The organism is Verrucomicrobiia bacterium, assembly GCA_023953615.1.
GTDB lineage: Bacteria > Verrucomicrobiota > Verrucomicrobiia > Limisphaerales > JADLHS01 > JADLHS01.
In genome coordinates, this window is sequence record JAMLJH010000001.1 from 1,268,774 (window position 1) to 1,384,116 (window position 115,343).

Here is a 115,343-nt window from a genome sequence, read left to right on the forward strand (position 1 = left end):
ATCGAGCGGTTGGGCAGTTGCATCAACTGGCTGGTGTTGGCGAGCGAATATTTTTCGAGGATCGCGGCGTACGGCGCCAACGGATGACCGCTGACGTAGAAACCAAGCAGTTCCTTTTCGTGCGCCAACATTTCGTGCTGCGGCCACTCCGGCAGCAGCGGTTCCTTTTCCGACGCCGCCGGATCGGGCGCTTCTTCCAACATGCCGAACAGCGAGCTTTGTCCCTTTTGCCGGTCGCTGATGATGCTGGCCGCGCGCGCCAACGTGCGTTCCACCTGTGCAAACAAGGTGGCGCGGTTTGAACCGAAGCCATCGCAGGCGCCGGCCTTGATCAAGGCTTCCAGCGTTTTGCGCGTCACCGAGCGACTGTCCACCCGTTCGCACAAGTCCGCGAGCGATTTGAAACGTCCCCCTTCGCGGCGCGCCTTGAGCATTGCCTGTACGGCGGCCTCGCCCACGCCTTTGATCGCCGCCAGACCGAAGCGGATGCGCTGATTTTCCTGGGCGGGCGCAAAGAACAACTCGCTTTCGTTGACATCCGGCCCCAGCACCTCGACCCCCAGTCCGCGCGCTTCGGCGATGTATTCGCTCAACTTCGCGGTGTCGTTCATGTCGTTGGTCAACAACGCGCAGAGAAACTCCACCGGATAATTCGCCTTGAGATACGCGGTTTGATAAGCCACGACCGCGTAGGCCGCCGCATGGGATTTGTTGAAGCCGTAGCCGGCGAATTTTTCCAACAGGTCAAAAATCTGGTTGGCCTTTGCCTTGGAAATCTGGTTCGTCTCCGCGCAACCCTTCACAAAGATGGCGCGATGCTCCTGCATCTCCTCCACCTTTTTCTTGCCCATGGCGCGCCGCAGCAAGTCCGCGCGCCCGAGCGTGTAGCCGGCCAGCACCTGCGCCGCCTGCATCACCTGTTCCTGATAAATCAGGATGCCGTACGTCTCCTGGGCAATGGGTTCGAGCAGTGGATGCTCATATTCCACCTTCAATTCGCCATGCCGGCGTTTGATGAAATCCGGGATCAGATCCATCGGCCCGGGACGATACAACGCCACCAGCGCCGTGATGTGTTCGATGCTGGCAATTTGAAATTTGCGGCACAAATCGCGCATGCCGCCGGATTCCAACTGAAACACACCCAGCGTTTCCGCGCGGTTCAGCAGGTCGTAGGTTTTCTGATCGTCCAGCGGCAAATGATCCATGTCGAGCGTGACGCCGCGGGTTTGCTTGACCAGATCAGCGGTGTTGCGAATGACCGTAAGCGTTTTCAGCCCGAGAAAATCCATCTTCAGCAGACCGAGTTCGCCCACCGGATTCATGGGATACTGCGTCACCAGCGCGCCGGATTCGTCGGTCTTGAGCGGTAACAGATTCACCAGCGGCTCGGGGCCAATGACGACGCCCGCCGCGTGAACGCTGGAGTTGCGCGCCAGATCCTCGAGCACGAACGCCGTGTCAATCAACTCACGCGTGACGTCCTCGGTGTCGTAAGCCTGCTTGAGTTCCGGTGCTTGTTTGAGCGCTTTTTCAAGCGTCATCTTTAACTCGGCGGGAATCATTTTTGCCAGCCGATCACAATCACCATAGCTCAAGCCCATCACGCGACCCACGTCGCGCACAACGGATTTCGCGCCCAGCGTGCCGAACGTGATGATCTGCGCCACGGCGTCGCGCCCGTATTTTTGCCGGACGTATTCGATCACGTCCGCCCGGCGGTCGTCCGCAAAATCAATGTCAATATCAGGCGGATTGACACGCTCAGGATTCAGAAAACGCTCGAACAGCAGCCCGTAGCGGATCGGGTCCACGTTGGCAATTTCGAGCAGATAGGTCACCAACGAGCCGGCGGCGCTGCCGCGCGCGACGCACGCCACGCCCTTGCTCCGACCGTATTGCACAAAGTCCGCCACGATCAGGAAGTAGCTGATGAATCCGGTCTTTTCGATGACCGCCAGTTCGAGTTGCAGACGATCCATCACCGCGCGAATGGCTGCGGCTACGGCGGGATCGTTGTGATCCCACTGGTCTCCGTCTGGACTGGTCGGTTGGTAAGTCGGCAGACGGCGCGGATTGCCAATGCCTTCGACGATAAACTCTTTACCCTCGGCGCGAGCGCGGATGGTGTAGCGGCGCTGCAAGCCTTCCGCGAGGAGATGGCGCAAATAACCTTCGCGCGTGAAATGTTCCGGCGGATGGAACATCGGGTAATGCAACGTTTTGAAGTCGAACGCCACGTTGCACTTCTCCGCCACTTCGAGCGTGTTGGCGATGGCGTCCGGTCGTTCGGCGAAACGCGCCTTCATCTCCTCGGCGCTGCGGAGATAAAATTGCTCCGGCGCGTAGCCCGCGCTCATGCGCTTGGGATTGCTCAGCAAATCCTGCGTGCCGATGCACACGAGGCAATCGTGCGCGTGCGAATGTTTCTTCTCGACGTAATGCACGTCGTTGGTGGCGACGCATTTCAGCCCGAACTCTTTCGCCCAAGGGATGAGCTGCTGGTTGACTTTGGCCTGTTCGGCGAGGCCGTGATTCTGGAGTTCGAGATAAAAGTTTTCCGGCCCGAGCGTTTGTTTGAACCAATCCACCGCCGCGCGCGCCTGGTCGAGTTGATCCGCGAGGATCGCCTGCGGAATCTCGCTGGCCAGACAACCGGACAGCGCGATCAAACCCTCCTTATGTTCGGCAAGAATTTCCTTATCAATGCGCGGCTTGTAATAGTAGCCCTCCAGATGGGCGGCCGTCGTGAGCTTGACGAGATTTTTGTAACCCGCCTGATCCTTCGCCAGCAGCACGAGATGGTGGTAAACATCCTTGCCCCCGGTGGAGGATTTTTTTTCGAGCCGCGAGCCGGGCGCGACATAGACCTCGCAACCGATGATGGGTTTGATGCCCTGGCTTTGCGCTTCCTTGAAAAAGTCCACCACGCCGTACATTGCGCCGTGATCGGTGATGGCGAGCGCGGGAAATTTCAGCTCGTGCGCCTTTGCGCATAACCGGTCCAAACGGCAGGCGCCATCAAGCAGGGAATACTCGGTGTGCAGGTGCAGGTGGACAAAATCGGCGTGCGCCATAGCCGGATTTTACCGTGAGAAACCGCTTTCCGGCAAGGCATGAACGGACCTTCATCTTTTGAAATTTTGAAGATTGACCTCGCCGCTCAAAAATAACATGCTGACAGGCCAATTTTCGAGCGCCCGGCCGATGGGCCGACCGCTCCCGGAAAGGATGTGATTTGGATTGACCGAGATTAAACTGAAAAAAGGCGAGCCAGTGGATAAAGCCCTGCGCCGCCTGAAAAAGAAAATTGATCGTGAAGGCACTCTGCGCACCGTGCGCATGCGTCGGTCTTACGAAAAGCCCAGCGAGCGACGTCGCCGCAAGGAGAAAGTCGCGCGCTTTTCCGCCATGTTGGCCGCCCGCTACGCGGATCAATAATTTGTGATTCCAACCTCGAAACCGGGCCTGGCTGTTTAACGGCTGTGCCCGGTTGTTTATTTTCCAAAATCAAGGATGTATTCGCTCTCAAGTTGCTGGAACTCGCACCGTCACACCGACGGACGCGCGATGCTGCGCGAAATTCGCGATCTTGGCTTCGAGTATGCCGAACTCAGCCACGGCACGCGGATCAGTCTCGTCCCCGGCATTCTCGAAGCGGTTCAAGCGGGTGAAATCAAAATCTCTTCGCTGCACAATTTCTGTCCGCTCCCCATGGGCGTGAATCAATCCGCCCCCAATCTTTACCAGTTTACCGCCGAGTCCCCGCGCGAACGTGACGCCGCCGTCAAACATACGCTCAAGACTTTTGAGTTCGCCACGCGCGTCAATGCGCCTCTGGTCGTCCTCCACCTCGGCAGCGTCGAGTTGAAGGATTACACCGGTCGGCTGAAGGAACTGGTGGTGCGGGGCGAAAAGGATTCGCGCAAATTCACCAAGCTCAAAACTGAAGCGCTCGAAAAGCGCGAGGCCAAAAAGAAGCCTTTCCTGGAGCGACTCTACGAATCGCTGCGTAAAGTTTTGCCCGAGGCAGAATCTCGCGGCCTTCGGCTCGGTTGTGAAAATCGCGAAGCGGTCGAGGAAACGCCTTTTGAAGATGATTTCGGTCTGTTGTTTTACGAGTTGAAAAGTCCGGCGCTGGCGTACTGGCACGATACCGGTCACGCGCAAATCAAGGAGAACCTCGGCTTCATCAACCACGAATTGCACCTGCGCACCTATGCCGATCGTCTGGCGGGCTTTCACCTGCACGACGTGCAGAACCTCGTCCACGATCACTGCGCGCCCGGTTCCGGTTCGGTAAATTTTTCCGCCTTAAAACCGCTGGTCAAACCGGAGCACATCAAAGTCTTTGAATTCAGCCCCGCCATGCCCGTCGCGGCCCTCAAGCAAGGGGTCGCTCACCTCAAACAGGTTTGGGGCGACTCGTAGTCGCCAGCGTGCGGAAGTGGCAAATCTATCTCATGTCCGCAAAAAGGCACAAAAGCACAAAGGAAAACAATTTTTGCGCCTCTTGCGCCTCTATACGGCCACAGCTTTAACTGAACCGCCATAGTCTCGATTCATTTCCAAGTTTTTGTGTTTCGACTTCAAACGGCTTTGCTAACTTCCCGATATGGCTTTCGATTCCTTCCGCGATTTCGTCACCGCGCTTGACCGGGCTGGCGAGCTGAAACGCATTTCCGTACCGGTCGCCACCGAACTGGAAATCACCGAGATCGCGAACCGCGAGATGAAGTCGCCCGGCGGCGGCAAGGCGCTGCTGTTCGAACAACCCACCGTCAACGGCGTGGTTTCGCCGTTCCCCGTGGCCATCAACACGCTCGGTTCATGGAAACGCATGGCCCTGAGTCTGGGCGCGAACTCGGTGGACGACGTTGCCGCCGAACTCGGCGCGTTGATGAAAGCCAAACCACCGACCAGTTTTCGCGAAACGATAAAATTGTTGGGGCAGGCGCTCGATTTGCGGCATGCGAAACCCAAGGTCGTGAAGCGCGGGCCGTGCAAGGACGTCATCCACAAATTCGACGCGACGACGCGACGCACTGAACCGTGGCCAAAAGCGGCGGACATTTTGCGAGGCGCGATTGACGAAGCGTCAACCACCACTCGCGAGGCGCACTCGCTGCCGACGCTCCGCACACCGCACACCGCACTCCCCATTTTGAAATGCTGGCCGCTTGATGGCGGACGTTTCATCACGCTCCCGTGCGTCGTTACCAAGGACCCGGACACCGGCGAACGCAACGTGGGCATGTACCGGATGCAGGTTTACGACGATCGCTCCACCGGGATGCACTGGCAGTTGCAGAAAGTCGCCGCGCGCCACGGTCGCCGTTACTACGAAAAAGGCGAACGCATGCCCGTCGCCATTTTCCTTGGCGGAGATCCGGTATTCACCTTTGCCGCCACCGCGCCGCTGCCAGATGGCCTGGATGAATTTCTCCTTGCCGGTTATCTGCGCAAAAAATCCGTCGAACTCGTGAAGTGCGAGACCAACGACCTCGAGGTTCCTGCCAACGCGGACTTTGTCATCGAAGGTTACATTGATCCCACCGAGCCACTGCGCGAGGAGGGGCCGTTCGGCGACCACACCGGCTATTACACCTTGCCCGAACCGTATCCCGTCTTCCACGTCACCGCCATCACGCATCGCCAGGATGCGGTGTATCCGGCGACCATTGTGGGCATCCCGCCGATGGAAGATTTTTACATGGGCGGCGCGAGCGTGAAATTATTCCTGCCCATCTTCAAGATGAACTTCCCGGAAATCGTGGACATCGCGCTGCCGGCGGAAGGCGTGTTTCACAACCTCGTCTTCGTCAGCATCAAAAAGACCTACCCGATGCAGGCTTACAAAATCATGCACGGCCTCTGGGGCATGGGCCAGATGATGTTCACCAAATACCTCGTGGTGGTGGACGCCGACGTGAATGTCCACAACACCAGCGAAGTGCTGTTTCATCTGTGTGCCAATACCGATCCGCAACGCGACAGCATCTTCACCAAAGGTCCGGCCGACGTGCTCGACCACGCTACCAGTGAAATCGCCATCGGCAGCAAGCTTGGCATTGACGCCACCAAGAAACTCTCCGGTGAAGGCTTCAAACGCCCCTGGCCGCCGTTAATCAAGATGGATGAAAGCGTGAAGGTGAAGGTGGAGAAGCTATTTCCCAATTAGGATGAGCCACTTACTCACATTGGGATTTTTGCTAGTGTTACTTTGCGGTTGCCGCGCACCAACTCGCACTGCGGTCATGCCAAACGGCCCGCATCTGAGGGTACTTACCTATAACGTGAATTACGGCAACCCGCGACCGGACCAAGTTGTAGAAATCATCCGGCAATCCATGGCCGAAATTGTCTGTCTGCAAGAAACGTCTCCGCAGTGGGCAAATTACCTCCGCCAGACTCTCAGCAAAGAATATCAATTCATGGAGTTTCGCGATTCCAAACATCGCATGGGTGGCGGGCTTGGCTTTTTAGCCAAAGTTCAAGCACACGAGGTTGCCTACATACCATCGGCAACGACTTGGTTCGACGGATGGATTATGGCTTTCGTCACCCCGATTGGACCGGTGCAAATAATCAATGTCCATCTCCGCCCTCCCATCAGCGACAACGGCAGTTGGGTTAGCGGATACTTCACCACCAGCGATAAACGGCAAAAGGAAATGGAGGCATTCTATCAGGCACGCGCCCCACAAATTCCCACGTTGGTGCTGGGAGATTTTAATGACAGTGAAGGTAGCGTGGTGGTGCGGTGGTTGGAGACCCAAGGGATGACCAACGCGCTCACACAATTCAACCGCTACGACCCCACATGGCAATGGCAGACAAGTACAATTACTTTGAAGCGGCGTATGGACCATATTCTGTATGCTTCAGCGTTTAGCTGTACTGCCGCGCGCGTTATTACTGCGGGGTCATCCGATCATTTTCCGGTGGAAGCTGTATTCATTAAAACTCCATGAACGGCGTGACAACTGCAAGACAGTCGCTATTGATAACCTTTTGTTGCATATGCGACAAAAGGTTGTCATGGGTTGGGGCGGTGGAGAGGAGGTAGTTGCCGGTGGCGTGGCACAGGCAGGGTTGAATTGATCATCACTTCTGACCGTGGGCGTTCTGGATGAATGCCTGCACTTTCGCCGGGTCTTTTTTCCCGGGCGCGGATTCGACACCGCTGGACACATCCACGCCGAACGGTCGCACTTGCCGCACCGCCGCCGCGACGTTTTCCGGCGTCAAACCGCCGGCCAAGAAAATGGGTTTGCCGTGTTGCTTGGCACTCACCGCCAGTTCCCAGTTGAATTGCGCGCCCGTGCCGCCGTGAGCGGCGGGAGAATAAGCGTCGAGCAAATACGCTTCCGTGGCGTAGTCCGGCAGTGCGCGCAGTGACGCGGAGTTTTGGATGCGAAAGGCCTTCATGCTGCGCACGCCAAACTGCGCGCAAAAGTCGGGCGATTCCTCGCCATGAAATTGCAGCAGGGTCAGATTGCATTCCTGAATGGCGCGCCAAACCAACCCGACATCAGGGTTCACAAACACGCCGACTCTGAGCACTGCGGGTGACAACGCACGGGTAATCTCGGCAGCCACAGGCACTGAAACATGACGCGGACTGCGTTCGTAGAACATCAGGCCAATCAAATCGGCGCCCGCCGTCGCCGCCGTGACGGCATCCGTCACGCTGGTGATGCCGCAAATTTTAACTTTGACGCTCATGGCTGGAAACTTTGGCGCGGGAATGAGAAACATTCACAAACGACCATCCAGCGGAATTGGGATGGCCGCAACCGTGATTTCATTTTTTGGTTTCAAATAGACTGGGCGCGGCGCGGCGCGCCAGGGCCAGACTGCGCACGAGGATTTCCGTGGCGGATTCACAGCTCAGTGCGAAATTCGCCAGTTCCTGGGCCTCGGAAAATTTCAGTTGGCGCAGCAGAAACTTCAAGGGCGGCAACGCGGGCGGGGCCGCGCTCAGTTCGTCCACGCCCAGACCCAACAATAGCGGCGTAAGCTCGATGTCGCCCGCCATCTCGCCGCAGACGCTGACCCACGTGTCGCGCGCGCGCGCCGCCTGCACGGTTTGGTGAATCAACCGGATGATGGCGGGATGCGTCGGCTCGTAGAGGTGCGCGATCTTCTCGTTCACGCGATCCACGGCGAGCGTGTATTGGATCAGATCGTTCGTGCCGACGCTGAAAAATTGCACGCGCTGGCTGAGTCCGTCGCTGATGATGACGGCGGCGGGAGTTTCGACCATGATCCCCACTTCGAGCTGATCATCAAACGGTAATCCTTCCTGCCGCAGTTCGGCCTTGAACTGTTCCAGAAACGCGTTGGCCTGAATCAGCTCGTCCAAACTCGAGATCATTGGATACATGAGTTTCACGTTGCCGCTGACGCTGGCTCGCAACACGGCGCGAAGTTGCGCACGGAACATTTCCTCATGTTGCAGACAATAACGGATGGCGCGCCAGCCCAGTGCCGGATTCGTCTCGGGGGGCATGCCCAAGAGCGGCAGCAATTTGTCCGCCCCCAGATCGAGGGTGCGGATCACCACCGGATCTGGTTTCAACGCCTCGGCCACCTGACGGTACACTTGATATTGCTCTTCCTCGGTGGGTAACTGGTCGCGATTGAGAAACAGATATTCCGTGCGAAACAAACCCACGCCTTCCGCGCCGCTGGAACGCACGGAGTCCACGTCTTCGGCGCGTTCGATGTTCGCGGAAATGACGAGACGCCGCTGATCAAGCGTGATGGCTTCCTGGTCCAGGGTGCCGCGCAATTTTTCCGTCAGCGAAACCTGTTTCTGCACCAATTGACCGTATTCGGCCAGAGTGCGTTCGGTGGGATTGATAATCACCTTGCCGTTAAAACCGTCGAGCAAGGCAAACTCGCCACTCGTCAATTGTTCGCTGGCGTCCTTTAATCCCACCACGGCCGGAATGCGCAGTGACTGCGCCATGATCGCGGTGTGCGAGGTGCGGCTGCCAATATCGGTGGCAAAACCGAGCACGTTTTTTCGATCCAACTGCGCGGTCTTGGTGGGCGACAAATCATGCGCGATGATGATGCATGGCTCGCTCAGTTGGGCCAGGTTCACCTGATCGCTGACCCCGAGCAACTGGCTCATGATCCGGCCGCTGACATCGCGCAAGTCGCTGGCGCGTTCGCGCAAATACTCATCCTCCACCTTGGCCAGCGCTTCGATGTAACGCTCGGTCACCTGTCCGAAAGCGTACTCGGCATTCAGTTTTTCCTCCTGAATCAAGCGCACGACCTCATCAATCACGGACGGATCCTCCAGCACCAGGAGGTGCGCGTCAAAAATGCTGGCGTGATTGGCCCCGAGGTTTTGGAGCAGTTGGCGTTGCGTTTCCTGCATCTGCTCGCGCGTTTTCACGAGCGCTTGCTGAAAGCGGTTCAGCTCATGGGGAATCTCGGCGTCCGCGACCAGGCGCTTTTCCACACGGTAGCGGGTTTTATCGAGCACGAGGATTCTGCCGCGACAAACCCCGGGAGACACGGGTATGCCGCGGAGGATTCGCTCACTCACGCTCGCCTGTTCAGCCATGACAACAGGATTAACGGACGCCCCGGATTTGAAAAGCAATTCTTGTCCCCCAACCGTCGGGCGATCACAACTTGATGGCAACCAGCCTGAGCGACTGGTTGCGCCGGGGGGGGAACTTACGTCGAAAATTCCCAGGGCCATTCCCCTGCGGGATCAACAGCGCAATGGCAGGATGGACGGCTCCGCTAAAATTACCCGCTGCCCGTCACGGTGACTTGTGTACGTCGGTTCGGGTTTCCACATAATCAATCACCCGATTTACAACGAGTTCGCGCATTTCCACGCGCCACGTTAACTGCCGGGTGTACCACAGACCGTCCTCCGTCCGCTCCCGGCCAAAGCTGAAATTGAATTTCTGCACCGAGCCTAGCAATCCACCGACCAACCCGATCTTCTCGGTCAACCGCGCTTCCACCTTCACGATTACGTCCTCGACTTCATCCACCCAGATGCGCCCTGCCATCTGATTCAGACAGCGCTCCTTGAAATCCGCCGCTGGCAGCTTTTGACTCGCGGGCTTGAATTCCACCACCAACGTCGAACGACCTTCCACCAGTTCCCGCCCCATAACCGCGAACGCAAAGCGCTGCACCAGATTAGTGTTGGCCACGAAATCCCGCTTGTGTTGAGCGGCATCGGGCGAAATCTCGTTCGCGCGGCCACCCGCACTCGCGTCGCCAACGTTTGGAGGGTGCGGCGTGGGCTCGTTCGCGCTGATCTTCTCCTGTCGCTCGAGGAGGCGACCCCGCAGATTTCGATACTCCGTGGTCCGGCTGCGCTTGAAGAAATAGTTTGCCTTGAAGATCACATCGTTCTCCGACTCCTGTTGCGACCGCGTCATCACCCGCTCAATTATCGCGTCCACGGACGGCAACGGCGCTTCGGCGCGGTTCGCCCAACTGCGTCCGCCCGATAAAACGAGAGTCAGCACCCCGGCCACTTTCAGCAATTTCTTCATGAAGAGAACCATGCTCACCACCTTCCGGGAACGGTCATTCACGGATTATTGGCACGCTTGCGACTCTACTCTGGTCTTCGCGTCTTTGAAACTGATTTCTGGCAACCGTGGCCGGCATTGGGCGACGGACAAAACCACGTCCATTCAGAATCAGCTTGATTTCCGGGCGGCGACTGACGTTCACTAATCCGCAATCCGAAGTGCTATGAGAAGGGTTTCAACACAGCGACGGCACGGCTTGATGGCCGGGGGAAATTGGATCATTGACCACGTAAAACTGATTGATGTTTATCCACAACCGGAACAGCTCGCCAACATCAGCAGCGAACATACCGGCACGGGCGGCGGGCCGTACAACGTGTTGCTGGACCTGGCGCAATCCGGCGCGCCATTTCCGCTCGTCGCCGCAGGACTGGTCGGCAAAGACCCCGACGGAGCGAGCATCATTGCGGATTGTCGCCGGCGCAAAATCAACGCTCAATTCCTGACCACCACCACCAAGACCTTCACGTCCTATACGGACGTCATGACGGAGCAAGTTTCCGGGCGGCGCACTTTTTTTCACGCTCGCGGGGCCAACGCGCTATGGACCGGAGCGGACATAGATTTTCAGAAAGCCAAAGCCAAAATTTTTCATCTGGGTTACCTGCTGCTTCTGGATCAGTTGGATCGTCCGGACGCGAAGTTTGGCACCAAGGCGGGAAAACTGCTGGCCGCCGCGCGCGCCGCGGGATTGAAAACCAGTGTGGACACCGTCAGCGAGGACAGTGATCGCTTCGCGCAACTGGTGCGACCAACCCTCCAGCACGTGGATTATTGCATTCTGAATGAGATCGAAGCGGGTCGCATCACCGGGTTCAAAGTGCGTCATGCCGATGGGCGACTGGACCCCGTGGCGTTGCGCCATGCCGCCGGCGCCTTGCTGCAACTCGGCGTGAACGAGCTGGTGGTGATTCATTTTCCGGAAGGCGCATTGGCGCGGAATCGGCGCGGCGCGGATGTCTGGCAACCAGCACTCAAACTACCCGCCAAATACATCGCCGGCACGGCTGGTGCGGGCGACGCCTTTTGTGCCGGTGTGCTTTGGGGCTTGCACGAAGCATGGGATTTGCCGCGCAGTTTGCTCACGGGCGTTTGTCTGGCGGCGGCTTCATTGTCGGATCCGACCTGTACCAAAGGCGTGAAATCCCTGAATGTTTCACTGGCGCTCGCCAAAAAATACGGGTTTCAACCGACGTTGGGTTAAATGATGACGGTTCGTGTCAGGGCAACCACCTGATGAAACTTGGTTGCGATTGATTCCGCGCTGCGGGTCCGCTGGCCGGGCGGGATCACATTTGACTTGAGCCAAATCCAGAACCAAGCTCGCCTCGGGATTTCAAACTGAATCTGAAAATTTATGTTGGAAAAAATTGGTTTTGTGGGAGTGGGACGCATGGGCGCGAACATGGCGCGCCGCCTGCATGAGTGTGGTTATCCCATCGCCGCCGTATTTGATGTCAACTCCGCAACGGCTCAAACCTTGGCCGGGGAACTTCAAAGCGTGGCGGTTACGGATCTGAAATCAGTGACGGCGGCGGCGGACATCATCATCACCGTGGTCAGCGATGATCGGGCGATGAAGCGGATTTATCGCGACGGTTTGTTGACGCGGGCGCGGGGTAAACTCTTTATCAACTGCGCCACGGTAACGCCCGCGGTCCACCGCTGGGTGGAACAGCAATGCGCCGCCAAGGGCGCCAGTTCATTGGAAGCCTGCATGGCGGCCAGCATTACCCAAGCGCGTCAGGGCACGCTTTATTTGATGTGCGGCGGGCAACCGGAAGTGTTCGAGCGCGTCAAACCGCTTCTGGAAAAACTCGCCACGGAATTGCGTTACATCGGCACGGCGGGCAAAGCCGCAGAAGTCAAGGCGCTGGTCAATATGGTCATGAATGCCAACACCGCCGCGCTGGCGGAAGGTCTGGGTCTGGGGGCGGCGCTCGGGTTGGACCTTACGATGTTACGCGAAGTGTTTGCGCAAACCGGCGCGCGTTCCGGCGTGCTGCAAACCGACGGCGAAGACATGCAGAATCGTGAACATTCCTGCTATTTCTCCGCCGCCCATGCGGCCAAGGATTCCGGCATCGCGCTGCAACTGGCGAAGCAACAGGGTCTGAACCTGCCGCTCGCCACTGCGACGAAAAAGCAGTATGACCGCATGATCCAGGTTGGCTTGGGCGAACTGGATAAATCCGGCATTGCCGAACTGACCTTCAAAGGCCGCCACGCAACACAGGGTTGAATCACTATCAAATCATCACTTGGACCGATGCGACGCTGAGGCGGGCTTGTAGGCGGTGCAAAATCCTGAATGAACTGGTGCGTTTACCCCAATAGCAATGCCGTTGCGTCACTCCCAGTCAGGCGATCTACAGCGCGAAGTTGTGCGAATTCAAAGGAATCGTTCCGGCCAAGGGCTGGCAAAATTCCTGCTAAACCAGCCTGGGATGCAGAGAGAAATGGTGAAAATTTCGTTAATTTGCTTGCGTGAGAAAATGGAATTGCTTAACTGGCCGCAATTCGTGGCCGGTAGAGTCCGGCTTGGTTTGATGTCGAACGATACAATGATCTCTCAACCGACGAGGGTGTTTTGAGCCACCCTTATCACTCACGTCATAACTCCCCCGGCTCGTTCATCAGGATCAACGGGAAAATTCGCGCGCGCGAAGTCCGGGTCATCGGCGCCGATGGCAAGCAGCTTGGGGTGATGTCTTTGAATGATGCGCTGAACCTCTCGCGTCAGGCGGGCTTGGATTTGGTGGAAATTGCCGCGACCGCCACGCCCCCGGTGTGTCGCATCGTTGACTTTGGCAAGTTCCGTTACGAGCAGGCCAAAAAGGATAAGGAATCCAAGAAAAATCAGAACGCCTCGATCGTCAAGGAAGTCCAGCTCAGTCCGCGGATTGACGCTCATGATTTCTCGGTCAAGGTCGGCCACGCCACGGATTTTCTGTGTGAGGAAATGAAGGTCAAGGTGACCTTGCGCTTTCGCGGTCGCGAAATGCAACACACCGAATTCGGGTTCGAGGTCGTCACCAAATTCATCGAGAAGGTGGCGCCGTACGGTCATCCGGATTTTCCACCCAAACTGATTGGCCGCGGCATCAACGTGATGCTGAGTCCCTTGCCCCGGAACAAACGCGCCAAAAATCCACGCGTTACAGCCACCGGGGCGGACGCACCGCCGCCCGCGGCTCAATCCGCACCGGCGAACCCTAATCAGGTTCAAGTCAGACGCGGAGAAAATGCGGCGACGGAACCGTCCGGTTCTTTCACTAATAATCCGTTCTCGGAACTGAAGGCGTGAATCGGTTGGACGACATCGGATCGCACCCGTTCTAAACGCCAACCGACCAGTTCGTCACCAACTCCGGAAAGCGGCACGAATCGCACAGTGCGTTACTGTGATCGCAAAAATCCCGCACGATCTGCAACAATCCCTGTTGCGCGCTAGCTGTCTTCAATCCGGTACTGCCGCGCCAGGAACGCCCCAATAATCGTTGCCGGGCCAATCGCAAAGTGGCGTTGTCTTCAGCGGCGGGCCAGGCGTGGTAGCGACGGGTGATTGCGTCGGCCAGGGCGGTGTTTCCACCCGCGCTTGCGCGGGCAAGCAGCCAGGGCAGGACGGTATTGACCGCCAGATCCGTGATGCGCTGCGCTCCAATCAGTGGTTGTGATTGTTTCAAGCGCGCCCCATTAAAAGTCCAATGCCAGGACCAGAACGGATCCGCTGGAACGCGGAAAATTTTCACGAGCGCCGCGGTCAAACGCGAATCAGAGTCGGAGATTCGACTCCAAGCTTCCACTGAGGTGATCAGGTCGTTTCGTTGAACCCAATGCGCGGCCAGCGCGAGCCGGCGCAGCGGTTGATTGGCCGGACGTAATCCGTGCAGCCGCCAGACCGAACGCGGCAAAATGTGCGGCGCAAAATTTTCGCGCTCACGCCACCAGACGTCCCAGATGCGCCGCAGATAGGCATCCGATGTCGAGCGGTTGCGCCGGAGATCCAGCGGCAGTAATCCGCTGAGACCGAACAATCTGGCTTGGAGGGGAAAAGCCGTGGCCACGCCTTGACCCCAAACCTTGCGAATTTCGGCGAGATGCTGCATCGGCCAGCGATTGTGTTTGTAACCGAGCGAACGGAAGAGTCCTTCCCACCAAGCCTGCTCCCAACCGACCGCACGCGCCCGGGTTTCCAGTTGCGCGGCTTTGTTGTGCAGGCGCACCTGGGCGGCGGCACGCAGCAGGCCGGCCAGGGCGTCCGGTTCGAGTTTTTGCAACGGCGCCCGGCACCGGCCAATCAGATTTTCTGGCAGCGTGCGCAGTGATTGAAACTCCAATTGCGCGGCGAGATCGGCCAAGGGCGCGTCCAACACGTCGCGTAAGGCCAGGGTGGCCAGCGGGGTCGAACTGGCGTTGGCTTGCCAGACGACGTGGAGGATGACGTTTTTGAAAGCTGGATTACGCGCGTGTCCGTGGCCGCGCCAGCCCGAGTCAGCAAGGTCTATTTCCACGTCTCCGGAAAGCGGCGGCGCAGAATCAAACTGGAGAATCGCCCCCCGAAAATCCGGACCGCCTTCCACACTGATGAAACCCGGATGAAGCACGCGCACCGATTTGCCGTCCAAGGTTCGGAGGTGCTCCCGGCGCAAGCGTTGATGTTGCCAGATGGCTTGAAGGAATTTTTCCGATGGACCGGCGGCCGTCTCGCGCAGCGTGGCCGGCAGGCCGCACTCGGAGCGCCAGCGGGTATAGGCATTGACTGGAATGGGCTGCACTTGGAATTGCTTTTGCGCCGAGCCTCTCGCAAAGTCAAGCACAGGCTCAAATTAAAATGCCGTGCGGTGAACAGATGATTATTGCAACTGTCTCGTTAAGATGAAGATGCGACTACGAAGAACAACACTTTTTCGACCGGCCGGAACGGGGGTTTTGATTTTCGCCCTTCTGGCGAATGTCGGCGCGGCGCCAGCGCCGGCGGCCGAGGTGGACATCCGTCGGAACGCCACGGTGGCGGCGATCGAGCGAGTGACGCCCAGCGTGGTGAACATTCGCACTTCCAAATTGGTTCGCCGCAATACGGCGGAGGAAGAATTTTACCGTCGGTTTTTTGGTTGGAATCTGGCTGGAAGCGGTCCCGCTGAAGAACAGATCAACAACATCGGCTCGGGGGTGATTGTCGAGGCAACGGATGATGAAGGTTATATTCTGACGAATTTCCATGTGCTCCAACAGGCGGAGCGGGTGCAGGTGCAGTTGTGGGATGGGCGCGAGTATGAAGCGGAAAAATTGCTCTATCAGACTCAGAAGGATCTGGCGTTGCTGAAGATCGTCCGCCGGGCGGACGATCCGCCGTTTCGCCCCATCCTGCTGGCGGCGGATGACGATCTGCTCCTGGGAGAAACCGCCATTGCCATCGGCAACCCATTCGGGTTGGGCGGATCCGTTTCGCAGGGGATATTGAGTTCCAAAAATCGGCGGCTGGACTCTGGTGGAAATCGCTTGGATTACCTGGATTGGTTGCAAACCGATGCCGATATCAACCCCGGCAACAGCGGCGGGCCGCTGGTCAATATTCGCGGCGAACTCATCGGGATCAATGTGGCCGTTTACAACCAAGAGGAGGGCAAGGGCACCGGCTTTGCCATTCCGGTGAAACAAATCTCCAGTGCGCTGTCGGATTTTTTCAGTTTGGAGTACTCCGCCAAACTGTGGTTGGGCGCGCGCTTTCGCGGTTCGCCCAAACCGCTGGAAGTGCGCTACGTGCAACCTCACAGCCCGGCGGATGATGCCGGATTGCGCGAGGGACAGCAGGTGATCGAGGTCAACGGCCAGGCGGTCAGCAGTCTGGCCCGGTTTTGTCAGCTCATGGCCGCCAGCTCCGATCACCAGGCGCAGTTGGTGGTTTTGGACCAAGGCGTTCAGCGTAAAATCTCCGTGCAAATGGTGCCGCTGGAGGAGGTGAACCGTGCTTTGTTGGGCAAACGACTTGGATTGACCGTCGGTCCGATTTCCAATGTTTCCGTTCCCAGTGGAAACCCGCCCGCGACGCCAACGGGATTGACCGTCACCGCCGTGGAGAAAGATGGCCCCGCAGCCAAGGCACGCCTCGAAGCGGGCATGATTGTAAGCGCCATTGACAATGTGCCGGTCACCGATGTGGTGAATCTCAGCAACGTGCTGGGCAATAAAAGGAGCGGCGACCCCTTTCGGTTGATTGTGAACGTGGCGACACGTTATGCCGATGGGCAGGCGCGCTGGTTAACCGGACCGGTGGACATTCCCGCACGGTAGTGAATTTTCATCGCTGTACTTTTCGCTCCTGACTAGACTATTCCACGCGCAATGGATGCCACACCCATGATTGAAGTTCACCAGCTAACCAAGCGTTACGCTGGTCGAACCGCCTTGGCGGATATTTCCTTTTCCGTGGCGCGCGGCGAGATTGTCGGTTTGCTGGGGGACAATGGGGCCGGGAAAAGCACCACGATGCGCATTCTGGCCGGTTTCATGCCCGCCACTTCCGGCACGGCGCGCGTGGCGGGTTACGACGTGTTTTACGATTCCAAGGAAGTGCGGCGGCGCATCGGTTACATGCCGGAGAATAATCCGCTGCACAACGAAATGCGGGTGCGGGAGTATCTCAAATTCCGGGCGCGTTTGAAGGGATTGAGTCGTGCCGTCACCCGGGAGCGCCTGGATGCCGTGCTGGAACTATGCAGTCTGACGGACGTGCGCAAACGGATCATCGGGCAGCTTTCCAAGGGATATCGGCAACGGGTGGGACTGGCCGACGCCATCATCCATGAGCCGGATTTAATCATCCTGGATGAACCCACCATCGGTCTGGACCCGCATCAGATTCGCATGGTGCGTCAGCTTATCAAAAATTTGGCCGGCAGTCATACGGTGTTGATTTCCTCGCACATTCTGCATGAAGTCGAGATGACCTGCAGCCGGGTCATGATCATGTTGCGCGGACGGATTCTCGCGTCGGATACGCCGGAAAATCTGCAACGCCTGATTGCCAGCAAGGGACAGATCATTGCGGAAATTGCCGCGCCCCCCGAGGAGTTGAAACTGGAATGGGCGCGCATGGGTGAAGTGGAGCATTACGAGGTGGCCCCGGCCGAAGGGATTTTCCAACGCTGCGCGTTGACGGCCCGCCCCGGCTTTGATTTGCGCCCGCAGATTTTTGCGCTGGTCCAGGCGCGTGGCTGGACATTGCGGGAATTGACCCGCAGCCGTCATTCCCTGGAAGACATTTACATGCAGGTGACCAAGCCCAACGAAGAGGAGGAATTCTGATGCGCGTGTATCTCACGTTGACGCGGCGCGAGCTGGCGACGTATTTCGTCTCGCTGACCGGCTACGTCACCATCGCGGCCGTGGCGCTGCTCTGCAGTTTGAGCTTTTGGGTGATGCTGCGCACCATGGGCACCATGTCGTTCCAGGTGCCGGTCACGGAGTTGTTTTTTCAGAATCCGATGTTCTGGTTCATTCTGCTGATCGCCAACGCCGTCATCACCATGCGGCTTTACGCGCAGGAAAAATACTCGGGCACCTATGAAACGCTGATGACCACTCCGGTGGGCGACCTGCAGGTGGTGGCGGCCAAGTTCACGGCGGCCTGGCTGTTTTACATGATCATGTGGCTGCCGTTTCTGGGTTGCTGTTACCTGATTCAAAACTACGCGCAACAGGCGGGCGCGCTGGACCCCGGCGTGCTCGCCAGCACGTATCTTGGCATCGCGTTGTTTGGCGCGTTCTTCATTTCCTTTGGCGCGTTTGCCTCCTCCCTGACGGTGAACCAGATGGTGGCGGCAATGGTCAGCATGTTGCTCGGCATGGCGGTGTTCGCGCTGGGCTACGTGGCGGGACCGGGTTTCGTCAGCGGCCCGTGGCGGACCCAGTTATTGAGCCGCTTCAGTTTCTTCGAGCAGATGCGCGAGTTCGCGCACGGAGTGGTTGATACACGCACGGTCGTGGTGTTGTTGAGCCTCGCGTTTTTATTCCTGTTTCTGACGTTGCGCGTGGTGGAGAGTCGGCGCTGGAAATAACATGAGCACCTCGTCCCCATCCAAATCGAGTTTCACACCGCGCCGCCGCTGGTCGGTCGGACTGGATTTGGGCTTGCGCACACTGTTTGTCGTGGTGGTGCTGGTGCTGTTGAACCACTTGGCGGGCACCTTCTTTCATCGGCAATCCCTGAGCAAAGCGACACGGGTCGAATTGTCCGAGCGCACGCGTAACGTCATCGCCGCCGTCACCAACGACGTCAATATCACCATCTACTACGACCGCGATGATGAGTTCTACCCGACCGTGGCCGCGCTGCTGCGGGAGTACCAGGCGTTGAATCCAAAGCTGCGCGTGGAAACGGTGGATTACGTGCGCGACGCCGGGCGCGCGCTGGAAATCAAACGGGAATTTGATCTGCCCGAATCCAGCAAAGACGACGAAAAGAATTTCGTCATCTTCAAATCCGGCAAGGAATCGCGCTTCGTTCCAGGCAGCTTTCTGACGGACACGACCATTGGTCGCGATCGCGAAACTGGCGAATTGGTGCGGCGCGCCACGGCGTTCAAGGGTGAAACCGCCTTTACCGCCATGCTGCTCTGGGTTTCCCATCCCAAGCCGCTCAAGGCGTACGTTTTACAGGGGCACGGCGAACACAACATTGACGGCAGCGACGAAATCACCGGCTACCTTGGCTTCAAATCGCTGTTGCAACAGAACGCCATCAGAGTCGAACCCATCACGTTGGCGGGCACGAACGCCATCCCCGCCGATTGCGCGTTGCTGGTCATTCCGGGACCGCGAAATCCCATCCCGGATCTTGAACTTAAAAAAATCGAGTCGTACCTGGACGACGGCGGGCGCCTGTTTGCCTTGTTCAATTCGTTCACCACGGAAGCGGACAGCGGGCTGGAATCGTTGCTGGCGAAAAAGTGGCATGTGGTGGTGACCGACAGCGTGGTGATTGATCCGGCGCACGCGGTTAATTCGCTCAAAATTGCGCCGGGTCGCGATGTGACCATCGCCGCGTTCTCCGAGCATCCGGCCGTGCAAGGCTTGTTGAACTACCAACTGAATCTGTTGGCGCCGCGCGCGTTGGGCGAGAAACGGGAAACCGGCCGATCCACGCCCGATTCAATAACCGTGCAAACCTTGTTCGCCACGGAGCCGACGGCCCGGCTCGTGAATAATCCGCGCATCCCGCCGCAAGCTTTCGTGTTGGCCGTGGCCGTTGAAAAACAGCTCGCACCGGGCGTGATCTCGCCGCGCGGACGCACCCGCATGGTCATCGTGGGCGATTCTTATTTCCTGGGGAACGAACAAATGAACAAGTTTCCGGCCAATCGCGATTTTGCCTACTACGCCGTCAACTGGCTGCTGGATCGGCCTCAATTCACTGAAGGGATCGGGCCGAGACCGTTCACCGAATTTCGAGTGGTGTTGACCGAGCAACAAATGGCCAAACTGCGCTGGCTCTTGTTGGGCGTCCTTCCCGGCGGCATCCTGTTATTTGGCGTCCTGGTCTGGTGGCGCCGGCGCAAATGAGCATCGCATGACATGAACACCAAAAGCACCTGGATCTGGCTCGCGCTCGCGGCGATTCTGCTCGCCGCGGTGCTGGGCGTGGAGAAGTTCTGGCGCCAGCCGCCGCCGGCGGTCGCGCTGTTGCTGCCCAATTTCCGCGCCGCGACGGTGACCAGCGTGCAATACACGCCGCCAGGTCAGTTTGAAATCCGCGCCGATCGCACCAATGGCGTTTGGGAACTGGTCAAGCCCATCGTCTATCCGGCGCAGAAAGCGAGCCTCGACACGCTTTTGGAAACACTGGAGCGACTGGCCCCGCTGCAGATCATTTCCGGCGCGGAACTGCGCCATCGCACCAATGCCGACGAGGAGTTTGGTTTTCAAAACCGCCGGATGCTCACGCTGCAATCGGGTCACGACGCGCGGCCGCTGCAGTTTGGCAACCGCACCGCCCCCGGCGACGGCGTGTACGTGCAACTTGTGGGCGGCGAAAACGTGTTCGTGGTGGATGCGCAACTGTTGGATCTGCTTCCAAGCAAACCGGATGATTGGCGCGACACGACCCTGTTGGACCTGCCGCTATCGGCTTTCAATCGGTTGTCCGTTTCCAACGCTACCGTTGTCGTGCAATTGGCGCAGGCCGGCACCAATCAACCGTGGCGTTTGACCTTTCCCATCCCGGCACGGGCGGACAACGAGCGGTTGATGGCGGCGTTGCAGCAGTTGAACGCGACCCGCGTGCGCCAGTTCGTTACGGATAATCCCGCGGCCGATCTGGAGAGTTTCGGTTTCCCGACGCCGGAATTGGAATTGACCTTCGCGCGCGATACCAACGTGCTGACCACGCTGCAATTTGGCAAAAGCCCCACGAACGATTCCACGCTGATCTATGCCCGGCGCGTCGGGCAACCCTCCATCTTCACCGTGGAACGGCAAACCTTGAAGCCGTGGCAGATTTCGTTGAACGAGTTTCGCGATCCACACTTGCTCAGCGTGCTGCCGGCAGTGACCGAGATCGAGGTGAGTGGTCACGATCCGTTTGTTCTGCAACGTTCCTCCACCAACACCTGGCAATTGAAAGGCAATCCGCTGCCGGTGGACCAGGAATTGGCGGAAAGCTTATTGCTGACTCTGCCGGCCGCGCCGATTCAGCAATACAAAGATTCCATCACCACCGAGGATCTGCAGCGCTACGGCCTGGCCGAGCCACAACGCACCGTGCGGTTGTACGCGGCTCTGGGGGGAACCAACGCGCTCGCGGCCGAACTGGCCTTCAGTGCGCCCGCCACCAACGGGTTGGTGTACGTCCGGCGCGCGGATGAAAATCCGGTGTACGCCATCCGCAACACCGATTACGGCAAACTGGCCGTGGCGGATTGGCAATTGCGCGACCGGCAACTCTGGCGTTTTGTGGAAACCAATGCCGTGCGGATGATTTTGCGGCGGGGCGATCACCAACTGGACCTGCGCCGCGCCGGGGCCAATGCCTGGGCGAGCGTGCCCTCATCGCGGGCCATCAACGGGTCGGAGGTGGAAGCTGTCGTCAAGCAATTCGCCGCCTTGAACGCGGTGGCGTGGCTGGGGCGCGGGGCCGAGGCGCGCCCGGCTTTTGACATCACCACCAACAGTTTGCAGGTGCAGATCGAATTGAAGGACGGAACGCGTCATCAGGTGGAGTTTGGTCGGCCCACGCCGGACGGGTATCCCGTGGCCGCCGTTACTCTGGAGGGCACGTCGTGGTGCTTCGAGTTTCCCTTGATGCTCTACAAATACATGGAGTTCACGTTGCTTAATGCCAACGCGTTTCCCCCGTGATATGTCCGCGTCGCCGAAGGCCAAAGGCCGCCGTTTCTGGCGGCGGCTGCGGATTTATTTTCGCGGCTTCCGCATCGCCGTCTGGCTGTTGATCTTCGTGGTCGTCGCGGCGTTGGTGTACCTGAACCAGGTGGGGCTGCCCGATTTTTTGAAGCGTCCGCTGCTGGCCCAAATTCAGAAATCCGGTTTGGACGTGGATTTCAGCACGCTGCGTTTGCATTGGTCGCGCGGCTTCATCGCGAAACAAGTTCAGTTTGGCGCGGGCGCGATTACCAACAATCCGGCGTTGCCGCGCTTCACGGCGCAAGAGCTGGAGTTTAATTTTCATCTCCGCGCGTTGCTGGAAGGACAGGTGCGTCTGGACTCGGTCATTCTGCGCCAGGGGGAATTGCAATGGACGTTGCCCGCCACCAACGGGACGCCCCGCGCGCTGACCATCAGCAACATTGAATCCAGCCTGAAATTACAGCCGGAAGAGCGCTGGTCGTTGGACGATTTCCGCGCGCAATTCGGCGGCGTTAATTTCTATGCGCACGGCGTGGTGACCAATGCGCCCGCGTTGTTCAAGCATCGCCGACGCACCACCGGCACGGGCGCGCCAACGCCCGGACCGAAGCCGCCCGAACCCGGGCGCGCCCGCTTCGATCTGGCCCGCTTGGAACAGCTCGCCGAACTCCTCGCGCAAATCAAATTCGCCACCCCGCCGGAACTGCGAGTGGAGGTGTCCGGCGATGGCGCCAAGCTGCGGTCTTTCGATGCGCGGCTGATCGTCAAAGCGCCGGCGGCGGAAACCCCGTGGGGCGCCGGCGAAAATCTACTGTTGCTGGCGCGTTTGTCGCCGCCAAGCGGCAATGAACAGTCGCGCCTCGAATTGAGTTTGCAGGCAGGTCAGGCCCGGACGGAATGGGCGAGCACGGTGAATTTGGAATTGGAGTTGCGCCTAGATACGATCATTACGCGTCCGGATCAAATCAACAGTCACCTGATCTTGCGCGCCGATGAAGCCGAAAGCCGCTGGGCCAGCGTGCGGGGCGGACAATTGAAAGCGGGCTGGGTGCAGCACACCACGAATCCCATTCCGCATCAGATCGAGATTGAAGCTCATGCCGACCGGGCCAACTCCTGGTTGACCCGCGCGGCGGACGTAAATTTTGCCGCGCGTCTGGAGCCATTGCCCGAGCCGCCCGAACCGGCAGCGGCTCTCAGTTATTGGAACCAGCTGTTGCCGTATCAAATCCAGTGGGCGGCCAATCTCGGGCGCTTGCGCTCCGTGTTGCTCCAGGCGGATCAATTGAACGTGGCCGGAGACTGGCGCGCTCCGTCACTCGCCATCACGAATCTGCAGGCGCAACTCTACGGAGGCAGCGTGACCAGTGCCGCGCGGTTAAATGTTCAGACGCGCGAAGTGACCGTCCAATGCGCGGCGAATTTCGACCCGCTCACCATTTTACCGTTGCTGCCTCCCGCAGCGCAAAATTGGTTGGGAAAATTTACCTGGGCGCAAGCGCCGCGCGTGCAGGGCGAGCTGGCGGTGACGTTGCCCGCCTGGACAAACGCCGCTCCCGACTGGCGGGGCGAGTTGGGGTCCACCTTGTGGCTGTCCGGCCAGACGGTGGTGACCAACGGCACGTATCGTGGCATTCGCGCGGATTGGGCCACCACGCATTTCCAGTTCTCAAATCAGGTCTGGAATTTGCCCGATCTCACCGTTGGCCGGCCCGAGGGGAAATTGCAATTGTCCCTGGAAGCGGACCCCGTCACGCAGGACTATTATTGTCGCCTGCGCAGCACGATTGATCCCATGGCGCTGCTGCCGGCGTTGGAGCCCGAGATTCAACGCGGTCTTGGGTTCTGCGAGTTTGGTCAGCCGCCCACGGTGGACGGCGAGTTGTGGGGACGCTGGTATGATCACAGTCGTTCCGGCTTTCGCGGTCAGATCGCGCTGACCAACGTGGCGTTTCGCGGTCAGATCGCCGACGTTGCCATGACGAAACTGGAATATACCAATCTGGTGGTGACGTGCGAAACGCCGCGCGTTTGGAGCGGCGCGCAATATGCCGCAGCCGAGGCCGTGGTCGCTGATTTCAATGCGCAACGGGTGTACTTCACCAACGCTTTCAGCACCTTCGCGCCCAGCAACATTGTCCAGGCGATCGGGCCGGTCGTCGAACACGCGTTGGCCCCTTACCATTTTGGCGACCCGCCGATAGCGCACGTCTCGGGTCACGCGCCCATGCACGACCCGAGCGATGCGTATTTGATTTTCGAGGGCACGGGGAAAAACTTTTCCGCGCTGAATCTTCAGACTTCCAATTATCAGGCCAAAGTGATTTGGGCGGGAGAAACGCTGACCGTGACCAACGTGGTGGGAGAATTTTATGGCGGCGCGGCGGAAGGTTGGGCGCATTTCGTCTTTGACGAGCCGGACGAGGCGAATTACGCGTTTGCCATCAACACGACCAACACGCATTTGCCGGCGCTGGTCACCGCTTTGACGCAGGAGACCAATCAACTGGAAGGCTGGCTGACCGGTCAATTGATGATCACCAATGCCAATACGGAAAGCATCAAGACGTGGGCCGGTTCCGGCGCGGCGGTATTGCGCGATGGCCTGCTGTGGGAGCTGCCCATCTTCGGCATCCTTTCCGAGCCGCTGGATGCCTTGATGCCGGGAGTGGGCAACAGCAAATTCACCGAGGCCCGGGGCAGTTTCAGTTTTGGTCACGGAGAGATCGCTTCCGCCGATCTGCAAATGCGCTCCAGTGTGATGCGCCTGAAATATCGCGGCACGGTGGATTTTGACGGCCACCTGGATGCGCGGGTGATTGGCGAACCATTGCGCGACACGCCGGTGGTCGGCTCCTTGGTGAGCACCATTTTATCGCCGGTGGCTTATCTGTTCGCGTACCGCTTGACCGGCACCTTGGAAAATCCCCAATCCGAACCGGTCTATATTCCGCGACTGTTGCTCGTGCCGTTCAGTCCGTTTCAGACCATTGGCAATTTGTTTTCCAGCGAGGGCGATAAATCTGCGACGGAAAAATTTTCGCCCGTGCCGGAGTCCGAATAGGCGCTTCGCGTGATGCGCCTCCACTCTCGAACCGTTCCAAGCCTGATCGTCACCTCAATGGTGTTGCCGCCGATGGAGGGAGATCACGGTTCGCTCACTTCTTGACCGACGCGTCTTTCTCCGGCTCTTTGGAGCTGACCTCGGGATTTCGTTTGGCGAGAATGGCGGCCACGATTTTCTCGGCGAGTTCCGGTTTTTCAATCAAAGCCTTTTTCGCCGCCTCGCGTCCTTGCCCAATCAGTTCCCCCTCGAATTGAATCCACGCGCCGCGCTTGTCCAACGCGCCGGAGTCAATGCCCATGTCGAGAATGCTGCCTTCCTTGTCAATGCCGTGGTTGTAAATGATGTCGAACTCCGCTTCGGTGAACGGTGGCGCCACCTTGTTTTTGACCACCTTCACTTTGACGTGATTGCCAATCGCCGCGCCGGTCGAGTCCTTGAGCGTATCTTTGCGGCGAATATCCAGGCGCACGCTGGCGTAAAATTTCAGTGCCTTGCCCCCGGGCGTCGTTTCGGGATTGCCAAACATCACCCCGACTTTTTCGCGCAACTGATTGGTGAACACGCAAGTCGTCCGGGATTTGTTGAGAATCGCCGTGAGCTTGCGCAACGCCTGCGACATTAACCGCGCCTGCATGCCCATCGTGGCCATGCCCATATCGCCCTCCAGCTCGGCCTTCGGCACCAGCGCGGCCACGGAGTCCACCACGATGACATCGAGCGCGTTGGAACGGGCGAGGGTTTCGCAAATGGTCAAAGCTTCCTCGCCCGAGTCGGGTTGTGAAACCAGCAAGTCATCGAGATTCACGCCCAGCTTTTTCGCGTAAGCGGGATCCAGCGCGTGTTCCGCGTCAATGAACGCAGCCAGGCCGCCCGCTTTTTGCGCGTTGGCAATGACGTGCAGCATGAGGGTGGTCTTGCCGGAAGATTCCGGTCCAAAAATTTCCACGACGCGACCCCGCGGCACCCCGCCGACGCCCAGCGCCAGGTCCACAGCCAGCGAACCAGTGGGAATGACCTCGATCTTTTTCAACGCCTGCGCGGTGCCGAGCCGCATAATGGCGCCCTCGCCGTAACTTTTGGTGATGGTGGAAATGGCGGCATCCAATTCGCGCGAGCGGGCGGCGGCCTGTTTGGCGGCTTCAGTCTGTTTGGATTCCGTGGCCGTTTTGTCGGTGGTTTTTGGTGGCATAAACTGGAGGCAAAATCGTGGTTTGCGATTTGTTTCTTGTCAAAAGCGACCTTAGCCAACTGCTGAAAGCGAGTCAATGTCGCGCGCGCAAAATCTGGCTACACAAAATCTTTCCGCCGGAGGTGGGAGACGCGCCCGCCTGGCGGTGCGGGCAGGTTTTACTCCGCTCTCCAGACCAGTTAGATCAGGGACAAATGTTTCAATCCTTCGCGGAAGAGCACCAGGGCGAAGAGTACCAGCAATCCCGCAAGCAGTTGCATCAGCCCGCGATAGTAGCGCCCGACTAAAAAATTGCGGGAGCGGCTGACCAGCAGGGCGATGCCGATTTTCGAGCCAACCAGCAGGAGATAAAATCCGGCGAGGAACGCGGTAGCCACAGACCAATCTCGTTGCATCGCGTTCGCCAGCATGGCGGTGCCGACGGTAAGCCAAAACAGCCAGGGATGCGGGTTCAGCAGATTGGTGACGATGCCTTTCAGCCAGGATCGGGGCAGTTCGGCTGTCGCCGTGGCGTGGGGCTGGGCCGGACGAAATGTTTCCCATGCGAGGAACAGCACGAAAATTCCACCGGCTAGAGAGATGGCCCCGAGCAGAGGTTGCCATTGCGCGAGTTTGGAGGCCAACAGTAATGTGACCAGAATGATGGGCGGATCCGTCAGCAGTGGAGCGAGTGCAATTTTGCAGCCCTCGCGCCACCCGTGGCGCAGGGTTTGCGTGAGCACCAGGGTCAGCATGGGGCCGGGTGAAATGCCGGCGGAGAATCCCAACAGAATCCCGGACGCCAAGGCGGTCAGCATACGCTCCAGCCTAAACTAAACCCGTTGCGGGCTTCAATAGTGGGCGATCATCCGGGTCACGACGGTCTTTCTGACGGGGGACCAATGAGCAAATAGGTTGCGCCCGGGAGATGAGGATTATTCAATATGCGGCCATGATCGCAAAACGTGTCATTCCGTGCCTGGACGTTCACGCTGGCCAGGTCACTCGCGGCGTGCAATTCGGCGTGGCCGAGCAGGGCGGCTTGCGCAACGTGGGCGATCCGGTCGAGCTGGCGGTGCGCTACAATGAACAGGGCGCGGATGAAATGGTGTTTTTTGACATCACGGCCACGGCGCACGGGCGCGGCACGATGGTGGATGTGATCGAACGCGTGGCGGACCAATGCTTCATGCCGCTCACGGTCGGCGGCGGGATCAAGTCGGTGGACGACATGTACACGATGTTGCGGGCCGGCGCGGACAAGATCAGCATCAATTCCAGCGCGTTGGCCCGGCCGGAACTGATTCGTGAAGGGGCGGAAAAATTCGGCAGCCAGTGCATCGTGGTTTCCATTGACGCCAAGCGCACCGCGCCCGGTGTGGACCAATGGGGCGTGTTTTCCCACGGCGGCCGCAAGGACACGGGCCTGGATGCGATTGAATGGGCCAAGCGGGCGGTGGCACTGGGAGCCGGTGAGATTGTGTTGAATTCCATTGATGCGGACGGCACGAAGGCCGGGTTCGATTTGGCAATTACCCGGCGGATCAGTGAATCCGTCGGGGTGCCGGTGGTGGCGAGTGGTGGCGCGGGCAAGTTGGAACATCTGGCGGAGGTGTTATTGGCCGGAAAAGCGGATGCGGTGCTGGCTGCGAGTATTTTTCATTTCGGCACTTACACGGTAGGCGACGTGAAACAATATCTGGCGCAGCAGAACATTTCGGTCCGACGGTGATTTTATGGAAGCCGCTAAAATCGAAGCCGCGCTGGCCGACATTACGGCGGAGCAGGACCCGACGCTCAAAAGCGCAAAGCTGGCTTCGCTGGTGAGTGCGCTTTGGCTGGAACGCGGCGTGGAGCTGGTCGTCGTGGGCGGTTCCGCCATCGAGATTTTGACGGAAGGCGCGTATGCCTCCGGTGATTTGGACATGTGCCATACGAACAAGGCGACGCTGCCGATCCGCGAACGACAGGAAGTCATGGCGCAACTTGAAGCCACAGGCGGCCCGCGGAACTGGCAGGTGGCTGGAATGTACGTGGACGTGCTGGGACCGGTGGAAAGTTTTGCGCGGACGCCGTTCCGCCAAGTTGAAGGTCCCTACGGAAGTTTTCTGGTGATGAAACCGGAGGATTTGCTGGTCGAGCGAGTGCTGATGTCATTCTACCTTGAATCCAATGAATCCGCCCGAGAATGCGCCAAAAAATTTATTGCCGTCATTCTGACCGGCGGCATCGCCGTGGATTGGAACGAAGTCCGGCGGCTTGCGAATCTGCCGGAATACCGTAACCTTGTGGAGTCTGCGAAACTGGTGAAAGAAGTCGCCGATGAACTCAAAGTCCAAAGTCCCTTGCATTCCGATTGAAGGTTCAATCAGTTGGGAAGACTGGTTGAAAGGCCGACGGTTTCGACGCGAGATGGGCAATCGCGTTGCGCCGGAAATCATCCGCCGCAAGAGCAGTTCCAAAGACCGGCGGTTGAAAAAACTGTTCAACGGCGAACGCGGTCTGCCGTTTACGCCGACCGAGCAGCTTTGATTTCAACTTTCAGCCATCAACTGTCGGGTGGCGGCGCTCCGACTTCACTTTTGTCTTCCGCGCTTGATTTGAGCCTGCTCACGTCGGCTGCTACCGGGGAAAATTGGGCCACGAAGAATCGTTTCCGCCGAACAAAAGCATTGCCTCTGCGCGCGCGGTTTGGCTTCATGTCGTGGTGGCACAAGCGGCCGGAACAGCGGGCTCCGCTCCGAGCGAACGTCGCCGGATGCAAATCCTGTATTCCGGGCGGGTTCAAGGAGTCGGGTTTCGTTACACGGTCCAAAACCTCGCGACGGGTTACGAAGTCACCGGCACGGTGCGTAATCTGCCCGATGGCCGGGTGGAGTTGACCGCCGAAGGACCGCCCGCTGAATTGGAAGCGTTTCGCGGAGCGATTCGCGCGAGTGGACTGGGCGTCAACATCCGGCAGGAAGATGTGCGTTGGGAAGCGGCTCGAGGTGGTCTTGTTGGGTTTGCCATTGAGCGATAATTTATTAAATGAAGTTTGCGATCATAGCCGACATCCACGGAAATTGGGAGGCGTTTCAAGTCGTACTCGCGGATGCCAAGCAGCAGCAGGTGACCCATTACGCCTGTTTGGGAGATGTGGTTGGTTACAATGCCAATCCCAAGGAGTGCCTGGACCTCGTGCGGAAAATGAACATCCCCTGCGTGAAAGGAAATCACGACGAGTACTGTTCCAGCGAGGAGCAGTTGGAGGGGTTCAATCCCGCCGCCGCCGAGGCCGTCAACTGGACGCGGAAGCAATTAACCGATGACGACCGCAAGTGGTTGCGGGACTTGAAATACTCCCGCATGGTGACGCACTTTACGATCGTACATGCCACGTTGGACGGTCCCCAACGCTGGGGTTACGTGTTCGATAAATTGGCGGCGGCCGCCAGTTTCACCTACCAAAACACGGCGTTGTGTTTCTTCGGGCACACCCATGTGCCGGTGGCTTTTGTCAAGGACAGCGTGGTGCGCGGCGGCACTTATTCAAAATTCAAGATCGAACCGGGCAAGAAATACTTCATCAATGTCGGCGCCGTGGGGCAGCCGCGGGACAATAATCCCAAGGCGGCTTACGTGGTTTTTGACAGCACCGAAGGAACGATCGAGCTGCGCCGATTGGATTACGATATTCCCACGACCCAGAAGAAAATTCGCGCCGCTGGTTTGCCGGAACGGCTGGCTGAACGCCTGGCTTACGGTCGTTAAGTCCATGAAGACCGGCGGCGACGCGAAGCCGCAATCTCCGTCCGGACGGCGGAGGTGATGGCAACACATCCGCAAGCATGAGCCACCCGCTGCAATGGATCCGCGTCATTTCCGAAGGGCGGCCCGGTCACGAAAATCAAAGCGTGGGACTGGCGTACGCGTTGGCGCGTCGCACCGGCGCCTGGGTTGAAGTCGTCCGCATTCCTCCGACCTGGAATTTGTTTCCCCGCCGTCGCGCTGCATTGCAATCAAATCCGGCGTCGCCCCAGCTCGTCATTGGCGCCGGCCACAAGGTGCATCTACCCCTGTGGTTTGCCGCGCGAAAATTTCGGGCGCGTTCCGTGGTCATCATGGAACCCACCTGGCCCAAACGCTGGTTTGATCTCTGCATTTTACCCAAACACGATACCGAACCGGGCCATCATAATCCGCGCCTGATTACCACCTTGGGCGCTTTGAACCGCATTCCGGAGGAAATCCCCACCAAACTGGCCCAAGGCCTCGTGCTGATCGGAGGACCGTCGCGGGCGTGCGGCTGGGATGCGCCCCAAACGCTGGCAGCGGTGGTGGCGGTGATTCGCACCCGCTCGAATTTGAGCTGGACCGTAACCGATTCACGCCGGACGCCACCCGATTTTTTGCAACAGTTGCGCGCGGCAAATTTACCGGCGGAAATCATCTCCCACCAACAGACGCCGCCTGACTGGGTGCCCGCGCATCTGCTGACCGCGACGGAAACGTGGGTGACGGCCGACAGCGTTTCAATGATTTTTGAGGCGGTTACGGCAGGGGCGCAGACGGGGGTATTGCCCGTGCCGGCCCTCCATCCAACCGCGCCACCAATGCGCGCCATCCAAACGCTGATACGTGAGGGTTACGCCACCACGTTTGAAGATTGGAAGAGCAATGGGCAACAACTCGCTCCCGCCAGGTCGTTGCACGAAACCGGGCGCTGCGCAGACCTCGTCTTGCAAAAATTATTTCCTACTACCGCGCCATGAAAACGCCCGGCACCAAACCCGTGACGGCGATGCCCTCGGCGGCAAGAGCTTTCATAGTGTTGCCTCCCTTGCCGCTGCGAGTGGCCGCCTTTCTTCCGGCAATTCCCAACATTCGCCAAAAAAGCGACGAGGCGTCGCGGCCACCGTTTTCACGAGCGACGGGGCGTCGTGACCACCGTTTTCATGAGCGACGAGGCGTCACTGCTACCACGCCATGAAAGTGCTGCAGATTCTTCCGGAACTGAACGCTGGCGGCGTCGAGCGTGTGGTCTTGGTGCTGTCGGATTACCTCGTGGCGAACGGCCATCAATCCGTCGTCGTGTCAAACGGCGGGCGACTGGTGGGCGCACTGGAGAAATCTGGCGCACGCCACATCATGATGTCAGTGCATAAGAAGCGTCCTGGCTCGTTGCTCCAAGTGCGGCCGCTCCGCCGGATTTTGGAGCAGGAACGCGCGGATATTTTGCAGCTTCACTCGCGCGTGCCGGGCTGGATTGCCTGGCTCGCGTGGCGGAAAATGAATCCGCAGACGCGTCCGCGCCTCGTCAGCACGGTGCATGGCTTTTATTCCGTGAACGCCTACTCGGCCATCATGACGCGCGGCGAACGCGTCATCGCTGTTTCCGAGTGCATCCGCGATTACGTGGAGAAAAATTTTCCACGCACGCCACCCGCCGCGTTACGCGTCGTGCGTCACGGCATTGATCCGACAATTTATCCGCGCGGTTTTCAACCTGCCGCCGCGTGGCGCGCGCGGTGGGAAAAAGATTTTCCGCAATTCACCGGCAAACAATTGCTGCTGTTGCCCGGGCGCATTACACGCTTGAAAGGGCATGAAGATTTTCTGCGCCTCATGGTCGCGTTACGGCGAACCCATCCACAAATTCACGGCGTCATCGTCGGCGACACCCATCCGCGCAAACGCGCTTATCTCGATGAGTTGCAGCGCCTCGCCCGGCAACTCGGTTTGACGAGCGAGGTCACCTTCATTGGTCATCGCGCGGATTTACGAGAAGTCATGGCGGTGGCGCGATTGGTTTTTTCACTATCCACCAGCCCGGAATCATTCGGTCTGACCACGCTCGAAGCCCTGGCGCTCGGGCGTCCGGTCATCGGCTATGATCACGGTGGCGTGGGCGAATTGCTGCGCGAATTGTTTCCGCCGGGTCGCGTGCCGCTGCGCGATGCCGCCGCGCTACTCGAAACCACGCAAAAACTGCTGGTGACGGACCTCGATTTGAAACCCATCCAAGAATCCTTCACCCTCGCCGCCATGTGTCGCGGCACGCTCGACGTGTATCGCGAGTTGTTGCAAACTACGCGACCATAACATCATGTCGTCCGCCGTCATCGCCATTGTCAAAGGAGGATTGGGCAACCAACTCTTCATCTATGCGGCGGCACGGGCGCTGGCGCTACGCACCGGACGGTCCTTGTATCTTGATGCCCGGCGTGGTTACACCCATGACGATTACGGACGCAGCTATCGCTTGAATCGCTTTCCTCTGCAAGCGATGCCGATGCCCGAAGCGTGGCGAATTGCGCCGACGCTCAAACATCCGCGCCACAAAATCATCCGTGCGGTTAGCAAGTTGTTGCCTCGAAATTCGCGGTCATACATTGCCGAGCGACATAACCTGCCACCGACGCAACTTACCGAACTTGAACCGCACCCCGCGCGAATCACATTGCTGGGGTATTGGCAGGATGAAGCCTACTTTGCGGATCACGCCGACACGATTCGTGGCGAACTAAGCCCACCCGCACCTCCTGACCCGCAAAATCTCGCACTGGGAGAAAAGCTCGTCGCGTGCGAATCGGTGTTTCTGCATTTCCGCCGAGTGCGTTATGAACATTTGCTCGGGCGCGATTATTATCAGGCCGCGATTGATACTGTGGTCGCCAAGCTGACTCACCCGCGCTTTGTCTTGTTTGGCGACGATCTGGACTGGCCCCGGCAGAATCTGGATTTTCGCGGCGCAAACGTGGAATCGGTTCCACACAATGCCGCCGACGAACTGGCCGATCTCTGGTTGATGAGCCGCTGTCGTCACGCCATCGTGGCGAACAGTTCCTTCAGTTGGTGGGGCGCGTGGCTCGGCGATGCGGCAGCGGGACGATTGGTTTTTGTGCCCGCGCAAGTGGGCTGGAGTCTGGCCATGCCCGAGCGCTGGCAGCGGATTCCCAACCAGATCAAGCCGGGCGTGGCTGAATCAGCATGACGCCAATCCACTCGTATCGGCGTTGACCCATTTTCTGAATATCTACAGTCTGATTTGAGTGAACGAAATCCGACTACAGCGCGAATGGACGGCATCAAAAAATTTCGGTAATCTACCCTCCGACGCATGGATTTAGAGCCATCTCATTCTCGACGCCCGATTCGCCTTCGCGCCTTAAGTCAGATCGTGAAGCTCGCGGGTCGCTTTCCAACCCGCCCTGCCGATGTGCTGTGGTTCTGGAAGAGTTACCGCGTTTGGCAGAACGCCGCTCCGGCGGAATGGCGGGCACGGCTGAGTGAAATCAAGCCCATGCTGAAAGACCGTCACGCCGCGGCTGGCACAGCTCAGGGGCATTACTTTCTCCAGGATTTATGGGCGGCGCAACGAGTCTGGCGCTGGCGACCGGATGAGCATGTGGACGTGGGGAGTCGCGTGGATGGTTTTGTCGCACATGTCGCCAGTTTTTGTCCGGTAAAATATGTGGATATCCGACCGCTGACGACCGGGGTGCCGGGGTTGACGGGTTTACAAGGATCGGTTTGCGAACTGCCATTCGCCGCCAAGTCCGTGCGCAGTTTGAGCTGCCTGCATGTGATTGAACACATCGGCCTCGGACGCTATGGCGATCCGCTGGATCCAAACGGCTGGCTTCAGGGGCTGACGGAATTGCAACGGGTGCTGGCCCCGGGCGGCCAATTATTGCTCGGGACGCCGTGCGGTCGTTCGCGAGTGGTTTTTCACGCGCATCGGGTTTTCGATCCAGCCCAAATTGTTTCAGCCTTGCCAGAACTGGAGTTGCGGGAATTTTCGTTGATCGAGACCGCGTGGCGGGAGAATGTGCCGCTCACCGCCGCGCGGGGGCTGGATTACGGGTGCGGCCTGTTTGTGTTTGCCCGTTCTGGTTGAGGATATGAGTGCCCCCTCGTTGCCCCTCGCGCGCAAGTTGCGCGTGCGCGTGTCTTCAGCAGGAATGCCCGGAGGACTGGAATTGTTCACTCCAGGCGGAGCGTTGACCTGGGGTGGCTGTGAATTTCAGTTGGATGCCGCTGATGGCGCTGAAAGCGACTACTGGATCGTATTCGCGAATGCGTTGCCGCGAGAAGCGAGTTGGGTCGCACCTCGGAACACCTTGTTCATTGCCGGCGAACCGCCGGCGAAAAAAATTTATCCACGCGGCTTCTACAAACAATTCGCGCGCCTGGTGGATACGCACGCTTATTCGAATCATCCCCGGGTGCAGTTGGATGCGCTTGGCCTGCCTTGGTTGGTGGGGTTGAGCTGGAAACAACAGCGCTACACCATGGGCTATGATTTTTTGAAGCGACTTGAATTTCCTGAAAAACAGAATGGGGTTTCCGTGGTTTGCTCAACTACCGCGCAAACGGCGGGACAGCGGCGACGCCTGAAATTTTTAGCCGCTCTCCGCCAGCGCTTGGGTGACGCGCTGGTGGTTTTTGGGAAAGGATTTCAGCCGGTGGATGACAAGCTGGAAGCCATCTTGCCATATCGCTACCACTTGGTACTCGAAAACAGCCAGAGCCAACATTACTGGACGGAGAAATTGGCGGACGCTTATCTGGGATGGGCGTTTCCGCTGTACGTGGGCTGTTCCAACTTGAGCGATTATTTTGCACCAGAGAGTTTTGAGGCCCTGGACCTGGATGACGTTGATGGTGCGGCGCAGGCCATTCGCCGACTTTTGGCAAAACCCCTTACGAACGACGAACGGACGGCATTACGAACCGCGCGGGAGCGGGTGCTGGAAATTTACAATCCCTTCGCCCGGTTCGCGCATTGGGTGGATCAATTTTATGCGCCCGCTCCAAAGGAACAGGTGGTGATTCAATCCGCCAAGGCGTTTCGCTTCATGCGTGGCTGGCTTTATCAGTTTCAAAACCGGCGCTTTTCCCGCGCCTGATCAATGAGCCACCCGCCAACCGGGTGGTAGCCATGTTGAGGCCGCCTGTTGCGGCATCAGCAGGAGGTCCGTGCCGGTGAAATCCGGGCCATGGCGGGCAAACAAATCGGCATATTCCTTAATGCGCCAAAGCTCCCGGTGTTTCACCCTGGCGTAGCAATAAATATCGAATTGGTCGCGCAACCTGGCAAAGAATGCCGCCGGATCAAGCTCCGCCCACTTGATGAATTTCGGCGTGAATTCGATAAATCCGAACGCTTGTCTCGTGCGCTCGAGGGTGGTGGCAAATCCTGTCAGCGCCCGGCTCTCGTAGCCTTCCAGATCCATTTTGAACAATAACACCTTCCCATCAGCCGCCGTCGCGGGAATCGTGGCGTCAAGAGTTCGCGCCGGTAATTTGAACTCGATATGCCGATGCGTTTCATTCATTTGCCGGATGGCTGAGGAACTGCCGCTCCACTCCGGATTGACCAGGAACGGCACGTTTTCGGCGGGCGCATCGGACACGAGACAATGGGTGATGGTCATCCGCGCGCCGGCGGGATGTTGCTGACGGCTCTTTTCCAGGTAGGGAATCAACCGGGGATTCGCCTCAAAGCCGTACAGCATCGCGGTGGGGGTATAGTCCGTGCCGAACAGACACTCGCCGTAATTCAAACCCACGTCCACGATGAGTTCCGGTTGAAGATATGCGTTAAATTCACGCCAGAAGATCAGGTTGGAGGAAACCCGACCGCGCAGCGGTTCATGCACCACTTTCTTGATGGCGCAAGGGTCTTCGGGATCAATGTAAATCCAGTTTGCGCACTGGTGCAACCGCGCTCGATGCGGCCGGGCGGCGCCGTAGCGCAAAATTGTGAGTGGCAGTAAATAGGCCTGTTTGAAAGCCCGCTCCAGACGAGGATAAAGCGGCGGTTTCATCGGTTCGGCGGTTCCCGCAACGCCACGAAGTTGGTGGTAGCGAATTGTTCCTCGGTTTCTCGATAGCGTTTGATCCGGCTGAAGTAGCGTCCGGGAGTCAGCCGATACAGATTCATGCCGTGCGCGGCGAAAAAATGATGGAAGTCTCGCAAAAAAATCCGGGTGTCAATATTGCAACCGCCGAATTCAAAGGTAACGAGTTCCACCGCCTGCCGCGCAAACAGGCTGGCCCCGCCTCGTAACACGTCCAGTTCATGCCCTTCCACGTCCAGTTTAAGCCAGTCAATGTGTTGAATCTGATGGTTGGAGCAGTAGGTGTCCAAGGTGGAAATCGAAATGGTTTCATGCTGCTCAAATTTGATTTGGCGAAAGCCCAGATCGCGCTGAGTGAGCGAGGCAAGTCCGGATTTTTCCTGGTCGTAATAAAGCTCCGCTGTTCCGGTGGTTGCGCCGAGCGCAAAATGGTTTAAGACCACGCCGGCGTGGTTGGGACGGGCTTGTTGGAGCGCGGCAAAAGTTGCGGCCGCCGGCTCAAAAGAGTGAATGGCTGCCAGTTGGGAACCCAATTGCCTGACCGTAAGATTCAGGAATTGTCCACAGTTGGCCCCAACATCAAAGACGACGAGGTTTTCTTTCCGGGTGCGCGCCCAATACCGCATCACGGCAATTTCACCGCTATCGCCCACCTCACCACCGGCCCCCACGCCCATCAGCCAGTGGCACAATTTGACCTGCTTGCGCAACAGATATTGGCCCGGCCGATTGGCCAGCGGATATTTTAATAAATGACGAATAAATGCCATGTGACGTCATCAAGTATGCCGATGTAATGCGAATCGCAAAGCAACAAACGCGCGTTCTCCGCCGAAGCGAATGGCTCCGAGAGGATGCCGCCTCCGCCATAAATGCCGGCTTTGAATCACGCCCGGCGATGCGGACGGATGTGCCGGGATCCCGTCGTGACGCTCGCTGATCAGACGCGCCAGTTGCGGGAAGGTTGAATAGCGTTCCAAAACCAGCCGCCGCGCTTCGCGGATCGCCGGGAGGCGGCGCTCATATTCATTAGCGCGCAAGGCTTGCTGGATTCGCGCGAAGCTCTCCTCGAAGTTATGAATGTTGATCGGGATGAAACTTTCGGGCGGAAAATAATCCGCCGCGTTCGGTGCGCCGTGATAGAACGGCAGGCACATTCCCAAAAAAGCGTCAGCGAGCTTTTCCGTCCAGTGATGCGGACAAACGTGATTCTCGATGGCGACGTGATATTTGAAGGTATCCAGCGCTTCGTTCTTGCGTTCAATGTAGCGCACGCCGTGACCAAAAATCTCCAGTTCTGGCAAGACTTGGTGTAACTGTTGGGTGAACCGATAGCGGTGCTGGTGGAGGGTGTGTGTTTGACGTTTGCTCGAGCACACGGTGGAAATCAGCGCCGGTTTATGTTCCGGCGGATTTTGCGCGATTTGATCGTAAGTGCCATCATAAAACCAAATCAGCCCCGTCTGACAATAGATCGCGCCCGGATGCCGGATCACCCACGGTTCCTGACTGGTCAGTACCCAGCCGAATTGAGATAGAAAGCCGTGTCCATAAACTTTCACCGTCGCCGGCTCGCTGGTGAGCAACAAGGTGCGCTCTCGCGGGCAGGCGAGCGCTTCTTCCCAACGTGAGTGACGTTCCCCCTGGCTGGACGGAAGATCGTCGTACACCGCGATCCAATCGTAGTCTCGCGTCTCCCGATCGAAAACAAAGTGGCAACGGCCCACCGTGGGATTGCCCCCGGGCAGAAAGCGGCGCCAAATTGCTGTGACGTCGCGATGCGGATGCTTGGTCAGAAATTTGACCCGGATTGGTTGGGTGGAGTGGTGCATCGCCAATCAAAAGCCGACGATTCGTTTGCCCCATCCGCGCAATTCATCTCCGACAAGCCCCAGGCGAATGGTGATGCGGCGCAGCGCGTGGCCGGAATAATAACCTCCATTACCCGAAGCGGAAGGAACGGCGCGGAGGAGTTGGGGTTGTGAGTGATAGTTCGTTGGTTGCCCGACAATGTCCGAAAAATCTTCGCTTTGGTTGACGATGCTGGGGGACACACAGGCCACAGGAAATCTCAAACCAAGCTGGCGTTGGTACCAACGATCAATCGCCCGGTGACGGGCAAGCCATGACCAGACCCAGGTTTCATCCGGTAATTGGCTCAGAATCCAATCGCGTGCCGCTTCGCGAACCAGATAGGCGTGCGCCGTATTGCAACCCTGCACCCGATAGAGGCCATGTTCCTCGTCCAAATTTGTTTCCTTGCGGCGCGGCCACCAAGGATCGGTGAATCCCAAATAACACACCTCCCAATCATATTCGTGCGATACCGCCGCCAGCGTGTCGGTTAACGCAGTGAAATTCGGAGCAAAAGTGACGTCATCTTCAAGAATCAAAACAGTTTTCCAACCTGCGGCCTGCGCTTTCACCAACGCCTGGCGATGAGACAACAAACAGCCCGCGCGTCCAGCCCAGCGGCGATCCCCCGGTTTGCCGCGAAACCACGGACGTTGCCCGAAACCTGGAACCTCTGTTCCCAATCGAGCCGGGAGCCGATGTAGTTTTTGGGCAGGGATGAGCTCTCGTGCGGCGGCTTGGAACGTCGTCCAACGATCCGTCCGCGAATCCAGATTGATTACCAAGGCGCCATCCACCCGTTGCCAGAATGAATCGGAAGCAAGTTTTGCGGCCATCGGAATCATGCGCGCCAGTGTTCAGCAATCCAGGGCGCGGGCCTCAGATGGTGATGGATTCTTTTGCCGCGATAACCCCGAATGGCTTCATCCGGATCGGGGCGTCCGTGAAAGACCAAAATTCGACAATCTCGGGGCGCTTTTGGAGTGCAAAATAAATTCAACGGAAACGCAGGGCGGCAATGGCGTTTATAGCTGCGCGTCCACGCCTCCGGCCACCAGCGCACCTCGCCCATGGCGTGCGTGAGAAATGCCTGCTCAGTATTGAACACACTTAAATTTTCGGCTTGAGCCATCTCGCGTTGAAACGTTTCGTAGATGTAATTGGATCTGCCCGCTTCAAAGCGGAATACGGAGGAATTACCCACCGGCGGACGGCGGCCAATGAGTTCCTTGCGCGGATTCACCCAGTTGTGAATGATGCAATTCTTTCCCGGTTCGTACGTAAAGAACCCAGCCAAATTACCCAAGATGACCACATCCAGGTCGAGAAACAACGTGGGGCCGGCCAATTCGCCAAAGCCATCCTGGGTGACCAGCAACTTTACCAAGACATCCGGCCAGCCGCGTTTCAAGCCGGGATTGGCAGGGAACGGGACGGTTTCCACGCCCGCCGCCAGCCCGGCGGAATCGTCGGTACAGCAAACAAAACGGAACGGCTGACGCAAATGCCGCCGGACTCCCGCGTGCAAGAAATTGACGTAGCTCGCCGGGTAGCGAGTCCCCCATTTAATGCACAAGATGTTCACCCGTTCGGGCATGGCAGCAGTCTTGCAAGTGGCGTCCTAACCGGCAAGTGGAGTTCCGGCTGAAGACGGAGATTGTAGCGGCAGGGCGCCCGACGCGATCAGCGCCCGCAAGGCCAGTGGCATCATCCGTTGTGAAAGATGGCAGCCATCGAGGAAGCAGTCCGGTGAAGCCGGTTCCGTCCAAGCGTGGTATTGGCCGCCAATCCCCGTGCAGCGAATGTTTTCACGGGCGCAGGCTTGTTGGAGTTGTTCGCAATAAACTCGGGTGATTTCCAGGCGCAGCGATTGCGGTCCGACGATGGGCAGCGGATGATCTTTTTGTAAGGGGGTGGGGTCGCCAAGGGTGACGCTCGAAGGTTGCCACACGGTAACGTCGTAGCCGGACTGATTAAGTCGCCGGGGCAACGACATGAACCGGGTGATGGTTTCACAGACCGCCGAGGCCATTGCCTTTCCGGCGAGCACCGCTTTGGGCAGATGCCAGCGACAATCAATCTCGCCGAACACCAACAGGATCGCGCCCCGGGCGGGGATGTCATGCCGCAATAAAGCGGCGATTTTTTTGCGCGTATAGCTGGCAGACTTGGGCGCGTCCGCGCTCCAAGCGGTCGAGGCGCCGGTGTGAAACACGCGAAACACCGGCAATAGTTCGGGAAACACGCTGACGTAACGCCGCCGCAAAAACCCGGTGAACAATTTCCGTCCCGGGAAAAACGCAAGCCCTTCCGTGCCGGAAAAAAACGCCGCATGACTGTCGCCGATGACATAGAGTTGGGGCAGCGGCGGCAGCGGCACAAAACCGAGGTGTTGCGCGAGAAGTTCCAGCCGGCGCTCTTGCAGATCAGGCGGGAAACGTAACGCCGCGGCGGTCGGATGGCCCAGGCGTTGGAGGATGTCCGTCTGTAATGTGGCAATCTTTCGGATCAACGCGGGCGAGACAACGGGAAGAGCATCCATGCGGGGCCGGCTTAATTGGGAAAAATCCGGATGCAATCTCCGGCCACCTCTATCTGCCAACCCGGACGCAACGCATGCACCAACTGCCGGAGCTGATCGAGCGTGGGGTAACTCGGACTTTCTCCAAAGCAACGGGCGTCATCAATCAAGACCACATGGTCCGGCTGCCCCGGCTGGAAGATCGCGCGCAGTTCTTCGTTGACCGGCGTGTCGTGCAATCCACGCGCGGTGTCACCGCCGGAGTAATGGCCATCCAGCCAGAACAAAGCCGGCCCCGGGAGTTTGGCGACGACCTCCGCCAATTTGGTCGCGCTGTCGCCGTGAATCAGTTCCACATTCGGCACGCCTTTGAACCGTTCACAGACCTCGCGATAAAATTGGTCGGCGAGTTCGATGGAGAAAATTTTCTCAAATTCATTCCGCATGGCTGCGACCATGTCACCGTGACAGGTGCCGGTTTCCACCAGGTACTTCAAACCATATCGGCGCGCAAATTCCCTGACGACGGCCTGCTTTTGGGCGTGAGTCGGCAGTTTGACTCCGGGATTGAGCCAGCGGCTGACGCGTTGCCTTAATGTCTTTTTGCTCATAATTCAGCTCCAACCAAGCCAAAGAAAAATTTGTCGGACGCCAGTTTAGGATGGCAAGGCGTATCGGGAATGAAAGCCAATTTCACCAACGCATCGAAATGGGAGCATATTATGACCCCGCCTACGAATGGTAGCGGCAGGCATCCTGCCTGCCGTAAAGCCGGGCTTCCAGCCCGGCGGAAAAAGCATCGCCAGTAGCAGCATTGGAAAATTCGGGAAATCCTCTTCCGCCAGACGCCTCTTCAAGGCGGCAGAGATGCCGCCCTCCACGGCAGGCACGGATGCCTGCCACCACCGAAGCGTCATTTGCCCGCCGGCCAATCCACCCAGCCGGTGCCGGTCCAGTGTCCAAATGAGGTCAGGTCCAATTTGGGTTCGGTGAGGTCATTCCAGATGCGCAACATCTTCCACTCACGGATGTCATCGAACATGACGATCGGGCCTTTGGGCAAACCGAGCTTGCGAAAGTTTTCGATGAACCGCTGTTCCATGACGCCATCCTTGGCCGCATCCACGAAAATGAAATCTGCCTGTTGGAAAACTTCGCGATATTTTTCCATCGTCGCAAAATCCTGCAGGTCGGCAATTTCCTGTTTCAGCCGGCCACCGGCAAAATCACTTTCGCGCAAAATGTTTGGTTTGATCTGTTGCCAGGGAATTACATCAAACGTCGTCATCCGACCGTCGGCAGGCAGTTGCGAAATCATCGCCAGCGAGGCCATGCCTTGATAGGTGCCGATTTCCACCACGCTCCTGGCGCCAAGTTCAGCCACCAGCGCGGCCACCAAGCGATAATGTTCGCCCGGCCAATGATTCACCCCGGCACCAGCGCGTTGCGCCAGTTCGGTCAATTCCAGTTTTTGCGCCCGGGCGGCCACGCGCAACGCCAGACTCACCAGCCGTTCGTTAGGACGACTTTTCCAAACATCCGGCGGCAGGGTCATGGAATAAAGCCGGTGCTGGGTTGGCACCGGCGGCGGCAGGATCAGACCCAGCAACAGCTTGCGGATATTCATGTCGCGACAGAGTGACAATCCGTGCCGGAGCGCGTCAAAGTCTTTTTCGAAAGCGAACGCATAACGGTAGCGTCAGGCATCCTTGCCTGACGTGGCGGGCGGCATCCGTGCCGCCCGGGAAAACCTCCGCCTTGATGAGTTGGCTCGAATGTTCCAAAACGCTTTGATTTTGTGGCGCTTCTTTCCGCCGGGCTGGAAGCCCGGCGCTACGGCAGGCACGGATGCCTGCCGCCACGACCTGCCGCGTAATTTTGCATCGCTTGCGGCGGCGGAGTCGGTGTAAATTCGCCGCGTTGTGCTCACATGAACGGTTGCTCAACTCCAGCGCCCACCGCCGATCCAATCGCGCCGATCTATTGCCTCGGCGACAGTCATGTGAGTTTTTTCGCAGGGGAGGATACGATTCAACCCGGCTGGCCGGAACGCGCGGGGGCCGGCTTACCGTGGTTTCGCGTCTTTCACCTCGGCCCGGTGCTGGCGTTCAATCTTTCCCGAACGGGTACGACCATGCGCGGGCGCGAACGGCTGTTTGAGGTCTTGGAACAAGTGGTTCCGTCCGGGGCGCGGGTATTATTGTGCTTCGGGGAAATTGATTGCCGCGCGCACATTCTGAAACAGGCTGCCAAACAAAAGGCGTCGGTGGAACAGACCGTGGCGAACTGCCTTGACGCTTATTTCCATGCGGTGCGGGAAGTTCAGGCGCGCGGGTTTGAAGTGATTGTTTACAACGCCGTCCCCACGCGTCTGAGCACCCCGCGCCGGGCCAGGCGTGACGATGATTACGTCGCCGTCGGCTCATGGCGGGAGCGCAATGCCGCCGTTCGATTATTCAAAGCCGGGGCCAAGCGGCGCTGCCTGGACTGTGGCGCGAAGTTTTTGGAGAACTACTTCGGATTGGTGACGGCCAAGGACAAAACCGAGTCGTGGTTTTTCTTTGATGCCATCCACCTCTCGCAACGCGCGCTGCCGCTGACGCTTCGCGCGTTGGCAAAGTTGTATCCGGAAGCGGGTTATCCCGAGTTGCCATTGCCACAGCCGACGTGGATGGCGAAGGGTTTTGATCGCGCCGCCAAGCGGTTGCGCCGGTGGTTGAAGCTCACTTGAGTTGCTGCAATTCCAGCATGTGCTGAAAAATCTGATGCGTGCGCCCCAGCTCGGCTGGCGATCCGTCACCGGTAATCCGGCCGTTTTCGAAAACCAACACCCGCGTCGCCAGATTCAGGGAACTGAACCGGTGCGCGACCATGAAGGTGGTCCGCCCTTGCACCAGTTCCTGCAAGGCTTGTTGGACTTTTTGTTCGCTTTCCGAATCCAGAGCGTTCGTGGCTTCGTCCAAGATCAGAATGGGCGCATCTTTCAAAAAGGCCCGCGCGATGGCGATGCGCTGGCGTTGGCCGCCGGACACCGTCGTGCCGCGTTCGCCAACCACGGTATTGTAACCTTGCGGCAGGGCTTCGATGAAATCCGCCGCAAAAGCTTTGCGTGCGGCCTCCCGCACTTCCGCGTCCGAAGCGGTCAATTTTCCGGCGCGAATGTTTTCCGCGATGCTGGCGTTGAACAGCACCGGCGTTTGCGGCACGAGCGCCATTCGTTTTCGCAATTCATTCTTATCCACCGTCCGCAGGTCCACGCCGCCCAGCGTCACCCGGCCTGTGGTGGGGTCGTAAAAGCGCGGGATGAGGGAAATAAACGTGGATTTCCCGGCGCCACTCGGTCCCACGAGCGCCACCACTTCGCCCGGTTGAAAACGAACTTCTATTTCTCGCAACGCCGCCACGGGCGCGCGGTCGGTGGCGCGAAGCGGATAGGCAAAACCGACCTGCTCGAACGCGATCTCCTGATGCGTGGTGGGCAGCGGCAGCGGCTGAGCCGGCTGGGGCACGGTGTCCTCGGCATCCAACACTTGCTCCAATCGTTCCAGCGAAGCCGCCCCCATTTTCCAGACCGCGTTCAGGATGCTGAGTTTTTTGACCGGCTCGTACGCCATGAACAAAGCGGCGCCCATGGCGAGAAAGACCTTGAATTCCATGCCGTTGGTGAATCCGAAATACAGTGCCGCCATGAAACCGCAGGCGGAGAGGAACTCGATCACCGGATTGACGAAGGCCTGATATTTCACCGTCTTCATCGAGAGCCGGAAAATTTTGCGAACGCTGGCCGCAAATCGGGCGCTCAATTGAGGCTGCAAGTTGTAGGCCTGAATTTCCATCGGGGATTGCAACCCCTCGATCACAATCGCATTCAGCTCTCCCGTTTCCGCGGTCAATTGACGCGATTTCTTGATCAGGCGGCGCGCGATGATGCGGATGGGCACAATGCACAGCGGGATGCTGGTCAGCGTGATGAGCACGAAGAGCGCGCTGCGATTGGTGATGGCAAGATATAAAAGAAAACTTAACGAGCCGATCAAGGTGAATGGTTGCTTCAGCGCGTCCGTGCTCATCATCACCACCACGTTCTTCAACTGCTCCGTGTCGGTCATCAGGCGCGCGGTGAGGTCGCCGGACTTGTGACGATGATAAAAGGCGAGCGGCAGTTCTTGCAGGCGTCGAAAGACTTCGGTGCGCAAGGTTTCCAACAGTTGAAAACCGGCGTGATTCAACCAGTAGCGGTTCAGGAACGCGGTCAGCCCGCGAAAGAAAAAGATGACGGGCAAACCCAGGCAGGCGACCAGTAACAACTGCCCCCGATAGTGTTCACCAAACAACCGCTGCGCCCATTTGATGACGACTTCGGTTTGCGAGTTTTGTGCGGACGGGTCGTTGAAGATCACCGGCGCCACCGTGTAGAGCATCATCGGCAAACCGAAACCACTGATCGCCGCGAACGCCAACCCCGCCAACACCCCACCAATAAAATGCCAGCGCGCGGGTTGCATATACCGCAGCAGGCGCCGATAGCGGCGCGAGGCGGAAGCGTTGCTGGATTGTGCTGGCTTTGATGTCATCGGCGCAGGAAACCGTCGTTTTATCGTGCAGACGGTAAAACAGTGCCGGGCAGGCGGGAAGAATCTTTTTGTCGTTCACGCCAAAGCGGGTCGGCGCACCCGATGGATGGCGGTTGGCGATGAGGCTGATTCTGAGCTTGCAGATTGGCGATGAAGGTGGCCCACTTAGCGGGTGATGACACGGAAAATCCTTCTGGTAACCGGATTGTGGCTCGGGCTGGTCGTCGGCTCGTTCGCGCAGGTTTCCGTCGAGATCACCATGGGCCAGGAGCATTTTCTTTCCGGGGAAACGATTCCGCTCACCGTGCGGATCGCCAACCGCTCCGGCCAAACGCTGCATTTGGGCGACGATTCCGATTGGCTGACATTCGCCGTGGCCTCGCGCACCGCCTATGTGGCGGAGAAAAATGGCGACGTGCCAGTGGAAGGAGCTTTCGAGTTAGGCTCAGGAAAAACGGCGTTGCGCCGGGTGACTTTGACTCCGTACTTCAATTTGCCTCATGCCGGACGTTATGAAGTCACGGCCAGCGTCCGGATCAAACAATGGGAAACCATGGTTGTTTCTCCGCCCAAGGCGTTTGAAATCATCAACGCCGCCAAAATTTGGTCGCAGGATTTCGGCATGCCGCCGGCGCCGGGAGTCACCAACGAAGTTCCCGAAGTGCGCCGTTATTCACTGGAACAGGCCAACTATCTGCGCGGCAAACTACGCCTCTACTTGCGCTTGATGGACGCCGAGAGCGATCACGCTTACAAGGTGATTCCCATTGGCGGCATGGTTTCATTCAGCAGTCCGGAAGCGCGCATTGACCGGACAAACCAACTGCATGTGTTGTATCAATTCGGCGCGCACTCCTACCTCTACACCGTGGTGACCCCCGAGGGCGAAATCGCCCAGCGCCAAACTTACGACATCACGCAACACCGGCCGCGGTTGGTGTCGGATGAGAAAGGCGGGTTCGTTGTGGCGGGCGGTCAACGTCGCATCACCGATGGAGATATTCCGGCGCCTGTGCTGGAAACGGTTCCGTAAATAATTACTTCCCGCGCCGGACGATTCTGGTTTTCCACGCGGTCTCCCAGCGGCCGACTATTGCAAATCGTCGAGCGAGAGAGCCTGTTGTTGCACCTCGCGCACGATGGGTAACGCGCGTTGCAAAATGGCCTGCTCCGTCTGGCCGGGAAACGACTTCAAGATGACCCGGATGGCTGCCATCGGTTCACCATTGCGATCACGCAACGGTTGGATCACCGCCACGGTCTTTGCGTCTTTGCCGTAAAAAACCTCGCCCTTGGTGATCGCGCCGATTTCTGAAGCGCCGCCCGCCTGGCCCACTTCGTCTTCCTGATTGCTCGCGACAATACGCGGGGTGCCTGCGGCGTCGAGCGCGTAAATTTTCAGTCCGACCAGCCGTGAGTATTTTTTCAGCGTGCTGCGCAGAGTGGCTTGAACACGGGGTTCTTTGGGCGTGTATTCGATGCGCGTGTCGGCAAAGCGGCTCATCGAGTCGGATTTGGTCCAGAACCCGATTTTCCCGTTCGCAAAGCTGGTGTCGGTGAGTTCCGGAATCACGGGCTGATCGTTGAGCCAGATCCGGATTTTACTTTTCTGACACTGCACCTTTAACGCGTACCACACACCTTTCTCAATCGGCAGATTCGGGCCAATCGGCTGGCTGCGCAGTCCGCCCACCACTTTGTAAAAACGCAGGTTGCGGCCCAGGGCGCTCGCTCGCACCACATAAAAACTCTTTTCATCCTGGTAACGAAAAACCACCCCCGCCATTTGTTCGGCCACGCCTTCCACAATTTTGAAGCGGGTCGTCAATGTGAAATCGTCGAAGGACGCGCCGTCATAAACCAGAATGGGAAAGCGTTCGTCTTTTACATCCGCGCTGAGTTGCGCCAATACCACCTGATTGGTGGCCTCCGGAGTGGTCTCGCGCACGGCCCGCCACAATCCGGGTCCGCCTTCACCGACCACCACGCTGGTGAATCCCGGCGGAGTAACCTCGGCGTCGGGCGAACCCAAGTCCAGGGTCAGCTCCACTGCTCCCGCCGCTCCGATCAACCAGGTGCTGAGCAGCAGCCATTGCAACAACTTCATTCGCGGCAGCCTTACAAACTCGAACCGGGCGGACAAGCAAATGTGCAACGCGCCGGGGGTTGATTCATTCCAGGCTCGCTTGTGAATTCACGGCTTACTAAGCTGTTCGGGTGGTTCGGACGCCGCCTTGATGGGTTGCGTCTTGAACGTCGCAACATGAAAATCCTCGGCATCATACCAGCGCGATACGGCTCGACCCGCTTTCCGGGCAAACCACTGCACCTCATTGCCGGCAAACCACTCATCCAGCACGTCGTGCAACAATGCCAGAAAGCCCGGTCGTTGAGCGAAGTGATGGTGGCGACGGATGACGCGCGCATTGCCGAAGTGGCGCAACAGTTTTGCCGGGTGGAAATGACCCGAGCGGATCACCCGAGCGGATCGGACCGCATCGCGGAAGTGGCGGAACGCCACGCGTGCGATGTGATCGTGAACATTCAGGGCGATGAACCGTTGCTGGATCCGGCCGTGGTGGACGCCGTGGCGGAAGCGGCGCGGGATTGCGAAATGACCACGGCCGCCACGCACATTCAAGACCCGGACGAATACGATAATGCGAACGTGGTGAAAGTCGTTGTCAACGCCCGTGGTCACGCCCTATATTTTTCCCGGCGTACGATTCCGTATCTGCGCGAAGCCGCCAGTCGTTCGATTCGTGAACAGTTGGCGGCGTTTCCTTTTATGAAGCACCTGGGCATTTACGGTTTCCAACGCGACACGTTGCTGCGCCTGGTCCGGCTGCCGGTTTCGCCCCTGGAACAAGCCGAGAAATTGGAGCAGTTGCGCGCATTGGACCACGGCATCCGGATCGCGGTGGTGCCGGTAAATTACGATAGTGTGGGCGTGGATACCCCGGAAGACGTGGCCCGGGTGGAGCACCAGTTGCGCGGCGCATGAGATTTAAACTATGAAATTTATTTTCATCACCGGTGGAGTCATCAGTTCCCTGGGCAAGGGATTAACCGCGGCCGCTCTCGGCACGCTGCTGGAAAATCGCGGCCACAAGGTCGCCATCCAGAAGTTTGATCCCTATCTCAACGTGGACCCCGGCACTATGTCGCCATATCAACACGGCGAAGTTTACGTGTTGGATGACGGCGCGGAAACGGACCTCGATCTGGGCCACTACGAACGGTTCACCAATACCAAACTATCCCGCCTGAACAGCCTGACCAGCGGCCAGGTTTATCAAACGGTACTCAACAACGAGCGCGAGGGCATTTATCTCGGCAAAACGGTGCAGGTCATCCCGCACGTCACCGACGAAATCAAGCGCCGCATTCACGTGCTCGCCACTGATAGCAAGGCCGATATTGTGATTACCGAAGTGGGCGGCACCACGGGCGACATCGAAGGGCTGCCGTTCCTGGAGGCGATTCGCGAATTCGCGCTGGAAGCCGGTATCGGTAACACCTGTTTCATCCACGTCACCTACGTCCCGTACATTAAAGCCGCCGGTGAATTGAAAACCAAGCCCACGCAACAATCCGTCGCCAAACTGCGCGAAATCGGCCTCTCGCCGCACCTGATGGTTTGCCGTTGCGAAAAACCGCTCGATAAGGAGTTGCGCCAGAAAATTTCGCTGTTTTGCAGCGTGCCGGTGGAAGCGGTGATTGAAGTGAAGGACGTGGATCATTCCATCTACGAACTGCCGCTGGTGTTGCAACGCGAACAGGCGGACGATCTGGTCTGCCGCGTCCTGCACCTGGATGGGCCGCCCGCCAAAATGGGGCACTGGCAGGAAATCATTCGGAAACTGATCGCGCCGCAATTTCGCGTGCGCATCGGGGTCGTCGGCAAATACATCGGCCTGCAGGACGCTTACAAATCAGTTTACGAAGCGTTGATCCATGGCGGCATCGGCAACGATTGCGGCGTGGAAATTGTGCGGATTGACGCCGAGGAGATTGAGAAGGAAGGCGCGGAGAAGAAACTGAGCGGGCTGCACGGCATCTGTGTGCCGGGCGGATTCGGCGAGCGCGGCATTGAAGGATTGGTCAAAACGGCGAAGTTCGCCCGGGAAACCAAAGTGCCCTATCTCGGACTGTGTTTGGGCATGCAGATCGCCACCATTGAATTCGCCCGCAATGTGCTCAAGATGGAGAAAGCCCATTCCACGGAATTCAATCCCGACACCTCGCACGCGGTCATTGCGCTGCTCGACGCGCAACGCAAAGTAACCAAGAAAGGCGGCACGATGCGCCTCGGCGCGCAGCCGTGCCAGTTGCAGGTCGGCTCGCTGGCCGCCAAGTTGTACGGCGCGTTCATGACCAACGAACGGCATCGGCATCGGTTTGAATTCAACAACGCCTTCCGTGAGAAATTTGAGAAAGGCGGCCTGGTATTCAGCGGATTGTCCCCGGACGGAAAATTGGTGGAGGTGATTGAATTGCCCGGACATCCCTTCTATCTGGCCAGCCAGTTTCATCCCGAATTTCTCAGCAAACCGCACGAGCCGCATCCGCTGTTCAAGGGTTTCATCGCCGCCGCGCTCCAGCAGAGTCAGCCGCGCCCGCTGTGAAAACATGAAAACGAAATATGTGCCGCCGACTGAAATGAGCCGAAAACGCCATGATTGGGTCCAGCAACATGTCAGGCCGGGCGTGACATTTGAAGAAGGCGTACGGCTAAACGATGAAGCCTTGCGTTTGTTTCCTCCGACCGACGAAGAACGCCGGTTAAAAATGGAAAGACTGAAGGATATTCCCGAGTTTGTGCTTTGATGAATCAGGGCCGGAAAGGGCGCGTACTTTTTTCTCCAAATCCTCGGCGTTTCTGGCAGAGTTCCGACATGGCAAAAAAATCTGGTGAACCTGCCGTGACGCGCGGCGTTCACGCCGCTTCCATGTCCTCCCGCCAGCCGGCGGTGAAGCGAGTTGAAGCCCGCGCTCCGCAAGCCGCCACTCGCCCTTCCTCGCTCGTGGACACGCGCGTCATCTATTGCGGCGATAATCTCGAACAACTCCAAAAACTGCCCGACGCCTGCGTTGACCTGATTTACATAGACCCGCCGTTCAACTCCAACCGCAACTACGAAGTCTTCTGGGGCGAAACCAAGGAGAAGCGCGCCTTCGAGGACCGCCACGCGAATACGCAAGCCTATATTGACTACATGCGTCCCCGTTGCGTGGAACTGGCCCGCGTTCTCAAAAAGACCGGCAGCTTCTACTACCACTGCGACTGGCACGCCTCCCACTACGTCAAGGTCATGCTCGACCAGATTTTCGGAGAGAATAATTTTGTAAATGAAATTGTTTGGAAACGAACGAGCGCGCATGGAAATGTCGGGAAAAGATATGCAATCACGGAGGACAGAATTTTATTCTACGCAAATTCAAAAGTTTGGACGTGGAATCCTCCATACTTAGCCTATTCTGAAGAATACATCGCTTCACATTACGGGCAAAAAGAAGAAGGCACTGGCCGTCAGTTTACAACTCGTGATTTAACAGCGTCGATGCAACGTGCTTCCCAAAGCCAAATCTATGATTGGAAGGGTTTTCGCCCGCCGCCGACTCGGTGCTGGGCATACACAAAAGAAAATATGGAAAAATTGGAAGCCGAGGGAAAACTTGTTTATTCGGAACGCGGGATGCCTCGTCTAAAACTATATTTGGATCAAATGGCGGGAACTCCATGCGATACAGTTTGGGTTGATATTCCACCTCTAAATTCACAGGCAGAAGAACGACTTGGTTATCCAACTCAGAAACCACTTGCGTTGCTTGACCGGATTATCAAAGCCAGCAGCAATGAAAATGACATTGTGCTCGACGCCTTTTGCGGTTGCGGCACAGCGTTGGTTGCAGCGCAAAATCTAAAACGCCAATGGATCGGGGTTGATATTTCACCCACCGCTTGCCGCGTGATGGCAAAACGACTCCGCGACGTTTGCGGTTTTCCCGAAGACGAACAGCTTTGGAAAATTGGACGCGGCTTTGTCGTGCGCGATCTTCCTTGGACGGAGGAAAAATTGCGCGCCATTCCGCCCTTTGAATTTGAAAACTGGGCCGTCATCGCCCTCGGCGGCATCCCGAACAAAACCAAAGTGGGCGATTACGGCATTGATGGCCGCATCTTCCCCGTGGGCGCGGAACCGGCGGCCTTCAAGGAAGGCGAATTGCAACTCACCGAACGCTGGTATCCCATTCAGGTGAAGCAAAAGGACAAAGTGGGGCGACCCGACATTGACGCCTTCGAGACGGCCATGCGCCGCGCCAAACGCGACAAGGGCTTCTTCGTGGCCTTCGATTACACCGACGACGCGCTGCGCGAGATAGACCGCTTCTTCAAAGCCGACCACGCCGTCATCATCCCACTGACGGTGAAGGAAATTTTGGACGAGCAAATTGCGAGGAAGTTGGTGTGAGCAAAAGCTGATTCCCAATGACAAGATTTCGGGAAATACAAATGTATAAAACCGAGGCAGGTAAATTTCCTGTTGTCGAATTCATTGAAACAATCCGCGTGCAATCGGTAACAGCTCGTATTGTGAAAGTGTTTGAAATGGTCGAACAGCTTCCGAACCCGCCTGCAAGTTTTTTGAAAAAATTAACTGGTTGTGACGATATTTGGGAGGTCAGAGCAATTACACATCATCAGAGCTTCCGCTTTTTGGGATTTTACGACGGGAAACGCCTAATTCTAACCAATGGATTTGCCAAACAAACGGACAAAACTCCGCCCCAAGAAATCAATCTCGCAAAACGGCGCAAAGAGATGTACTTTAGTGGGCGACGAGAACTGTTATGAATCTTTCCGAACTGCACAAGCGGCTCTCGCACAAGCCTACCTATCGCAAGGCTTACGATGCTATTGGCGACGTGGTATTGATTGGAGCGGCGGTTCGGAAGTTGCGCGAAGACGAGGAGATAACCCAACGACAATTGGTGGAAAAAATCGGCATCTCGCAGTTTTATCTTTCGCGCCTTGAGACGGGCAGCGGCAAAGTATCGGCTGATGTCGTTGCAGCAGTGGTGCGCCATTTTGAAGAACCATTACGCGAACTTGGAATTAATGTTGAACCTTGGTTAGCCGTGAAACCGTCTAAATCGGACTTGCGAGAAATTCCATCACCGCATCCGCGCCCCATAATACCCGAAAGTATGTCCCGCACACGCCGCCCTGCCGCCGCAGAAGAAAAACCAGAAGAAGCTCTGCGCGAAAAGCCAGATCACAAGTATGGGACGCCTCATTGACACTTTTCCCAGCGCCGGCGGCGCGGCATCTTTGTAGAACCACGACGCAAACAAAATTCAAGCCCCAGCGGGGCGACATATCCGGGAAGATGTCGCTCCTGCCGGAGCTTTGGATTTTTCCCATTCGATGTTCTACAAAGGTGCTCTGACGGGCTTTCGGTTTGGTTGGAATGCCAGTTCTCTCTCCCGGAGGGTGCCAAAGCGCCATTTAGCAGCGTTGCGGCTTGCCCCCGACGGCGGGGGTGAACAAACTTCGCCGGGTGAACAAAATCAGCACTTCCTCTTAAACGCTGTTGAACGATGACCTACACCGAGGCGATTAAATTTCTCTACGGATTGCGATTGTTCGGCGCCAAGCTGGGTTTGGAAAACACCTTCCGGCTGGCGGAACTGGCGGGGCAACCGCAGCGTCACCTGCGCTTCATTCACGTCGCGGGCACGAACGGCAAAGGCTCAACCTGCGCCATGCTCGAGAGCGTTTACCGGGCGAGCGGGCGGCGCGTGGGCCTGTTCACTTCGCCGCACCTGGTTTCTTTCCGCGAACGGATGCAGGTGAACCGCCAATGGATCAGCGCCGCCGAGGTCGTGACGTTGCTGGGAAAGATTCGTCCGTGGCTGGCGACCTTTCCCGCCGAACAGCATCCCACTTTTTTCGAAGTTGTCACCGTGATGGCATTGCTGCACTTCGCGCAACAGCGGTGCGAGCTGGTGATTTGGGAAACTGGTTTGGGCGGACGTCTGGACGCGACCAATATCGTCACGCCGCTGCTCAGCGCCATCACGCCGATCGGTCTGGACCATCAAGCCTGGCTCGGCGATACCTTGACGAAAATTACCGCTGAAAAGGCGGGCATCATCAAACCCGGTGTGCCGGTGGAGGCCGCCGCGCAACCGGAGGAGGCGTTGGCCGTGTTACGCGCCACGGCGGCAACACTCCACGCTCCCTTCCGCGCGCTGGCGACCACTACGCCCGTGGCGTTGCCCGGGCCGCTCGCGCTTCAAGGCGCGCACCAACGCCAAAACGCCGCACTGGTTTTGCGGGTGGTGGAAGCATTGCAATCGCTCCTGCCGGTGACGCCGGAAGCGCTGGTAAAAGGTCTGGCCACGGTCCGTTGGGCCGGCCGATTACAATCGCTGGCGCTGGCCACCGGACAAAAAGTGTTGCTCGATGGCGCGCATAATCCATCGGGTCTGGCCGCCCTTGCTCCGGCTTTGCCGCCCGAGGAGATCCATTCGCCGCGCGTGTTTATTGTCGGCATCATGCGCGACAAGGATTGGCAGACCATGTGTCGGCAGTTGTTGCAAATCGCGCGCCGCATCATTTTCATTCCCGTGGGGAGCGATCGCACCATTGATCCGCAGACTTTGCTGGCTTGGTGTTGCGAACAACCCACCGCCGTCGAATGTCGCACCGCCAACTCGCTCGACGCGGCCCTGCGCATGACGTCGCCCGCCGAGGAATTGGTCATTACCGGTTCGTTATATCTGATTGGCGAAGCGCTGGCCTTGTTGGACCCCGAGTTTCAAAAAGTGGCCGCTGAACACGCGCTCAACGAGTGGGGCGGCCAATTCGCCCGCCCGCCTGAACCGGCCAGCTTGGGCCATTGACCGACTCAGAGACTTCCGGGCGTGGCCGCGATTTATCTTTGACTCCGGGCGTTTCGATTGACTCGGCCCGCTGTGATTTCCAGTATGACCGCATGTTGAGGAAAGCCATCTTTATTCTGGTCCTTATTGGCGGCGTGATTCTGGCTCCCGCTGCGTCCCAACCCTACAAATATCTGCCTGCGGATTGTTCCGCCCTGGTCCACCTGCTGCCGCCACCGCCCGCCACCAATTCCCCCGCCGGAATTGCGGACCTGGAAATCGTCCTGCAGATTCAGGCCGATCGCACGCCCGACCAGATTCGCCGCGCCCAACGTGTGGCCAGTCAATCAGTGTTCACGTTCGCGCAACCGGTGTTGGGGAATTGGTTCAACGCCACCAACTGTCCGGAAACCCAACGGTTGTTCAAGGAAATCAACCGCGAAAGTCAGAGCATTGTGGATGACCAGGTCAAAAAACATTGGCAGCGACTCCGACCCTACCAGGCATCTCCGGCGGTCCAACCGATAGTCGGGCGACCCGGCAACACATCGTATCCCAGCGGTCATTCCGCGGGCGCGGCGCTGTGGGGCACCATTCTGGCCGCAGCTTTTCCCGACCAGGCGGACGCGTTCAAAGCGCAGATTCGCGAAGTGATGTGGTCTCGGGTGATCGGCGGCGCACACTATCCCAGTGATACCGCTGCCGGTGCGATGCTCGGTGAAGCCATTGCCCGCACGATGCTGCAAGCGCCCGCGATGACGGAAACGCTGGAGAAAATCCGCGCGGAAGTCGCTCCGTTCCGGCAGCACGAAACCGAACCGCTCGCAGTGCCGGCGGGGAGATAGAAATTTCTGAGCTAGCCTTAAACTGAAGGCGGGACACGATCCACCGTGTCTCTGACCAAATCACAACGCAAAATGTGGAGTAGTTTTTCAAAGCCGAAACTCAGAAACTCATAAAGTTTTGTTTCCTTATTTTCGCGTAGTTTGCGTGTTTTGCGGTTCATCCTACCATCCTGTCAGTGGCCTCCGTTGTGACCGACCTGCTATCGAGCCAGCGGCTATAGCGGTTTAATTAAAGTTGTAGCCGTGGCGCCGAACGAGTGTAACCCCATGAAGGTGGGGTCCGGATGGGGAATGGCGCCTCTGTCCGTGAGGTTTTGGAGTGCGGCAGTCCTCTGCCGCTGTGGAATCAGCAGCACGCAACCAGAAAGCGGCAGAAGACTGCCGTAGTCCAAGACGCGGTCGTGCCGGGGCTCGTTCCAAACCAAGGGCGGTCGCCCGTTTGACCCCAACGCTTGGCTTGAAGTTGCGAGGCTCGTTGCGCCATGCCGGCGGTTATAGGAATACTTAAAATGCCCTAGATTCCTTGTACCGTTGGAAACTCGCCCGGAAGGAAAGTGAATAAACCCTTATATGTCGGGCTTGACGGTGGGTCTGCAACAGCATTGTTAAAACCGCTTATCCACAATTCATGCTACGGATAGGCAGATTGACCGCCATTCCCAGTTGCACTCGCATTTAGACACAATTGAGCGCTGAATTGACACCGGGTCCGGCCTGTGGCTTAATCCTCGTCCGCAGTAGTGGGCCGGTGGGTAGGATACTCAAGTGGTCAACGAGGGCAGACTGTAAATCTGCTGGCTAACGCCTACACAGGTTCGAATCCTGTTCCTACCACCATTTTCCGGCTCGGGCCAGGCTCACACTCGAAAACAACAGTCAGGCCCGCCGTTCAATCCGGAGTCTTTTCAACGTCTCCGAGCGGACTGGAAAAACCGGTTCAGAACAGAATTCAAATGAACAAAATTTCGCGCGCATTACTTTCAGTTTCAGATAAAACCGGACTCCTCCCGCTGGCGCAAACGCTGGCGGCGTCCGGGGTGGAATTAATTTCCACCGGTGGCACCGCCAAAGTCCTGCGCGAGGCGGGTCTCACCGTAAAAGACATCAGCGAACACACCGGCTTTCCGGAAATGTTGGATGGCCGCGTTAAAACTTTGCACCCCAAGGTGCATGGCGGCCTGCTCTACATTCGCGGCAAGGCCGAACACGAAGCAGCCGTCCAGCAACATCAGATCGCGCCCATTGATCTGGTGGTCGTCAATCTTTACCCGTTTGAGGCCACGGTGGCCCGACCCCAGGTCAGCCTGGCGGAAGCGATTGAGAATATTGATATCGGCGGACCGTCCATGCTCCGAAGCGCGGCCAAGAATCACGAGAGCGTAACGGTGGTGGTGGATCCGGCGGATTACGCCGCGGTGGCGGAACAAATCAAGGCTACCGGACAGACCACCTTGGAGCTGCGGCGGCGGCTGGCGGCAAAAGTTTTTGCGCGAACGGCGGCTTACGATGCGGCCATCGCCGCGCACTTGGAGCACGCCTTCAACGGAGACGCGTCACAATTGCCGCAAACCCTGACACTTTCCGTGCCGTTGGCGCAACCGTTACGTTACGGGGAAAACCCGCATCAGGCAGCGGCGCTGTACGGAAAATTCGGCGAGTATTTTCAGCAATTACATGGCAAGGAACTTTCCTACAACAACATTCTGGATCTCACGGCGGCGGCGGCATTGATCGGCGAATTTGAAACCGCCGCACCGACCTTGGCCATTCTGAAACACACGAATCCCTGTGGCGTAGGTCAGGGGGATACACTGCGTGAAGCTTGGGGTAAGGCATTCGCCACGGATCGTCAGGCTCCGTTCGGCGGTATCATCGCCGTTAATCGCCCGCTGGATGCGGATTGCGCCGCCGCCATCGTCGAGATTTTCAGCGAGGTGATTGTCGCTCCAGACTTTACCGCCGACGCCTTGGCGCTACTGCAAAAGAAGAAAAATTTGCGGCTCCTTAAAGTCTTGCAATCAGGACGAACGGCATCGCCCTGGGACGTGCGCAGCGTCGGCGCGAACTCCTTCCTGATGCAACAGCGCGACTTGAAGGTGACGTCTTCCACCGATCTGAAAATCGTCACCAAACGACATCCCACCGAAGCGGAGTTGCGCGCGATGCTGTTTGGCTGGCGCATCGTGAAGCATTTGAAATCCAATGCGATTCTGTATTGCGCAGCGGATCGCACGTTGGGGATTGGCGCGGGCCAGATGAGTCGTGTGGATTCCAGCCGCATCGCTGTATGGAAAGCCGGTGAGGCCGGACTGGCGCTGCCGGGGAGCGTGGTGTGCAGTGATGCGTTCTTCCCTTTTGCAGATGGATTGATGGCGGCGGCGGAAGCGGGAGCAACGGCGGCGATTCAGCCGGGCGGCTCAGTTCGTGATGCCGAAGTCATTGCGGCGGCAGACGAACGCAACCTGGCGATGGCGTTCACCGGCGTCCGGCATTTCCGGCACTGAGCGTGGTGACGCACAGTAGCGGCTTCGACGGTTAACCCGCTCGGACAATGGGAGCTTTGACGCGGTAAATTCGCTGCCTACAGCAGCAACCGGATGATCAGAAAGACTTCGCCACCGGTCACAATCAGCAGCAAGCTCCAAACGAACCACTCGCGCCACTGCAAGTTGCGTTGCCGCGTCGGACTCAGTCGAAAAGCGATTTGCGCCGCGCCCGCCGTGATGATGTCGCCATTACGCAGTCGCGCCGCTTCGGTGGGAGTTTGATTGATGGCGGTAATTGCGCCGGGATGCGTTTGAAGATTAAAACCAGTTTTGGCGGCCAGGCTCAGCTCAAAGTGTTGATCCCAGACGCCTTCGTCTTCCAGGCGCAAATCCGCTTGTGGACTCCGACCAACTTTTATCGGGAAGTGGCGGGACTCCCAAACCAGCCCCGCGCGCTGACCGGACAAGATCTGTAATTGAACCATTACAGACCAATGGCGCCGCGAATGTCGCGCATGGGCACTTCGATTTTGTCCCCGGGATAAACCGGCAAATCATAATTGGAATCTTGCGCGGCTTTTTTGCAATCCACGATGGTTCGACTGCCATCGGCGCGAGTGAGCACGACACGTTTGCGATCCGCAAAGTCAGTAAAGTCCTGCGCTCCCGCAATGGCTTTGAGAACGGTGGTTTGGCCAAAGTATTCCTGGCGGCCCGGATTCCGCACCTGACCCTGCACGTAAAAGATGCGTCGTTCCGAAGATGCCGTGATGGTCAGTTGTTTGTAGAACAACGGCACGTACTTGCTGTAAATCGCTTTCTGCAACTCGCCAAGGGTTTTGCCCTCGGCCTTAATCGAACCGATCATCGGCAAGGTAACCATGCCGTCTTCCTTGACCGATTCCTCGTGCGGCATGGGCGGACTCTGAATTCCGGAGAAGGTGATTTTCACGTAGTCCCCAACGGCCAGACGCGCGGCTTCACCGAGCGAAGTGCTGGTACCGGCAGCATTGGGGGCGCTCGCATACGGTTGGTCGCCCGGGACCTCAGTAAAATGAATCTGATCCCGTGAGGTCTGACATCCCGCCAGAACCAATCCAATCAGGAGCGCCACGCCCGCCCACCAGCCACCGAAGGCTCTTTGCTGCGAAATAACTTTCTTCATGAACTTATACTCAGACAAGCGGATCAGTATTTTTGTTTGATTTCGCCCGAATCTTTCGCTCCGGGCGCCGCCGCTTCCGCCACCGGCTCGGCATCTTCGCTCTTGGCGTAATAATCGTGGTAATAGCCGCTGTAATAATAGTAGCTCTCGTCCTGCGACATGTTGATGTTGTTCAACACGATGCCGACCAGATTGCCGCCCACTTTCTCGATGAGTTGCTTGGCGCGAATGTTCATCGGCTGCGGGTACCGACGGTATTGGATGACCTGAACGGTAATATCCACTTCGCTGGCGAGGATGGAGGCGTCGCTCACCCCCATGATCGGTGGCGAATCGAAAAAGACATAATCGTAGCGCTGCTTAAGTTCGTTGATCAGATCCTTCATCTGGCTGGAACTCAAAATACCCAGTGAACTGCTGGGCAGCTTGCCGCTGGCCAGAAAATCAAGCTTGTCCAACGAGGTGGTTTGAATGACATCGGTCAGGCTGTTTTGCTTCAACAAGTAGTTGGTCAAACCGAGGTTGTTGGTAACGCGCAAAATTTTGTGCAGCGTGGGGCGGCGCAAGTCGGAATCCACAATGATCACACGCTGGCCACTTTGAGCGAAGACGGTGGCCAGATTCAGAACCGTGGTGGACTTACCTTCGCCCGCACCGGCGCTAACCACGGCAATACTGTTCAATTTCTCGTCTTTGCGAGCGAATAGAAGGTTGGTTCGTAAGACCCGGTAAGCTTCCGCATGGGGACTTTCGGCCCCCTCCTCAATTAAATACCCGACATTTTGAGGTATGACACCCAAGACCGGCGACTGGAGGAGACGCTCAACGTCGTCAATGGTCTTGACGCTGGTATCCAAGTATTCAATGAAAAATGCCAAGCCAACCCCGACCACCAACCCAATGATCACCCCTAAAATGATGTTCAAAGTTTTGTTCGGGCGAACGGGTTTTTTGCCAGGTGTGGCGTATTCGATGATGTCCACCTGAAATTTTTTCGGCAGACTCAAGTCAATCTGTTCAACATTGATCTTACGGGAAAGCAGGGTACGCAAATCTTCCTCACTCATCAACGTGCGCTTCAGATCAAAGTAGGGACGGCTCTTGGTCAGTTGTTCCTGATCAAGTTTGCGCGCTGATTCCACGGCGGCGGTGCTGTTGTCCAGACGCGCTTTGGCCATCGCCACCTTGGTTTCCAAGGCCTTCATGATGGCGCGAACCTGATCGTCTATCTTGGTCTCCAGCTCAACTTCCAAATCTTGAACGCGCTTCATGTCCGGATGTTCCGGGCCCAAGTCCACCGCCAGAGCGATCGCATGTTGCTGAGCCATGTTGAGTTGTTGGAGCAGGTCGGTTAATACCGGATCCATTTCCATCCGCGGCAAGACTTCACGCAGTTCTTTGGTGGAAAGCGCACTCAGCTTGTCGTACTGGACCTTCCTTTCCTTGTACTCATTGTCAGCTTCGAAGCGGCTTAAAAGATTGCGTTTGTATTCCTCGGTTTCAGTCTGCATCACTGGAGTGAGACTGGTGGCGTCAATATCTGAGATGCCGGTGTCAATGCGCAATTTATCCAACCGAGACTTGATTTCAGCAATCCGCTCGTCCTGGATTTTCAATTGCCGCTGCAACTCGTTGATTCCGCCCATGACGGCTTCCTGGTTTTTTGAAAGCCGCCAGCGCTGATAGGCCTCGGCAATGGCGTTGGCCAAATCGGCGGCATCCTTGGCGTTATCGCTGAACACCTTAATGTCAATGATACTGGTGTTGCGGCGCGGTCGGACATCCATGCGGGCGCGCAACATTTCCAGCGCCTCGTTCGGTTTCAAGGGTTGGCCCTCGAAGTATTTATTCCCCCAAACTCGGGCGAGATCCAGATTGTTAATGACATTGGTCAGAATGCTTTCTGACTGGATGGTCTCGAACTCAGTTTGGATAAAGTAGGGGTCATAGGCGCTGATCAGCCGACTACTCATGCCGCTGAGTTCATCAATGTCCGACTTGTCCCGCTCGACCCGCATGGCGGCTGTGCTGGCAAACAATTCGGGCAAAATAAAGGTGACCAAGGTGGCCGTAATCACCACCAGGAGAAAAACCGCAAGAATGACGGTCTTCCGGATCCGAATAATCCGCCAGTAGTCTAAAAAGTGTAAGCGTGCCTCTGGTTGCGTTTGTTGCTTAAGCGGATCCATAGTCAAAAAAAATAGGGGCTAGTAATACGACCCAGCCCCTAACCAAAATATCCTCCGATCAGAAACCGACCGTCACGCCCGCATAGACGCGATTCCGATAAAAATCGGGTGACATACGCACAGTCGAATCCCACCGATCAAAATTATACCCGGTATGGGCGGAAACATACTGGTTGAAGTTATAGGCCAAGTCCAGACCGATGCGATACAACATGAAGGTTTCGCCATCCACCGCGACACCGCCGCCGTTATATTCAGCATGTGAAACACTGGCGCTGACCGTGCCGATCAACTTGGAAATGATCTCGTGTTTGAGCGCACCGTACGCGGTGATGTACTCCATGTCTTTGACATACGAGAGCGGCGCGCCCACTTCGTTGGCCGATTCCCGGCTGTAACGAAGCCCCGCATCCACCTGCGTGCGCTGCTGGATTGCATAAGTCACACTGCCTTGAATGAAAGGACTCCATTGCGTGTCATCCCCGCCCGTGTACTTGTAATAGGTGTAATACTGCGCGCCGACGTTAAGGGCAGCGGACAGAGTTGGACTGAAAATATGCCGAGCGCCAACATAGACGGTATGTCCGCGATTATTGCGGTCCTGACTCTGCACCACTGGCAATATCGCAATTACTTCATCGCCGTTGTAGATCGTCTGCGAGTAGTTGTAACCCAAAACGCCAATCGTAGATGGGCTCAGCTTCCAATTGCTGTCAATCCGCACCAAGTGTTCGGTTCGGTCGAAAAGACCCGAATAACTGGCTCGACCAGCATAAACGCCTCCTGGCAGTTTATCGTGGTAGTCGTAGAAGTTATTATTGTAGCCCAAACTGAAACTCAGCAGGTCGGTGGCTTCAACATTGAATTCGGCCCGGGCAAAATTACGGATGTTATCACCTGGAATTCGCTGGATCGCCGCAGGATCAAACAACAGGTCCGGTTCTTGACCAATAACAAAGGAGTCGCTCAACGAAATATCGGCGCGCGGGCTGAAAGTATGCGCGAAGTTCAAGTCGAAGACATGAGTGTAGCTATGATGCCCCGCACGGCCCGGGATGCTCTTATCGTAGAAGCGCGCCGTGAAGTCGTAGCCGACGTTGAAAGAAGTTTGTTCGCCGGGTAACCCAAACTTGATGGATGGAGTCACATCGAAACCCGCCGATTCCACTGCCCACGCATCCGGCGCGGTGTTCACGTTGTCATCGTAAAAGCCGTTTAAGGTGGCTTGAATGCTCCACGGCTTGTTCTTCTGCAGTTGGTTCAGCGTTGACGATTCAGCCGCGTGCAGCACCGAGGCGCCCATAGCCAGCAACCCAACTGAGGTAGCGATTTTTCTCATAGAATTAGTTTAGTAGTTCAACCCAAGACGACGTTTTCCTCTGTTCTACTTGAATCGGACGCAGCATGTCAAATAAATGTTCCGTCTTTTTATGTTCAAGCCAACCTCACTAGACAAACGGTTTTCGCCAAAAATAGCAAGCCTCATCAACAATAATTCAATAATAATTTTAACCCTCGCGATTTGGATGCCAATCCATCGGTTTTCCCGCAGAAATTTTACGGTTTTATGACCAAGGAGAAGTCCTCAACGTCGCGGCACCACCACCGTCTGTCCCACTTGGATGCGTCGCGGATCCAATCCCGGATTGGCCCGCGCCAGAACTTCCACAGAAATTCCGTACTGCCGCGAGATTGATGTGAGCGTCTCGCCAGATTTGACCCGGTGATATCCCGCGGCAGCCGCAGCCGTCGTTGTTGCGCTCGGGGCGGAACTTCGCTGCGGTAACGGGGTGGGTTGCAAGGTTGCCGCACGTTGCGGCGCCTGGACTGGACTCGTGGTGACCGGAGTTGAATACGTCTGCGGTGAGGTTTGCGTCGCCGCCTGGCGCAGTTGCTCTACTTCACTTTGTAAGCGCCGATTCTCCGCCGCCAGTTTTTCCAATCGCTGCTGTAAAGCGGAACTGGGAGGGATGGGCACCGCAGTGCGCGCCAGTTCCTGTTTCAGTCGCGCAATGTGCTGTCGAATCATTTCCGCATTACCCGCCTGGGGACGCAGCCGGAGATACTCCTGGTAAAAATGGATGGCCGCCGCTTCGTCCACCTGCTTTTCCGCGTAAAGCCAGCCCAACTCAAGATTCGCCGCCGCCGAATGGGGATTCAGCTCGAGGGCGCGCTTGAAGGCATTGATGGCGCCGCTGTAGTTCATGGCATTGACCAGATTTCGCCCGATCAAGAATTGCGGCTCCTTTTCCTCGTCCACTTGATCTGAGCGTCCGGGTTCACAGCCGCTCAACAGCAGCCCCACACAGCAGCCGAGCAGCAGGATTTGGATGATTTTAGCCGGCACCATGGCGCGCTTAATTTACCGAATGCACCGACGGCGCGCAATCGCCTGATGACTCGTTCAACGCTTGCGCGCACGCGCAAACGGATTTTGAGCAACCGTCCGCGTCGTCCGATCAGTCGCGTACAATCCAAGTAACAAACAAACCCACCCAACCAGGAAGTGCATTCCCAATACCGAAAGCAGTCCGATCAGGTTCATCACCCCCAGGTCGTAAAACGAAATGGCGAGCAGCATCAACAACGCGCCGGGCAGCAGCGCGGCCCCACTCATCTTCCAGCTTCCGCGCCAGGTCAAACGCCGATTCACGTAAAGTCCCAACCACCAAAGCGGTCCAGCATAAAGTGTTGCCAATCCAAACCACGCGATCATCAGGCCGCACACTGTAACGACGAACACTCCGGCCAATACTCCGGGTCGCCACGCGCCCCATAACGGTTGTAATTTTTCCTGGCCCAGCGCGATAACCCAACCCGCTGGATAGGGCCATTCCACGTAGCCGAACAGGGAATAAATGGTGATCCGATTCCGACTCAATTCGCACTGAAGGTCCGCCACCGAACGCAACTGACCGGGTTGCTCCACGCTGACACTCAGAGCGAGAAAGCCGTTTTCCTCCAGCATGATGGGGGTTGCCCCCTGCCAATCCAGTTGTTGATGCCGAATCTGGCTGGTGGCGGGCAACTGGTGAATCGCGTTGGAAATCACCGGCACGTAACGATCATAACAAAACCAGGTCACTCCCGCAGCCACCAGCAGGGCCACGAGAAATTGAATCAACAGCAATCGGCGCAGCGGCGCCAGCGCAAACGCCGCGACGCCACGGGGCGTGAAGGGTTGCCAGGCGGTTGCGAAAAAGTTGCCCACGTCACTTAATGGAAGGGAGCAGCCAACCGGATGCAAGCACGGGTTTCGCTCAAGCTCCCGGCGCCGGAGCCTCGGGTGCCGCCGGTGGTTTGCCGCCCGGAGCCGGGGGCGGCGTCAACATGACGGGCACCGGGTAACGCAGTTTCATCACGTCGTCCACCAACACTTCGATGTAATAGGTCCCGGCCACCTTGAATTCCACCTGCCCGAACAGCGTGACGTTGGTGGCATGAAACCCCGCGTCTTGCAAAGTGAATTTCACTTCGCCTTTCCGCAGGACCGTGGTTTGATCTGGCGCGATCAACCGCACGCTCTCGCTGAATTTTCCCAGACCGGCCGTCCAGCGATTGAAAATGCTCAACTTGAACGCCACCACCGGCAACTGGGGTACGCGGATCAAGTTGATGACGCCGATGAGAAAAAAATTGCCGTTGGTTTCCTGGCGCACCTCTTCGCACAACAGCGAACATTGCAGGTCGGGGAGAATCCGGGTTGGAGTCATCATTTGAAAAGTTGAAAGTTATTGGGCGGCGGATTCCGCAGCGTGAACGGTGTTTCGCATGAGCATGGCAATCGTCATCGGGCCGACGCCGCCGGGGTTGGGCGTAATTTTCGCCGCCAGCGGCTGCACTTCCGCAAAAGCCACATCCCCGACAAGTTTGGTTCCGGTTTTGCCGCCCGGATCGGGAACGCGGTTCACCCCCACATCCAGCACCACCACCCCCGGTCGGACCATGTCCGCCTTCAAAAATTCCGGAACGCCCATCGCCGCTACGATAATATCCGCGCGCCGACAATGCGATTGAATGTCGCGCGTTGCGGAATGGCAGATCGTCACCGTTGCATTGGCCTGACGCCCCTTCTGGCAAAGCATGGCGGCCATCGGTTTGCCGACGATGTTACCGCGTCCCAGAATGACCGCTTCCGCGCCCGCGATTTTCACTTCAGACCGCACCAACAATTCCCGCACTCCGGCCGGCGTGCAGGGTTGAAAACCCGTCGGGTCGCCAAGCATCAACTTACCGACGTTTACCGGGTGAAATCCATCCACATCCTTCGTCGGCAGGACGGTGGCATACACGACTTCCGCGCGAATATGCTTGGGAAGCGGCGCCTGTACTAGAATACCGTGCAGACGCGGGTTGGCGTTTAGTTGTGCCAATAACACGAGCAGATCCGCTTCGGAAGTTTGCTCTGGAAGTACGTGCGTCTCTGAAGCAATCCCGAGTTCCGCGCACGTTTTTTCCTTGCGGCCAACATAGACCTTGGAGGCGGGATCCTCGCCGACGCGAACGAAGGCCAGTCCGGGTTGAACGCCACGTCCCTTGAGCGTGGCAATGCGCGTTCGCAGTTCGCCCTGGATTTGCGCCGCAATCTGGCGACCATCAATAAGATTCGGCGCCGTCATTATTTGACGACGTAAATTTTCTGAATCGTTAGAACCGGAGTGTTGGCCCAGCGCTCATCAAGACTTTCCTGGCCGGTCACGATGATCTGCTTGCCCAAGTAACGACTCAACTCGAGTTGCGCCGTGGGACTGTAAAGATAATTGATCAGCTTGTTATTCTCGGCGCTGTGCAAACCATACTTGGTCGGCGCCTGAATGCTGACTGTGGGCTTGACGATGCCTTCATGCGACACCGTCCGCGGCACCCAGACTTCTTCAACCACTGGCGGTGGCGCCGCGCTGTTCACGTCTTCATGAATAATCGGCGCGGGTTCGGTCATCGTGCTCCCCGTGGTCACGTCCGTGGCGGGTGTAACCAACGGGCCATCGTCCGGAACGACGGCTGTTTCCGGAGCGATTTCCGGTTCAGGATGCTGCAAAGCCACCACGGGGGGCGCAGTCACTTCCGACCCGGCTTGCTGCATAACGTAGCTGGCAGCGACAAACGCAAACGCATCCGCCGGCGCCTCGATTTCCGTCCAATTCCCCTTGGTAGCAACAGCTTTAACCGTTGTGCCCTGAGTCAACGTGCCCACGATGCTGTAGTTTTCGCCTGCTCCTGTGCGCACATTCAATTTATGGGGTTTGACCGTCTGGTCCGCATTCAAATAAGAACTGTGAACCCACACGTGCGCTTTCTGTGGATAAGCGATCTTCGCCCACTGAGCCGGTTCGCCCGCTTTGGGTTTGGTCAAAATTACCTCTTCAATCACCGCAACGACATCGCCATCGTGCAACTGTGTGATGATCTCCCCCTTAAAACCGGCTTTGCCGCGCACATTCACGTTATTACCGGTAATCGTCGCGTTGCCGGGAGACAGAATAATCGGCTTTTCGGCAGTCGCCGCTGGAGATGCGACCGGCTTGGCCGCCGTGCTCTTGGCCGGTTTTGCAGCGGCGGGTTGATCCAATTGTCCGTCCGCGTGGGCGACCAGCAGTGTTCCGGCGAGCAGCGCCACACTCAAAATCATCCATCCGTTCTTTTTCATAATTTAGGCAAGTAAAGTTTTAATCTCGGGCGGTGTCAATGTCCGCCATTTGCCGACTCTTAATTCCGCTAGTTTGATTTTTCCAATCTGCGTGCGAACCAGCCGCCGCACTCGCAAACCCTGTGTTTCGCACAACCGCCGCACTTCCCGATTCTTACCCTCGGCAAGCTCCAACTCAATGGCGCTTTCCGACTTTGTTGCCGAGAGCAGGCGCGCTTGCTGCGCTTTCAATTTATCCCCTCGATGAAACACGCCCCGCGTGAATGGTTCGATTTGCGTCGCGTCAACCTTGCCATCCACTGTAACCACATAACGCTTGCGCACTCCGTACCGCGGATGCGTCAAGCGCAAGGCAAAGTCTCCATCATTGGTCAGGAAAAGCAATCCTTCACTGGCATAATCCAGCCGCCCAACCGAATTGATTGAGCGCCACTCTTGCGGCAATAAATCATAGACTGTGGGCCGACCGTGCTCGTCCTGTTTGGAACAGACGCAGCCCTTCGGTTTGTGTAGCGCCACGTACAGTTTTTTGGAGGCGCGAACCGACTTCCCCTCCACGGTGACGCGATCCCGCGCCGGATCAACTTTGGAGCCGAGCAAACGCACAACCTCGCCATTCACCGCCACCCGGCCCTCCAGCATCAACTGTTCGGCCGCGCGCCGGGAAGCAATGCCTGCTTCCGCCAAAAATTTTTGCAGGCGAACCACGCGAAAAGCTTTGGGAATGGCGTGAACCGACGGCGCGGGTAATTCCGCCGCCGTCCGTTGTCAAACCGACGATCAGGCGTCCGGCTTGGTCTTGCGCAGGCCGGTAATCCGGTCGCCGTCTTTCCATTGACCGCGTTTCTTGAGCACTTCAATGCGCTCAAACCGTTTCAAAACACTGCGTTTACCGCCCAAAGTGGACGCGGCGCGGAGGCTGGGATGCTGTGACATATCTCGTTTTCTGGTTAAATCTTGCCGCTCGATTCCAAGCGGATGCTCACCTTAGCAGGTCGCCTCCACGCTGCCAATGGCTAATTTAAGGGTGTAAACTGAACCTCCCCGGTAATCCTGGTTCAAGAAGAGGTCGCGCAATTGCTTAAATCCCGAGGTTTTCCTGTGAGCGACACGTCATTCAAGGTCAACAAGGTTTCGCCATGAGTCATATACGCGACTTTTGCCAGGATATTCGTTCGCTCCCGGATGGAAAAAGTAATGTCGCGAATCATAAACGTGTAAATGCTGCCCGCGAGACGAGAATGAAATGTTTCAAATGTTACTTCTTCGGCGGAAAAAGGAATCTGCCCCGCATAAGCCTGACACCGTCTTTAAATCGCCGGCTTGAATGCCTTTTCAAAGCGTTCGGCGAACGCAATCATTTCTTCCGTTGAATAATCAGCCGCACGTCTGGTGTTGATTGGCACCAGTCCGATTTTGGCCTGACTCTGAGTGGTGGGTGAGGGCGGTATTTTGGCGGGTTTAAGAAGTTGGTGGCCTGCTAAGAAGGCCACCAATAATCCCAATTCCGCGATAATCGGCATTTGCCAAACACCCCATTTAGAAAAGTGGATCAAGATTGTAAAAATAAGCATCTCGGGACGAAACTGATCCATTTCAATGTTGGTAACAGATGAGTTTTCCATCAGCGGCAACGACAAAGGAGATATTGGTTCCCGTCATGATTTCCAAATCTCCAAGCACCTGCCGCCCCACTTCAACAAAAGCGCCACCGTCCACGGCGCAGGCGGCGGCGGTAGGTTTGATTTCAACCTGATTCGGTTGGAAGTCCACCCCGGTATCAGCTTTGACCATGCGCAAGACTTCTTCTCGGGTAACGGGCACGGTAAGATTTCGCGGACCGTTGTGAACACCAATGGTATTAAGGTCGTGCGCCGCCTCTTGCGTCATCATGTAAAAGACCCGTGTTCCCTGCTTGGAATCTGAAATGGTCAAAGTCGTGCCATCAATCATGAAAGTGTACAGTCCTCCCGCCAGTCTGGAGTGAAATTTATCCGGCGTGACCGCTTCCAACTTGAAGGGGATCCGGCCTTGGTAGGCCAGACACCACTTTTTAATCGCCGGCTTGAATGCTTTTTCAAAGCGTTCGGCGAAGGCAGCCATTTCCTCCGTTGAATAATCAGTCGCGCGTCTGGTATTGATTGGCACCAGTCCGATTTTGACCTGACTCTGAGTGGTGGGTGAGGGCGGTATTTTGGCGGGTTTAAGAAATTGGTGGCCTACTAAGAAGGCCACCAGTAAACCTGCCACTAGCAGCCCCAAGCCTGCGAGAATCTGTATTCGATGAGATCCCATTTAGAAAAGTGGATCACGATCGTAATAAACTAGTTTCCCATCTGCATCAAAGACCAAGTCAATCTTGCTGGCCAAGCCATTGTTGGGATCAGCTCCGGTCGGCAGCATGCTAACATCTGCGCCGCCATTGAGGTTTCCATATGCACCTGTTGGCCTTATCAGACATTCGTTAGGCTTGAAGGTCACTCCGCAATCAACCTTGACCATTTGAATGACTTCTTCTCTTGAAATCGGCAGGCTTAAATCCCGAGGCTTTCCTGTGGGCGACACGTCATTCAAGGTCAACAAGGTTTTGCCATGAGTCATATACACGACTTTTGCCGGAATATTCGTTCGCTCCCGGATGGAAAAAGTAATGTCGCGAATCATAAACGTGTAAATACCGCCCGCGAGGCGAGAATGAAATGTTTCAAATGTTACTTCTTCGGCGGAAAAGGGAATCCGTCCCGCATAAGCCTGACACCATTTGTTTATCACAGGCTTGAATTTTTCATTGAACCGCTTTTCCAAGTCGGCTCTGTCTTTAGCCGAATACTCAAAGGCGCGCGTTGTCATTTGCGGGACTTGCCCCGGAATGTTTGTCGCGGACGTAAGCACAATCTTTTCGTCTGGCGGTCTGGCGTTCTTGGCTCTCAGAGCCAGGAACGCCAAGAAAAGTGCTGTTACGCATAACCCCACGAGAAACGCTTGGCGAAGGACTGTCTTCATTTTGTATAACTCAGTTTTCTTTAACTTGGCTGACATCGTTATCTCGCAATAGTTCATCTTGGTTGGCTGTGTAAACACACTTTTTGAAACCAGCCAAGCTTGGGATTGCTTTACTCATTCCTTCAAACCGATTGATGGTGGCTTGGCAGGCAAAGCGCCACGAGTAAGTCGGGTCACAGCCCCCTGGGTATTGATACCGGCCGCAAATCCAAGTTTGATCCAGTGCCGCCGCTGCTACCGCCGTGGCTTTTTCTCCGCCAAGTTCGACATCATTAAAACCTTGCGGCAACCCACCAGCGAAGAACAAGCCACAGTTCTTGTAACTCAGGCTACTGACCTGCAAACCTTCCGGACGGATGCCGCAAGCTCCCGGCCAACTGAGATAATCAACCCCGGCCGAGGTTAGATAAAGATTCCCATTGTAGCACGTCCACAGAGCCGATTTTCGCAAGCGCCGATGCGTGTTGTCGCCAATCCCAAAAATCCAGCGTTGGAGATCGAACGGGTCAAATGTGGAAGGTAAATAATCCCCGCCGCCAATCGTCGCTCCCGAGCCGTGCGCCTGCCCAATGGTCAGATCGGAATAAAGCGACTTGTTTGAAAGAACATTCAAAATATACCCCCACCCAACGGTCCAAGCATCAAACGGGATGCACCCGCCGTGATTCCGATTCGTGCCGATGTCATTGACCGTGTATTGCGTCAGCGACAGAGGCTTGTATAGGTCGTTGTATAGCTGAGTTAATGTTCCTTGCAACCAAGTTGCCGCCTGACTGTTCAGAGCCTGACCTTGAACAAAAGCAGGGTCCTCCCATTGATAGGTGATAAAACATCCCGCCGCCAACCGCACCCGGTCCCGGTCAATTTTATTTGTAACGGTGATGGTGGTTGCATTGGAGTTTGCGTCCGTAGTTTCAAAATTAACCGCGTAGGTGTCGTTGGTGTACGCGCCGCCGCCTGCCCCGGTAAAATTCCAATCCAACACAATGGTCGCGGCATAAGGGACATACCCGCTAAACGATTTCAGCGTCTGTCCGGTTTCAGGATTGTAAATGGAGGCGGTCACGGCCTGCGGCTTGTCGGTGACGAAATAAAAATAGTTCGTCCCAATGTCCGGCGTGGCGTTATCGCTGGCAAAGAGCAGGTACGTATCATTTTCAAATTCGAGCGGTAAGGAGGCAGAACCGGAAAAGAAAGTTTTGGCGTTATCGGGAGCATTGGTCAAATTGTACACCCGCGCCCGGTTGACGGCATTGAGGTAAAAATTTCCCCAGCCGTTCGGATTGTATTTCGTGTGAAGAACGATGGCGTTGTTTGTTTCCAAGCTGTATCGCGCCGGCATCCCATCCACCGTCACTTCAAACTGTGCGTTGGTGATGCCGGTCAGGTCTTGCACGGCGACTTCCAGTATGATGGTGTTGCTAACCACGTCGTAAGGCTGCGGCGAGAGAAAAGTGATTTCCGGCCCGTGATACGGAATTGCCCGGAAGAACGCGTTGCAGTCCCGCGCGAAATTGGAAACTTGAAAATACATCGGGTCCGTCACCTTCCAATTCGGCACGGTGCCCTGCACCAGCCAGCCGTCCTGACTGTCGGATGCGCCAAGAAAATCAATTGCCTTCCAAACCGGCGTTTCCGCCTTGTCGCAGATCAACAGCGCAAAATCGCGCTCGGTTTCCGCTGAATAATCAAAGTGATTCGCTCTGATGAGCAGCGTATTGGTGCCGCGCAACAGGATTTGCAGGTTTGGCTCTGTGTTGGTATCCGCTGGGAAGGTTAGCAATGCCGCATACAGGTTTGTGTCCAGCACGGCGGCGGTGTTGGTGTCAATCAACGTAAAGGCATGGTCCATGTATTTCGCGTAATTGCGATTGGTGTTTACGATAAAGCTGGTGCCGTTGGTGTCGCCACCACCACCGCCACCGGGTGGGAGCGGTTGGGCAACAACGCGGTTTGAAACGAGCAGACCGAGGGCGAGTACGCAACCCATGACCCGCCGGAACTGAATGGAATTTGAGGCTTTCATGGTTTTTTCGAGTTTATGTTGGTTTAATCCGCACTTTTGCGCGGACTCGAAGCCCCATCCTGAATTTCCTGAAAGAGAGCAAGCGTTGGCGCCGCAATGCGCGCCCAGCGCACTCCCCTTCAAGGCCACGACCAAGCGGCCCGCTAGCAAAGCACACCGGGACGCGCGGCTCGCGCGCGTCGAGGTGTTCTACTAGCGAACGGAAAAACATTTGGTCGTGTTTTGAAGGGATTCGAGTCCTCGCAACGCAAAGACTCCGTCCACAAAGAAACGATTCTTGCGGACGACTGGAAAAGAACTGTTAAATAATTGAGAAATTCTCACTAGAAGCGCAAGCATGAAGTTATACTTAAAACAATTAACACCCTTGCGTTGCGTTCCGGCTCGACTCGCCAACCGCCAAGGCAGTACGTTGCGCGTGGCAACAATAGTTAATATGGACGAATTGCTGAAATTATTGCAGCGCAACGCGCTCGAAAGTCACGAAAGCCTAGCCAAACAACTTGATCAATCCACGGCCGAGATTGCGCGCCGCATCGCAGCCTACGAGCAGGCCGGGGTCATCCGCGGTTATCAGGCGGTGCTGAACGAGGACCAACTGGACCTGGATACGCTCACCGCCGTCATCGAAGTCAAGATCACCCCGCAACGCGAAGGTGGCTTCAACCGCATCGCCGAGCGCATCAGTAAATTTCCCGAGGTGCGTTCAGCCTATCTGATGAGTGGCGCGTACGATTTGTTGCTCTTTGTGGAAGGCCATAACCTGCGGGAGATCGGCTCGTTCGTGAGCGAAAAACTGTCTCCGCTCGAAGGGGTGTTGTCCACGTCCACCCATTTTATGTTGAAAACCTACAAGCGTCTGGGCGTGCTGATGCAAGTGGAGAATTCTGATGAACGGCTCTCAGTCACTCCTTAATCGCATCAATCCGGTCGTCCGCGACATTCCGCGCTCCGGCATCCGCGACTTCTTCGACATCGTTTCGACGATGAAAGACGTCATCAGCCTGGGCATTGGCGAACCGGATTTTGATACGCCCTGGTCCGTGCGCGAAGCCACCATCTTTGCGGTGGAACGCGGCGCGACGCATTATTCGAGCAACCTGGGTTATTTGGAACTGCGCCAGGCGTTGGCCAGATACGTTGCGAAACATTTCGGCGCGGAATACAACCCCGACAATGAAGTCCTGGTCACCGTGGGCGTGAGCGAGGCGCTCGATCTCGCGTTGCGCGCGTTGCTGCGACCCGGGGACGAAGTGCTTTACCACGAACCTTGCTACGTTTCCTATCGCGCGACGATTTTGTTCGCCGGCGGCAATCCGGTAGCCGTTGCGACCCGGGCTGAAAACGGTTTCCGGCTCACGCGCGCGATGCTCGAAGCGAAATGCACGCCCAAGACCAAGGTCTTGATGCTGAATTTTCCCAACAACCCCACCGGCGCGATCATGAGCCGGGAGGACCTGGAAGACCTCGCGCAATTTGCGATCGAAAAAGACCTTATCGTCATCACGGATGAAATCTACGCCGAAATGACCTACGACACTCCGCACACGAGCCTCGTGGCCATCCCCGGTTTACGTGACCGCACGATTTTTCTGCACGGCTTCTCAAAAGCATGGGCGATGACCGGCTACCGTCTCGGTTACGCCTGCGGCCCGGCGGAGTTGATCGAAGCCATGATGAAGATCCATCAATACACCATGCTCTGCGCCTCCTCACTCGCGCAAAAAGCGGCGATTGAAGCTCTGAACCGCGCCGGGATGGAAGTCAACGAAATGGTGGGCGAATATCGGCGCCGCCGAAATTTCATCGTCAACGCCTTTGCCGAGATGGGCCTGGAATGTCATCGCCCGCTCGGCGCGTTCTATGCCTTTCCAAGCGTGGCGAAATTCAAACTGACCGCCAAGGAATTCGCCTTGAAATTACTTGCGGAGGAAAAAGTGGCCGTGGTCCCCGGCACCGCCTTTGGTGAATGTGGCGAAGGCTTCGTTCGCTGTGCTTATGCCACCAGCCTGACCAATATCAAGGAAGCCATGACGCGCCTGCGCCGTTTCACCGCGAAGCTGTAAATCAATCACCCAACCTCTCACCGCTGGCATCAGCGGTGACGCTCCGTTCGAACGCATCCAACCATCCGCTCAAGCAAGTCAACTCGAGCGGCCCGGACGTTCGCTGCGTTTCAAAGTGAGACGAATTCTCCTGGCGCAGGCTGAATGACCTTGATCTTGGGATGTCGCTGACGAATTTGTTCCGCGAACCAGCGCCGCGAGGCCGCGCCGCCGTGCCCGAGCAATACGGTCCGGGGCGAAACCTGCCCCACGAAGTCCAGTAAATCCTCGCGATTCGCGTGCGCGGTCAAATCAAAGTCCAGCACTTCGCACTGTCGCGTCACGCGCCCGGCGCTGGGACTGAACACAAAGGTTTCACCGGGCCGCGCTGCTTTCAATCTTCCGCCCGGCGTGCTGGGGTCGGCATACCCCACAAAGAAAATGGATTGCCGTTCGTCACCGATCATGCGCGCCGCCAGATCGTGCGCGGCGGTTTTCTCCGCCATCATGCCGGACGAAACCACAAAAATGCGGCCGCCGGAAAGCTTCATGCGCTCGCTCTGCCCCGGATCCAATACCACCAATTGCAACGCCTCGTGCAACTGTAGATTGCTGTGATTGCGATTGGTCCGATGCGCTTCGAGATCGTAAATCTCGGTGAACACCCGGCCCAAACCGCTGATGAAAATTGGCTGTCGCTTTAACTTTCCTTCGCGCATCAGCAAGGCGAGCAACGCCAGAATTTCCTGCATGCGCCCCAAGGCAAACGCCGGAATCAACACGCAACCCTTGCGCTTCAAAGTTTTTTGGATGGCCGCCACCAAGCGATCCACTTCCGTCGCCCGTGTCACTCCGGTCGCCGCCGGCCGGTCGCCGCGCGTGGTTTCCAGGATCAGGACCTCGGCTTCCACGCCGTCAAAATTCGCCGCACGCAGGAGGGTCTGGTCATGAAAGCAAACATCGCCGGTGTAGAACAGCGTTCGCTTTTGTCCACGCAACATAATGCCCGCCGATCCCAGAGTGTGACCGGCATCGTAAAATTCCAGTTCCGGCGAGAAAAACCCCGCCTTGGCTTTTTCGAAAGCCGCCCATTCGATTCCCCGATGGTAACGAAAGCCTTGAAACCGCGGCGCCAACTCATCCACTTCGTCGTGCGTGTAGAGTGGGTAATCTTTGATGCCCAACTCCTCGCGCTGGCGCGTCATCACGTTCACGGAATTGTGGAGCACCCGTTCGACGATGAAATAGCTTTGCTTGGGCAGGATGGCGTGCGCCTTGGGAAACTGGCGCAACGCCAGCGGCAACGAGCCAACGTGATCGTGATGACAATGGGAAATCGCCACGGCTTCAACACCCTGCCGATCAATCAACCGATACATGGGAATGGCCTCCCGACCTTCGCGCTTGGGGTGCATCCCGGCATCCAGCAAGATGCGATGGTCCTCCATTTCGACAAACCAGGAACTGGCGCCGATGTCGGAGTCCGGATTTAGATTGGCTATGCGCATAAAAAGACCCGACGGCCACTGTGCCGAAGTGCGCGACATCTCACCAGCTAATTCCCTGGATAAATCAAGCATCCGTACTAATTTTGGCCCGCATGAATTTGACGCTCGGCATGGATATGTTACGTTGCCACGTCTTAAAAAACATGAGTGCGAGAAAATTTAGCCACCGAACCGCCGCCGACCAACCCGTTACCGTCAGCTCCCGACAGATCAGCCTGAGCCTGTCGCCCGATGCGGTGATCATCCACAAGAATGGCATCGAATTTCGCAGTGAAACCGCCTTCCCCAACTGGGTGGAAATGACCGTCTCGCTGGTCTCGCCCACCGATAACACCCCCATCAATTGCACCGGCGTCGTGGTGGATTGCCTGGGAAACAAGCACGAGGGCTACCACGTTTCCATGGTGTTCACGAGCTTGACCTCGCAAGCCGAGGCGCGTCTGCAATCCATGAGCGGCCTTCTGGCGGAATAAGCTGCAATCAGCGTTTCCAAAGTCCGGTTGTTCCCACTTCACTCGGAAACCCACATCAGTCGGTGCTGGTTTCAGGATCGGCTTTTCGTTCGCCAGTGGCGATAGATTTCCATTTTTCCAGGATGGTGTTTCGCCCCCGCTCTGCTAGGCTCGGCGCATGGAATTGTTCTACAAAATTTTGAAAACGGCCGTGGATGGCCATGCCTCGGACGTGCATCTCAAAATTGGCGCGCCGGTGATTTTTCGGATCAATCGGGAATTGATTGCGATTGAATGTCCCAATCCCTCGGAAGAATGGATGAACCAGGTGGTGGCCACCATCGCGCCGGCGCACCTGAAAAAGAAATTGGAAGAGGAGCGGGAGGCAGACTTCTCCTATTTCGTGCCGGACGTGGGCCGCTTCCGCACCAACCTGTTCCAGCAACGGGGCCAGTGGTGTCTGGCCATGCGTTACGTCAAAACGCAGGTGCCGAGCTTCGAGGAACTTGGTTTGCTGCCGCAGCTCAAGCAGATCGCGGAATCGCCGCGCGGCATTGTGCTCGTCGCCGGCGCCACCGGCAGCGGCAAGTCCACCACGCTGGCGGCCATGATCGAGCACATCAACAGCAATTTCAAACGCCATATCGTCACGCTCGAAGACCCGATTGAATTTGTCTTTGAAGACAACCAATCCGTGATCGAACAGCGCGAGGTGGGGCTTGATACGCTTTCCTTCAACCACGCGCTCAAGCACGTGCTGCGGCAGGACCCGGACATCATCATGATCGGGGAAATGCGTGATAGCACCAGCTTCTCCGCCGCGATGAGCGCCGCCGATACTGGTCACCTGGTGCTTTCGACGTTACACACCACCAACGCGCCGCAATCCGTCACGCGCGTGCTGGATTTCTTTGAAGCTGGCGAACGCGAACAAATCCGTCGCCAACTCGCCGGCACCTTTCAGGCGGTGATTTGCCAACGCATGGTGCCGACCATCGCGGGTCGCATGACTCCCGCGTTGGAAATCATGATCAACACGCCCACGATCAAGAAATTGATCGAGGAAAATCGCCTCGATAAATTGGGCGCCGCCATCGAAACCGGCACTGACGACGGGATGCTGAATTTCAATCAATCCCTGTTCCAGCTCGTCAAGGACGGGATTGTTTCCGAAAAGGAAGCGCTGGCCAAAGCCTCGAATCCGCAGGCGTTGGAAATGAATTTCAAGGGCATCTTCCTCGACGAAGGCCGCCGCATTCTGGGTTAAGCTTTGAATCTTTGCCTGGACAAAATGACATTTTCGTAATGTCCGCGCTGCCGATTGTATGACTGAACAAATCGTTATCCTCGACTTTGGCTCGCAATACACGCAGGTCATTGCGCGACGCATCCGCGAGTGCAACGTCTATTCCACCATCCTGCCCTACGACACGCCGACGGCGGAAATCATGCGGTTGAAACCCAGCGGCCTCATCCTGTCCGGCGGCCCTTCAAGTGTCTATGCGAAGAACGCGCCGAAACCGGATCGCAGAATTTTCGATCTGGACGTGCCGGTGCTCGGCATTTGTTTCGGCATGCAGCTCCTCGCGCATTTCCTGGGCGGCCAGGTAGAGCCGGGGCGCAAACGGGAATACGGCAAAAGCGCCCTCACCGTACGCGATCCGCGCTGCCAGTTGTTCGCGCGACTGCCGAAAACTTTGCAGGTGTGGAATTCGCACGGCGACAAGCTCACCCAACTTCCGCGCGGCTTCAAAGCCGTGGCGGTCACGGCCAACTCGGAGTTCGCCGCCATCGAACATCGCGACCGAAAGTTCTTCGGTCTGCAATTTCATCCCGAGGTCGCGCACACCCCGCGCGGCAAGGACATCCTCGCCAACTTTGTGCATCGCGTTTGCGGTTGCGGCAAATCCTGGACGATGCGCAATTACCTCGAACAGGCCGTGGAAGAAATTCGGGCCCAAGTCGGCAGGGAACGGGTCATTTTGGGTTTAAGCGGTGGCGTGGACTCGAGCGTGGCGGCGGCGCTCCTGCACCGGGCGATTGGTGATCAACTGACCTGCATCTTTGTCAACAATGGCGTGCTGCGCGCGCGTGAAGCCGAGGTCGTGCGACAGGTGTTTGGCAAACATTTCCACGTCAAACTGCAATACGAAGACGCATCCAAAATCTTTCTCGCCCGACTCAAAGGTGTGACGGACCCGGAAAAGAAGCGGAAAATTATCGGTCGGACGTTCATTGAAGTTTTCGAGGCCGCAACCAAACGCGCGGGCCGCGCCAAGTTTCTGGCCCAAGGCACGCTGTATCCCGACGTCATTGAATCCGTGCCCATCGCGGGCAATCCCGCCGCGCTCATCAAGAGCCATCACAACGTCGGCGGGTTGCCGAAGCGGATGAAATTTCAACTCGTCGAACCGCTGAAATGCCTGTTCAAGGATGAAGTGCGTCTGCTGGGTGAAGAACTCGGCGTGCCCAAAGAAATCGTCTGGCGACAACCCTTCCCCGGACCGGGCCTCGCCGTGCGCATCCTCGGTGAAGTCACGCCCGCGCGTTGCGAGATTTTGCGCAACGCCGACGCCATCGTGGTCGAGGAAATGAAAGCCAGCGGGCTTTACTACAAAATCTGGCAGAGCTTCGCCGTGTTGCTGCCTGTGCGCAGCGTTGGCGTGATGGGCGACGAACGCACCTACGATTTCACCATTGCCATCCGCGCCGTGGAATCGCAGGACGGCATGACCGCCGACTGGGTGAAGCTGCCCTACAACCTGCTGGAAAAACTCGCCAGCCGCATCATCAACGAAGTCAAAGGCGTGAACCGCTGCGTCTTCGACATCACCAGCAAACCGCCCGGAACGATTGAGTGGGAGTAAAATTCCACCATGCAAAAGACGCTCGCTATCCTGAACGAACTTGAGTCCGGTGGACTCGTGGAGCGTTATGCGATTGGCGGCGCGATGGCAGGTTTTTTTTACGCGGAGGCAGTCGTCACGGAAGATTTGGACGCGTTTATCTTGCTCAAAACTTCCGACGGCTTGATCTCCCTCACGCCGATTTATGATTTTCTCAAACAACGTGGCGCGACCGAGGAGCGCGAACATCTATGGCTGGCGGGAACGTTGGTTCAATTGATTCCTGCCTATGATGCGCTGACCGAGGAAGCCATCCGGGAGGCGATCGAAAGAACCGTCGGGCCGACGCACACGCGCGTGATGCGGGTGGAGCATCTCATCGCCATCGCCCTGAAAACCGGACGCGCCAAGGATTTCACACGGATTGCTCTTTTGCTGGAACAGGCCGACGTGGATGTGGAGAGTTTGATGGAGATTCTAACCCGTCACCAATTGCAGAACCTCTGGAAAAAGTATAAACTCAAGCCGTGAATGCCAATACGCCAACGGCAATCGCCCGGGAAATTTTTGCTGGCAAAGACCGTAGCCGCAAAGCGGCGGCGGCGTTGCCCATTGAGGAAAAACTTCGTCGTCTGGTGGCCATGCAACAACGCGCCAACGAAATCCGACGCAGCGCCAACCGCCCGTTGATGCGGGTCTGGGAATTGAACTAAAGCGTGAACCGCTGCGTCTTTGACATCACCAGCAAGCCGCCCGGAACGATTGAGTGGGAGTAAATTGACAGCCTGTCAACTTACTGCCAGTTTGCTGGCATGAGCACGATTGTTTCGCTTGATAATTTCAATCGCCTGCCGGTTCCGCGCGAGTTGCGAGCGATCGCGGGTTTCAAATCCAAGCAACAGCTGCGCGCCGTGGCCGTGCCCGGCAAAATCATCATCGAGGCTGTGCCTTCTGTGGGAAAATTAGTCAAGCGCAAGGGGCGGATCATTTGGACGGGCGAACTACCCGCTGGCGTGAATTCCGCCAACGTCGTCAACGCGATCCGCGATGAAATCTGATTTTTGGGACACGAGCGCGTTATTGGCATTGCAATGCGCGGCGGATGATTTTCACACTGCCGCCGATTCGGTTTTTAACGGCGATTGTTTCGCCGCCCGCCGTTCGCGCGCGGAATTCTACTGTGCGGCGACGGGACGGATGAGAGTTCCCCCCACGATGGCGCTACAACTTTTGGAATCGCTGGACGGGTTTGTGGATTGGATTTCCCTGAGCGACGAGGAAAAAGCGCGAGTCATCAAGTCCGCGCCGGGCCACGGAGTTCAAGGACGGATTCTTTTTGATGCGTTAATCGCAGAATGTGCGTCAAAAGCAAACTGCCAAACGGTCGTAACGGCGAACCCGACGCATTTCCGTCATGTGCTGCCCCACGCGGACATCGTGGATTTGACGGCGCAGAAATAATCAGCTATCGGCAAGCCGCCCAGGACGATTGAGTGGGAGTAATTTAACTCAACCGTTCCCATCATCACGAAAGTTTCTTTTCGGCCAATTCAAGAATCTTGGCGGCCGAAGGGGGCAACTCGCGGTCTCGCTTGAAAGGCTCTAATAAGCTTCTAGCTTCTGCATAACGGCCAGCGTGGAAAGCTGCGGAAGCGTGCGTGCTTGCCCGTTCACGATCCTTCCTTCTTTGTTCTTCTTGATTAAAAATCATCCTGCTATTACGCATGACACATACACGATCAATTAGCGGCGGTGTTGCTTTGCTAATAATGTTCCAGTGCTGTTGTATGCCTTGAGCCATTCGCTCAACAATGCGAACCATGAAATCTGGTTCGAGAACCCAGGCTTCACCCGAAATGACATGGGCATTGGGGACTTTGGCGGCACTCAACAGCTCCCATGGAGCGAAGTGATTCTTTATCTTGTCGTAGAAAATAGCCGTTTCAATCAGAAATTCACGGTCCCCAAAAGCGATATCGAGCGTTGTGCCGTCCACAATAAAGCGGTTAATCCACCAGAAAAACCGCCCATCCAATTCCGCGTAGGATTTCAATTTGAGAGAACTAGGTCCAAGCCTTTCGTCGTAGCACGACTCCCCAACTACATGCCGCGCCCCCAACGGCGTGAAAAATGGTGAAATCTTTTCAGCTATAGCCGTATCAAAAGTCTTGAGCAGTATTGGAGTAGATGTAGCCACAGTATAACTCACACAATTTTCTAATTGAACAAATGACGGTTGTTGGTCATCCGCCTTCTAAAGTACTACTGCTGATTCCAGTCACGCGCCTGACTTTGCGCCCGCCGCCGCCGGTTGTCCAGGACTCATTACCCGAGGGCTTTGGTCGCTGTGGAAAGCGCAGCGCGACACCGCTTTTCGCCCGCACGACACCCACCTCAAATCAGAAACTCCTCGCGCGTCCGAAGGCGCCGTTGACGCTGCGTTCTGCCGGCGCACTCCATGACGCTCGCCAACCCGCGACAATCCCAGCTCGATTTTGTGTCCGTCACATCTGGCGACCAAGTCAATTTCTTGCCGTCGGTTTGCGCCAGGTGAACCAACCACAGACCACGAAAAGCAGGACGTTGAACGCGGCCAGGGTTTGCAGCACCACTTCCATGCGTCCCGGGAATTGTTTCAACAGCAGCGGCAAGACGACGGCGTAGCCCGCGGCCACGGCCACCATCCACGGCACGGCGGCAAATTTTGATCGTGCGAGCAGGTCATTCGCCATGACGTTGGCCAGCGCGAGCGGAATCATCGCCCCGGTGTACCATGGCAGCAACGCCACCGTGCCGGGCACGTCCTCGGGTTGATACACAATTCTTACCGCCACGGGGCCGAGCAGCCACAAACCAATGGCACCGCCAATGGCCAGAATCGCCGTGCCCAACAGCACGATACCGAAAAGATTCGTCTTTTCGGATTTGGCGCTGCTATGCACCAATTTCGGGAACATCACCGCCGCGAGCGGCAAGACCAACCACAACAACGCGCGCGCCAAGGTTCCCGCCGCCACGTATTGCTTCATCTCCGCGCCCGGAAAGAACGCCTTGGCATACATCGTGTCCGTGGTAAACATGAACTGACACACGCCAAACCCCAGGATCAGCGGCCCGACCTGGCGCCAAAGACTTTTGCCATCAAACGCCTCGCCAGGCAGCGTCCACAATTCCCGCGAGCGCCACAGCGCAATGACCAGACCAATGCCCACGCCCAGGAAAACTCCCAACACCATGCTCGTAGCGCCACCGGCAAAAGCCAGAACCAGAACCGCAGCGATGACGATGCGTCCCAGGGCCGCGCCCACTGCCGACCAACCCATCCAGAGAAAATCCTGTTTGCCTTGCAGCACTCCCGTGTAAAGCGGCGCGAGTAAAGCCACCAACACGGCGAGCAACGTCACGATCAACGGCCAAACGCCCGGCAATTCCCAGGCGCGCTGAATTTGGCTGTGGAATGAAAGCACCATCACCGCGATCAACAACCAGACGCCGATGATTCCCGCACTGGCGCGGCGAATGGTCGCGGCCAACTGGCGTTGCCGCCCCAAAGCCAGCGCGCTGGCGGTTTGTTGCGCAAACACCATCTGCAACGGGAGCGTCGGCAGAAACGCCGTCACCATCAGCAACGTGCCAAAAATACTGTACTCCGAGGCGGAAATGCGTTTGTTGAGAAAGTGTACCCCCAGCGCCAATATTCCGCCGATGATGTTGGCGAGCATCAGCCAACCGCTCTGGCGAAAGAAATTGCCCGACGAATCGGCGGACTGAGTTTTAGCGGGCACTGGTGCTTCGGAAGCCATGCGGCGGGGACGATACGTAAGCGACGCGATTCAAGGAAGCGATTTCAGGAAGCGCAACAGCTTCACCCGACCTTGTTCAAGCTGCGCAACCGTGATCCATTCGTCAGCGGTGTGCGCCTGCGCAATGTCGCCGGGACCAAACACCACGCTCGGAATCCCGCCTCCGGCCAGCACGGCGGCATCGCAAAAATAGTTCAACCCGACGGCCTGCTGCTGACGGTTCAATCGCAAAAACTGACGCACCAACGGCTCGCGCGGATCGGTTTCCAACGCGGGACACAGTTTTAATTTCACGTTGCCGACCTTCGCGGCCAGGCCGGCCGCCTTCAAAAATGCCGCCAGGTTTTGTCGCGTCCACGCTTCGGATTCCCCCGGCAGCGTGCGCCGATCCACGCCCACTCGGCAGAAATCGGGCACGATGTTGGGTTGCACCCCGCCGTGGATTGTTCCGATGTTGATCGTCCCGCTCCCCAACAGCCGATGACTTTTCTTCTTTAGTTGCGCGGCGTAGCGGTTCGCCAAAGCTTGCGTCACTTCCGCCATGGCTTGAATGGCGTTGACGCCGTGCCAGGGGGTCGAGCCGTGCGCGGCGCGTCCGTGCGTCACCACTTCCAACCACACGCTGCCCTTGTGCGCGGTGGCCACCGCAAGCCGGGTCGGTTCGCCCACGATGGCCAGGTCGGCACGAAATTTTTTGGCTGCCAGATAACGCGATCCGCTTTGCCCGCTTTCCTCATCCACCAACCCGACGAAAATAATTTCGGTTGTCTGCGGACGTTGTGCCGCTGCCGCCAAATCAAGTAAAGCTTGCAACATCACCGCCACCGAACCTTTGGTGTCGCACGCGCCGCGACCATAAATCCTTCCGTGACGCTGGACGGGTTTGAATTGCGTTTCACGGGCCACGTTCACCGTGTCCAAATGAGGCGCCAACAAAACCCGCTGGCGAATTTTGCCGGTCGGGCGCAAACGCACCAGGACGTTGGCTCGCTGCGGCAGCACGCGTTGCCACGCAACGGCCAAGCCGGCCCGGCTGGCGCCATTGGCGATAAACTCGGCTACCTGTTTCTCTCCGGCGTGCGGATGGGCCGCCGGTAAAAAGGCGGGGTTCACGCTGGGGATGGCAATCAGCTCGGCAAGCAGTCGGACCACTTTTGACATGACGCGCCCATGTTAAATCCCGACGGGTGGAAGTCGAGACGCGAGCGCATCCCGCGTTTTTGGCGTCATTCGTCAGAATCTACATTCGACTTTCAGCGCGGCGCCTGCTAAAGAAAGCGCGTGGCCGAACCCAGTGTGCTGTTGCTTATTCCGGCGTACAACGAGGAAGCGCGCATCGAACCGGTGCTGCGCGAATTCGGCCGTTATTTCCGCGATCACTACCCCGGCCCGTTTCAACTCTGCGTCGTGCTTAACGGTTGCCGGGATAACACGCGCGGCGTAATCGAAACCGTGGCGCGGGATTTTGACTTCATCACGTTCCGTGATTTTCCCGATCCAATCGGCAAGGGGGGCGCGCTCATTGAAGGACTGAAGCTGGCGGGCACGGCCGAAGTGGTGGGTTATGTGGATGCCGATGGCGCTTCACCACCCCAGGCGTTTCACGACCTGGTTCGGCGCATCGGCGAGGCGGACTGCATCATTGGTTCGCGTTGGCTGCCGGGCGCCGTGCTGCATCAGGCGCAACCCTGGCTGCGCCGCTTCACCAGCCGCTGTTTTCACATCGTCGTGCAAGCCCTCTTTTGGATGAACATCAAAGACACGCAATGCCCGTGCAAGGTGATGCGCCGCGACGCCATTGAGAAAATCCACTCGAACCTGCGCATCGCCGATCTGGCGTTTGATGTGAATTTAATCGTCGCGCTCAAGCGGGCCGGCTTTACCGTCAAAGAAGTGCCGACCGAATGGACCGATAAAATCGGATCAAAAGTCACCTCGTCGCTCTTGCGCACGTCGCTGACGATGTTTCTCTCCACCGTGCGGGTACGGCTGATTTACTCGCCGTTTTACAACTGGCTCGGCCCGCTCCAGCTCCGTCCCCTGGAAAAATGGTTGTATAAAAAATTACGCGCGCCGGTACCGCGCCGCGGCGAAAAACCGTAAGGTAACGCCTGCGCGATAGCCGGAATGTCAGCTCGTGCATGTCCGTTCAGTCGCGTTATTCTGCCACCTAAGCCGGAACGATGCAGTTGGTTCAGGTGGAACGGCCAACTTGGCCGTTCTGGGCGGCAACCTGCCGCCCAGCCGAGCGCACGGAGATCGCACCCCATTGAGTTCGCACTCTTTGTGTTCGGCTGTCGGGCTGGTAGCCCGACAGAACGGGCCAGTGGCCCGTTCCACCCAAACTCCAATCGAATCGTTCCGACCAAGTTTACAACAACACTCCGGCAATCGCCGCGTTCAGCAACGTCGCCACGAAACCGACGAATAGCGCCCGCATTCCGAGGCGCGCCAGGTCCGCCCGCCGCCCGGGGGCCATCGCGCCGATGCCGCCGAGTTGGATGCCCACGGACGCGAAGTTCGCGAAGCCGGTCAGCGCAAACGCCGCCAGCACGTACGAGCGCTCGCTCATAAAATCCGGCGTGGCCATCCAGCCTTTCATCAGCAGGAAGGCAACGTGTTCGTTGGTGGCCAGTTTCGTTCCCAACAACGCACCGACCTTGGGCACATCAGCCACTTCCACTCCCATCAAAAAGGCCGCCGGAGAAAAAATCCAACCGAACAGCTTCGACAACGTCAAGTCGGGCACGATTTTTCCCAAGATGGCGTCGAACATGGCAACGAAGGCAATGAATACGATCAGCATCGCGGCCACATTCAACGCGAGCTTCAGTCCGTCGGTGGTGCCGGCGGCCACGGCATCCACTCCATTCACATAAGGCGATTTTTCCTTTTCCCGCTGCACGGCCCCGGCCGTCTCGGGCACGCTGGTTTCCGGAAGAAACAATTTGGACAGGTACAAACTGCACGGACAGGCCATGATGCAGGTGATCAGGACCGCCACCGGATCGGCGCCGTAACTGATATACACCACCATCATGGCGCCGGAGATGTGCGCAAAACCACTGGCCATCAGCACGAACAATTCGGAATTGGTCATGCGCGGCACGTACGGCTTCACGATCAGCGGCGCCTCGGTTTGTCCCATGAAGACGTTGGCCGAGACGGACAAGGTTTCGGCGCCGCTCGTGCCCATCAGATGCACCATCGCGCGCGCCATGAAACGGACGATGCGCTGTAAAATGCCGTAGTGGTAAAGCATTGTGAAAAACGCGGACACAAACAGAATCGGCGGCAACACCTTGAAGGCGAACATGAACATGAATTCCTTCCCCGGATTCAGCGCAATGTCGCCCGGTCGCGCCAGGTTGCCGAAGACAAACTCGCCGCCTTGATCGGAGAAATTGATGAAGCTGACGACGACATCCTTGGCCAGTTCAAACAAGGTTTTGATGAACGGCACTTTCAAAACGAGCAACGCCAGGACCAATTGCAGCGTTACGCCCCAGCCAATCGTGGACCAGCGCACCGCCCGCAGATTGGCCGAAAACATGGCCACCAACCCGAAGAAACAAAAAATGCCGGCGCCGGCCTGGCCACGCACGCCAATCCATTCCCGCAATAAATACGCGCCACTGCCCAACAGCACGATGCCGGCGGCAATAAGCAACCGCCAGCGCAACGGGGTGGGTAAAGGTTGGTTCGTCATGTCGGGGGGCAACAGTAACGACTTGGATTTTCCGCGTCCAGACTGCGACTTCAATTCGTGACGAAAAACGCAGGCCGCCCGCACTATCGCGGTCGCGGCGGTTTCGATTTTCGTCGCGACGGTTGCCGGGGAGTCGGCGGCAAATAAAGTTCCGGGCGCAACACCCCCACAAACGGCAGGTTGCGGTATTTTTCGGCGAAATCGAGTCCGTAGCCCACGACAAATTCGTCCGGGATTGTGAAGCCGATATAATCCGCTTTGATCGGTTCGGCGCGGCGCGACGGTTTATCGAGCAGGACGCAGGTGCGGATGCGTTTCGGTCCGAGCGCCCGCAGTTTCTCCAAGACGCGCCGCAACGTGCGCCCGGTATCGAGAATGTCATCCACCAACAACACGTCACGCCCCCGGGCATCCAGCCTCAGTTCTTTCGTGAAAACCAACTGCCCGGATTCCGTCCCCTTTCCGTAACTGGAGACGCCGATGAAATCGAGCCGCAACGGCTGCGAAAGGCGGCGCAACAAATCGCCGATGAACATCACGGTACCGTTGAGCAACGAAATCACCATCAGATCGCTGCCCACGAAATCGCGTTCAATCTCCCGCGCCAACGCGGCAACACGCCGGGCGATCATCTGATCCGTGAGCAGTACCCGGGCGATCTCCTTGCGCCAGCGGGCAGGCACCGGAACGCGGGCAGCGGGGAGGCGGATCGCTTTGTTCATGGCGCGATGGTAGAGATTCAAGCGCGATTGCCGAGAAAATTTCGCGCGCCAAAATGAAATCACTGCTATGCCCAAAAATTCATACCGACATCACACTCGACCCGTTCAAATATATTTTGAGTCGTGCTCGGGCTTTTATTGCTTGGCAGGCCGCGCGTGAATGCGGAGTTTGTTATCCGTCAACAACACGAACGCGCCGGCCCAATTTTCCACTTCATTCGCGGCGAAGACATCGGCGACCTTTGCCAGCAACGCCTTTCGCCCCGGCTCACGCATTCGGATCAGCATCAAACCATGATGCGTTCCGGGGGCGAATCGTCGAATGTCTGAAAAATCCAGATCCTGCGTGATGAAAAATCTTTCGCTCTGCTGCGCCGCCTGCCAAACGGTCGGGTCTGGTTTCCCGGCAAGCCGCTCCAGCCGCACGTTGTCCGCTTGATGCCCCAACTCCGTCAGCCGCGCCAAAAGCGATTCAGGCAGGTTCTCGTCCAGCTTGATTTTCATGCGGCCACGGGAAGTGGCGGCACGGGCAAATCCTCCACCGACGACATGGCGGCGAAAGCGATCACCGCGCGCATGGCCTCGGTGGAAACGGTCGGGTAATCGGCGCGAATCTCTTCCACCGCCGCGCCTTCCGCGAGGCTGGCCAACAAAGTCCGCACCGTGACGCGCGTGCCTTTGATGACCAGTTCCCCGCCGCAAATTTCCTTGCGGCGCTCGAAGAATGATTGGTAGTCAAAATTCATCGCGGCTTAAATTAGTGCTTTTGCGCGCGGATCGCAACGAATGTTCAGATGTGTTTGGAATCCTGCTCGTCTTTGACGCGATAGCCGGTTTCCTGGCGTTTGAAATTCACCTGGTTCTTTTTGCAATAAGCGGCAAACACGTCGTCCGCGCTCATGCCGAGCACCTGCGCCATGCTGATGAGAAAATGGAACAAGTCCACCACTTCGACGCGCGCGTTCTGCTCGTCAAATTGCTGATACTTGGCCCACCATTTCCACGGCACACTGTCCACCAGCTCGGCAATCTCCTGGGTCATGGCGCGCGAATAGTTCAGCAGCCATTTCGTCTTTTCAGCCTCGGACATGTTTTCAGTTACGACGCCAATACGTTGGTTCAAGGCATCTTGCATTCGCCACAATTCGCGCAACTGATCCGGTTTATCCATGTGCAGAGGATTCGGATGAAAGGCCGGTGAATCAAGCCGGAAAGCGGAGGTTTAACCACGGATGGACACGGATAAACACGGATGAAAAAACGGTTTTACCCGAGCTGCGCGAATTTTCGGGCATGGGATTGAATCGGCGCTAATTCACGAAATTCACGCAAGATTATTTCCGTAATTCGTGTTTATCCGTGTCCATCCGTGGTTAAAAAATCCTGAAACCACGCTTCCGGTGCGCAGCGAAATTCCAGCGGTTGCCCACGCCACTCAAAACGCACGGCGCTCGCATGCAAGGCGTGATTCGGCAGGATGAGCCGGGTGCGTTGCGCGTCCGTCAACCGTCGCTCCACCAAAGCGAGATAAAGCGTTTCATCACCGCCGTAAATTTTGTCGCCCACGATGGGATGACCAAGATGCGCGAGATGGATGCGGATTTGATGTTTGCGCCCGGTCTTCGGCAGCAGCCGCAGCAAAGTAAAATCCCCCTCGGCACGATCAAAACGGTTTTGCACCCAAAACTCCGTCTGTGCCGGAGTTCCATCGGCGCGAACACAATCTTTGATGGCGACAACGCTTTGTTCGTCCTTGCCCAACGGCGCGTCAATCAAACCGTGTTCCTCGCGCAACCAACCGTGAACGATGGCAACGTATTCCTTTTCCACCGACCGTGTTTCCCATAGTTTTCCCAATTCGCCCGCGACAACCGCAGTTTTGGCCACCACCGTCACGCCGCTCGTCTCGCGATCCAAGCGGTTCACCAAATGCGGCTTGGCATCCGCGCCAAGATGCAATCGCACGCAGCTGATCAAGCTGGAATAGGCGTCGCCTTTGGTGGGATGGCAAACGAGATCCGCGGGTTTGTTGATAATCAACAAATCCGCGTCCTCATGCAGAATATCGAAAAGCTTGTCCAAGTTTCGCCGGGAATTATCATTTGGTGGCTTGAAAGAAAAGTGGAGTAAAATTCTACCGGTGCTATTGATGCTGGCGTTCGCGCTTTCGCGCATTCCTGGAGTTTTGCCGAAAAACTTCAGCGTGGCGTATGCCTTGATGTTTTGCGCGGGCGTCTTTTTTGTGGGCCGTCTTTCTTGGTGGCTGTTGTGGGGTACCGTGCTCATCAGCGATCTGGCTTTGAACACGTATTATTGGCTGGCCCTCGATTATGATGTCTGGAAACCCGCCAACCTTTCGCATCTGCTGTTCAACTACGCCGCCTACGGGGCGATCATCCTGTTGGGAAAGCGTTTCAAACCCACCGCCTCGTTCATGGCTCTGCTGGGCGGCGGAATTCTGGGGGCCATGTTGTTTTATCTCATCACCAACACGGCTTCTTGGTTGATCAATCCTTTCCACAATCCGGAATACAGCAAAACTTTGATGGGTTGGATCATCGCGCTGACCAAGGGCACGGGCGGCTGGCCCCAGACTTGGGAATTCTTCCGCAACACCCTGTTGAGCGGTGGACTCTTCACCGCGCTCTTTGTCGCCGCCGCCAAGCTGACCGCCACCGCGGAATCGCCGGCGGACAAAGTTGCCGGAGCGCGCGAGCCAGAGGAGTCCGGTGAAGCCGAACCGGAAGCCAAACCCGAGGAAGCCAAAGCGTAATTGCTGGCGCGAACCAATTCCTTCATACTCCCCGGCATCCGCAACATTGAACGCGCATGAAAATTGGTCTGATTTCTGACACGCACGATTTCTTTGAGCCGCGCCTCGAACAAATTTTCCGAGGCGTGGATCACATTTTGCACGCCGGGGACGTTGGCTCGGACTGGATCCTCACCCAACTCGAAAGCCTCGCGCCCACCACCGCCGTGTTGGGTAACACCGACGTCGGTTTATCCCTGCCCCTCACCCAGGTCAAAACGCTGGGAACGATGAAAGCGCTCCTCCACCACATCGTGACGCCTTACGCTCCGGCCAGTGAACTCGAGGCGCGGATCAAACGGGAAAAACCGCAACTCGTTTTGTTCGGCCATACGCACCAGAAATTTCAGCAATATCTCGGCGGCACGCTGTTTCTCAATCCCGGTTACGCCGGCAAACCGAAATACGGCGCGGAACGCAGCGTGGCGTTATTGGAACTCCATGGCGAGCAACTCGCGGTTAATTTCGTCAAACTGCCGGACCATCGGTGAACCCAGCTTCACATTTCAAAGGTTGGGCCAAACCTGGTCCGGTTCCGCCCGGCTTCAACTCCGGCGTGAAACTGGAAACACACGAAACCCTGGACGCTATCAGCGGTCACTTTCGCTTGTTCCAATTGCGCGAGGGACACCGCTTCTCCACTGATGATTTGCTGGTGGCCTGGTACGGCACCAGTTGGTGTCCCACCGCGCGCACCGCGCTGGATCTGGGCAGCGGCCTGGGCACCGTCGGAATGATCTGCGCGTGGCGACTGCCCGGCGCGCGTTTCGTGACGATTGAGGCGCAGGATGAAAGCGTGGCGTTGGCGCAAAAATCCGCGCGTTACAATGGATTGACGGATCGCTATGAAATCCGGCACGGCGATTTTCGTGAGCCGGACAGGCTTGCGCCGGACGAAAAATTCGATCTCATCACCGCCAGTCCGCCCTATTTTCCCGTCGGCGCAGGAGTGGAAAGCGAGCATCCACAAAAGCTGGCCTGTCGCTTCGAGTTGCGCGGCACGATCGCCGACTATTGTGCCACCGCCGCTCGACAGCTCGCACCCGGCGGTTTTCTGGCCTGCGTCTTTCCGGCTGAACCATTGCAACGGGCCCGCGCGGAAGCCGGCGCCAAGGCGGCGGGATTGGTCATCGTGCGACGGCGTCCGATCATTTTTCGCGAAACCGAACCGCCGGTAATCGAACTGCTGGGCTTGATGCGCGGTCCGGATTTGCCCGAATGGTTTCGCGGCCAAACGTGGATGGAACCGGAATTGATCATCCGCACGCGCAGCGGCGAAATCCATCCGGAGTATTCCGCGGTGAAACTGACGCTGGGCTTTCCGCCGTGAGGTTTTTCGTAAATCGGTTTGCCTGTCGAAATAACAAACTTAATAATGGGCGCATGAAGAGCATCTTGTGCCGCAGCATTCTTTCTTTCGGCGCCGGTCTGTTGGTGACTGGCAGCTCCCTGCAAGCGGAACTGCCCCGCGTCGCTTTGGAAACCGTTTTCCCCGCCTTGAAACTGGATCGCCCGGTTTGGATGACTGAAGTGCCGGATGGTTCAGGGCGCGTGGTCATCGTGGAACAACGCGGCAAGGCGACGATCCTGCCCAAGACCGGCACCGGCGCGGAGGCGACGGAATTCCTCAACATTGAAAGCCGCAAACCGCATGTGGACAACGAGGAAGGTTTTCTCAGCCTCGCCTTTCATCCGCAGTTCAAAGCCAACGGCCGGCTTTACATTTATTACAACCAACAGAATCCCCGGCGCAGCGTGATCAGTGAGTTGAAAATTTCAACCACCGATCCCCGTAAAGCCGACCTGTCCTCCGAGCGCATTTTGATGACGGTGCCCCAGCCCTACGGCAATCACAAAGGCGGGCAAGTCAGCTTTGGTCCCGACGGCTATCTTTACATTGGTCTGGGCGATGGTGGCGCGGGCAATGATCCCCACGGCAATGGACAGAATACCGCCGTGCTGCTGGGCAAAATCCTGCGCATAGACGTGAACAGCCGCACGACCGTCCCGAAACGCTGGGGCCGCACCGACACCAAATTGGAATACGGGATTCCAACGGACAACCCGCTCGTCGGTGAACCCGATCGTTACGGCGTCCGCCAGGAAATTTACGCCTACGGCCTGCGGAATCCATGGCGTTACAGTTGGGATCGCGAGACCGGCGACCTCTGGGTCGGCGACGTGGGGCAGGACGAGTGGGAGGAAATTGATCTCGTCGTCAAAGGCGGCAACTACGGCTGGGCCGTGCGCGAAGGTTTCCATCACTTCAAACCCGGTCCGAAGGGCGCGCAATATCTTGATCCCGTCATTGACTACCCGCATAACGTCAACTTGAAAAGTCAGGCGAAATTTCCCGATCACAGTCCCGGCCTGAGCGTGACCGGCGGCTATGTGTATCGCGGTCAAAAATATCCCGCGTTGCGCGGCGTTTACGTGTACGCTGATTTCAATCTCGGCACAATTTGGGGGCTGCGTTACGCCAACGGAAAGGTGACGGAATCCAGCACGTTGCTGGATCAACCCAAGAACGTCGCCAGTTTCGCCGAGACGGAGGACGGCGAAATTTATGTGCTTTGTTTTGACGACAAAATTTTTCACCTGACCGTGCCCGGCAACTGACTCGTTTCCGCGCACGAATGGAACTGCATTTAGTTCGATTGTTACGCGCGCGAACTGGTTGAAAGCACAATTAGTCAACAAACCATGCGCCCCCAAACCCTCCTCGCCGCAGGGCTGATCGCCGTCTTGCTGGCGGTCCCCGGCTCCGCCCAACTCAACGATGGCGTCGAGCCAGGCGCGGCGAAATCGGCAGCCACTTTCGATCCCGTGGCGTTTTTTAAGCGCCACATTTTTCCCTACGAACCCATTTACTTCATCGCCGGGCACAAGGATCCGAACGCCAAGTTTCAATTTGGATTTCGCTACCAGATTGCCGATTCAAATCAACCGTGGCTCAACGGATTCAACTTCGCTTACACCCAGACTTCGCTCTGGGATTTGAGCGCTCCCTCCGCGCCGTTCTTTGATTCCGGTTACAAACCGGAGTTGCTCTATATCTACGAAGGAATCCTCGGCGGCGGCGCAACCAACTGGTATCGTCTGGATCTGCAGGCGGGCGCACAACACGAATCCAATGGCAAAGATGGCGCGAACTCACGCAGTCTGAATATCGCTTATTTTCGCCCGACGTTGACGCTCGGTTATCCCGCTGGTCTGCACCTCACCGTGCAACCGCGCGCGTGGGGTTATTTGGGTGGTTTGGACGACAACCCCGACTTGGACGAATATCGCGGCTACGTTGATCTGCGCGTCATGCTCACTTACAAAGACCTTCAACTTTCGGCCATCGGCCGCATGGGGCACAAAGGCAATCATCCCAGCGGCCAGTTCGATCTGACTTATCGCCTCCCGGGAACTGCCGTCTATTTCGAGGCCCAATACTTCACCGGATACGGCGAAAGCCTGTTGCTTTACAATCGTCGCTCAGACATCGTTCGCTTTGGCTTTGCGCTGTACCGCTGAGGCGGACTCCGCACTGAAACCACCCAACCCAAATTACCGATGCATTCAACCACCTGTCCAATGTGTGAAACGACCGATTTATTGGCCTCCCCGAATCAATGGGAATGTCTTACCTGCGGTCACGAATGGGAGCGGCGCCCGGCTGCCGAAGAACCCACAGCTGCCCGCGTCGTCAAGGACGCCCACGGTAACGTGCTCGCCGACGGCGACTGCGTCATTTTGATTAAAGATTTGAAACTGGGCAGCTCCCAAGTGTTGAAAGGCGGCTCCAAGTCCAAACCCATCCGCCTGGTGGACGGCGACCACGAAATTTCCTGCAAAGTGGATAATATCGCCGTCGGCCTTAAAGCCTGCTTCGTGAGAAAAGCGTGAGTTGCGATTTGTGGCGGCGGACTGTGGCCGCCGCAATATTTTAGCGACACGCACAGAGGGCCGCGACATCGGTCATCATGGTTTCATTTCCGCTTTGCGCCCGCACCATTTTGTCGCTTTAATTTGTTCACATGAAAATTGTCTTAGCGTATTCGGGCGGACTCGACACCTCGGTGCTGCTCTCGTGGATCAAGGAAAAATATAATGCGGAAATGATCGCCTTCTGCGCCAACATCGGCCAGGAAGACGAGCTGCGCGGACTCGCCGCCAAAGCCAAAAAAACCGGCGCGTCAAAAATCTATATTGACGATCTCCAAGAGGAATTCGCGCGGGACTTCATCTTTCCCATGATCCGCGCCGGCGCCATTTACGAAGGCCAATACTTTCTCGGTACCAGCATCGCCCGACCGCTCATCGCCAAACGCATGGTTGAAATCGCGCGCCAGGAAAAAGCGCAGGCCCTCGCGCATGGCGCCACGGGTAAAGGCAACGACCAGGTCCGCTTTGAACTGACTGCCGCCGCGCTGGCGCCGGACCTGGAAATCATCGCTCCCTGGCGGGACGAACGCTATCGCCGCGAATTTCCCGGTCGCGCCGAAATGATTGCGTATTGCGCGAAGAAAAAAATCCCGGTGCAAGCCAGCGCCAAAAAACCGTTCTCCTCCGATCGCAACCTGCTGCACATCTCCTACGAAGCGGGAGTCCTGGAAGATCCGTGGCTCGATGCCAGCGCGCCCCAATACCGCGGTTGGTTCACCACGCTGTCCGTTTTTCCTGAAGACGCGCCCAACCGGCCGGAATTTGTCACGCTGGATTTTGTGAAGGGTGATTGCGTGGCCGTGAACGGCAAAAAGCTTTCACCGCTCGGCGTGATGCAAGCGCTTAACAAAATTGGCGGCAAACACGGCGTGGGCCGCGTGGACATGGTGGAGAACCGCTTCGTCGGCATGAAAAGTCGCGGCGTGTACGAAACTCCCGGCGGCGCCATCTTGCTGTTCGCCCATCGCCAGATGGAATCGCTCACCATGGACCGGGAAGTCATGCACCAACGCGACGCGCTGATCCCCCAGTATGCGCAACTGGTTTACAACGGATTCTGGTTCGCGCCGGAACGCGAAGCGCTCCAGGCTTACGTCGAAGCGTCCCAACGCAATGTGACCGGTACCGTGCGCGTGAAACTCTACAAAGGCAACATCATGGTCGCCGGGCGGAAGAGTCCCGTCAGCCTCTACAACCCGCACATTGCGACGATGGAAGCTGACCCAACCAAGGCCTATAACCAGGATGACGCCACCGGGTTCATTCGCCTGAACGGTTTGCGACTCAAAGTCGCCGCAAAGGTTCACGCGAAGAAGAAGCGTTAACCAGTTGGTGTACGCACTCCACGGCCTGATGCCCGAGGAAATCCAAACCGTGGCAGACGCAGCGAAATGAAATTGGTTTTCACAGAGCATGCCTTGGCGCGGCTGGCCAAGCGGCAACTCAAGCAGGAGTGGGTTGAACGCGCCGTCACGAGTCCAGCGCGGATTGGACCGGACGACGAAGACCCCGCGCTCGAACACCGGCTGGCAGCCGTGCCGGAGCTTGCCAACCGCGTGTTGCGCGTTATCGTATCCAAGGACGAGCCAAAACGCGTTGTCACAGCGCATCTCGACCGCAAAATGAAAGGCAAATCATGAAGCTGACCGTTGATCGCGAAGCCGATGCGCTATATCTCGACCTGGACGAATCGCCCGCCGCCGAGAGCGAGGAAATTTCGCCTGGAGTCATTCTTGATTACAACGCGGAAGGAAAAGTTGTTGGCATCGAAATGCTTTATCTTTCCAAGCGGGTCGCCGACGAAAAGCTCAAGCGAATGCAATTCGAGACGGTCGGCGCTTGAAATTCACCGCAGTGATTCTCGCCGCCTCGCTGGAACAGCAAAAGGCGGTGGAGCGATTGGTTAGGATTGGTTAGCCGTCTCCTTGCGGCGAAGGCGCGGAAAGGTAACACAGACATTCGTGCCTGTGAATCCGATTCTGTTGATCCACAGACAGGAAGGTCTGTGCCACAGTTGGAGCGAGAGATAGACCAGTTGGCGTCTGCGTTCCACGGTCTGATGCCGGAGAAAATTCAAATCGTGGAAGGTTCATTGAAATGAAACCACTCAATCTGGAATTGCTGCATGAGGCAATTCGCGCCGATCGCGTGCAGTGGCGGAAGCACATGCTGCAAAAGCTGGCTGAACGCGGCCTGACGCAGAACGCCGTGCTCGACGCGCTATTGACGGGCGAGCGGATTCGGGATTACACCGAAGATCGGCCCTTCCCAAGCGCGTTGTTTCTGGGTTACGTTGGCGGCAAGCCGCTGCATGTGGTGGCCTCGAGTGACGAAACGAACCGGCGCGCGTTCATCATCACCGCCTACGAGCCGTCGTTGGCTGTTTTTGAACCTGACTACCGAACGAAGAAAAAATCATGAGCGATAACCACGATCTTTGCCCACTCTGTGGCGGCAATAAAACGCAGGGCACAACCACGTTCACCGCCGATCTCGGAAGTGGAGTGGTCGTCGTGCGCCGGGTTCGCGCCACCATCTGCTCGCAATGCGGGGAGGAATGGATTGATGACGCCACCGCCCGCCAATTGGAGGGGATTGTTGACAATGCACGCGAGCGCCGCCTTCAAGTAGAAGTCGCGGAACTGAAATGAACCTTCAGCGCCACCTCGCGACTGCGGACGTGAGCTGGTAGGAGCAGGAGATAAACCAGTTGGCGACTGCGTTCCACGGTCTGATGCCCGAGGAAATCCAAATCGTGGAAAGCGCACAAAATGAACCCCAAAGGGATTCGATCCCTCAGTTCAGAATCGGCGCGAAGCGACTACCTTGGGTCGCTGGCGCGAATGTCGTTCAACTCTGAAAGGATTGCACTAAATCACGGCCACGTTGATGCAACTCCGTTGGGGTAATCCCATTTCCGTCGCCCAGCATCACAAATTGATGCCCAATCCCGATTGCTGATCCGCCAACAGCGAGCGGCTTAACTGAATTGCAACCTTGCATGGCGCGGATGACGGAGCACAATCTATTCTCGCTATGGATTCGTCACAATGGGAGGCGGTGGATCGTTACGTCACCAGCCAATTGATTCCTTCAGATGCGACGCTCGAAAAAGTGCTCGCCGCCCGCAAAGCCGCCGATCTACCGGCAATCGGCGTTTCCGCAACGCAAGGCAAACTGTTGCAGTTGCTGGCCCAATCGCATCAAGCGCGACGCATTTTGGAAATTGGGACGCTGGCCGGTTACAGCACCATCTGGCTGGCGCGCGCGTTGCCTGCCGACGGCAAATTAATCACGCTCGAGTTCGAACCCAAACACGCGGAAGTGGCGCAGGCCAATTTTAACGCCGCCGGATTGGCCGATCGCATCCAGCTCCGTTTGGGAGCCGCGCTGGATACGCTGCCTCAGTTGCGGGCCGAAGGCTGTGGACCGTTCGATTTTATCTTCATTGATGCGGACAAGGAAAATTATCCGGCGTATTGGGAGTGGTCGCTGAAATTGTCCCGGCCCGGCACTTTGATTGTGGCCGACAACGTCGTGCGTAACGGCGCGTTGGCCGATCCCCACAGCCTGGACGCACGGGTGCAGGCGATGCGTCGGATGCACGAAATGATGGGAGCGGATGCGCGCGTCAGCGCCACCACCATCCAAACCGTTGGCAGCAAAGGCTACGATGGTTTCACCTTCGCCATCGTTCTGACTGTCCAGCGATGAACGAAGCCCAAGCCCTGATTGCTGCCGCGCGGGAATTGTCGGCGCGCGTGGACCACATGCGCTTCAAACGCCCGGTCACGCATGTTTACAATCCGCTCGATTACGCCTGGACCGCTCACGCGGAATATCTGCGCCGGTTCGCTTCCGGGCCCAAGCGCGTGGTGTTTCTCGGCATGAACCCCGGACCGTTCGGCATGACCCAGGTGGGGGTGCCGTTCGGTGAAGTCGGCATGGTGCGCGACTGGCTGGGCATCGAAGCGCCGGTCGGCAAACCCCGGCACGAGCATCCCAAGCGCCCGATTCTTGGATTCGCCTGCCACCGCTCCGAAGTCAGCGGTCGCCGCTTGTGGGGCTTGTTCGCCGACCGTTTCGGAAGCCCGGAAAAATTCTTCACCAATCATCTGGTCGTCAATTATTGCCCGCTGACGTTCCTCACCGAAACGGGGGCCAACCTGACGCCAGATAAACTGTCCCGACCCGAGCAGAAAAAACTGTTTGCGGTTTGCGACGAACATCTGCGTCAGGTTTTGACGGTTCTGGAGCCGGAATGGCTGGTGGGCATCGGCGGCTTTGCGCGCAATCGCGGCGCCACGCTGAGTGACGAATTTCATTTGAAACTCGGGCAGATTCTTCACCCCAGTCCCGCCAACCCGATGGCCAATCGCGGCTGGGCGCAAATCGTCACGAATCAATTGATTGAAATGGGCGTGTGGAAAAAATAATCGGCGTGAGTCGTGGAGCTGAAATCCGCTATTCCCTTTGCGCGTCGGGCACGGTAAATCTTTGACCCAAGAACTGCGAACGTGAAGTGAAATCCGTCCTCCGTCCAAAGCGGCTGCCGATAAGTTGGTTGCTCTCGGCCCTGTTGCTCGGCGGATCACTCCTCAGTCCGGGTGCGGACGCACCTTCACCCGAAGCGGCAACCATCGCCTTGCACCGCGCCACCACTTACCTGTTCACCATCAACATGCGCCTCCTCGCCGATTACCTGCTCACCCGCTAACTAACCCGGAGTGACGCGCGTTCGCAGACTGCTGCGTTCAGGGTTCGGGTGGAGTGACGATACGAAAGTACCGGGAAAATTGATTGGTGGAAAGCGGCGCCGACACGATAACGACGCCGCTCTGGGCTGGGGCTGGAATCAGCATCAGGTTTTCCCAAACTCCATTCGGCGCATCGGCGCAGGACTGCAACGCGTAGGCGCGGGAGGACACGGCGTTAAATTCGATTTGCACCGTGGGCGGATTGCTGGCGGTGGTGGTAACCGCAACAATCTTCAATACGCTGGCCGGATCCCTCGGGTCGGTATCAGCAAGGTATTCCTGGTAGTTACTGTGCCCATCCAGATCAGGATCGGCATCCGCGCCGCTGACCGTCGGATTGGCCAACTCAACCGGCGTAAAGTGCTGCGCACGCCAAGTCTCAAAAGCCGGCCCTTGGACCTCGATGGTGACGTCGTCGGTGGCGCTTAAGCCGCCATCGCTGGCGGTCAGGCGGAGGACATAATTGCCCGACAACGAAAAGGTCGCAGTCGTCTGCAGAGCCTGGGCGTCGGCAAAGGTCGTCGTGCCGGGGCCGCTGATTTTGGACCAGTTCCAGGTCAACAATCCAGGCGGCACGGGCAAACCATCATCACTGACCTGACCGCCGAGCGCCACCGCTTCATTGAGATTGATGCTTTGGTCGGCGCCAGCATTGACCGTCGGCGCGACATTGGGAGGATAGCCGTTACCGGTCAAATACAAGTTGAAGCCCAAATCCGTGCTGGAACTGCTGACCTGATGAATGCGCGCCGCCAGAACATTGTCGCCTTCAACCAACAAGCTGGGATCAACCGCATGCTCGAAAAAGGTGGCTTCGTCAACTCCACCGACCGCGCTGCTGGCATAGGTCGTCGCGGTAAGGTCGCCCTCGGGCATGTTGCTGCGGAAAACCTCGACACCGTTGAGGTACACCACCCCGCCGTCGTCGCGCGCCAAACCCACTTTCAAGGCAGTGACGGAATCCGCATGACTGACTGTGAACTGGTGACGGAACCAAGTGGTCACATGGCGGTTGTCGGGATCGTTCCCGTAACTGACAATCGTGGCTTCGCCGTCGCTACCGTAGCCCAATCGCGCCGGACCACTGGACCACGAGGCGTCATTAAATCCAAGCGTGTTCCAGTCGGTCGGCAGGTCACCGCCCAAATCGTAATATTTCCAAACTGCACCGGCGGAAACAAAAGTCAGCGGCATGACATTGCGCGTCAGCGTTATGACCACATCACTGCTGGAAGACAACTCGCCATCGCTGGCGCTCAGCCGCAATTGATAAACGCCCCCACCGGAAAAGTAAGCGGAGGTGTCCGACGCCGTCGCATCAGCAAACCACACCGATCCGGGGCCGCTGATCTGCGACCAACCGGAGGTGAGTTGTGCCGGCGACGGCACCCCGTCATCACTCACGCTTCCGGATAACGACACTGCCACGGGCACACTCGAATAGGTTAGCTGCTGAGGATTTCCCGCATCCACTAGCGGCGCCCGATTACCCGTATTCGACACGCCGGGAGAAGCCGGTCCAGGACTCGTGCGCCAATTGATGGGATCGTTTCCATAGGCCGCAACATCCAGCCGCTCCAGCGAATGGCCGCTGCCAGCTGGCAACGCCGGCCACGGAGCCACCACGCCATAACGAACTTCATCCACGACAATTTCCGGCACCACGAGCTGTCCATCTTCGCCCAGATCGGGATTGTCCGGGCGCAGCAACTGCAGCCGTTCCCCGTTGCTTTGCAGGGTGCCGGTGAATGGGCCAAAGATCGGTACTTGCGGTGGCACATCGTAGTTGGCGCGGAACGCGGTCGGATCGCCGGAAACCACCAGCAAGTAACCCTGTGCCGCCAAAGTGACATTGGTGGGAAATTGGAAGCCAATGCCATTGATCCGCCAGGTCAAATCTGGATGTGCGGAATTGAATAACGTCACGGGCGCGGCGGTGAGATTGTGCAATTCAATAAATTGCGCCTGACCGGGCAATGGCGCGCAATGAATCTCGCTGATTACCACTGGCCCAACCAAAGGCCCGGCGTTGGTCGCTCCGAGTGACAGCGCTTTTTGAGCCGGATAATCCGCAGCGCCCGTGCTGAGCACATAACGACCAAAGGAAACTCCATTGGCGGCAGCGCCAAAGGCAAAGCCGTGGCTGTAACCGGTCAAATTCCCGGTCGCATCAGCTGAAAAGAGATAGATTTCCTCGCCGTGAGAACTGAGACGAAAGCTGGGCGGCACGCCGGGTTGGGGATTGAAATCGGTTTCGTCGAATACGACATAACCACCCGGAGGGATCACGGTGGCGGCGGGAATCTGAAATTGTTTCGGCGTCAACCGCTGGTCGCTCAAATACCAATGACCAACGTCCACCGGCACCGCATTCGGATTGTAGAGTTCAATGGCGTCTAATTGCGGCAGATCCGTGTGTGTCAAAATTTCGTTGATCAGGATCGGAGAAATATTCGCGGGCAGATCATCCTGTCCGGGGGAGCCGCCAACGGCACTGCTGCTGCGCCAGTTGGCTGGGTCATCGGGATCCGGATTGACGTTGGGATGCAGCGGCACCAGCGAGAAGCCGCTGCCATCCGCCGTCGTTGGCCAGGGCGGCGCGTCGGAATAAGCCACGGAGAAAATTGGCGTGCCAACCGCGTGCGCCAACGTCAGACGCTCGCCCGAATTCGCCAGGCGTCCCGTGAATACGCCATCCACTCGTACTCCCGGGTACTGATTCGTAAAGGCCACCGGATCACGCACCAGCACCACGAAGCCATCCGGTGAGAGCCGCGTGCCCAGGGGAAACGTGTATTGAATCCCTTCCGTGAAATGCACGCCGCTCAAATCCAGTTCTTCGCTGCCGACATTTTTGAGTTCCAAGAACTCGAGTTGTTCTTCAGTGAAATCCTCCGTGTCAGGCGGATGGTACATGATTTCCGTGATGATCAGGTCCGTGAACGTCTGGATCACGGTGAAAACGCTCGCGTTCAACGCACTCCACGTCGTACCGCTCAAGACGCGGGCTTTAACCTCGCCGGATTCGGCAAGCGTGACCGATCCGGTATAAACTTGAGCGGTGGGTGATATCGCCCCTCCCACCAGCCGCGGATCGGACCCATCCAAGGTGTAATAGATGGTGCCGCTGGAGGCGCTCAGGTTGAGTTTGAACCCATTGGTGATGTTGCCGCCAAACTGACTGAAAATCGGCGCCGCAACATTCGGATACAGGCCGGCCGCCCGCAGTTGATTCAGCACGACACTGCTGCGTTGTGGCAGGTAATTGTTCAGGCGGTCATTGACCGCGTTCAACCAGTTGGCTCGTGTCAGCGGCGGCTCGCCTTTGGCGTCGCCCCACCGGGCGGATTCACCCACAACCGCACGATCAATCTGGTCCGTCCGCTGTAGGAACAGCTCGCGCACGCGGGCTGGCGTCAGCGGTCCGTTGTTGAAAAAGTGGCGCTGCACATGATCCGCCACGCGCAGACGGAATTCCGCGTTGGCCATTAATTTTTGGAAGAGCCATTGCGGGCTGCTGTACCACACGGAAGTATCGCCGGCGACATAGGGTCCCAACCGATTTTGATTCACGTCCAACAGCGTATGTTCAGCGTCGTGGATGAAGAAACGGAAACCATCCGTCCCCAGCCGATCCCGAACGGCGTAAAAATTATTCGGTCGCTCGTTGCCGAGGAAATTGGAAATGGGCGCATCCAGATTCCCGCCGTAGTAGATGATGAGCATGTAATCAATCAGGTTGGGCACATCAAGCAAGTTGGCGAGGGCGAGATTGCGCGTGCCGTCGGGGTTGTTGCCTTGCACCAACTGGTAGGCCGCGTCGCTTGCAAATCCCGCCTTGGCCAATAGATACAACTGCGTCCACGCGTCCATGTTGCCATCGGTGGCGTTCAGCGTGTAGGGACCCGCCTCCACTTTGATCACGTCGTAGTCGGCTTCTTTTCCGCCCCAATAAGTCTCCGCGTAACTGGCCTCGGGCCGCTCACAGGTGTTGTACACCCCCCAATACTGGCCGTTGATGTAAAGGTGATAGTAATCGCCGCGCTCCGCGGAATGACCCAGGGCCAGTTGCAAGTCCCGATTGAATTGATCCCGAACAAAAATGCCGCGGCTGTCATGCTCAAAGCTCCAGGAATAATTCTGAAAAGTTCGCAAATCCACCTTGTCGAAACTGGCCGCGCCCCGGTCCCCAAACAGCGGATACTTCAGCTTGGCCGCACCGTATTCGGAACGGAAGAAGAGACGAAAGGCGTGTTTGGGATTGGCCGTACTCCGGCTGTATCCGCCCCGAATGCGAATTCCCGCAGGAATCTGAAAACCCGTGGTCCCATCCGGATAAATCAATTCCACGGAACACGGCCGCTCCCACGCGCGGCCATCCTGCTGCGGATTGGCATAAATTCCCGTGGTGGGGTTGAATAGGTCGGTGAGGTTCATCACGATGGAAAAACTGGGAATGGCCTTCAAATCGTTGGTCAGCGTGGCGGCGTAGGCGGGAGCGGTCGTTACATTCGGGTCCATTCCGTAGTCCACCACATTGGCGCCCCAACTTGATGGCCAGCCTGGCGGTGGCGCGCCGGTCGGCGACTGTTGAACAATATCCTGAACGAAGAAATAGGTGTGGGTCACAGCGGCCGAAGGCGCGGCCGCATCCAGGAACGCGGCGGCCCGGATTACCGTCGTTTGATTTATATTCAGAGGCGCGCTGTAAACCAGGCCGTTGGTCAACGTCGGCGCGGTGCCGTTGGTGGTGTAACGAATGATAGCCCCGGGAGTTGGCGTGGTGAGTTCCAAATTGAACGGGGCATCGTAGAAACCGCGTTCAACGCTGAATTGCGGCGGCGTCACAAAACCGCTCACCCCATCGCCATTCAGCGCCCCGGGAGTCGGCGTGGTGAAGTAAAGATCGGTAAGCGATTGCACTTGATACTCGACCAATTCCGGGTGCAGCAAAAAATTGACGTCGCCAGCGGCCTCATTCAAACCGTGGACCGCCAGCGTATTGACCCCCGGCACGAGCCGACCGATCTGATCGGAAAGATTAAATTCCTCTGCTGTCAGACTGGCTTGAACCGAGCGACTGTCGGTGGCGGTGGAATTCCATTGTGGAGTCGCCGGCGCATTTTGCCGGGCCACTTCCTCTCCATTCAAATAAGCGACAAACCCGTCATTATCCCGCATGCGCAGCACGAGCGACTCGAGTCCGGTTGGGTTGCTGACATTGAAGGGCAGGCGGAAATAAACGGAGCCGCTGACTCCTTTCATCTGCGTCTCGATATCCGTGACAATCGCCGCGCGCAAACTGCCGCCGCCGCCGCCGCTGGTGACCGGAGTCGCCCGCACCGTCAATCCGCCATGGGCCGTGTCTCCCACCAGGCGAAAGTTCGAACTATTCCAAGTAGTAAAACTGCCGGGCGCGGCGAATAGCTCCAACCCCGCTCCTCCGGCGCGCTCGTAGAAGACCAATCGCAGCGCATAATCGCCGGCGGCGGCAAAGTTAAAGGTGGCCATCGTGTCGTCCGGTGCGCGCTGGTTCGGATAAGCCAGTTCAAAAGCCGATCCGACATTTAACCGAAAGCCATCGTCGCTGTTCACGCCAAAGGTCCACTGACCGGGAGTCGGAATGTGAATGGTGGCTGTGACCTCGACTACAAAATCATCCACGTCGGCATCCATGACCAGGCCAGGAAAAGTCAGGTTATCCGCGTAATGCCCTTCACCACCGGTATTGAAATAATTAATGATCGAAACATTTTCACTTGTCACGCTCACCTGTTGCGCGGAATTGGCAAGAACGTCATCGGCCGTGGCGAGACTATCCACAATCACGTTGGCCTTGACGCACCGGACCGCAAAACCGGCAACCTCAGTTTCGTAACCGAGTCCGTTGGTACCGCTGGACCAGGTCGAGTCGTTAAAAGTGTGTTGCGTCCACGTGTCGCCCAACGCGCCGCTCGTCGGCACGAGATACCGGCCCGCAGTACCGGTCGGCAATAGCAGATTGGTGGTGACGAGTTGTCCCCGACCATAAGAAACATCACGGAATTGCGGCGGAAATTGAGGTGCAAACTCCGTGGCAGCGGTAACTCCGTCAGGATGGAATAACGCCAAATACTCGCCATCGGCGCTCAGACTGAAATTCGCGTGCAAAGGCGCTCCCGGAATGGCCCGGTCCTTGCCGGAAGCAAAAACCATGAGAAATCCATTGCCGGACAGAGTGACGGCGGGCAGCCGCCATTTGGTGGGTCGCGAGGCGTTATCCGTTAAAAACCAACCATTCAGGTTCACCGCACTACTGCTGGTATTTTGCAGCTCAATCCAGTCGGAATAATCACCATCCTCATCGGCCAAGGTTTTACCGTTACTGGCCATGAATTCGGAAATAATAACCTGTCCCTCGCTGGAGAACGCCACTAGGGAAAGCATCATTATCAGAAGCCAATCAAGCTGTCGTTGCCGCCGAGTAGGGTTGTGCATCACGCCGGGCAATATACCTCGCGCGAAAGCGGTGGCAAACGCTCTCTACCAGATTTGGAAATCGAGTTGCGAGTTGTGCAATGGAAAAGAAACACCCCTCCGCCTGATTTTCAGGCGAAGGGGTGGTGATCGTCAGTCGCGGCTCAGGAATACCAGATTCCGTTTCCCGAACCGCGACGGCCATTACTGGACATGCAACCGATAGAACCCACTGCCAGCCGCGGTTGAATCCGTCACTGACTTGACCGTGCCGTCGCCAGTGACTGGCGAACCCAGCGGTTGCCAGGTGGCATCGGTCAAGTGCTGCTTGCGCTCGATCTGGTAGGTCCGGCCCGCATCGGTGGCGAAGGAAATGACAACCCCGGCGGCAGCTCGTGTAATCGCCAGGCTGGGTGCCGGCGTGGCGGCGGGAGCCAAAATGAAGAAGTTGACGTTGTTGCCTCCGCTCGAGGTGAGCCGCAGGGTTCGAGCCGCCGCCCCATCAAAGGGCAACGAAACCAAATTGCCGCCACCATCTTTCAATCCTACCCAGGTATAAATTTGATAGCCTCCCGTCGCCGGGATGGTGAAGGTGCCCAACGCGGTAGTTGTCTGATTGGGCTGACTTGGATCCGAGGTGACCTCGGAAAGCGAGACATAACTAGGTCCGCCCGTGCCGTTCGCCGCCCGGAGATAGACATTGTAGTGCCCCTCTGGATAAGTGCGCGTGTAGTTACCCCAGAAGCCGTTATCGAACCAACCAACATTGAAATCCCCGTAAGGGAGATCGCGCCAAGCCCGCGCCACATCCCCGCAGGGTTCGGTGTTCAATCCCCATTCAGAAGGACGGTAATTACTGTTCCCGCCAGAATTCCAACCATGGAAGTCAACGTCCGAATAAGCGAATTGCTGGTAATAATCGTCTTGCGTGGGGTTGTCCACGAACCCTCCGTTATTCATGTTGAAGTCTTCGGCTTCAACGGTGAGAGAGGTCCGGCTAAAGGTGTCAAAAGCCAGATTGACCGTGTGGCTTAAGCCGTTGTTGGCTTCCACCGTAATGGACGCCGTATGCGCCGCATGTTCTGATAGATTGGGATAGCTTACGGCCCAAGCCGTCGGAGAACCTTGGAACACCAGGCCGGATACCGTTTGGCCATCAATCTTCACTTGGACATGGGATTGTTCTATGCCTGCCGAGGAAGCCACTTTGAAACTCAGCTTGTTCGTCCCCTGTTGAATCTCGGCCCCGTTAGGATACACCTCCGTGATGGTGGGGATGCTGGGGTCCACGGGGAAGAATGCGTAGAAGTTCGCATTGTTGCCACCAACCGCCGTCGCCCGCAGAGTCACTTGTCGATCCCCTTCGATCTCGACGAGGTTGCCAAAAACATCTTTAAGCGGCGCCCAGACGTAGTTTTGCCAACCACCCGTGGGCGGAAACGCAAACGTGCCCTGATCAACCAGCGTTTGCTCATAATCGCCCAATCCCTCAACCACCTCGGCCAGGGAGATTTCACTGGGCGTAGAGTTCCCCGTGGCTGCTCGAACATAAACATTGAAGTTCCCTGCGGGCAGATTTCGGGTGTAATTTCCCCAATCACCGGGGTCAAACCAGCCGACGTTGTAGTCTGTCTGTCCGGCAGCAACGTACTGTGAACGCGCCTGATCAAAGGTCTGTTCTGTGTGCAGGCCGGCATCCCGGTAGTCGGTATTGCCGCCGCCGGTATCGTGTGTATCCACGCCCTCAGCCGCCAGATCCGCGAGCGCCGCGCGGCTGTAAGCATTGATTCCGGCACCGGGAATGAATTGTCCATAGCCGTAGTCGAAATCTTCGGCCTCGAATGAGTAGGCCGGTTCGAGCGTGCCAAACCGGAACGCGCTTTCCAAAGAATTGCCGTTGCCACTAACGACGCGAATCGTGACTTGGTATTCCAGGATATCGGTGCGCAATGGCGACGATACAGTCCGAGACTCCGCCGTGCCACCCACGGTCAATCCGTTACCAGCCGTCAGATTCGTTGTGCCGGTCAATCCACTACTGGTGCGATAGCTTAATGAGACCGAAATGTCTTCGGGTGCAATGGTCGAACCTGCCGATTCCGTTTTGAAGGACAGAGTATCGGTAGCCTCGATGAGCAACGTGCCGTCTGGATGCAAATCCGTAATGGTTGGAACACTCAAATCCGCCGGGAAAAATGCGCAAAAATTCACATTATTACCACTGGTTGCTGTCATCCGCAGGGTTACGGTCCGGCCGCCTTCGATGGTGACTAGTGACCCGTCCGCAGCCTTTACCGGCACCCACGTATAGACCTGCCAACCGCCCATGCCGGGAATGACGCCCGTGCCGAGGGAGGCCAAGGTTTGATCCACGGTACCGACGCCGCCGGTTACTTCGGCCAATGAGATGCCTCCGCCCGCAGCATTTCCAGAAGCGGCGCGCACATAAATATTGAACGTGCCCGAAGGCAGGTTGCGCGTGTAATTACCCCAATCACCCGCATCAAACCAGCCCACATTGTAGTCGGGTTTTCCCGCGTCGGCATATTGCGCTCGAACCAAATCGCCCGTGACTTCCGTATGCAGACCGGCTAACCGATAGTCGGTATTACCGGTAAGAATATCACCCTCATGGGTATCCACGCCCTCCACCGGCTGCTCAAGGAGATCAGTGCCGTTGTACGCGTTAATCGCTCCATTGGCAATGAACTGCCCCAAACCATAATCGAAATCCTCAGCCTCGAAGGAGAACGCCGGGTTGGCCGTGCCAAAGCTGTAATTCGCCACTGTTATCTTACCGTTGGCATCGGTCGCTTCAATCGTTGCCTGACAACTGTAAGCGTCGGTGCGTAGTGGCAAAGAAACACTCCGCTCCGTTCCCGTGCCCTCCACGACCAGTCCACTCGTTGAAGTCACGATGGTCGTTCCCGTCTGCCCGGAAGTGGTCTTGTAGTTCAAGGTGACGGAAATTCCTTCGGGAGCGACGGTGGAACTCGATGATTTGACCACGAAAGTCATGGTGTTGGTAGGCTGAATCAACTGGGCGCCATTGGGATAAACATCCTCGATGGTCGGGGCGGCGGTATCCACGGGAAACAGCGCAAAGAAGTTTGCGTTTTGTCCACTTAACGCAGTTAAACGCAACGTCTGCGTAGAACCGTCGAGAGTTACTGTGGCCAGATTTCCGTCCGACTGCCGCATGGCCCGATAGCGGTAGGTCTGCCAGCCCTCACTGGAAAACGTAAAAGTGCCGAGCACGGTGGTGGTTTGGTCCGGTTGACTGCGGTCCGAAGTCACCAATGATAACGTGGCGGAACCGATCCCGCCGGCATCGCTGCCCACGCGGTAATAGACGTAATACGTGCCCGCCGGATATGGTCGCGTGTAATTTCCCCAATCGCCCGCATCAAACCAACCCACATTGTAGTCAGTCATGCCCGTGCCCATGTACGGAGCGCGCTTAGTATCGCCGTTACCTTCCGTGAACAGCCCCGCGTCCCGATAAGCCTGATTTCCGCCGCCGCCGAGATTACTGTCAAACACATCCACTCCTTGAACGGCTGGAATCGGCTGAATATCGCGGGCATAACCATTGGTTTGCGGCTCCGGCACCCATTCGCCCGCATTGAAATTGAAGTCTTCCATTTCGACCACTACCGCCGGGGACAGGGTGTCGAAGTTCACCTGGCTGACGGCGGATTTATTACTGGCATCGCTAACATTAATTGTCACCGAATAGCCTACCACGTTTAAGCTCAGCGGAGCGGTTACAGTGCGTTCCGTCGCGGTACCGCCCACGGTCAATCCGGAGGTCGAAGTCAGAGTGATGTCCCGAATCAGGCCGGCGGTATTTGTCGAAACAAGCCGTACGGAAATCCCCTCGGGATTGATATTGCCGCCATTAGCCGTAACGCCAAAACTCAACTGGCTGGACGCTTGGAACAGTTGGTTGCCATTGGGGGAGATGTCATGGATCACCGGTTGGGCCGCCAAGGTCCCGGCGATGAACAGCGCGCCCAGGCCAACGCCCAGACACCGACCGATATAGAGGGTGGTTTGTTTCATATCATTACTTGTTGCTCAGATTTCGTTTACGCGACAACGCACGACTCCAAGTCTTGCGACGTTACCCGCGCTGGCTGGTTTTTTTACTATTGGGCGAATCCTAGAGATCGCGCCACTAAAACGCAAGTAAAAAGTCTGGAGCTTCTCCGTTCCCGCAGAGCTACTGGTTCAACAGGGGCGGCGGCGCGGACGGCGGTGTTTCCAAATTTGCTGCCGCGCGTTTCCAGAAACCGCCCTGGCTGAACTGCGTCCACGCCCATTTCAGCCAGCGAATCAAGGCCCCAGCCAGCCAAAGCGCCCACGCCAACATCAACAACCGGTAGAACCAGACGGTCACGGAAATCACGACCGGTTGCGGCAGTTCGTGGCCGCTGCGCGGTTGAAACCATTGCAACCAGGTGCGCGTCGAACCGTTGCCGCGAATGAACATCTCCGGATTGCCGAGCAGACCTTCCGTCACCGTGGCCACGAGAATGATCAGCGTCGCCAACGTGAAACCAGCAAGGAAAACTTGAAACAAATTAAAACGCCACGAAGGCAGGGCCTGCGGATTCTTTCCCCGCCACGCGACGAGGAAAAACCAGCCAACCACCACCAGTCCGGCGGCGACGTAGGTTTGCGTCAACCCGAGCATCAGCAGCAACCATTGCCAGCGACCGAGCGGCGAAAGTTTCAGTCGTCCCAATATCCAAGCGGCCAGAAGGGCCACGAGCAGCACGGTCCAAAATCGTACCGCCGGCCCGCGCAATGGCCCCGCCGTCCCGAGCACCCAACGGCTTTCCGGCACTTGCAGCACGGTGGTGATGTTCGCTGCCTCGACCGGCAGTTTGACGCTGTCGGTCCGGGCGCGGAAGGTCAGCGGTTCGTTCGCGCGCCATTCAATGTTCAACACCTGGCTGCCCGGATGCACTGGGATAATCAACTTCGCCCCGTCGCGCCGCACGGGAATGGCCTGCTCATCCTGCTTGAGGGAAGCAATCTCCGCCTGCGGATCAAGCTCGAGCACAAAATCGTCGCCCAGGCTGGCCTCGACGTTGAGCGTGAGCTTCGAGGTGCGCTGGCGGCTGCCGAGGGAAATTTCATGGTTCACGCGCCGCACCGTGATCGTGTCGCCGCTCACGGCCTCGGGTTTGCTGAAGGTGAGCACCACGCTTTCGCCCGGCCACGGATGCCACACCGGCGCGAGCGTGGTCTCGGTGGCTTCAAACACTGGCGCGAGGCCGGAGATGGCCGCGTTCCAGACCGGGGAAGTCACCAGTTGCCAGCGCTCGACCCAACGATCCATTGGCTCGGTCGTGAGCGCGATTTTCTGGCCGACGGGTAGTTCGCTTTCCCAGGCGAACTCCGCCTGGCCCGCCGCCAGTCGCACCTCGGCCCAGCCCGCTTCGACCACCACGCCGCCCGTCAGCACCTTCTCGCCCGGCAACAACGGAATGCGCAGTGAGATGGCCTTGCCCGGTGACGACAGCCGCGCCACTACGTTATGAACCTGCCATACCAGGCCGATCTCGAGGTGACGATTTACCGCCACGATGGCGTTGAAATCCTTCCGGTCATACTCGATCTCGCCTTTGATTTCTTTTCGTTGTCGCGCGAAGAAGACCTGGTTTTCCGGCACGCCGTTCGGGCGCACACCCGTCACCGTCCAACCGGGCGCGGTGATGGCCACATGGCGCGGCTTCAACAGGAACGTCCATTCCCATTCGGTCGCCGCGGGCAGCAATCCCTCCACGCTGACTTGATGCACTCCCGCGGGAACGATCATCCAGAGATAACCATCGCTACGCCGCAGCACGATTTCCGGTTTGCCATCCAGTTTCACCGCGACCGGCGACCACGCGGGCAGTTTGCCGGGCAACGGCACGGCAACCCGGACGGCGGCGTGGATTTCCGCGTTCATCACGATGCCGCCATCCGTCAGTTGCAGTTCCACTGCGGGAATCTCGGCGGCGCGCGGGTAGGCATCGGACGGTTCGAGCAGCCGCTCGCGCAACGTGTTCAGCATCTCCTGGCCGGGGAGTTGCGCCGACGATTGGATCGGCGTGAACAGCGCGAATAACAATATCGCCGCGCCAGCCGTTGCGGTGGACGTCCGACCTGATTTCGGATCGCCAGTGGACGAGTCGCGGCGGCGCAACAGTAATACGCCCAACAACACCAGCAACCCTACGCGCAGCACGGACAACACGCGATGTAACGCCAGCGGAATGAAAATGGGACGGAATTTTTCATCGGCGGACACCGGGCCATTCCAACCAAAATTCACCTGATTCCAACGCCATTCGGGCTCCGCCGGACCGGTCTGGATTTTGGCTTTGGCGTCGTATTGTAGATTGGCCTCAAGTCTCGCCGGAGAAACTTTACTGACGATTTTGCTCAAGCCGTCAGCTGAGGAACGCCGCCCCGCTTCGATGCCGCTGTCCGCGAGAGCTTCGGGCACTACGGTGAGATCCACAACCGGCAGTGGGGCGGCGACCGACCTTTGTGCCTTGGCTCTTCCACCCGTCATGTCTTCCCACCAAAAAAGTGAATGCGTGCCGTAGCTCTGTCCTTGTTGTTCCAATTGCGGATGCAGGACGCCTTGCAGTTGGGTCGTGATGAACGGCGTCAACCAGAGCAGCAGGGCGATCACAGCCACCCAACGCCAGCCGTCCAGCAATTTGCGCATGATCCCCGGCGGCACCACGCGCAGCAGCGCGAGCGGCACGAGGAGAAAAAACCAAACCAACCGCGGCGCCCACGGTTCCTGATAGGCCAGACCAAAAGCCAGCAACGCGATCAATCCCGCGCGCCAGCCCCACATTTTGAATACCGCTAGCGAAAAGATCAGCAGCAGGAACAAATCGAGCAACGTCCAGGCGCTCAACCAGTCGCCCGCCACCCAGTCCGCTCCGAACAACGCGAACAATCGCCAGCCGGGCGGTAGATTCACCGTGATGTTCAATCCGTCGGCGGGCGCGCGCCAGCCGGTGGCCGGGATGGCGCTCACGCGCTCCGACCGGCCAATCGCCTGCAACTCCAGATTGCGCGCGCGAATTTCCACGCCGGGCGCGCCGTTGGCTGGATTCACGGTGATCAACTGCGGCTGCCCGCCAATCTTTGCCGCACCCAATTCCTGACCTTCCGCCGCATCCAGCCGCCAGATTTGCTGCATCGCGCCGTTGACCTGATCGCGGAACGTCAGCCCTTGACCATTTTCATCGAGCCACAACACGCGGTTGATCCGCAGCCCCTCCGGCTTTTGCAGGCCCATGCCGCGCATTTTTTCCACCAGGCGAAAGGCTTGGTCCGTCGGCCATTGATACACCGGCAACGTCCGCCATTTTTGCGGGAAGGTCGTCTGTGAAACATCCACCAGCGCCAAGCCTTCCAGCTCGGCCAGGCGGAACTCGGGCAACGCGCGAAAGCCCACCAACTCGGTGGCGACCACCGGCTGCGCGCCGGCGGCGAATTTGATTTCACCCGCGTCAACCGTGCGAAAAGCATCCACGTGAATGACCCATTTGCCCGCGCGCACCTGGGCTTTCAAACGACCTTGATCATCCACCGCCACGGGCACCGGCGAGTCCACATAGGAAAGATTCCAACCGGCGGGCAGCGCGTGGCCCAACTCCTCCTCCCGGCTCTTCCCGGAAACGCTCAACTCGATCTCAGTGCGCAGCCACAACGGAATGCCGTCCTCAATCACCCGCCAGACCTGCGCGGTCATCAAGTCCTTGTCGGTGGCTTCGACGCGAACGCGTTTGAGCCAGAGATTGCCGGTTTCGTCCCAGTTCGGAATCTCGACCTTTTTGCCTTCGAACACGAGCGCCAGCACTCCGACTTCGCGCGGAATGTGGATGGCCTGCGGCATTTCCGTTTCCCAACGGAACGCGCCAGAAATCTGATGGCGACCCGGCGCGAGTTCGATGGCGGGCTGCTGTCCCCGTTCCACTACCACCACCGCCGTGCCGCCGTCGGTTACGTTGATTGGCCAGACCTCGCCCCCGCCTGGCAGCGGCACCCACGTCTTGCTGAATACGGTGACTTCCAGCGCCCAGGTCGCGGCTTTCTGATCCGCCTGCAACGACAATTGACCGGGCCAGAAACAGACGTGCTTGGCGGCATCGTTGAAGGGCGTCGGACAATCCCGATGCTTGGCGTCCCAAGTCGCCCAGTCCTGCCAATCTTTCAATTCGGCGGGGAGCTGGCGTTGCGCGACGGCGTTGAGGTTGGCGATCAGAATCATTCCGAGGACCGCCCCCACCCGGATCAATGTGGTGAACATTTTCATGGGCAACTTGTGGCCGGATGCTGACTCAGGTGGAAAGCGAACGCAAGCTGCGTTTACAGCGGAGAAAGCAGCGGCACTGCGGCAAGGACCGGAGCCGGGTCAGTCCACGTTTGGACTCCTGTCCGTTTGGCCAGCGGGACATTTCCGTGTCGGGCTGGCGGTTGAATCGCTCGTGGCGACCGGCTTTACTTTCTGCGGATGTAATTATCGAGCGCTTGAGCAGCTTGGGTGTCGCCTTGCGTTTGCGCGTTTTGGAGCAAATCACTGATGGTCATCATGGCGCGACTGGTGACAATGCCCTGTTCTTTGCTCATGCCTTCAATCACCGAAAGATTCTGGATGGCCTCGAAGGCCTTGCCAAAATTCTTGGCTTGCAGGGCGGTGACGATCTCGGCGGCGAGTTCCTTGGTCCCGGCGGGTTTATCCGCGGCAAAGGCTTTCTCAATTTCGCCCGCGACTTCAGTGTCAGCGAATGGAGTTGGCGGCGGTACGGTGCGATTGCAACCCAATCCACCCAACACGGCCAACATCATCGCCATGGCGATTCCCTTCAGGTGCAGCTGGTTCATAGAAATTTGTGGCAAGAGTTGGTGACGCGCTTAATCGGGCACGGCGTATTTGGGGCGGGTGCCGGTATAATGGCGATAATCAATTCCGCCAGTATTCATTCCGGTGTTTCGGATTCTCGAAACGTGCCCATCCACCCAAACCGTTTGACTGCGCTGGCCGTGACGGAACCATTCCTTTGAAAAGTCATAATTGCCATAAAACCCGGCCAACCCGGCCCCGATTGCCCATTGCGACAGGATTCGACCTCGCGGCGGATCCGTGAATGCGCTCAGGCTGTCGGATGAACCTTCCATTAATTGTTCCGCCGCATCATGACAAAAAATCGTCCGCGTAGGGTCCTGATAATCACTCAGTTTTTTATTCTTCGGTTCCACCGCGGTGTTGTAAGGCAGCAACAACTGCTCCGCCATTCCGTAGCTGGCATCGCGCCACCAGTCCGAGGGGTACCTCAGCCCGGTCTCCCGCCATTCATCCACGTAGAAAGCGGAGGGGCAACGATACACGCGCTTGCTCTTGACGTTGTAGCTCAAATAACCAAGGCCCCAGTACGCGCGTCCATCCACGGCGGGATCAAGAAGCGTCTCGGACGCGGGCGAGGCCGTCCATTGCCCGCCATTAGGAATGTCGCCATTGGGCATGGTGTAGAATCTATCTCCATTGTCACCGGCATACATGGAGCCGGCCAAGACGACTTGTTTCAAGTTGTTCATGCACTGCGCCGCCTTGGCTTTGTCTTTGGCCTTGGCCAGGGCCGGTAACAGCATGGCCGCCAGAATGGCGATGATGGCGATAACCACCAGCAGCTCAATCAGTGTGAATCCTTTTCGTGAGGCGAGAGGTTTTTGGTAATACATGGCAGGGGTATGAGGTTGCTTGGTTTGCTTGTATTTCAAACTGCTTTCATTGATCCATTGGGGCAATTTTCGTCAAGCATACGGTTCAACGCGTAATCGTCAAGCAGTGAATCACCAAAATTTGCCCGCGCGCTTGAGGCGATGCCTCGACGCCAAGCCGATCCCGACCGCCGGCCTCTCAGCCTCAAATGTTGTCCCCGTTGTCTGAGGAGCTTGTTGTCTTGGGCGTGGATTTTTATCTGGACGAATGGTCGTTACCCAACACAATAAAACCACCTTGTTCATGCATCGAAAACCAGTATTCAAATCGAATGATCATGGATTCCGCAGGATGAAGTCCGTCCGGGACTGCAATCCTGCCATCAAGCGAAACGATTGGATTTTATGAACCCACTACAACGAAGCATTTCGATTTTAATCCAGACCATGAGCGGCGCCCGGCTGCTCATTGGATTATTCGCCCTCACTCTGGTTTCCTGCGGCAAGGCACCGGAAACCAGTCCCGCCGCTGTCGAGGAAGTCGTCAACCCGGCGGAAATCAAAGTCAAAGCGGATGCCGGCGATGTCGAAGCGCAACTGAAATACGCTCAGATTTACGCCAACGGCGAAGGCGTGAAACGCGACTACAAACTCGCAGCGGAGTATTACCTCAAGGCCGCCGAGAAGGGCAATGCGGCGGCGCAAACTTCCTTAGGGCAATTATACGAGGCCGGTCGCGGCGTGCCAAACGATCCCAAGAAAGCTGCCGAGTGGACGCTTAAAGCCGCCGAACAGGGTTACGCCCGAGGCCAATATATCTTGGCAACTTATTACATGATGGGCACAGGCGTCACCAAGAGCGACGCCGAGGCGCTCAAATGGTATCGCGCTTCCGCGAACGGCGGTTATGCGTACGCCCAGCACCATCTCGGAATGCGCTATAAGGACGGACAAGGCGTCACGGCCAATCCCGTGGAAGCTTACAAATGGTTGAGCTTGGCGGCGGATGGCGGCGTGGCGGAAGCCACCGAGATTCGCAAGGAAGTTCAGAGTCGCATGACCGGCGCGCAAGTGAGCGAAGCCAAGCGCCTGCTCAAAGAGTTCACGGTCCAACCGACGGTTTCCGGCAAATAGCCCCTTATCCCGCGGCTGACTTTACGACGTTGCCAAACCTTGCGGCCGCCGATCCGATCGCAGCCACGCGCGGTAGTCAGTGTAAAGCTTCATCGAGTCGGGATGTCCGGCAAAAGCGCGACTGCCGGGGCGATTCATCAAACCCTGGTATTGGTAAATGAGAATCTGGTCCACGTACGGCGACACGGCT

General features: G+C 57.4%; 107 protein-coding genes and 1 tRNA gene (2 of these 108 running past the window's edge). 60 read left to right on the forward strand and 48 right to left on the reverse strand.

Annotation, left to right across the window (positions count from 1 at the left end; translation table 11 throughout):
- Window positions 1-3,077, reverse strand: the 5' portion of a protein-coding gene (locus M9920_05280; GenBank protein MCO5051695.1) for a DNA polymerase III subunit alpha. The gene continues 559 nt to the left of window position 1, outside the view; only the first 3,077 of its 3,636 coding nucleotides appear in the window; it begins with the start codon at window positions 3,075-3,077; its stop codon lies off the left edge, out of view.
- A gap of 166 nt (window positions 3,078-3,243) precedes the next feature.
- Here M9920_05280 and rpsU point away from each other — a divergent pair, with 166 nt between their 5' ends.
- From rpsU to M9920_05300, 4 genes are all read left to right on the forward strand, one after another.
- The gene (gene rpsU, locus M9920_05285) at window positions 3,244-3,441 is read left to right on the forward strand and encodes a 30S ribosomal protein S21 (protein ID MCO5051696.1); all 198 of its coding nucleotides are present in this window, start codon (window positions 3,244-3,246) and stop codon (window positions 3,439-3,441) included.
- Window positions 3,442-3,516: 75 nt separating this feature from the next.
- The gene (locus M9920_05290; GenBank protein ID MCO5051697.1) at window positions 3,517-4,431 is read left to right on the forward strand and encodes a sugar phosphate isomerase/epimerase; all 915 of its coding nucleotides are present in this window, start codon (window positions 3,517-3,519) and stop codon (window positions 4,429-4,431) included.
- Window positions 4,432-4,615: 184 nt separating this feature from the next.
- Window positions 4,616-6,181 (forward strand): UbiD family decarboxylase, encoded by a 1,566-nt coding sequence (locus tag M9920_05295; protein ID MCO5051698.1) that lies wholly within the window; start codon window positions 4,616-4,618, stop codon window positions 6,179-6,181.
- Window position 6,182: 1 nt separating this feature from the next.
- Window positions 6,183-6,974 (forward strand): endonuclease/exonuclease/phosphatase family protein, encoded by a 792-nt coding sequence (locus M9920_05300; protein MCO5051699.1) that lies wholly within the window; start codon window positions 6,183-6,185, stop codon window positions 6,972-6,974.
- Between the two features lie 133 nt (window positions 6,975-7,107).
- On the opposite strand, the gene M9920_05305 is transcribed toward M9920_05300, so the two are convergent.
- From M9920_05305 to M9920_05315, 3 genes are all read right to left on the reverse strand, one after another.
- Window positions 7,108-7,728 carry a phosphoribosylanthranilate isomerase gene (locus M9920_05305; GenBank protein ID MCO5051700.1) on the reverse strand — a complete coding sequence of 207 codons (621 nt, stop codon included), beginning with the start codon at window positions 7,726-7,728 and terminating at the stop codon, window positions 7,108-7,110.
- Between the two features lie 79 nt (window positions 7,729-7,807).
- Window positions 7,808-9,586 carry a phosphoenolpyruvate--protein phosphotransferase gene (gene ptsP, locus M9920_05310; protein MCO5051701.1) on the reverse strand — a complete coding sequence of 593 codons (1,779 nt, stop codon included), beginning with the start codon at window positions 9,584-9,586 and terminating at the stop codon, window positions 7,808-7,810.
- Between the two features lie 205 nt (window positions 9,587-9,791).
- Window positions 9,792-10,586, reverse strand: coding sequence for a hypothetical protein (locus tag M9920_05315; protein MCO5051702.1), 795 nt, complete (start codon window positions 10,584-10,586; stop codon window positions 9,792-9,794).
- Between the two features lie 163 nt (window positions 10,587-10,749).
- On the opposite strand from M9920_05315, the gene M9920_05320 reads away from it, so the two are divergent.
- The 3 genes from M9920_05320 to infC all read left to right on the forward strand — a co-directional run bounded on the left by M9920_05320 (window position 10,750) and on the right by infC (window position 13,893).
- Entirely contained in the window at window positions 10,750-11,790 is a 1,041-nt protein-coding gene (locus M9920_05320; GenBank protein MCO5051703.1) for a carbohydrate kinase family protein, read from the forward strand.
- Between the two features lie 153 nt (window positions 11,791-11,943).
- Window positions 11,944-12,828 (forward strand): NAD(P)-dependent oxidoreductase, encoded by an 885-nt coding sequence (locus M9920_05325; GenBank protein MCO5051704.1) that lies wholly within the window; start codon window positions 11,944-11,946, stop codon window positions 12,826-12,828.
- Between the two features lie 348 nt (window positions 12,829-13,176).
- Window positions 13,177-13,893, forward strand: coding sequence for a translation initiation factor IF-3 (gene infC / locus M9920_05330; protein MCO5051705.1), 717 nt, complete (start codon window positions 13,177-13,179; stop codon window positions 13,891-13,893).
- Between the two features lie 31 nt (window positions 13,894-13,924).
- Here infC and M9920_05335 read toward each other — a convergent pair whose 3' ends face one another.
- Complete coding sequence (locus tag M9920_05335) at window positions 13,925-15,406, reverse strand: DUF2851 family protein (protein MCO5051706.1); 1,482 nt, start codon at window positions 15,404-15,406, stop codon at window positions 13,925-13,927.
- A 112-nt stretch (window positions 15,407-15,518) separates the two neighbouring features.
- On the opposite strand from M9920_05335, the gene M9920_05340 reads away from it, so the two are divergent.
- From M9920_05340 to M9920_05365, 6 genes are read left to right on the forward strand one after another with little or no spacing between them, the layout of a single operon-like run.
- Window positions 15,519-16,880 carry a trypsin-like peptidase domain-containing protein gene (locus M9920_05340; protein MCO5051707.1) on the forward strand — a complete coding sequence of 454 codons (1,362 nt, stop codon included), beginning with the start codon at window positions 15,519-15,521 and terminating at the stop codon, window positions 16,878-16,880.
- Window positions 16,881-16,931: 51 nt separating this feature from the next.
- Window positions 16,932-17,894, forward strand: coding sequence for an ABC transporter ATP-binding protein (locus M9920_05345; protein ID MCO5051708.1), 963 nt, complete (start codon window positions 16,932-16,934; stop codon window positions 17,892-17,894).
- A complete protein-coding gene (locus tag M9920_05350; GenBank protein MCO5051709.1) occupies window positions 17,894-18,646 on the forward strand; it encodes an ABC transporter permease in 753 nt (250 codons plus the stop codon). Before M9920_05345 ends, M9920_05350 begins: the two co-directional genes overlap by 1 nt.
- 1 nt (window position 18,647) lies before the next feature.
- Complete coding sequence (locus M9920_05355) at window positions 18,648-20,150, forward strand: GldG family protein (GenBank protein ID MCO5051710.1); 1,503 nt, start codon at window positions 18,648-18,650, stop codon at window positions 20,148-20,150.
- Window positions 20,151-20,162: 12 nt separating this feature from the next.
- Window positions 20,163-21,944 (forward strand): DUF4340 domain-containing protein, encoded by a 1,782-nt coding sequence (locus tag M9920_05360; protein MCO5051711.1) that lies wholly within the window; start codon window positions 20,163-20,165, stop codon window positions 21,942-21,944.
- Between the two features lies 1 nt (window position 21,945).
- Entirely contained in the window at window positions 21,946-25,014 is a 3,069-nt protein-coding gene (locus tag M9920_05365) for an AsmA-like C-terminal region-containing protein (protein ID MCO5051712.1), read from the forward strand.
- A 94-nt stretch (window positions 25,015-25,108) separates the two neighbouring features.
- On the opposite strand, the gene recA is transcribed toward M9920_05365, so the two are convergent.
- Both recA and M9920_05375 read right to left on the reverse strand, forming a co-directional pair.
- The gene (gene recA / locus M9920_05370) at window positions 25,109-26,206 is read right to left on the reverse strand and encodes a recombinase RecA (protein MCO5051713.1); all 1,098 of its coding nucleotides are present in this window, start codon (window positions 26,204-26,206) and stop codon (window positions 25,109-25,111) included.
- A gap of 179 nt (window positions 26,207-26,385) precedes the next feature.
- Window positions 26,386-27,003: a LysE family translocator gene (locus M9920_05375; GenBank protein MCO5051714.1), complete on the reverse strand. Its 618-nt coding sequence runs from the start codon at window positions 27,001-27,003 to the stop codon at window positions 26,386-26,388.
- Between the two features lie 134 nt (window positions 27,004-27,137).
- On the opposite strand from M9920_05375, the gene hisF reads away from it, so the two are divergent.
- The 10 genes from hisF to M9920_05425 all read left to right on the forward strand — a co-directional run bounded on the left by hisF (window position 27,138) and on the right by M9920_05425 (window position 35,079).
- Complete coding sequence (gene hisF, locus M9920_05380; GenBank protein ID MCO5051715.1) at window positions 27,138-27,917, forward strand: imidazole glycerol phosphate synthase subunit HisF; 780 nt, start codon at window positions 27,138-27,140, stop codon at window positions 27,915-27,917.
- A gap of 4 nt (window positions 27,918-27,921) precedes the next feature.
- Entirely contained in the window at window positions 27,922-28,545 is a 624-nt protein-coding gene (locus tag M9920_05385) for a hypothetical protein (GenBank protein ID MCO5051716.1), read from the forward strand.
- Window positions 28,508-28,717 carry a hypothetical protein gene (locus M9920_05390; protein MCO5051717.1) on the forward strand — a complete coding sequence of 70 codons (210 nt, stop codon included), beginning with the start codon at window positions 28,508-28,510 and terminating at the stop codon, window positions 28,715-28,717. Before M9920_05385 ends, M9920_05390 begins: the two co-directional genes overlap by 38 nt.
- Before the next feature lie 226 nt (window positions 28,718-28,943).
- A complete protein-coding gene (locus M9920_05395) occupies window positions 28,944-29,207 on the forward strand; it encodes an acylphosphatase (protein MCO5051718.1) in 264 nt (87 codons plus the stop codon).
- A gap of 8 nt (window positions 29,208-29,215) precedes the next feature.
- Window positions 29,216-29,938 (forward strand): metallophosphatase family protein, encoded by a 723-nt coding sequence (locus M9920_05400; GenBank protein ID MCO5051719.1) that lies wholly within the window; start codon window positions 29,216-29,218, stop codon window positions 29,936-29,938.
- A gap of 77 nt (window positions 29,939-30,015) precedes the next feature.
- On the forward strand, window positions 30,016-30,939 hold the full coding sequence (locus M9920_05405) for a mitochondrial fission ELM1 family protein (GenBank protein ID MCO5051720.1): 924 nt from the start codon (window positions 30,016-30,018) through the stop codon (window positions 30,937-30,939).
- A gap of 214 nt (window positions 30,940-31,153) precedes the next feature.
- Window positions 31,154-32,269 (forward strand): glycosyltransferase family 4 protein, encoded by a 1,116-nt coding sequence (locus tag M9920_05410; GenBank protein ID MCO5051721.1) that lies wholly within the window; start codon window positions 31,154-31,156, stop codon window positions 32,267-32,269.
- A gap of 4 nt (window positions 32,270-32,273) precedes the next feature.
- Window positions 32,274-33,161: an alpha-1,2-fucosyltransferase gene (locus tag M9920_05415; protein ID MCO5051722.1), complete on the forward strand. Its 888-nt coding sequence runs from the start codon at window positions 32,274-32,276 to the stop codon at window positions 33,159-33,161.
- 186 nt (window positions 33,162-33,347) lie between these two features.
- Window positions 33,348-34,067 (forward strand): DUF268 domain-containing protein, encoded by a 720-nt coding sequence (locus tag M9920_05420; GenBank protein MCO5051723.1) that lies wholly within the window; start codon window positions 33,348-33,350, stop codon window positions 34,065-34,067.
- A 4-nt stretch (window positions 34,068-34,071) separates the two neighbouring features.
- Window positions 34,072-35,079, forward strand: coding sequence for a glycosyltransferase family 10 (locus tag M9920_05425; GenBank protein MCO5051724.1), 1,008 nt, complete (start codon window positions 34,072-34,074; stop codon window positions 35,077-35,079).
- Here M9920_05425 and M9920_05430 read toward each other — a convergent pair whose 3' ends face one another.
- The 8 genes from M9920_05430 to M9920_05465 all read right to left on the reverse strand — a co-directional run bounded on the left by M9920_05430 (window position 35,080) and on the right by M9920_05465 (window position 42,035).
- Window positions 35,080-36,000, reverse strand: a complete 921-nt coding sequence (locus tag M9920_05430) for an FkbM family methyltransferase (protein ID MCO5051725.1) — start codon at window positions 35,998-36,000, stop codon at window positions 35,080-35,082.
- Entirely contained in the window at window positions 35,997-36,803 is an 807-nt protein-coding gene (locus M9920_05435) for an FkbM family methyltransferase (protein MCO5051726.1), read from the reverse strand. Before M9920_05435 ends, M9920_05430 begins: the two co-directional genes overlap by 4 nt.
- Before the next feature lie 9 nt (window positions 36,804-36,812).
- Window positions 36,813-37,865, reverse strand: a complete 1,053-nt coding sequence (locus M9920_05440) for a glycosyltransferase family 10 (GenBank protein ID MCO5051727.1) — start codon at window positions 37,863-37,865, stop codon at window positions 36,813-36,815.
- A gap of 6 nt (window positions 37,866-37,871) precedes the next feature.
- Entirely contained in the window at window positions 37,872-38,723 is an 852-nt protein-coding gene (locus M9920_05445) for a glycosyltransferase family 25 protein (GenBank protein ID MCO5051728.1), read from the reverse strand.
- A 5-nt stretch (window positions 38,724-38,728) separates the two neighbouring features.
- The gene (locus M9920_05450; protein MCO5051729.1) at window positions 38,729-39,484 is read right to left on the reverse strand and encodes a hypothetical protein; all 756 of its coding nucleotides are present in this window, start codon (window positions 39,482-39,484) and stop codon (window positions 38,729-38,731) included.
- Between the two features lie 24 nt (window positions 39,485-39,508).
- Window positions 39,509-40,429, reverse strand: coding sequence for a hypothetical protein (locus M9920_05455; protein MCO5051730.1), 921 nt, complete (start codon window positions 40,427-40,429; stop codon window positions 39,509-39,511).
- 11 nt (window positions 40,430-40,440) lie between these two features.
- Window positions 40,441-41,019: a hypothetical protein gene (locus M9920_05460; GenBank protein ID MCO5051731.1), complete on the reverse strand. Its 579-nt coding sequence runs from the start codon at window positions 41,017-41,019 to the stop codon at window positions 40,441-40,443.
- A gap of 302 nt (window positions 41,020-41,321) precedes the next feature.
- Window positions 41,322-42,035 (reverse strand): methyltransferase, encoded by a 714-nt coding sequence (locus M9920_05465; protein MCO5051732.1) that lies wholly within the window; start codon window positions 42,033-42,035, stop codon window positions 41,322-41,324.
- 303 nt (window positions 42,036-42,338) lie between these two features.
- On the opposite strand from M9920_05465, the gene M9920_05470 reads away from it, so the two are divergent.
- Window positions 42,339-43,139 carry an SGNH/GDSL hydrolase family protein gene (locus M9920_05470; protein ID MCO5051733.1) on the forward strand — a complete coding sequence of 267 codons (801 nt, stop codon included), beginning with the start codon at window positions 42,339-42,341 and terminating at the stop codon, window positions 43,137-43,139.
- Here the strand turns inward: M9920_05470 and M9920_05475 are convergent.
- Window positions 43,132-44,982 (reverse strand): ABC transporter ATP-binding protein/permease, encoded by a 1,851-nt coding sequence (locus tag M9920_05475; GenBank protein ID MCO5051734.1) that lies wholly within the window; start codon window positions 44,980-44,982, stop codon window positions 43,132-43,134. The two genes, M9920_05470 and M9920_05475, sit on opposite strands and share 8 nt — an antisense overlap.
- Before the next feature lie 175 nt (window positions 44,983-45,157).
- Between M9920_05475 and M9920_05480 the strand changes: the two genes are divergently transcribed.
- Window positions 45,158-46,015 (forward strand): arrestin family protein, encoded by an 858-nt coding sequence (locus M9920_05480; GenBank protein ID MCO5051735.1) that lies wholly within the window; start codon window positions 45,158-45,160, stop codon window positions 46,013-46,015.
- 57 nt (window positions 46,016-46,072) lie between these two features.
- Here the strand turns inward: M9920_05480 and M9920_05485 are convergent, their stop codons facing one another.
- A complete protein-coding gene (locus tag M9920_05485; protein MCO5051736.1) occupies window positions 46,073-47,089 on the reverse strand; it encodes a DUF1080 domain-containing protein in 1,017 nt (338 codons plus the stop codon).
- Window positions 47,090-47,245: 156 nt separating this feature from the next.
- Between M9920_05485 and kdsB the strand changes: the two genes are divergently transcribed.
- From kdsB to purH, 10 genes are all read left to right on the forward strand, one after another.
- The gene (gene kdsB / locus M9920_05490) at window positions 47,246-47,986 is read left to right on the forward strand and encodes a 3-deoxy-manno-octulosonate cytidylyltransferase (GenBank protein MCO5051737.1); all 741 of its coding nucleotides are present in this window, start codon (window positions 47,246-47,248) and stop codon (window positions 47,984-47,986) included.
- A 10-nt stretch (window positions 47,987-47,996) separates the two neighbouring features.
- Window positions 47,997-49,610, forward strand: a complete 1,614-nt coding sequence (locus M9920_05495) for a CTP synthase (GenBank protein ID MCO5051738.1) — start codon at window positions 47,997-47,999, stop codon at window positions 49,608-49,610.
- Between the two features lie 4 nt (window positions 49,611-49,614).
- Window positions 49,615-49,812, forward strand: a complete 198-nt coding sequence (locus M9920_05500; GenBank protein MCO5051739.1) for a hypothetical protein — start codon at window positions 49,615-49,617, stop codon at window positions 49,810-49,812.
- A 122-nt stretch (window positions 49,813-49,934) separates the two neighbouring features.
- Window positions 49,935-51,458, forward strand: a complete 1,524-nt coding sequence (locus M9920_05505; protein MCO5051740.1) for a restriction endonuclease — start codon at window positions 49,935-49,937, stop codon at window positions 51,456-51,458.
- A gap of 41 nt (window positions 51,459-51,499) precedes the next feature.
- Window positions 51,500-51,841 carry a type II toxin-antitoxin system RelE/ParE family toxin gene (locus M9920_05510; protein MCO5051741.1) on the forward strand — a complete coding sequence of 114 codons (342 nt, stop codon included), beginning with the start codon at window positions 51,500-51,502 and terminating at the stop codon, window positions 51,839-51,841.
- Window positions 51,838-52,287 (forward strand): helix-turn-helix transcriptional regulator, encoded by a 450-nt coding sequence (locus M9920_05515; GenBank protein ID MCO5051742.1) that lies wholly within the window; start codon window positions 51,838-51,840, stop codon window positions 52,285-52,287. Before M9920_05510 ends, M9920_05515 begins: the two co-directional genes overlap by 4 nt.
- 300 nt (window positions 52,288-52,587) lie before the next feature.
- On the forward strand, window positions 52,588-53,895 hold the full coding sequence (locus M9920_05520; protein ID MCO5051743.1) for a bifunctional folylpolyglutamate synthase/dihydrofolate synthase: 1,308 nt from the start codon (window positions 52,588-52,590) through the stop codon (window positions 53,893-53,895).
- A 92-nt stretch (window positions 53,896-53,987) separates the two neighbouring features.
- Window positions 53,988-54,719, forward strand: a complete 732-nt coding sequence (locus tag M9920_05525) for a phosphatase PAP2 family protein (protein MCO5051744.1) — start codon at window positions 53,988-53,990, stop codon at window positions 54,717-54,719.
- 751 nt (window positions 54,720-55,470) lie between these two features.
- Window positions 55,471-55,556 (forward strand) — tRNA-Tyr (locus M9920_05530).
- A 116-nt stretch (window positions 55,557-55,672) separates the two neighbouring features.
- The gene (gene purH, locus M9920_05535; GenBank protein ID MCO5051745.1) at window positions 55,673-57,223 is read left to right on the forward strand and encodes a bifunctional phosphoribosylaminoimidazolecarboxamide formyltransferase/IMP cyclohydrolase; all 1,551 of its coding nucleotides are present in this window, start codon (window positions 55,673-55,675) and stop codon (window positions 57,221-57,223) included.
- Window positions 57,224-57,300: 77 nt separating this feature from the next.
- On the opposite strand, the gene M9920_05540 is transcribed toward purH, so the two are convergent.
- From M9920_05540 to M9920_05610, 15 genes are all read right to left on the reverse strand, one after another.
- Complete coding sequence (locus tag M9920_05540) at window positions 57,301-57,690, reverse strand: FHA domain-containing protein (GenBank protein ID MCO5051746.1); 390 nt, start codon at window positions 57,688-57,690, stop codon at window positions 57,301-57,303.
- Window positions 57,690-58,370: a polysaccharide biosynthesis/export family protein gene (locus M9920_05545; protein ID MCO5051747.1), complete on the reverse strand. Its 681-nt coding sequence runs from the start codon at window positions 58,368-58,370 to the stop codon at window positions 57,690-57,692. Before M9920_05545 ends, M9920_05540 begins: the two co-directional genes overlap by 1 nt.
- Before the next feature lie 23 nt (window positions 58,371-58,393).
- Window positions 58,394-60,559 (reverse strand): polysaccharide biosynthesis tyrosine autokinase, encoded by a 2,166-nt coding sequence (locus tag M9920_05550; GenBank protein ID MCO5051748.1) that lies wholly within the window; start codon window positions 60,557-60,559, stop codon window positions 58,394-58,396.
- Window positions 60,560-60,617: 58 nt separating this feature from the next.
- Window positions 60,618-61,898, reverse strand: a complete 1,281-nt coding sequence (locus M9920_05555; protein MCO5051749.1) for an outer membrane beta-barrel protein — start codon at window positions 61,896-61,898, stop codon at window positions 60,618-60,620.
- A gap of 246 nt (window positions 61,899-62,144) precedes the next feature.
- Complete coding sequence (locus M9920_05560) at window positions 62,145-62,909, reverse strand: LysM peptidoglycan-binding domain-containing protein (GenBank protein ID MCO5051750.1); 765 nt, start codon at window positions 62,907-62,909, stop codon at window positions 62,145-62,147.
- Window positions 62,910-62,963: 54 nt separating this feature from the next.
- On the reverse strand, window positions 62,964-63,770 hold the full coding sequence (locus tag M9920_05565) for a hypothetical protein (protein MCO5051751.1): 807 nt from the start codon (window positions 63,768-63,770) through the stop codon (window positions 62,964-62,966).
- A 49-nt stretch (window positions 63,771-63,819) separates the two neighbouring features.
- Window positions 63,820-64,275 (reverse strand): hypothetical protein, encoded by a 456-nt coding sequence (locus M9920_05570; GenBank protein MCO5051752.1) that lies wholly within the window; start codon window positions 64,273-64,275, stop codon window positions 63,820-63,822.
- A 15-nt stretch (window positions 64,276-64,290) separates the two neighbouring features.
- Window positions 64,291-65,178, reverse strand: a complete 888-nt coding sequence (locus M9920_05575; protein ID MCO5051753.1) for a bifunctional 5,10-methylenetetrahydrofolate dehydrogenase/5,10-methenyltetrahydrofolate cyclohydrolase — start codon at window positions 65,176-65,178, stop codon at window positions 64,291-64,293.
- The gene (locus M9920_05580; protein MCO5051754.1) at window positions 65,178-66,206 is read right to left on the reverse strand and encodes an SH3 domain-containing protein; all 1,029 of its coding nucleotides are present in this window, start codon (window positions 66,204-66,206) and stop codon (window positions 65,178-65,180) included. The genes M9920_05575 and M9920_05580 overlap by 1 nt, the downstream gene beginning before the upstream one ends.
- Window positions 66,207-66,209: 3 nt before the next feature.
- Complete coding sequence (locus M9920_05585) at window positions 66,210-66,914, reverse strand: rRNA pseudouridine synthase (GenBank protein MCO5051755.1); 705 nt, start codon at window positions 66,912-66,914, stop codon at window positions 66,210-66,212.
- 72 nt (window positions 66,915-66,986) lie between these two features.
- On the reverse strand, window positions 66,987-67,142 hold the full coding sequence (locus M9920_05590) for a small basic protein (GenBank protein MCO5051756.1): 156 nt from the start codon (window positions 67,140-67,142) through the stop codon (window positions 66,987-66,989).
- A gap of 374 nt (window positions 67,143-67,516) precedes the next feature.
- Window positions 67,517-67,801, reverse strand: coding sequence for a hypothetical protein (locus M9920_05595; GenBank protein ID MCO5051757.1), 285 nt, complete (start codon window positions 67,799-67,801; stop codon window positions 67,517-67,519).
- A gap of 1 nt (window position 67,802) precedes the next feature.
- Window positions 67,803-68,309, reverse strand: coding sequence for a hypothetical protein (locus M9920_05600; protein ID MCO5051758.1), 507 nt, complete (start codon window positions 68,307-68,309; stop codon window positions 67,803-67,805).
- A 192-nt stretch (window positions 68,310-68,501) separates the two neighbouring features.
- Entirely contained in the window at window positions 68,502-69,209 is a 708-nt protein-coding gene (locus M9920_05605; protein ID MCO5051759.1) for a hypothetical protein, read from the reverse strand.
- Between the two features lie 10 nt (window positions 69,210-69,219).
- On the reverse strand, window positions 69,220-71,235 hold the full coding sequence (locus tag M9920_05610) for a hypothetical protein (protein MCO5051760.1): 2,016 nt from the start codon (window positions 71,233-71,235) through the stop codon (window positions 69,220-69,222).
- Window positions 71,236-71,671: 436 nt separating this feature from the next.
- Between M9920_05610 and M9920_05615 the strand changes: the two genes are divergently transcribed.
- The gene (locus M9920_05615) at window positions 71,672-72,151 is read left to right on the forward strand and encodes an Lrp/AsnC family transcriptional regulator (protein MCO5051761.1); all 480 of its coding nucleotides are present in this window, start codon (window positions 71,672-71,674) and stop codon (window positions 72,149-72,151) included.
- Entirely contained in the window at window positions 72,126-73,301 is a 1,176-nt protein-coding gene (locus M9920_05620; protein MCO5051762.1) for an aminotransferase class I/II-fold pyridoxal phosphate-dependent enzyme, read from the forward strand. The genes M9920_05615 and M9920_05620 overlap by 26 nt, the downstream gene beginning before the upstream one ends.
- Before the next feature lie 110 nt (window positions 73,302-73,411).
- Here the strand turns inward: M9920_05620 and M9920_05625 are convergent, their stop codons facing one another.
- A complete protein-coding gene (locus tag M9920_05625; GenBank protein ID MCO5051763.1) occupies window positions 73,412-74,788 on the reverse strand; it encodes an MBL fold metallo-hydrolase in 1,377 nt (458 codons plus the stop codon).
- 143 nt (window positions 74,789-74,931) lie between these two features.
- On the opposite strand from M9920_05625, the gene M9920_05630 reads away from it, so the two are divergent.
- The 7 genes from M9920_05630 (at window position 74,932) to M9920_05660 (ending at window position 79,547) form a co-directional block, all read left to right on the forward strand.
- Window positions 74,932-75,261, forward strand: coding sequence for a hypothetical protein (locus M9920_05630; GenBank protein ID MCO5051764.1), 330 nt, complete (start codon window positions 74,932-74,934; stop codon window positions 75,259-75,261).
- A 157-nt stretch (window positions 75,262-75,418) separates the two neighbouring features.
- On the forward strand, window positions 75,419-76,507 hold the full coding sequence (locus M9920_05635) for a PilT/PilU family type 4a pilus ATPase (GenBank protein ID MCO5051765.1): 1,089 nt from the start codon (window positions 75,419-75,421) through the stop codon (window positions 76,505-76,507).
- Window positions 76,508-76,565: 58 nt separating this feature from the next.
- Entirely contained in the window at window positions 76,566-78,107 is a 1,542-nt protein-coding gene (gene guaA, locus M9920_05640; protein MCO5051766.1) for a glutamine-hydrolyzing GMP synthase, read from the forward strand.
- A gap of 9 nt (window positions 78,108-78,116) precedes the next feature.
- Window positions 78,117-78,617 (forward strand): hypothetical protein, encoded by a 501-nt coding sequence (locus tag M9920_05645; GenBank protein MCO5051767.1) that lies wholly within the window; start codon window positions 78,117-78,119, stop codon window positions 78,615-78,617.
- Complete coding sequence (locus M9920_05650; protein ID MCO5051768.1) at window positions 78,614-78,799, forward strand: hypothetical protein; 186 nt, start codon at window positions 78,614-78,616, stop codon at window positions 78,797-78,799. The genes M9920_05645 and M9920_05650 overlap by 4 nt, the downstream gene beginning before the upstream one ends.
- A 99-nt stretch (window positions 78,800-78,898) precedes the next feature.
- Window positions 78,899-79,144 carry a hypothetical protein gene (locus tag M9920_05655; protein ID MCO5051769.1) on the forward strand — a complete coding sequence of 82 codons (246 nt, stop codon included), beginning with the start codon at window positions 78,899-78,901 and terminating at the stop codon, window positions 79,142-79,144.
- Window positions 79,134-79,547: a hypothetical protein gene (locus tag M9920_05660; GenBank protein ID MCO5051770.1), complete on the forward strand. Its 414-nt coding sequence runs from the start codon at window positions 79,134-79,136 to the stop codon at window positions 79,545-79,547. The genes M9920_05655 and M9920_05660 overlap by 11 nt, the downstream gene beginning before the upstream one ends.
- A gap of 64 nt (window positions 79,548-79,611) precedes the next feature.
- Here the strand turns inward: M9920_05660 and M9920_05665 are convergent, their stop codons facing one another.
- The 3 genes from M9920_05665 to M9920_05675 all read right to left on the reverse strand — a co-directional run bounded on the left by M9920_05665 (window position 79,612) and on the right by M9920_05675 (window position 83,050).
- Window positions 79,612-80,283 carry a hypothetical protein gene (locus M9920_05665; GenBank protein ID MCO5051771.1) on the reverse strand — a complete coding sequence of 224 codons (672 nt, stop codon included), beginning with the start codon at window positions 80,281-80,283 and terminating at the stop codon, window positions 79,612-79,614.
- Between the two features lie 325 nt (window positions 80,284-80,608).
- Window positions 80,609-81,889 (reverse strand): hypothetical protein, encoded by a 1,281-nt coding sequence (locus M9920_05670; protein MCO5051772.1) that lies wholly within the window; start codon window positions 81,887-81,889, stop codon window positions 80,609-80,611.
- A 30-nt stretch (window positions 81,890-81,919) separates the two neighbouring features.
- Window positions 81,920-83,050: a M20/M25/M40 family metallo-hydrolase gene (locus M9920_05675; GenBank protein MCO5051773.1), complete on the reverse strand. Its 1,131-nt coding sequence runs from the start codon at window positions 83,048-83,050 to the stop codon at window positions 81,920-81,922.
- Between the two features lie 120 nt (window positions 83,051-83,170).
- On the opposite strand from M9920_05675, the gene M9920_05680 reads away from it, so the two are divergent.
- Entirely contained in the window at window positions 83,171-83,992 is an 822-nt protein-coding gene (locus M9920_05680) for a glycosyltransferase (protein MCO5051774.1), read from the forward strand.
- A gap of 268 nt (window positions 83,993-84,260) precedes the next feature.
- Here M9920_05680 and M9920_05685 read toward each other — a convergent pair whose 3' ends face one another.
- The 6 genes from M9920_05685 to M9920_05710 all read right to left on the reverse strand — a co-directional run bounded on the left by M9920_05685 (window position 84,261) and on the right by M9920_05710 (window position 88,402).
- Window positions 84,261-85,598: a Na+ dependent nucleoside transporter domain protein gene (locus tag M9920_05685; protein ID MCO5051775.1), complete on the reverse strand. Its 1,338-nt coding sequence runs from the start codon at window positions 85,596-85,598 to the stop codon at window positions 84,261-84,263.
- Window positions 85,599-85,681: 83 nt separating this feature from the next.
- Window positions 85,682-86,320, reverse strand: coding sequence for a hypoxanthine phosphoribosyltransferase (gene hpt / locus M9920_05690; protein ID MCO5051776.1), 639 nt, complete (start codon window positions 86,318-86,320; stop codon window positions 85,682-85,684).
- Between the two features lie 135 nt (window positions 86,321-86,455).
- Complete coding sequence (locus tag M9920_05695) at window positions 86,456-86,824, reverse strand: DUF5615 family PIN-like protein (protein MCO5051777.1); 369 nt, start codon at window positions 86,822-86,824, stop codon at window positions 86,456-86,458.
- Window positions 86,821-87,066 carry a DUF433 domain-containing protein gene (locus M9920_05700; protein MCO5051778.1) on the reverse strand — a complete coding sequence of 82 codons (246 nt, stop codon included), beginning with the start codon at window positions 87,064-87,066 and terminating at the stop codon, window positions 86,821-86,823. Before M9920_05700 ends, M9920_05695 begins: the two co-directional genes overlap by 4 nt.
- A gap of 44 nt (window positions 87,067-87,110) precedes the next feature.
- Entirely contained in the window at window positions 87,111-87,491 is a 381-nt protein-coding gene (locus M9920_05705; GenBank protein MCO5051779.1) for a dUTPase, read from the reverse strand.
- A gap of 182 nt (window positions 87,492-87,673) precedes the next feature.
- The gene (locus M9920_05710) at window positions 87,674-88,402 is read right to left on the reverse strand and encodes an RluA family pseudouridine synthase (GenBank protein ID MCO5051780.1); all 729 of its coding nucleotides are present in this window, start codon (window positions 88,400-88,402) and stop codon (window positions 87,674-87,676) included.
- A gap of 28 nt (window positions 88,403-88,430) precedes the next feature.
- Between M9920_05710 and M9920_05715 the strand changes: the two genes are divergently transcribed.
- From M9920_05715 to M9920_05780, 14 genes are all read left to right on the forward strand, one after another.
- Window positions 88,431-89,093 (forward strand): hypothetical protein, encoded by a 663-nt coding sequence (locus tag M9920_05715; GenBank protein MCO5051781.1) that lies wholly within the window; start codon window positions 88,431-88,433, stop codon window positions 89,091-89,093.
- Between the two features lie 56 nt (window positions 89,094-89,149).
- On the forward strand, window positions 89,150-89,623 hold the full coding sequence (locus M9920_05720) for a metallophosphatase family protein (protein MCO5051782.1): 474 nt from the start codon (window positions 89,150-89,152) through the stop codon (window positions 89,621-89,623).
- A 65-nt stretch (window positions 89,624-89,688) separates the two neighbouring features.
- Complete coding sequence (locus M9920_05725; protein MCO5051783.1) at window positions 89,689-90,462, forward strand: methyltransferase; 774 nt, start codon at window positions 89,689-89,691, stop codon at window positions 90,460-90,462.
- 53 nt (window positions 90,463-90,515) lie between these two features.
- Complete coding sequence (locus M9920_05730) at window positions 90,516-91,751, forward strand: PQQ-dependent sugar dehydrogenase (GenBank protein MCO5051784.1); 1,236 nt, start codon at window positions 90,516-90,518, stop codon at window positions 91,749-91,751.
- 84 nt (window positions 91,752-91,835) lie between these two features.
- Window positions 91,836-92,654 carry a phospholipase A gene (locus M9920_05735; GenBank protein MCO5051785.1) on the forward strand — a complete coding sequence of 273 codons (819 nt, stop codon included), beginning with the start codon at window positions 91,836-91,838 and terminating at the stop codon, window positions 92,652-92,654.
- A gap of 60 nt (window positions 92,655-92,714) precedes the next feature.
- A complete protein-coding gene (locus M9920_05740; GenBank protein MCO5051786.1) occupies window positions 92,715-93,026 on the forward strand; it encodes a zinc ribbon domain-containing protein YjdM in 312 nt (103 codons plus the stop codon).
- 131 nt (window positions 93,027-93,157) lie between these two features.
- Complete coding sequence (locus M9920_05745) at window positions 93,158-94,390, forward strand: argininosuccinate synthase (GenBank protein MCO5051787.1); 1,233 nt, start codon at window positions 93,158-93,160, stop codon at window positions 94,388-94,390.
- A 66-nt stretch (window positions 94,391-94,456) separates the two neighbouring features.
- A complete protein-coding gene (locus M9920_05750) occupies window positions 94,457-94,705 on the forward strand; it encodes a DUF4258 domain-containing protein (protein ID MCO5051788.1) in 249 nt (82 codons plus the stop codon).
- Window positions 94,702-94,908: a DUF2283 domain-containing protein gene (locus M9920_05755; protein ID MCO5051789.1), complete on the forward strand. Its 207-nt coding sequence runs from the start codon at window positions 94,702-94,704 to the stop codon at window positions 94,906-94,908. Before M9920_05750 ends, M9920_05755 begins: the two co-directional genes overlap by 4 nt.
- A 254-nt stretch (window positions 94,909-95,162) precedes the next feature.
- Entirely contained in the window at window positions 95,163-95,486 is a 324-nt protein-coding gene (locus M9920_05760) for a DUF4258 domain-containing protein (GenBank protein ID MCO5051790.1), read from the forward strand.
- On the forward strand, window positions 95,483-95,716 hold the full coding sequence (locus tag M9920_05765) for a type II toxin-antitoxin system MqsA family antitoxin (protein MCO5051791.1): 234 nt from the start codon (window positions 95,483-95,485) through the stop codon (window positions 95,714-95,716). Before M9920_05760 ends, M9920_05765 begins: the two co-directional genes overlap by 4 nt.
- Window positions 95,717-96,101: 385 nt before the next feature.
- Window positions 96,102-96,779, forward strand: coding sequence for an O-methyltransferase (locus M9920_05770; GenBank protein MCO5051792.1), 678 nt, complete (start codon window positions 96,102-96,104; stop codon window positions 96,777-96,779).
- Window positions 96,776-97,501 (forward strand): single-stranded DNA-binding protein, encoded by a 726-nt coding sequence (locus tag M9920_05775; GenBank protein MCO5051793.1) that lies wholly within the window; start codon window positions 96,776-96,778, stop codon window positions 97,499-97,501. The genes M9920_05770 and M9920_05775 overlap by 4 nt, the downstream gene beginning before the upstream one ends.
- 86 nt (window positions 97,502-97,587) lie before the next feature.
- Window positions 97,588-97,782 (forward strand): hypothetical protein, encoded by a 195-nt coding sequence (locus tag M9920_05780; GenBank protein ID MCO5051794.1) that lies wholly within the window; start codon window positions 97,588-97,590, stop codon window positions 97,780-97,782.
- A gap of 37 nt (window positions 97,783-97,819) precedes the next feature.
- Here the strand turns inward: M9920_05780 and M9920_05785 are convergent, their stop codons facing one another.
- The 5 genes from M9920_05785 to M9920_05805 all read right to left on the reverse strand — a co-directional run bounded on the left by M9920_05785 (window position 97,820) and on the right by M9920_05805 (window position 114,040).
- Window positions 97,820-104,251, reverse strand: coding sequence for a lamin tail domain-containing protein (locus tag M9920_05785; GenBank protein ID MCO5051795.1), 6,432 nt, complete (start codon window positions 104,249-104,251; stop codon window positions 97,820-97,822).
- 231 nt (window positions 104,252-104,482) lie between these two features.
- The gene (locus M9920_05790; protein MCO5051796.1) at window positions 104,483-108,343 is read right to left on the reverse strand and encodes a carbohydrate-binding protein; all 3,861 of its coding nucleotides are present in this window, start codon (window positions 108,341-108,343) and stop codon (window positions 104,483-104,485) included.
- A 160-nt stretch (window positions 108,344-108,503) separates the two neighbouring features.
- A complete protein-coding gene (locus M9920_05795; GenBank protein ID MCO5051797.1) occupies window positions 108,504-112,616 on the reverse strand; it encodes a hypothetical protein in 4,113 nt (1,370 codons plus the stop codon).
- 185 nt (window positions 112,617-112,801) lie between these two features.
- On the reverse strand, window positions 112,802-113,185 hold the full coding sequence (locus M9920_05800) for a hypothetical protein (GenBank protein ID MCO5051798.1): 384 nt from the start codon (window positions 113,183-113,185) through the stop codon (window positions 112,802-112,804).
- Window positions 113,186-113,215: 30 nt separating this feature from the next.
- On the reverse strand, window positions 113,216-114,040 hold the full coding sequence (locus M9920_05805) for a prepilin-type N-terminal cleavage/methylation domain-containing protein (GenBank protein ID MCO5051799.1): 825 nt from the start codon (window positions 114,038-114,040) through the stop codon (window positions 113,216-113,218).
- A 384-nt stretch (window positions 114,041-114,424) separates the two neighbouring features.
- Here M9920_05805 and M9920_05810 point away from each other — a divergent pair, with 384 nt between their 5' ends.
- Complete coding sequence (locus tag M9920_05810) at window positions 114,425-115,153, forward strand: sel1 repeat family protein (GenBank protein ID MCO5051800.1); 729 nt, start codon at window positions 114,425-114,427, stop codon at window positions 115,151-115,153.
- A 21-nt stretch (window positions 115,154-115,174) separates the two neighbouring features.
- On the opposite strand, the gene M9920_05815 is transcribed toward M9920_05810, so the two are convergent.
- Window positions 115,175-115,343: the end of a DUF4434 domain-containing protein gene (locus M9920_05815; protein MCO5051801.1), read on the reverse strand. 905 nt of this gene lie beyond the right edge of the window; only the last 169 of its 1,074 coding nucleotides appear in the window; the start codon falls outside the window, past its right edge; its stop codon occupies window positions 115,175-115,177.

What these genes read in the sequence shown, in the direction of transcription:
- M9920_05745 (MCO5051787.1), top strand. Translation starts at nt 93,158, where the DNA reads ATGAAAATTGTCTTAGCGTATTCGGGCGGACTCGACACCTCGGTGCTG.
- M9920_05360 (MCO5051711.1), top strand. Translation starts at nt 20,163, where the DNA reads ATGAACACCAAAAGCACCTGGATCTGGCTCGCGCTCGCGGCGATTCTG.
- M9920_05445 (MCO5051728.1), bottom strand. Translation starts at nt 38,723, where the DNA reads ATGGCCGCAAAACTTGCTTCCGATTCATTCTGGCAACGGGTGGATGGC.
- M9920_05485 (MCO5051736.1), bottom strand. Translation starts at nt 47,089, where the DNA reads ATGAAGTTGTTGCAATGGCTGCTGCTCAGCACCTGGTTGATCGGAGCG.
- M9920_05290 (MCO5051697.1), top strand. Translation starts at nt 3,517, where the DNA reads ATGTATTCGCTCTCAAGTTGCTGGAACTCGCACCGTCACACCGACGGA.
- M9920_05405 (MCO5051720.1), top strand. Translation starts at nt 30,016, where the DNA reads ATGAGCCACCCGCTGCAATGGATCCGCGTCATTTCCGAAGGGCGGCCC.
- M9920_05560 (MCO5051750.1), bottom strand. Translation starts at nt 62,909, where the DNA reads ATGGTGCCGGCTAAAATCATCCAAATCCTGCTGCTCGGCTGCTGTGTG.
- M9920_05770 (MCO5051792.1), top strand. Translation starts at nt 96,102, where the DNA reads ATGGATTCGTCACAATGGGAGGCGGTGGATCGTTACGTCACCAGCCAA.
- M9920_05575 (MCO5051753.1), bottom strand. Translation starts at nt 65,178, where the DNA reads ATGACGGCGCCGAATCTTATTGATGGTCGCCAGATTGCGGCGCAAATC.
- M9920_05390 (MCO5051717.1), top strand. Translation starts at nt 28,508, where the DNA reads ATGAACTCAAAGTCCAAAGTCCCTTGCATTCCGATTGAAGGTTCAATC.
- M9920_05740 (MCO5051786.1), top strand. Translation starts at nt 92,715, where the DNA reads ATGTGTGAAACGACCGATTTATTGGCCTCCCCGAATCAATGGGAATGT.
- M9920_05435 (MCO5051726.1), bottom strand. Translation starts at nt 36,803, where the DNA reads ATGGCATTTATTCGTCATTTATTAAAATATCCGCTGGCCAATCGGCCG.
- M9920_05655 (MCO5051769.1), top strand. Translation starts at nt 78,899, where the DNA reads ATGAGCACGATTGTTTCGCTTGATAATTTCAATCGCCTGCCGGTTCCG.
- guaA (MCO5051766.1), top strand. Translation starts at nt 76,566, where the DNA reads ATGACTGAACAAATCGTTATCCTCGACTTTGGCTCGCAATACACGCAG.
- M9920_05400 (MCO5051719.1), top strand. Translation starts at nt 29,216, where the DNA reads ATGAAGTTTGCGATCATAGCCGACATCCACGGAAATTGGGAGGCGTTT.
- M9920_05545 (MCO5051747.1), bottom strand. Translation starts at nt 58,370, where the DNA reads ATGAAGAAAGTTATTTCGCAGCAAAGAGCCTTCGGTGGCTGGTGGGCG.
- M9920_05430 (MCO5051725.1), bottom strand. Translation starts at nt 36,000, where the DNA reads ATGAAACCGCCGCTTTATCCTCGTCTGGAGCGGGCTTTCAAACAGGCC.
- recA (MCO5051713.1), bottom strand. Translation starts at nt 26,206, where the DNA reads ATGCCACCAAAAACCACCGACAAAACGGCCACGGAATCCAAACAGACT.
- M9920_05800 (MCO5051798.1), bottom strand. Translation starts at nt 113,185, where the DNA reads ATGAACCAGCTGCACCTGAAGGGAATCGCCATGGCGATGATGTTGGCC.
- M9920_05755 (MCO5051789.1), top strand. Translation starts at nt 94,702, where the DNA reads ATGAAGCTGACCGTTGATCGCGAAGCCGATGCGCTATATCTCGACCTG.
- M9920_05600 (MCO5051758.1), bottom strand. Translation starts at nt 68,309, where the DNA reads ATGGCTGCCTTCGCCGAACGCTTTGAAAAAGCATTCAAGCCGGCGATT.
- M9920_05525 (MCO5051744.1), top strand. Translation starts at nt 53,988, where the DNA reads ATGTTGAGGAAAGCCATCTTTATTCTGGTCCTTATTGGCGGCGTGATT.
- M9920_05765 (MCO5051791.1), top strand. Translation starts at nt 95,483, where the DNA reads ATGAGCGATAACCACGATCTTTGCCCACTCTGTGGCGGCAATAAAACG.
- M9920_05470 (MCO5051733.1), top strand. Translation starts at nt 42,339, where the DNA reads ATGAACGGTTGCTCAACTCCAGCGCCCACCGCCGATCCAATCGCGCCG.
- M9920_05300 (MCO5051699.1), top strand. Translation starts at nt 6,183, where the DNA reads ATGAGCCACTTACTCACATTGGGATTTTTGCTAGTGTTACTTTGCGGT.
- hisF (MCO5051715.1), top strand. Translation starts at nt 27,138, where the DNA reads ATGATCGCAAAACGTGTCATTCCGTGCCTGGACGTTCACGCTGGCCAG.
- M9920_05395 (MCO5051718.1), top strand. Translation starts at nt 28,944, where the DNA reads ATGCAAATCCTGTATTCCGGGCGGGTTCAAGGAGTCGGGTTTCGTTAC.
- M9920_05570 (MCO5051752.1), bottom strand. Translation starts at nt 64,275, where the DNA reads ATGATGACTCCAACCCGGATTCTCCCCGACCTGCAATGTTCGCTGTTG.
- M9920_05450 (MCO5051729.1), bottom strand. Translation starts at nt 39,484, where the DNA reads ATGCCCGAACGGGTGAACATCTTGTGCATTAAATGGGGGACTCGCTAC.
- M9920_05730 (MCO5051784.1), top strand. Translation starts at nt 90,516, where the DNA reads ATGAAGAGCATCTTGTGCCGCAGCATTCTTTCTTTCGGCGCCGGTCTG.
- M9920_05475 (MCO5051734.1), bottom strand. Translation starts at nt 44,982, where the DNA reads ATGACATCAAAGCCAGCACAATCCAGCAACGCTTCCGCCTCGCGCCGC.
- M9920_05425 (MCO5051724.1), top strand. Translation starts at nt 34,072, where the DNA reads ATGAGTGCCCCCTCGTTGCCCCTCGCGCGCAAGTTGCGCGTGCGCGTG.
- hpt (MCO5051776.1), bottom strand. Translation starts at nt 86,320, where the DNA reads ATGAACAAAGCGATCCGCCTCCCCGCTGCCCGCGTTCCGGTGCCTGCC.
- M9920_05735 (MCO5051785.1), top strand. Translation starts at nt 91,836, where the DNA reads ATGCGCCCCCAAACCCTCCTCGCCGCAGGGCTGATCGCCGTCTTGCTG.
- M9920_05515 (MCO5051742.1), top strand. Translation starts at nt 51,838, where the DNA reads ATGAATCTTTCCGAACTGCACAAGCGGCTCTCGCACAAGCCTACCTAT.
- M9920_05645 (MCO5051767.1), top strand. Translation starts at nt 78,117, where the DNA reads ATGCAAAAGACGCTCGCTATCCTGAACGAACTTGAGTCCGGTGGACTC.
- M9920_05350 (MCO5051709.1), top strand. Translation starts at nt 17,894, where the DNA reads ATGCGCGTGTATCTCACGTTGACGCGGCGCGAGCTGGCGACGTATTTC.
- M9920_05510 (MCO5051741.1), top strand. Translation starts at nt 51,500, where the DNA reads ATGTATAAAACCGAGGCAGGTAAATTTCCTGTTGTCGAATTCATTGAA.
- M9920_05635 (MCO5051765.1), top strand. Translation starts at nt 75,419, where the DNA reads ATGGAATTGTTCTACAAAATTTTGAAAACGGCCGTGGATGGCCATGCC.
- M9920_05805 (MCO5051799.1), bottom strand. Translation starts at nt 114,040, where the DNA reads ATGTATTACCAAAAACCTCTCGCCTCACGAAAAGGATTCACACTGATT.
- M9920_05785 (MCO5051795.1), bottom strand. Translation starts at nt 104,251, where the DNA reads ATGATGCTTTCCCTAGTGGCGTTCTCCAGCGAGGGACAGGTTATTATT.
- M9920_05695 (MCO5051777.1), bottom strand. Translation starts at nt 86,824, where the DNA reads ATGAAAATCAAGCTGGACGAGAACCTGCCTGAATCGCTTTTGGCGCGG.
- M9920_05520 (MCO5051743.1), top strand. Translation starts at nt 52,588, where the DNA reads ATGACCTACACCGAGGCGATTAAATTTCTCTACGGATTGCGATTGTTC.
- M9920_05495 (MCO5051738.1), top strand. Translation starts at nt 47,997, where the DNA reads ATGAAATTTATTTTCATCACCGGTGGAGTCATCAGTTCCCTGGGCAAG.
- M9920_05610 (MCO5051760.1), bottom strand. Translation starts at nt 71,235, where the DNA reads ATGAAAGCCTCAAATTCCATTCAGTTCCGGCGGGTCATGGGTTGCGTA.
- M9920_05620 (MCO5051762.1), top strand. Translation starts at nt 72,126, where the DNA reads ATGAACGGCTCTCAGTCACTCCTTAATCGCATCAATCCGGTCGTCCGC.
- M9920_05590 (MCO5051756.1), bottom strand. Translation starts at nt 67,142, where the DNA reads ATGTCACAGCATCCCAGCCTCCGCGCCGCGTCCACTTTGGGCGGTAAA.
- M9920_05345 (MCO5051708.1), top strand. Translation starts at nt 16,932, where the DNA reads ATGGATGCCACACCCATGATTGAAGTTCACCAGCTAACCAAGCGTTAC.
- M9920_05790 (MCO5051796.1), bottom strand. Translation starts at nt 108,343, where the DNA reads ATGAAACAAACCACCCTCTATATCGGTCGGTGTCTGGGCGTTGGCCTG.
- M9920_05460 (MCO5051731.1), bottom strand. Translation starts at nt 41,019, where the DNA reads ATGAGCAAAAAGACATTAAGGCAACGCGTCAGCCGCTGGCTCAATCCC.
- M9920_05795 (MCO5051797.1), bottom strand. Translation starts at nt 112,616, where the DNA reads ATGAAAATGTTCACCACATTGATCCGGGTGGGGGCGGTCCTCGGAATG.
- M9920_05555 (MCO5051749.1), bottom strand. Translation starts at nt 61,898, where the DNA reads ATGAGAAAAATCGCTACCTCAGTTGGGTTGCTGGCTATGGGCGCCTCG.
- M9920_05320 (MCO5051703.1), top strand. Translation starts at nt 10,750, where the DNA reads ATGAGAAGGGTTTCAACACAGCGACGGCACGGCTTGATGGCCGGGGGA.
- M9920_05705 (MCO5051779.1), bottom strand. Translation starts at nt 87,491, where the DNA reads ATGGATAAACCGGATCAGTTGCGCGAATTGTGGCGAATGCAAGATGCC.
- M9920_05455 (MCO5051730.1), bottom strand. Translation starts at nt 40,429, where the DNA reads ATGGATGCTCTTCCCGTTGTCTCGCCCGCGTTGATCCGAAAGATTGCC.
- M9920_05700 (MCO5051778.1), bottom strand. Translation starts at nt 87,066, where the DNA reads ATGAATTTTGACTACCAATCATTCTTCGAGCGCCGCAAGGAAATTTGC.
- M9920_05305 (MCO5051700.1), bottom strand. Translation starts at nt 7,728, where the DNA reads ATGAGCGTCAAAGTTAAAATTTGCGGCATCACCAGCGTGACGGATGCC.
- M9920_05720 (MCO5051782.1), top strand. Translation starts at nt 89,150, where the DNA reads ATGAAAATTGGTCTGATTTCTGACACGCACGATTTCTTTGAGCCGCGC.
- M9920_05615 (MCO5051761.1), top strand. Translation starts at nt 71,672, where the DNA reads ATGGACGAATTGCTGAAATTATTGCAGCGCAACGCGCTCGAAAGTCAC.
- M9920_05750 (MCO5051788.1), top strand. Translation starts at nt 94,457, where the DNA reads ATGAAATTGGTTTTCACAGAGCATGCCTTGGCGCGGCTGGCCAAGCGG.
- M9920_05810 (MCO5051800.1), top strand. Translation starts at nt 114,425, where the DNA reads ATGAACCCACTACAACGAAGCATTTCGATTTTAATCCAGACCATGAGC.
- M9920_05660 (MCO5051770.1), top strand. Translation starts at nt 79,134, where the DNA reads ATGAAATCTGATTTTTGGGACACGAGCGCGTTATTGGCATTGCAATGC.
- M9920_05540 (MCO5051746.1), bottom strand. Translation starts at nt 57,690, where the DNA reads ATGGTTCAATTACAGATCTTGTCCGGTCAGCGCGCGGGGCTGGTTTGG.
- M9920_05775 (MCO5051793.1), top strand. Translation starts at nt 96,776, where the DNA reads ATGAACGAAGCCCAAGCCCTGATTGCTGCCGCGCGGGAATTGTCGGCG.
- purH (MCO5051745.1), top strand. Translation starts at nt 55,673, where the DNA reads ATGAACAAAATTTCGCGCGCATTACTTTCAGTTTCAGATAAAACCGGA.
- M9920_05365 (MCO5051712.1), top strand. Translation starts at nt 21,946, where the DNA reads ATGTCCGCGTCGCCGAAGGCCAAAGGCCGCCGTTTCTGGCGGCGGCTG.
- M9920_05415 (MCO5051722.1), top strand. Translation starts at nt 32,274, where the DNA reads ATGTCGTCCGCCGTCATCGCCATTGTCAAAGGAGGATTGGGCAACCAA.
- M9920_05685 (MCO5051775.1), bottom strand. Translation starts at nt 85,598, where the DNA reads ATGACGAACCAACCTTTACCCACCCCGTTGCGCTGGCGGTTGCTTATT.
- M9920_05295 (MCO5051698.1), top strand. Translation starts at nt 4,616, where the DNA reads ATGGCTTTCGATTCCTTCCGCGATTTCGTCACCGCGCTTGACCGGGCT.
- M9920_05670 (MCO5051772.1), bottom strand. Translation starts at nt 81,889, where the DNA reads ATGGCTTCCGAAGCACCAGTGCCCGCTAAAACTCAGTCCGCCGATTCG.
- M9920_05440 (MCO5051727.1), bottom strand. Translation starts at nt 37,865, where the DNA reads ATGCACCACTCCACCCAACCAATCCGGGTCAAATTTCTGACCAAGCAT.
- M9920_05625 (MCO5051763.1), bottom strand. Translation starts at nt 74,788, where the DNA reads ATGCGCATAGCCAATCTAAATCCGGACTCCGACATCGGCGCCAGTTCC.
- M9920_05325 (MCO5051704.1), top strand. Translation starts at nt 11,944, where the DNA reads ATGTTGGAAAAAATTGGTTTTGTGGGAGTGGGACGCATGGGCGCGAAC.
- M9920_05385 (MCO5051716.1), top strand. Translation starts at nt 27,922, where the DNA reads ATGGAAGCCGCTAAAATCGAAGCCGCGCTGGCCGACATTACGGCGGAG.
- ptsP (MCO5051701.1), bottom strand. Translation starts at nt 9,586, where the DNA reads ATGGCTGAACAGGCGAGCGTGAGTGAGCGAATCCTCCGCGGCATACCC.
- M9920_05675 (MCO5051773.1), bottom strand. Translation starts at nt 83,050, where the DNA reads ATGTCAAAAGTGGTCCGACTGCTTGCCGAGCTGATTGCCATCCCCAGC.
- M9920_05605 (MCO5051759.1), bottom strand. Translation starts at nt 69,209, where the DNA reads ATGAAGACAGTCCTTCGCCAAGCGTTTCTCGTGGGGTTATGCGTAACA.
- M9920_05505 (MCO5051740.1), top strand. Translation starts at nt 49,935, where the DNA reads ATGTCCTCCCGCCAGCCGGCGGTGAAGCGAGTTGAAGCCCGCGCTCCG.
- M9920_05375 (MCO5051714.1), bottom strand. Translation starts at nt 27,003, where the DNA reads ATGCTGACCGCCTTGGCGTCCGGGATTCTGTTGGGATTCTCCGCCGGC.
- kdsB (MCO5051737.1), top strand. Translation starts at nt 47,246, where the DNA reads ATGAAAATCCTCGGCATCATACCAGCGCGATACGGCTCGACCCGCTTT.
- M9920_05760 (MCO5051790.1), top strand. Translation starts at nt 95,163, where the DNA reads ATGAAACCACTCAATCTGGAATTGCTGCATGAGGCAATTCGCGCCGAT.
- M9920_05465 (MCO5051732.1), bottom strand. Translation starts at nt 42,035, where the DNA reads ATGAATATCCGCAAGCTGTTGCTGGGTCTGATCCTGCCGCCGCCGGTG.
- M9920_05630 (MCO5051764.1), top strand. Translation starts at nt 74,932, where the DNA reads ATGAGTGCGAGAAAATTTAGCCACCGAACCGCCGCCGACCAACCCGTT.
- M9920_05580 (MCO5051754.1), bottom strand. Translation starts at nt 66,206, where the DNA reads ATGAAAAAGAACGGATGGATGATTTTGAGTGTGGCGCTGCTCGCCGGA.
- M9920_05355 (MCO5051710.1), top strand. Translation starts at nt 18,648, where the DNA reads ATGAGCACCTCGTCCCCATCCAAATCGAGTTTCACACCGCGCCGCCGC.
- M9920_05595 (MCO5051757.1), bottom strand. Translation starts at nt 67,801, where the DNA reads ATGGATCAGTTTCGTCCCGAGATGCTTATTTTTACAATCTTGATCCAC.
- M9920_05480 (MCO5051735.1), top strand. Translation starts at nt 45,158, where the DNA reads ATGACACGGAAAATCCTTCTGGTAACCGGATTGTGGCTCGGGCTGGTC.
- M9920_05550 (MCO5051748.1), bottom strand. Translation starts at nt 60,559, where the DNA reads ATGGATCCGCTTAAGCAACAAACGCAACCAGAGGCACGCTTACACTTT.
- M9920_05410 (MCO5051721.1), top strand. Translation starts at nt 31,154, where the DNA reads ATGAAAGTGCTGCAGATTCTTCCGGAACTGAACGCTGGCGGCGTCGAG.
- M9920_05500 (MCO5051739.1), top strand. Translation starts at nt 49,615, where the DNA reads ATGAAAACGAAATATGTGCCGCCGACTGAAATGAGCCGAAAACGCCAT.